Origin of the sequence: Aeromonas sp. R2-4 (genome assembly GCF_040908365.1) — a bacterium.
In the GTDB taxonomy this organism is placed as follows: Bacteria; Pseudomonadota; Gammaproteobacteria; order Enterobacterales; family Aeromonadaceae; genus Aeromonas; species Aeromonas veronii.
Map to the genome: position 1 here is coordinate 57,672 of NZ_JBFODO010000023.1, position 112,976 is coordinate 170,647.

The 112,976-nt window shown below is 60.0% G+C and carries 106 protein-coding genes, 2 tRNA genes and 1 riboswitch (2 of these 109 cut by a window edge); of the genes, 60 read left to right on the forward strand and 48 right to left on the reverse strand.

The annotated features are described in order from the left end of the window. The 21 genes from nuoF to AB5Z05_RS11930 all read right to left on the reverse strand — a co-directional run. Positions 1-766, reverse strand: the 5' portion of a protein-coding gene (nuoF, locus tag AB5Z05_RS11830; protein WP_201986166.1) for an NADH-quinone oxidoreductase subunit NuoF. 620 nt of this gene lie to the left of the window's left edge; 766 of the gene's 1,386 nt are visible here — the first part of the coding sequence; its start codon is at positions 764-766; the stop codon falls past the left edge of the window. Next, a complete protein-coding gene (nuoE, locus tag AB5Z05_RS11835) occupies positions 763-1,305 on the reverse strand; it encodes an NADH-quinone oxidoreductase subunit NuoE (RefSeq protein WP_005344912.1) in 543 nt (180 codons plus the stop codon). Before nuoE ends, nuoF begins: the two co-directional genes overlap by 4 nt. 80 nt (positions 1,306-1,385) lie before the next feature. After that, positions 1,386-3,191 carry an NADH-quinone oxidoreductase subunit C/D gene (gene nuoC / locus AB5Z05_RS11840; protein WP_040067274.1) on the reverse strand — a complete coding sequence of 602 codons (1,806 nt, stop codon included), beginning with the start codon at positions 3,189-3,191 and terminating at the stop codon, positions 1,386-1,388. Between the two features lie 2 nt (positions 3,192-3,193). Then, complete coding sequence (locus AB5Z05_RS11845; protein ID WP_005344917.1) at positions 3,194-3,868, reverse strand: NADH-quinone oxidoreductase subunit B family protein; 675 nt, start codon at positions 3,866-3,868, stop codon at positions 3,194-3,196. 29 nt (positions 3,869-3,897) lie between these two features. Next, positions 3,898-4,302 carry an NADH-quinone oxidoreductase subunit A gene (locus tag AB5Z05_RS11850; RefSeq protein ID WP_005344919.1) on the reverse strand — a complete coding sequence of 135 codons (405 nt, stop codon included), beginning with the start codon at positions 4,300-4,302 and terminating at the stop codon, positions 3,898-3,900. Positions 4,303-4,682: 380 nt separating this feature from the next. Then, positions 4,683-5,252, reverse strand: a complete 570-nt coding sequence (locus AB5Z05_RS11855; RefSeq protein WP_127006467.1) for a DUF1566 domain-containing protein — start codon at positions 5,250-5,252, stop codon at positions 4,683-4,685. Positions 5,253-5,265: 13 nt separating this feature from the next. Continuing rightward, the gene (locus AB5Z05_RS11860) at positions 5,266-6,705 is read right to left on the reverse strand and encodes a DUF1566 domain-containing protein (RefSeq protein ID WP_127006468.1); all 1,440 of its coding nucleotides are present in this window, start codon (positions 6,703-6,705) and stop codon (positions 5,266-5,268) included. A 59-nt stretch (positions 6,706-6,764) separates the two neighbouring features. Further along, a complete protein-coding gene (locus AB5Z05_RS11865; protein WP_368151624.1) occupies positions 6,765-9,212 on the reverse strand; it encodes a proprotein convertase P-domain-containing protein in 2,448 nt (815 codons plus the stop codon). Next, positions 9,209-11,215 carry a prolyl oligopeptidase family serine peptidase gene (locus AB5Z05_RS11870; protein WP_368151626.1) on the reverse strand — a complete coding sequence of 669 codons (2,007 nt, stop codon included), beginning with the start codon at positions 11,213-11,215 and terminating at the stop codon, positions 9,209-9,211. Before AB5Z05_RS11870 ends, AB5Z05_RS11865 begins: the two co-directional genes overlap by 4 nt. Next, a complete protein-coding gene (locus tag AB5Z05_RS11875) occupies positions 11,215-13,353 on the reverse strand; it encodes a TonB-dependent hemoglobin/transferrin/lactoferrin family receptor (protein WP_368151628.1) in 2,139 nt (712 codons plus the stop codon). The genes AB5Z05_RS11870 and AB5Z05_RS11875 overlap by 1 nt, the downstream gene beginning before the upstream one ends. A gap of 163 nt (positions 13,354-13,516) precedes the next feature. After that, positions 13,517-14,392: a flagellar motor protein MotB gene (locus tag AB5Z05_RS11880; protein WP_106844513.1), complete on the reverse strand. Its 876-nt coding sequence runs from the start codon at positions 14,390-14,392 to the stop codon at positions 13,517-13,519. Next, the gene (locus tag AB5Z05_RS11885) at positions 14,370-15,128 is read right to left on the reverse strand and encodes a flagellar motor protein (protein ID WP_042081938.1); all 759 of its coding nucleotides are present in this window, start codon (positions 15,126-15,128) and stop codon (positions 14,370-14,372) included. The genes AB5Z05_RS11880 and AB5Z05_RS11885 overlap by 23 nt, the downstream gene beginning before the upstream one ends. A gap of 385 nt (positions 15,129-15,513) precedes the next feature. Then, a tRNA-Ser gene (locus AB5Z05_RS11890) sits at positions 15,514-15,601 on the reverse strand. Positions 15,602-15,746: 145 nt separating this feature from the next. After that, positions 15,747-16,364, reverse strand: coding sequence for a TPM domain-containing protein (locus tag AB5Z05_RS11895; RefSeq protein ID WP_005337196.1), 618 nt, complete (start codon positions 16,362-16,364; stop codon positions 15,747-15,749). 20 nt (positions 16,365-16,384) lie between these two features. Further along, entirely contained in the window at positions 16,385-17,110 is a 726-nt protein-coding gene (locus AB5Z05_RS11900) for a YgcG family protein (protein WP_005346567.1), read from the reverse strand. Continuing rightward, positions 17,107-17,697 (reverse strand): LemA family protein, encoded by a 591-nt coding sequence (locus AB5Z05_RS11905; protein ID WP_201913301.1) that lies wholly within the window; start codon positions 17,695-17,697, stop codon positions 17,107-17,109. The genes AB5Z05_RS11900 and AB5Z05_RS11905 overlap by 4 nt, the downstream gene beginning before the upstream one ends. Before the next feature lie 85 nt (positions 17,698-17,782). Then, positions 17,783-18,520, reverse strand: coding sequence for a penicillin-insensitive murein endopeptidase (gene mepA, locus AB5Z05_RS11910; protein ID WP_368151630.1), 738 nt, complete (start codon positions 18,518-18,520; stop codon positions 17,783-17,785). After that, on the reverse strand, positions 18,514-19,419 hold the full coding sequence (locus tag AB5Z05_RS11915; protein WP_368151632.1) for an amino acid ABC transporter permease: 906 nt from the start codon (positions 19,417-19,419) through the stop codon (positions 18,514-18,516). The genes mepA and AB5Z05_RS11915 overlap by 7 nt, the downstream gene beginning before the upstream one ends. Beyond that, positions 19,419-20,240 (reverse strand): transporter substrate-binding domain-containing protein, encoded by an 822-nt coding sequence (locus tag AB5Z05_RS11920; RefSeq protein ID WP_368151634.1) that lies wholly within the window; start codon positions 20,238-20,240, stop codon positions 19,419-19,421. The genes AB5Z05_RS11915 and AB5Z05_RS11920 overlap by 1 nt, the downstream gene beginning before the upstream one ends. Positions 20,241-20,242: 2 nt before the next feature. Continuing rightward, positions 20,243-21,040 (reverse strand): amino acid ABC transporter permease, encoded by a 798-nt coding sequence (locus AB5Z05_RS11925; protein WP_368151636.1) that lies wholly within the window; start codon positions 21,038-21,040, stop codon positions 20,243-20,245. Then, positions 21,033-21,803, reverse strand: coding sequence for an amino acid ABC transporter ATP-binding protein (locus AB5Z05_RS11930; RefSeq protein WP_019444712.1), 771 nt, complete (start codon positions 21,801-21,803; stop codon positions 21,033-21,035). Before AB5Z05_RS11930 ends, AB5Z05_RS11925 begins: the two co-directional genes overlap by 8 nt. A gap of 106 nt (positions 21,804-21,909) precedes the next feature. Here AB5Z05_RS11930 and AB5Z05_RS11935 point away from each other — a divergent pair, with 106 nt between their 5' ends. Both AB5Z05_RS11935 and AB5Z05_RS11940 read left to right on the forward strand, forming a co-directional pair. Next, positions 21,910-22,452 carry a hypothetical protein gene (locus AB5Z05_RS11935; RefSeq protein ID WP_019444711.1) on the forward strand — a complete coding sequence of 181 codons (543 nt, stop codon included), beginning with the start codon at positions 21,910-21,912 and terminating at the stop codon, positions 22,450-22,452. A 216-nt stretch (positions 22,453-22,668) separates the two neighbouring features. Then, the gene (locus tag AB5Z05_RS11940) at positions 22,669-22,950 is read left to right on the forward strand and encodes an RNA-binding protein (protein WP_005337180.1); all 282 of its coding nucleotides are present in this window, start codon (positions 22,669-22,671) and stop codon (positions 22,948-22,950) included. A 70-nt stretch (positions 22,951-23,020) separates the two neighbouring features. Here AB5Z05_RS11940 and AB5Z05_RS11945 read toward each other — a convergent pair whose 3' ends face one another. Beyond that, positions 23,021-23,920: an aldo/keto reductase family oxidoreductase gene (locus AB5Z05_RS11945; protein ID WP_120414621.1), complete on the reverse strand. Its 900-nt coding sequence runs from the start codon at positions 23,918-23,920 to the stop codon at positions 23,021-23,023. A 147-nt stretch (positions 23,921-24,067) separates the two neighbouring features. Between AB5Z05_RS11945 and AB5Z05_RS11950 the strand changes: the two genes are divergently transcribed. The 3 genes from AB5Z05_RS11950 (at position 24,068) to ltaE (ending at position 26,396) form a co-directional block, all read left to right on the forward strand. Beyond that, positions 24,068-24,475, forward strand: coding sequence for a helix-turn-helix transcriptional regulator (locus AB5Z05_RS11950; RefSeq protein WP_005351138.1), 408 nt, complete (start codon positions 24,068-24,070; stop codon positions 24,473-24,475). A gap of 87 nt (positions 24,476-24,562) precedes the next feature. Continuing rightward, positions 24,563-25,264 carry a short-chain dehydrogenase gene (locus AB5Z05_RS11955; RefSeq protein WP_159163792.1) on the forward strand — a complete coding sequence of 234 codons (702 nt, stop codon included), beginning with the start codon at positions 24,563-24,565 and terminating at the stop codon, positions 25,262-25,264. Positions 25,265-25,376: 112 nt separating this feature from the next. After that, on the forward strand, positions 25,377-26,396 hold the full coding sequence (gene ltaE / locus AB5Z05_RS11960) for a low-specificity L-threonine aldolase (protein ID WP_005351141.1): 1,020 nt from the start codon (positions 25,377-25,379) through the stop codon (positions 26,394-26,396). 89 nt (positions 26,397-26,485) lie between these two features. Here ltaE and AB5Z05_RS11965 read toward each other — a convergent pair whose 3' ends face one another. From AB5Z05_RS11965 to AB5Z05_RS11975, 3 genes are read right to left on the reverse strand one after another with little or no spacing between them, the layout of a single operon-like run. Beyond that, a complete protein-coding gene (locus tag AB5Z05_RS11965; protein ID WP_005346525.1) occupies positions 26,486-26,917 on the reverse strand; it encodes a PAS domain-containing protein in 432 nt (143 codons plus the stop codon). Positions 26,918-26,925: 8 nt separating this feature from the next. After that, positions 26,926-27,948, reverse strand: coding sequence for a response regulator (locus tag AB5Z05_RS11970; RefSeq protein ID WP_043823589.1), 1,023 nt, complete (start codon positions 27,946-27,948; stop codon positions 26,926-26,928). A gap of 54 nt (positions 27,949-28,002) precedes the next feature. After that, complete coding sequence (locus tag AB5Z05_RS11975) at positions 28,003-28,941, reverse strand: LysR family transcriptional regulator (RefSeq protein ID WP_005337171.1); 939 nt, start codon at positions 28,939-28,941, stop codon at positions 28,003-28,005. Between the two features lie 862 nt (positions 28,942-29,803). On the opposite strand from AB5Z05_RS11975, the gene AB5Z05_RS11980 reads away from it, so the two are divergent. From AB5Z05_RS11980 to AB5Z05_RS12000, 5 genes are all read left to right on the forward strand, one after another. Continuing rightward, complete coding sequence (locus AB5Z05_RS11980) at positions 29,804-31,756, forward strand: bifunctional diguanylate cyclase/phosphodiesterase (RefSeq protein ID WP_019444704.1); 1,953 nt, start codon at positions 29,804-29,806, stop codon at positions 31,754-31,756. 143 nt (positions 31,757-31,899) lie between these two features. Further along, positions 31,900-33,465, forward strand: a complete 1,566-nt coding sequence (locus AB5Z05_RS11985) for an AbgT family transporter (RefSeq protein ID WP_005351146.1) — start codon at positions 31,900-31,902, stop codon at positions 33,463-33,465. Between the two features lie 71 nt (positions 33,466-33,536). After that, positions 33,537-34,262 carry an oxygen-insensitive NADPH nitroreductase gene (gene nfsA / locus AB5Z05_RS11990; RefSeq protein ID WP_368151638.1) on the forward strand — a complete coding sequence of 242 codons (726 nt, stop codon included), beginning with the start codon at positions 33,537-33,539 and terminating at the stop codon, positions 34,260-34,262. Positions 34,263-34,453: 191 nt separating this feature from the next. Beyond that, entirely contained in the window at positions 34,454-35,218 is a 765-nt protein-coding gene (locus tag AB5Z05_RS11995) for a hypothetical protein (protein WP_005337161.1), read from the forward strand. Next, the gene (locus tag AB5Z05_RS12000) at positions 35,212-35,766 is read left to right on the forward strand and encodes a VOC family protein (RefSeq protein ID WP_041201769.1); all 555 of its coding nucleotides are present in this window, start codon (positions 35,212-35,214) and stop codon (positions 35,764-35,766) included. Before AB5Z05_RS11995 ends, AB5Z05_RS12000 begins: the two co-directional genes overlap by 7 nt. A gap of 145 nt (positions 35,767-35,911) precedes the next feature. Here AB5Z05_RS12000 and AB5Z05_RS12005 read toward each other — a convergent pair whose 3' ends face one another. Beyond that, positions 35,912-37,135 (reverse strand): MFS transporter, encoded by a 1,224-nt coding sequence (locus tag AB5Z05_RS12005; RefSeq protein WP_019444701.1) that lies wholly within the window; start codon positions 37,133-37,135, stop codon positions 35,912-35,914. Positions 37,136-37,230: 95 nt separating this feature from the next. On the opposite strand from AB5Z05_RS12005, the gene AB5Z05_RS12010 reads away from it, so the two are divergent. Continuing rightward, positions 37,231-38,106 (forward strand): LysR family transcriptional regulator, encoded by an 876-nt coding sequence (locus AB5Z05_RS12010; protein ID WP_005351154.1) that lies wholly within the window; start codon positions 37,231-37,233, stop codon positions 38,104-38,106. Between the two features lie 63 nt (positions 38,107-38,169). Further along, entirely contained in the window at positions 38,170-39,126 is a 957-nt protein-coding gene (locus AB5Z05_RS12015) for a LysR substrate-binding domain-containing protein (RefSeq protein ID WP_043823581.1), read from the forward strand. Between the two features lie 81 nt (positions 39,127-39,207). Here AB5Z05_RS12015 and ribA read toward each other — a convergent pair whose 3' ends face one another. Continuing rightward, complete coding sequence (ribA, locus tag AB5Z05_RS12020) at positions 39,208-39,801, reverse strand: GTP cyclohydrolase II (protein ID WP_005337152.1); 594 nt, start codon at positions 39,799-39,801, stop codon at positions 39,208-39,210. Between the two features lie 248 nt (positions 39,802-40,049). Between ribA and cmk the strand changes: the two genes are divergently transcribed. The 6 genes from cmk (at position 40,050) to pyrF (ending at position 45,223) form a co-directional block, all read left to right on the forward strand. Further along, positions 40,050-40,742: a (d)CMP kinase gene (gene cmk / locus AB5Z05_RS12025; RefSeq protein WP_368151642.1), complete on the forward strand. Its 693-nt coding sequence runs from the start codon at positions 40,050-40,052 to the stop codon at positions 40,740-40,742. A gap of 94 nt (positions 40,743-40,836) precedes the next feature. After that, the gene (gene rpsA / locus AB5Z05_RS12030; RefSeq protein ID WP_005337148.1) at positions 40,837-42,507 is read left to right on the forward strand and encodes a 30S ribosomal protein S1; all 1,671 of its coding nucleotides are present in this window, start codon (positions 40,837-40,839) and stop codon (positions 42,505-42,507) included. 92 nt (positions 42,508-42,599) lie between these two features. Beyond that, positions 42,600-42,884, forward strand: coding sequence for an integration host factor subunit beta (ihfB, locus tag AB5Z05_RS12035; RefSeq protein WP_005299934.1), 285 nt, complete (start codon positions 42,600-42,602; stop codon positions 42,882-42,884). 158 nt (positions 42,885-43,042) lie between these two features. After that, positions 43,043-43,327 carry a LapA family protein gene (locus AB5Z05_RS12040; protein WP_005337143.1) on the forward strand — a complete coding sequence of 95 codons (285 nt, stop codon included), beginning with the start codon at positions 43,043-43,045 and terminating at the stop codon, positions 43,325-43,327. 9 nt (positions 43,328-43,336) lie between these two features. Further along, on the forward strand, positions 43,337-44,503 hold the full coding sequence (gene lapB / locus AB5Z05_RS12045) for a lipopolysaccharide assembly protein LapB (RefSeq protein ID WP_005346478.1): 1,167 nt from the start codon (positions 43,337-43,339) through the stop codon (positions 44,501-44,503). Positions 44,504-44,521: 18 nt separating this feature from the next. Beyond that, positions 44,522-45,223, forward strand: coding sequence for an orotidine-5'-phosphate decarboxylase (gene pyrF / locus AB5Z05_RS12050; protein ID WP_111901346.1), 702 nt, complete (start codon positions 44,522-44,524; stop codon positions 45,221-45,223). Here the strand turns inward: pyrF and rrtA are convergent. Then, entirely contained in the window at positions 45,198-45,791 is a 594-nt protein-coding gene (gene rrtA / locus AB5Z05_RS12055; RefSeq protein ID WP_111901347.1) for a rhombosortase, read from the reverse strand. The genes pyrF and rrtA overlap by 26 nt on opposite strands. Between rrtA and AB5Z05_RS12060 the strand changes: the two genes are divergently transcribed. The 5 genes from AB5Z05_RS12060 to AB5Z05_RS12080 all read left to right on the forward strand — a co-directional run bounded on the left by AB5Z05_RS12060 (position 45,790) and on the right by AB5Z05_RS12080 (position 48,678). Then, positions 45,790-46,413 carry a tRNA-uridine aminocarboxypropyltransferase gene (locus AB5Z05_RS12060; RefSeq protein WP_368151645.1) on the forward strand — a complete coding sequence of 208 codons (624 nt, stop codon included), beginning with the start codon at positions 45,790-45,792 and terminating at the stop codon, positions 46,411-46,413. The two genes, rrtA and AB5Z05_RS12060, sit on opposite strands and share 2 nt — an antisense overlap. Before the next feature lie 20 nt (positions 46,414-46,433). Further along, a complete protein-coding gene (gene queC / locus AB5Z05_RS12065) occupies positions 46,434-47,141 on the forward strand; it encodes a 7-cyano-7-deazaguanine synthase QueC (protein ID WP_005359893.1) in 708 nt (235 codons plus the stop codon). 61 nt (positions 47,142-47,202) lie between these two features. Continuing rightward, complete coding sequence (gene queE, locus AB5Z05_RS12070) at positions 47,203-47,874, forward strand: 7-carboxy-7-deazaguanine synthase QueE (RefSeq protein ID WP_042053066.1); 672 nt, start codon at positions 47,203-47,205, stop codon at positions 47,872-47,874. A 1-nt stretch (position 47,875) separates the two neighbouring features. Continuing rightward, a complete protein-coding gene (locus tag AB5Z05_RS12075; RefSeq protein ID WP_005337126.1) occupies positions 47,876-48,106 on the forward strand; it encodes a DUF3820 family protein in 231 nt (76 codons plus the stop codon). Further along, entirely contained in the window at positions 48,103-48,678 is a 576-nt protein-coding gene (locus tag AB5Z05_RS12080) for a cob(I)yrinic acid a,c-diamide adenosyltransferase (RefSeq protein WP_064337720.1), read from the forward strand. The genes AB5Z05_RS12075 and AB5Z05_RS12080 overlap by 4 nt, the downstream gene beginning before the upstream one ends. 69 nt (positions 48,679-48,747) lie before the next feature. On the opposite strand, the gene AB5Z05_RS12085 is transcribed toward AB5Z05_RS12080, so the two are convergent. Further along, a complete protein-coding gene (locus AB5Z05_RS12085) occupies positions 48,748-49,152 on the reverse strand; it encodes an H-NS family nucleoid-associated regulatory protein (protein ID WP_005337123.1) in 405 nt (134 codons plus the stop codon). 301 nt (positions 49,153-49,453) lie between these two features. Further along, positions 49,454-49,625: riboswitch (Lysine riboswitch) on the forward strand. A gap of 88 nt (positions 49,626-49,713) precedes the next feature. Between AB5Z05_RS12085 and AB5Z05_RS12090 the strand changes: the two genes are divergently transcribed. Both AB5Z05_RS12090 and AB5Z05_RS12095 read left to right on the forward strand, forming a co-directional pair. Continuing rightward, positions 49,714-51,294: a Na+/H+ antiporter NhaC family protein gene (locus AB5Z05_RS12090; RefSeq protein ID WP_368151648.1), complete on the forward strand. Its 1,581-nt coding sequence runs from the start codon at positions 49,714-49,716 to the stop codon at positions 51,292-51,294. Positions 51,295-51,385: 91 nt separating this feature from the next. Further along, a complete protein-coding gene (locus AB5Z05_RS12095) occupies positions 51,386-51,967 on the forward strand; it encodes a thymidine kinase (protein WP_005351181.1) in 582 nt (193 codons plus the stop codon). A gap of 80 nt (positions 51,968-52,047) precedes the next feature. On the opposite strand, the gene AB5Z05_RS12100 is transcribed toward AB5Z05_RS12095, so the two are convergent. Then, entirely contained in the window at positions 52,048-53,385 is a 1,338-nt protein-coding gene (locus AB5Z05_RS12100; RefSeq protein WP_368151651.1) for a flavohemoglobin expression-modulating QEGLA motif protein, read from the reverse strand. A gap of 158 nt (positions 53,386-53,543) precedes the next feature. On the opposite strand from AB5Z05_RS12100, the gene AB5Z05_RS12105 reads away from it, so the two are divergent. From AB5Z05_RS12105 to htpG, 4 genes are all read left to right on the forward strand, one after another. Next, on the forward strand, positions 53,544-53,999 hold the full coding sequence (locus AB5Z05_RS12105) for a YbjN domain-containing protein (RefSeq protein ID WP_005337119.1): 456 nt from the start codon (positions 53,544-53,546) through the stop codon (positions 53,997-53,999). A gap of 134 nt (positions 54,000-54,133) precedes the next feature. Then, a tRNA-Ser gene (locus AB5Z05_RS12110) sits at positions 54,134-54,221 on the forward strand. 185 nt (positions 54,222-54,406) lie between these two features. Beyond that, positions 54,407-55,009: a recombination mediator RecR gene (recR, locus tag AB5Z05_RS12115; RefSeq protein ID WP_005352677.1), complete on the forward strand. Its 603-nt coding sequence runs from the start codon at positions 54,407-54,409 to the stop codon at positions 55,007-55,009. A 176-nt stretch (positions 55,010-55,185) separates the two neighbouring features. After that, on the forward strand, positions 55,186-57,099 hold the full coding sequence (htpG, locus tag AB5Z05_RS12120) for a molecular chaperone HtpG (RefSeq protein ID WP_005352676.1): 1,914 nt from the start codon (positions 55,186-55,188) through the stop codon (positions 57,097-57,099). A 105-nt stretch (positions 57,100-57,204) separates the two neighbouring features. On the opposite strand, the gene AB5Z05_RS12125 is transcribed toward htpG, so the two are convergent. From AB5Z05_RS12125 to pspF, 6 genes are all read right to left on the reverse strand, one after another. Further along, a complete protein-coding gene (locus AB5Z05_RS12125) occupies positions 57,205-57,990 on the reverse strand; it encodes an ATP-binding cassette domain-containing protein (RefSeq protein ID WP_103251396.1) in 786 nt (261 codons plus the stop codon). 34 nt (positions 57,991-58,024) lie between these two features. Next, positions 58,025-59,023, reverse strand: a complete 999-nt coding sequence (locus AB5Z05_RS12130; RefSeq protein ID WP_005333679.1) for an oligopeptide/dipeptide ABC transporter ATP-binding protein — start codon at positions 59,021-59,023, stop codon at positions 58,025-58,027. Next, complete coding sequence (locus AB5Z05_RS12135) at positions 59,023-59,916, reverse strand: ABC transporter permease subunit (protein ID WP_005333677.1); 894 nt, start codon at positions 59,914-59,916, stop codon at positions 59,023-59,025. The genes AB5Z05_RS12130 and AB5Z05_RS12135 overlap by 1 nt, the downstream gene beginning before the upstream one ends. Before the next feature lie 35 nt (positions 59,917-59,951). After that, positions 59,952-60,911, reverse strand: a complete 960-nt coding sequence (locus AB5Z05_RS12140; RefSeq protein WP_005333676.1) for an ABC transporter permease subunit — start codon at positions 60,909-60,911, stop codon at positions 59,952-59,954. Positions 60,912-60,913: 2 nt separating this feature from the next. Beyond that, positions 60,914-62,509 (reverse strand): ABC transporter substrate-binding protein SapA, encoded by a 1,596-nt coding sequence (gene sapA, locus AB5Z05_RS12145; RefSeq protein ID WP_041202111.1) that lies wholly within the window; start codon positions 62,507-62,509, stop codon positions 60,914-60,916. Between the two features lie 108 nt (positions 62,510-62,617). Further along, on the reverse strand, positions 62,618-63,646 hold the full coding sequence (gene pspF, locus AB5Z05_RS12150; RefSeq protein WP_005333674.1) for a phage shock protein operon transcriptional activator: 1,029 nt from the start codon (positions 63,644-63,646) through the stop codon (positions 62,618-62,620). A 196-nt stretch (positions 63,647-63,842) separates the two neighbouring features. Between pspF and pspA the strand changes: the two genes are divergently transcribed. The 18 genes from pspA to AB5Z05_RS12240 all read left to right on the forward strand — a co-directional run bounded on the left by pspA (position 63,843) and on the right by AB5Z05_RS12240 (position 80,329). Then, positions 63,843-64,529, forward strand: coding sequence for a phage shock protein PspA (pspA, locus tag AB5Z05_RS12155; RefSeq protein ID WP_005361184.1), 687 nt, complete (start codon positions 63,843-63,845; stop codon positions 64,527-64,529). 3 nt (positions 64,530-64,532) lie between these two features. After that, positions 64,533-64,769, forward strand: a complete 237-nt coding sequence (pspB, locus tag AB5Z05_RS12160; RefSeq protein WP_005333672.1) for an envelope stress response membrane protein PspB — start codon at positions 64,533-64,535, stop codon at positions 64,767-64,769. Beyond that, positions 64,766-65,170, forward strand: a complete 405-nt coding sequence (gene pspC / locus AB5Z05_RS12165; RefSeq protein WP_005333670.1) for an envelope stress response membrane protein PspC — start codon at positions 64,766-64,768, stop codon at positions 65,168-65,170. The genes pspB and pspC overlap by 4 nt, the downstream gene beginning before the upstream one ends. A 102-nt stretch (positions 65,171-65,272) precedes the next feature. After that, entirely contained in the window at positions 65,273-66,679 is a 1,407-nt protein-coding gene (locus AB5Z05_RS12170; protein WP_021231383.1) for a YcjX family protein, read from the forward strand. A gap of 53 nt (positions 66,680-66,732) precedes the next feature. Next, positions 66,733-67,764, forward strand: coding sequence for a YcjF family protein (locus AB5Z05_RS12175; RefSeq protein ID WP_043824835.1), 1,032 nt, complete (start codon positions 66,733-66,735; stop codon positions 67,762-67,764). 190 nt (positions 67,765-67,954) lie between these two features. Continuing rightward, positions 67,955-68,878 carry a LysR family transcriptional regulator gene (locus AB5Z05_RS12180; protein ID WP_005346246.1) on the forward strand — a complete coding sequence of 308 codons (924 nt, stop codon included), beginning with the start codon at positions 67,955-67,957 and terminating at the stop codon, positions 68,876-68,878. Between the two features lie 197 nt (positions 68,879-69,075). Further along, entirely contained in the window at positions 69,076-70,221 is a 1,146-nt protein-coding gene (locus AB5Z05_RS12185) for an ABC transporter substrate-binding protein (protein ID WP_368151701.1), read from the forward strand. A gap of 144 nt (positions 70,222-70,365) precedes the next feature. Further along, the gene (locus tag AB5Z05_RS12190; RefSeq protein WP_368151656.1) at positions 70,366-71,379 is read left to right on the forward strand and encodes an ABC transporter ATP-binding protein; all 1,014 of its coding nucleotides are present in this window, start codon (positions 70,366-70,368) and stop codon (positions 71,377-71,379) included. After that, positions 71,376-72,344 (forward strand): ABC transporter permease, encoded by a 969-nt coding sequence (locus tag AB5Z05_RS12195; RefSeq protein ID WP_368151658.1) that lies wholly within the window; start codon positions 71,376-71,378, stop codon positions 72,342-72,344. The genes AB5Z05_RS12190 and AB5Z05_RS12195 overlap by 4 nt, the downstream gene beginning before the upstream one ends. 35 nt (positions 72,345-72,379) lie before the next feature. After that, complete coding sequence (locus AB5Z05_RS12200; protein ID WP_368151660.1) at positions 72,380-73,207, forward strand: ABC transporter permease; 828 nt, start codon at positions 72,380-72,382, stop codon at positions 73,205-73,207. A 29-nt stretch (positions 73,208-73,236) separates the two neighbouring features. Beyond that, positions 73,237-74,667, forward strand: a complete 1,431-nt coding sequence (locus AB5Z05_RS12205; protein WP_040069353.1) for a gamma-aminobutyraldehyde dehydrogenase — start codon at positions 73,237-73,239, stop codon at positions 74,665-74,667. A 153-nt stretch (positions 74,668-74,820) separates the two neighbouring features. Next, the gene (gene phhA, locus AB5Z05_RS12210) at positions 74,821-75,615 is read left to right on the forward strand and encodes a phenylalanine 4-monooxygenase (protein ID WP_368151662.1); all 795 of its coding nucleotides are present in this window, start codon (positions 74,821-74,823) and stop codon (positions 75,613-75,615) included. Between the two features lie 63 nt (positions 75,616-75,678). Further along, positions 75,679-76,017: a 4a-hydroxytetrahydrobiopterin dehydratase gene (locus tag AB5Z05_RS12215; protein WP_368151664.1), complete on the forward strand. Its 339-nt coding sequence runs from the start codon at positions 75,679-75,681 to the stop codon at positions 76,015-76,017. Continuing rightward, on the forward strand, positions 76,014-76,136 hold the full coding sequence (locus AB5Z05_RS12220; RefSeq protein WP_257496256.1) for a 4a-hydroxytetrahydrobiopterin dehydratase: 123 nt from the start codon (positions 76,014-76,016) through the stop codon (positions 76,134-76,136). Before AB5Z05_RS12215 ends, AB5Z05_RS12220 begins: the two co-directional genes overlap by 4 nt. A 148-nt stretch (positions 76,137-76,284) precedes the next feature. Then, entirely contained in the window at positions 76,285-77,832 is a 1,548-nt protein-coding gene (tyrR, locus tag AB5Z05_RS12225) for a transcriptional regulator TyrR (protein WP_005333656.1), read from the forward strand. Positions 77,833-78,021: 189 nt separating this feature from the next. Next, on the forward strand, positions 78,022-78,579 hold the full coding sequence (locus AB5Z05_RS12230; RefSeq protein ID WP_005333646.1) for a YfiR family protein: 558 nt from the start codon (positions 78,022-78,024) through the stop codon (positions 78,577-78,579). After that, positions 78,576-79,805: a diguanylate cyclase gene (locus AB5Z05_RS12235; protein WP_368151666.1), complete on the forward strand. Its 1,230-nt coding sequence runs from the start codon at positions 78,576-78,578 to the stop codon at positions 79,803-79,805. Before AB5Z05_RS12230 ends, AB5Z05_RS12235 begins: the two co-directional genes overlap by 4 nt. A 35-nt stretch (positions 79,806-79,840) precedes the next feature. Then, positions 79,841-80,329 (forward strand): OmpA family protein, encoded by a 489-nt coding sequence (locus AB5Z05_RS12240; RefSeq protein ID WP_005333642.1) that lies wholly within the window; start codon positions 79,841-79,843, stop codon positions 80,327-80,329. Positions 80,330-80,425: 96 nt separating this feature from the next. On the opposite strand, the gene AB5Z05_RS12245 is transcribed toward AB5Z05_RS12240, so the two are convergent. Continuing rightward, positions 80,426-81,163 carry a TerC family protein gene (locus AB5Z05_RS12245; RefSeq protein ID WP_005333641.1) on the reverse strand — a complete coding sequence of 246 codons (738 nt, stop codon included), beginning with the start codon at positions 81,161-81,163 and terminating at the stop codon, positions 80,426-80,428. A gap of 120 nt (positions 81,164-81,283) precedes the next feature. Between AB5Z05_RS12245 and AB5Z05_RS12250 the strand changes: the two genes are divergently transcribed. From AB5Z05_RS12250 to AB5Z05_RS12260, 3 genes are all read left to right on the forward strand, one after another. Next, positions 81,284-82,399 carry an ATP-NAD kinase family protein gene (locus AB5Z05_RS12250; RefSeq protein WP_368151669.1) on the forward strand — a complete coding sequence of 372 codons (1,116 nt, stop codon included), beginning with the start codon at positions 81,284-81,286 and terminating at the stop codon, positions 82,397-82,399. Between the two features lie 99 nt (positions 82,400-82,498). Next, the gene (locus AB5Z05_RS12255; protein ID WP_005333639.1) at positions 82,499-82,777 is read left to right on the forward strand and encodes a YfcL family protein; all 279 of its coding nucleotides are present in this window, start codon (positions 82,499-82,501) and stop codon (positions 82,775-82,777) included. 98 nt (positions 82,778-82,875) lie between these two features. Continuing rightward, positions 82,876-84,540, forward strand: a complete 1,665-nt coding sequence (locus tag AB5Z05_RS12260; RefSeq protein ID WP_042052884.1) for an AMP-binding protein — start codon at positions 82,876-82,878, stop codon at positions 84,538-84,540. Positions 84,541-84,649: 109 nt separating this feature from the next. Here the strand turns inward: AB5Z05_RS12260 and AB5Z05_RS12265 are convergent, their stop codons facing one another. The 3 genes from AB5Z05_RS12265 to AB5Z05_RS12275 form a co-directional block, all read right to left on the reverse strand. Beyond that, entirely contained in the window at positions 84,650-85,813 is a 1,164-nt protein-coding gene (locus AB5Z05_RS12265) for a PLP-dependent aspartate aminotransferase family protein (RefSeq protein ID WP_368151671.1), read from the reverse strand. Positions 85,814-85,945: 132 nt separating this feature from the next. Then, complete coding sequence (locus tag AB5Z05_RS12270; RefSeq protein ID WP_368151672.1) at positions 85,946-86,989, reverse strand: isopenicillin N synthase family dioxygenase; 1,044 nt, start codon at positions 86,987-86,989, stop codon at positions 85,946-85,948. A 428-nt stretch (positions 86,990-87,417) separates the two neighbouring features. Further along, the gene (locus AB5Z05_RS12275) at positions 87,418-88,056 is read right to left on the reverse strand and encodes an NAD(P)-dependent oxidoreductase (RefSeq protein ID WP_021231373.1); all 639 of its coding nucleotides are present in this window, start codon (positions 88,054-88,056) and stop codon (positions 87,418-87,420) included. Positions 88,057-88,157: 101 nt separating this feature from the next. Between AB5Z05_RS12275 and AB5Z05_RS12280 the strand changes: the two genes are divergently transcribed. After that, positions 88,158-89,048, forward strand: coding sequence for a LysR family transcriptional regulator (locus AB5Z05_RS12280; RefSeq protein ID WP_368151674.1), 891 nt, complete (start codon positions 88,158-88,160; stop codon positions 89,046-89,048). A 124-nt stretch (positions 89,049-89,172) separates the two neighbouring features. On the opposite strand, the gene AB5Z05_RS12285 is transcribed toward AB5Z05_RS12280, so the two are convergent. The 4 genes from AB5Z05_RS12285 to AB5Z05_RS12300 form a co-directional block, all read right to left on the reverse strand. After that, entirely contained in the window at positions 89,173-90,075 is a 903-nt protein-coding gene (locus AB5Z05_RS12285) for a LysR family transcriptional regulator (RefSeq protein ID WP_005352600.1), read from the reverse strand. 100 nt (positions 90,076-90,175) lie between these two features. Continuing rightward, positions 90,176-91,435, reverse strand: a complete 1,260-nt coding sequence (locus AB5Z05_RS12290) for a CynX/NimT family MFS transporter (RefSeq protein WP_368151677.1) — start codon at positions 91,433-91,435, stop codon at positions 90,176-90,178. Then, positions 91,432-92,331 (reverse strand): pirin family protein, encoded by a 900-nt coding sequence (locus AB5Z05_RS12295; RefSeq protein ID WP_368151679.1) that lies wholly within the window; start codon positions 92,329-92,331, stop codon positions 91,432-91,434. Before AB5Z05_RS12295 ends, AB5Z05_RS12290 begins: the two co-directional genes overlap by 4 nt. Positions 92,332-92,390: 59 nt before the next feature. After that, entirely contained in the window at positions 92,391-93,128 is a 738-nt protein-coding gene (locus AB5Z05_RS12300) for an isochorismatase family protein (RefSeq protein WP_368151681.1), read from the reverse strand. Positions 93,129-93,320: 192 nt separating this feature from the next. Between AB5Z05_RS12300 and AB5Z05_RS12305 the strand changes: the two genes are divergently transcribed. Further along, on the forward strand, positions 93,321-94,256 hold the full coding sequence (locus AB5Z05_RS12305; protein WP_368151683.1) for a LysR substrate-binding domain-containing protein: 936 nt from the start codon (positions 93,321-93,323) through the stop codon (positions 94,254-94,256). 6 nt (positions 94,257-94,262) lie between these two features. On the opposite strand, the gene AB5Z05_RS12310 is transcribed toward AB5Z05_RS12305, so the two are convergent. Continuing rightward, positions 94,263-95,171, reverse strand: a complete 909-nt coding sequence (locus AB5Z05_RS12310) for a LysR substrate-binding domain-containing protein (RefSeq protein WP_368151685.1) — start codon at positions 95,169-95,171, stop codon at positions 94,263-94,265. A 276-nt stretch (positions 95,172-95,447) separates the two neighbouring features. Between AB5Z05_RS12310 and metE the strand changes: the two genes are divergently transcribed. Further along, entirely contained in the window at positions 95,448-97,712 is a 2,265-nt protein-coding gene (gene metE, locus AB5Z05_RS12315; protein ID WP_368151687.1) for a 5-methyltetrahydropteroyltriglutamate--homocysteine S-methyltransferase, read from the forward strand. A 174-nt stretch (positions 97,713-97,886) separates the two neighbouring features. Then, positions 97,887-98,636, forward strand: a complete 750-nt coding sequence (locus AB5Z05_RS12320; RefSeq protein WP_368151688.1) for a substrate-binding periplasmic protein — start codon at positions 97,887-97,889, stop codon at positions 98,634-98,636. A gap of 36 nt (positions 98,637-98,672) precedes the next feature. On the opposite strand, the gene AB5Z05_RS12325 is transcribed toward AB5Z05_RS12320, so the two are convergent. Beyond that, positions 98,673-99,536: a LysR substrate-binding domain-containing protein gene (locus AB5Z05_RS12325; protein WP_368151690.1), complete on the reverse strand. Its 864-nt coding sequence runs from the start codon at positions 99,534-99,536 to the stop codon at positions 98,673-98,675. Between the two features lie 166 nt (positions 99,537-99,702). Between AB5Z05_RS12325 and AB5Z05_RS12330 the strand changes: the two genes are divergently transcribed. From AB5Z05_RS12330 to AB5Z05_RS12350, 5 genes are all read left to right on the forward strand, one after another. Then, the gene (locus AB5Z05_RS12330) at positions 99,703-101,136 is read left to right on the forward strand and encodes a glycoside hydrolase family 1 protein (protein WP_064337774.1); all 1,434 of its coding nucleotides are present in this window, start codon (positions 99,703-99,705) and stop codon (positions 101,134-101,136) included. Between the two features lie 193 nt (positions 101,137-101,329). Beyond that, the gene (gene ycaO, locus AB5Z05_RS12335; protein WP_368151692.1) at positions 101,330-103,090 is read left to right on the forward strand and encodes a 30S ribosomal protein S12 methylthiotransferase accessory factor YcaO; all 1,761 of its coding nucleotides are present in this window, start codon (positions 101,330-101,332) and stop codon (positions 103,088-103,090) included. A gap of 381 nt (positions 103,091-103,471) precedes the next feature. Then, on the forward strand, positions 103,472-104,320 hold the full coding sequence (gene focA / locus AB5Z05_RS12340) for a formate transporter FocA (RefSeq protein WP_368151694.1): 849 nt from the start codon (positions 103,472-103,474) through the stop codon (positions 104,318-104,320). 46 nt (positions 104,321-104,366) lie between these two features. After that, on the forward strand, positions 104,367-106,649 hold the full coding sequence (pflB, locus tag AB5Z05_RS12345) for a formate C-acetyltransferase (RefSeq protein ID WP_005352571.1): 2,283 nt from the start codon (positions 104,367-104,369) through the stop codon (positions 106,647-106,649). Positions 106,650-106,805: 156 nt separating this feature from the next. Further along, a complete protein-coding gene (locus AB5Z05_RS12350; RefSeq protein ID WP_075112995.1) occupies positions 106,806-107,240 on the forward strand; it encodes a YcgN family cysteine cluster protein in 435 nt (144 codons plus the stop codon). Positions 107,241-107,487: 247 nt separating this feature from the next. Here the strand turns inward: AB5Z05_RS12350 and AB5Z05_RS12355 are convergent, their stop codons facing one another. Continuing rightward, positions 107,488-109,104, reverse strand: coding sequence for a peptide ABC transporter substrate-binding protein (locus AB5Z05_RS12355; RefSeq protein WP_368151696.1), 1,617 nt, complete (start codon positions 109,102-109,104; stop codon positions 107,488-107,490). 382 nt (positions 109,105-109,486) lie between these two features. Here AB5Z05_RS12355 and fbp point away from each other — a divergent pair, with 382 nt between their 5' ends. Further along, complete coding sequence (fbp, locus tag AB5Z05_RS12360) at positions 109,487-110,521, forward strand: class 1 fructose-bisphosphatase (RefSeq protein WP_005336993.1); 1,035 nt, start codon at positions 109,487-109,489, stop codon at positions 110,519-110,521. Between the two features lie 245 nt (positions 110,522-110,766). Here the strand turns inward: fbp and mfd are convergent, their stop codons facing one another. Further along, a protein-coding gene (gene mfd, locus AB5Z05_RS12365; RefSeq protein ID WP_368151703.1) for a transcription-repair coupling factor crosses the window boundary here: on the reverse strand, positions 110,767-112,976 show its 3' portion. The gene runs 1,258 nt beyond the window's last position; the window shows 2,210 of its 3,468 coding nt (coding positions 1,259-3,468); the start codon falls outside the window, past its right edge; its stop codon occupies positions 110,767-110,769.

Below are 112,976 nucleotides of genomic sequence, written 5' to 3' on the forward strand. Positions count from 1 at the left end.
GCAGCGCCAGAGCGTGATACCAGGCGACTCCGTTGCCGATAATGGCGGGCACGTTGCAGAGGGTTTCTACGTTGTTGACGCAGGTGGGTTTGCCCCAGACGCCGGAAACGGCGGGGAAGGGGGGCTTGGCGCGCGGGTTGGCGCGGCGCCCTTCCAGCGAGTTGATCAGCGCCGTCTCTTCACCACAGATGTAGCGACCGGCGCCGGTGTGGACGAACAGCTCGAAGTCAAAACCGGATCCCAGAATGTTTTTGCCTAGCAGACCGGCGGCCTTGGCCTCTTCCACCGCGCGGCGCAGGTGGATGGCGGCATCAACGTATTCGCCGCGCAGGAAGATATAGCCGCGATAGGCCTTGAGCGCCCGGGCACTGATGATCATCCCCTCGATCAGCAGATGGGGCAGTTGCTCCATCAGCAGGCGATCTTTCCAGGTGTTGGGCTCCATCTCGTCGGCGTTGCAGAGCAGGTAACGGATGTTCATGCTCTCGTCTTTGGGCATCAGCCCCCACTTCACACCAGTGGGGAAGCCCGCACCGCCGCGCCCCTTGAGGCCGGCATCCTTGACGGTACTGACAATCTCGTCCGGGCTCATCTGGCCGAGCGCCTTACGGGCGGCTTCATAGCCCTGTTTGGCCTGATACTCCTCCAGCCACACCGGCTGGCCGTCATCCCGCAGCCGCCAGGTGAGCGGGTGGGTCTCGGGGGCTCGCGGGGTGCGATTGGGGGTGCCAAGAGAGGCGAGGATCTTGTTTTGCGGCAGGCTCATGGGTAAGCCTCCAGCGTTTTCAGCAAGGTCACCGGATCGAGGCCGCCATAGGTGTCGTCATCGATCATGATGGCTGGCCCCTTGTCGCAGTTGCCAAGGCAGCAGACCGGCAGCAGGGTGAAGCGGCCATCCGGGGTAGTTTGACCGGGGCCGAGGTTCATCACCTCCTTGAGACCGGCCATCAGCTCTTCATGGCCATTGATGTAGCAGACCATGCTGTCGCAGACGCGGATGATGTGACGCCCTACCGGCTGGCGGAAGATCTGGCTATAGAAGGTGGCGACCCCCTCCACGTCGCTGGCGGGAATGCCGAGCTCGGCCGCGATGGCGTGAATGGCACCGTCGGGTACCCAGCCTCTGGCCTGCTGCACGATCTTGAGCGCTTCGATGCTGGCGGCGCGGGGATCTTCGTAGTGGTGTTTCTCGTGTTCGATGGCATCGCGTTCAGCCTGGCTCAGAACGAAGTCGTCCTGTTTGCTGCTGCATGCCCCTTGCCCCTGTGGGGTCTGATTATTGTGACACTGACATTGCTGGCTCATGACTTGACCTTTGGTGGCTTGTCCTTTTACTGCTCGTCCGGCGATCCCGATTCCCGGCCAGGGCCGGGAGGGCGGATCACTTAACGGTCCACATCCGACATAACGAAATCGATACTGCCCAGATAGACGATGAGGTCCGACACCATGCTGCCCTTGATCACCGAGGGGATCTGCTGCAGGTGAGCAAAGCTCGGGGTGCGGATCCGGGTCCGGTAGCTCATGGTCGAGCCGTCACTGGTCAGGTAGTAACTGTTGACCCCCTTGGTCGCCTCAATCATCTGGAACGACTCGGCAGCGGGCATCACCGGGCCCCAAGACACTTGCAGGAAGTGGTTGATCAGGGTCTCGATGTGCTGCAGGGTTCGCTCTTTGGGCGGCGGGGTGGTGAGGGGGTGATCCGCCTTGAAGGGGCCCTCCGGCATGTTCTTCATGCACTGCTCGATGATCGACATGCTCTGGCGGATCTCCTCGATCCGCACGGTGGCTCTGTCGTAGGCATCGCCATTGCTGCCGACCGGCACTTCAAAGTCGAACTGATCGTAACCGGAGTAGGGGCGCCACTTGCGCACGTCGAAGTTGAGGCCGGTGGCGCGCAATCCGGCCCCCGTGGTGCCCCAGGACAACGCCTGCTCGGTGGTGTAGGCAGAGACGCCTATGGTTCGACCGCGCAGAATGCTGTTGCGCATCGCGGCTTTCTCGTAATCCATCAAGCGCTTGGGCAACCAGCTCAACAGGTTGTCCTGCACCAGCCGCTGCCATCCCTTCGGCAAGTCGTGGGCCACACCGCCGATGCGGAACCAGGCCGGGTGCATGCGGGCACCGGTGATCGCTTCAATGATGGTGTAGATCTTCTGCCGGTCGGTGAAGGTGAAGAAGACCGGGGTCATGGCCCCCACGTCCTGGATATAGGTTCCGAGGAACAAGAGGTGGCTCTGGATGCGAAACAGCTCCGCCATCATCACCCGGATCATGTCGACCCGCTGCGGCACCTTGATGCCGGCCAGCTTCTCGACCGCCAGCACATAGGGGAGGTTGTTCATTACCCCGCCCAGATACTCGACCCGGTCGGTATAGGGAATGTAACTATGCCAGGATTGGCGCTCGCCCATCTTCTCGGCACCACGATGGTGGTAGCCGATGTCGGGCACGCAGTTGCGGATCTCCTCGCCATCGAGCTGCAACACCAACCGGAAGGCACCGTGGGCAGAGGGGTGGTTGGGGCCGAGGTTGAGGAACATGTAGTCCTCGTTCTCGTTGCCGCGGGCCAGGCCCCACTCTTCCGGTTTGAACAGCAGGTTCTCCTGCTCCATGTCCTGTTTGGCGGCATCGAGCATGAAGGGATCGAATTCGGTGGCGCGCGCGGGGTAATCCTTGCGCAGCGGGTGACCCTGCCAGCTCTTGGGCATCATGATGCGGGTCAGATGGGGGTGGCCATCGAAGGTGATGCCCATCAGATCCCACACTTCCCGCTCGTACCAGTTGGCATTGGGGAAGTGGTTGGTGATGGTGGGCAGATGCAGGTCACTTTCGGCCAGCGCCACTTTCAACATCACATCGGCGTTACGGTCGATGGAGATGAGGTGATAGAAGACGGTGAAATCGCTCTGGGGCAGACCGTCGCGATGGCTGCGCAGCCGCTCGTCGGTGGCGCTGAGATCAAACAGCATCACAAACGGGGAGGGCACCTTGCGCAAAAAGCCCATCACATCCTGCAGCAGTTCGCGGGGAAGCCAGACCACCGGCACGCCGGTGCGCGTGGTCTGCACGGTGAAGTGCTCGGCCCCGAAGTGGGCAAACAGTTCGCCAATGACTTTGGCATCCTTGTGGTCGCTGGGCTGCCACTGGGCCATGGCGTAATTGCTGGGAAAATCACGAGTCAGTTTCATGGTCAGATCTCATCCGGCGTGCGCAGGTTGGTCACATTGATCCGTTCGCCGCGCTTGCGCTCTTTTTCGGCCTGCATCTGGGGACGGTAGATCCCCTGATCGCCCACCACCCAGGAGAGGGGGCGGCGTTCTTTGCCGATGGAGTCCTGCAGCAGCATCAGGGCTTGTAAAAAGGCTTCGGGACGGGGCGGGCAACCCGGAATGTAGACGTCGACCGGCAGGAACTTGTCCACCCCCTGCACCACGGAATAGATGTCATACATGCCGCCGGAGTTGGCGCAGGCCCCCATGGAGATCACCCACTTGGGTTCGAGCAGCTGTTCATACAGGCGCTGGATGACTGGCGCCATCTTGATGAAGGGGGTCCCTGCAATCACCATGAAGTCGGCCTGACGGGGCGAGGCTCGGATAACTTCGGCGCCGAAGCGGGCCACATCGTGGGGGGAGGTGAAGGCGGTACACATCTCCACGTAGCAGCAGGAGATGCCGAAGTTGTAAGGCCAGAGGGAGTTTTTGCGGCCCCAGTTGACAGTGTCTTGCAGCACCTCCTCGAGGCGGCCCATCATGATGCCGCGCGTCGCTTCTTGCGCCAGTGGGTCATCGACGGTCTGGCGCTGCTCCTGGGGGTAGCGCTCAACGGGTGCATCCGGGTCAATCCGGGTCAGGGTGTACTTCATGGTGCAACCTCAAGGAAAGGGTCTGTGGTTCAATCACTGTTTTTGTTGTTCAACTGCGGTTTGCGCGGTGACCAGTCCAGTGCGCCGATGCGCCAGAGGTAGATCAGGCCGATAAGCAGCAGTCCGATGAAAATGGTGGCTTCAATAAAGCCGACCCAGCCGCTCTCCCGCACGGAAACAGACCAGGCAAACAGGTAGAGCGCCTCGACGTCGAAGATGACGAAGAACATGGCGACCAGATAGAACTTGGCGGAAAAACGCAGGCGGGCACTGCCGACCGAGTCGACACCAGATTCAAATGGCTTGTTCTTGGTGCGGCCGTAGGCACGACCTCCCAGCAGGGCAGCGAGGCCTATCATCACCAGACAGATGGTGATGGCACCGATGACATAAATGGCAAAAGCCCAATGTTGAGCAGAAATATCAGCAAACATAGAGGTTTTTCCTAACCAAATTAATCAAGCGACTTAACAATAATGTTACGCATTATGACACTTTCGCACTGATTTACATGTCATTTTTACGGGTTAATTATTAATCGGTTAACCGGTAATTAAATTTTGTTAAGAAGCGCACTTTTTTGTTGGTTATGGCGGGCGAGAAAGGCCTGGAAAGCGCAGAGAGCTGCTCCTCGTCATCACCTGAAAGGGGTAAATTCCGCGTGCGAAGCAGGATCAGGCCGGTATCGCGGGCAGGGGGCGCAGGCGGGAGAAGAGCGTGATGGCGGGTGAGACAGGGGGGATGGCAAGAGCAATAAAAAGAGAGGCTTTCAAGCCTCTCCTGTCATCGCGTTCCGGTTTCGAGCGTGGGGCGGTCAGGGTTTATTGGCGACCAGCAAGACCTGATCCGGGTAGGCGCCAATGGAGCGAAGACCGATATCTCCCGAGGTGATGTCCAGATACGCCCGCTGACCATTGGCGGAGGTTACCGTGCTGCTCATCAGATAGACATAGCCCTCATTGACCTCTTTACCGCCCCCCGCCATGGCACGCGGGAAAATGGCTTCATTGAGAGAGGGCTTGTAGCAGGCATGCTCGACCAGGGTCGCCAGCTCCTTGATGTCGGGCAGGCGCCACTGGCTGATACCGCCGAAGTGATAGAGAGCATGGCTGCTGTCACTGCGGATCCGCTCCGCCACTTGCAGCCCCTGCTGCCAGTAGTAAACGGTCGGTTCCCCCAGGCAACTGCTGCCACTCCATGTCTGTCCCAGTTTGCAGCGCATCCAGGTGAGGCCGGTGTGTTGATCCGTGACGGTGCCGTTGCCATGGTCAAGAAAACGGGCAGAGGGGGCGGTGCGATCCATGGTGTCATCACAGATGGCAGCACCGTGGGCCAGGGGGGCCATCAGTGCCAGCATGGCGAACGAAAAGCGATAAAGGCTCATGATATTCCTCGGATTATTGGGGAGTGGCGACCAGTCGTACCTGCATCAGCTCGATATAGGTATCTTGCTGCACCAGCGCGGGATAGGTGGTGCCCGCATCTTCTCCCAAGAGCAGGACTGTGCGTTTGCTGATGGGGCCACCGGAGAAGCGCTGGGCGGTGTTGCTGGTGGCGCTCCAGTAGTAGCCATGGTAGGTGTCATCTTCCGAGGAGGCGATATCCGGGAAGTAACGGGTATCCACGATGATGCGTTGACCCAGCGGGTCCTTGGCCAGGCTGCCGTAGTGCATCAGTGACATCAGCTCACCCATGGTGGGCAGCCGCCACTGGCTGATGCCGCAGCGTTGCTCGCCATTGAGCCACTGCTGATACGCGCGGGTGGTCAGCATGGTGGTCAGCGCCTGTGCCCGGGCTAGGGCCGCCAGATCTCCTTCGGCGGTGAGCTGTTCGATCCTCTTATGAATATGCTGGTAGGCCGCTTGCTGCTCGCCTGCGGTCGCCTTGAACTGCTCATCCTCATAGGCAAAGGGTCTGCTTTTCCAGGCCGGGCTCAAGGGATCGTCCGATTTGACCTCCCACACCAGACCGGTATTGAGATCCTTGACGCACTGCCAGCTCGGCGCGTTGTCGGGGAGCACCTGACCGCGATCATCGAGTTTGCGATAGGCAAGCTGGGGACGAGTGCGATTCCAGCTGGCATCTTGTCCCGGATAGTCGGCGGGTTCCTGTTCCAGCAGCGGGTCGTTGCCATCGCTGAAGGTGGTGACGCCGGTGACGGTTAGCAGGTTGCGTGGCTGCTGCTGCACCAGCAGGGTCAGTAGCTCTCTTTGTGTCTCTTCAGCAAACTGGCCGTTGCGCTGCCACTCCTGAGCCAATTGCTCCAGCATCAGACTGATGGCGCGATAGCTGGTGGTGAGCAACTGGGTCTCCTTGGCGGTGGCAAGGTGTGTGCGGGCCTGTTGTTGCAAGCTGATCGCCACCTGCTGCAGCGCCTGATCAAACTGGCCGAGACCCGCGAGGGCCGCGCGATCGCTGCCCGGTTGCAGCGGCGCGAGATCGGCCAGCAGCTGCGCCAGTGCGCGATCGGCGGCCACCCCTTCGGCAATGCGGCTCTGCCACAGGGTACTGAGCAGGGTCGGTTGCAGCCGTTGTGGATCCCCTTTGGCGGCCGGATGTGCCAGTAGCAGGCCTCCGCTCCTCGGTACGAACAGCAGGGGCGAGTTGACGATGTTGGCCGAACGGCTGACCAGGGCCACAGCTCCTTCGCCGCTGACGGCAGGATCGGCGGGATCACATTGCCAGTTCTGATCCAGATCGGCGCACAGGGTACCGGCAGTCGGCAGAGCGACATCGACCCGGTAGTCCGGGATCGCCAGTGGTGCGTTATCTTCCCCGCCGCCACAGGCGCTGAGCAGGGCTGAGAGGGTTGCAATAACCAGTACGGATGGTTTCACTTCACATTCCTTGATTCGGTCACAGGTTCACGGGGGCGGTAACCCCCGTGGTACAGGATTCAACGGCGCGGGGTGCTCCGGCGCCAGAGGCGGGGCCAGAGGGCCAGCAACAGCAGCAGGGGGGAAGTCGTGCCGCCACCCCCTTCATCCTGCTCAAGGGGAATGATGCCGGTGTTGGGCAGGGCTTCATCCTTGTCGCAGCGGGCGCCGACTTGCTGGGCTACACGCCAGTTGCGCAACTGACCGGTGTCACCGGCGCTGGTGTCGTTGATCTCCAGCAGCCAGCGGCCAGCGAGCGGTTCGCCGTGCAGCTTATCCAGCGATTCGAACGGTACCAGTTCACGGGGGAACTCCCCCTTGAGCCGGGTATGGCTGGCGTAACCCTTGTTCCACAGGCTGATCCGGGTACCGTAAGGGGAGGTGAGCCAGATCTCCAGCTGCTCCAGCTTGCTGTGCTCCAGATCGAGGGCAACCACGAATCCACTGTCGATGCGGGCCTTGCTCTCGGGCAGGGTGAGAGTGAAGCGGGACAGGCCGTGCCGTTCATCGCTCACCGCATCCTTGATCTGGCCACCCTGGCCGATGGCCCGCTGCCAGAGCGGTTCACCGATCGGCAGTTGCAGGTCAAGGCGGGTCTGGCGCTCGGTGGGGCTGGGCAGGGTGAGCTGGAACTGCAGCGGCAAGGTGACTGCCTCGCCACAGGTCAAGTTGCTCGCCGCTTCCAGCGGCAGGGTCCAGCGGGCGGTGCCATCGGCGTTGAGCTCTCCTTGCCAGTGATCGTCACCCATGAGCCCCTTGGTCGGGAGCAAGCTGGCGTCAGCCACGGTCAGGGGGCGGTCGCTCTGGTTGGTCAATTCGATGGCGAGGCTCTTTTTCTCCCCGGGCAACAGGTAGCTGTCATCGGCAAGGCGGGCCGCGATGGGGGTGGGCAGCAGGGCGTGGTGGCGGAAGGCCTGCTCCAGCAGCTTGCCATAACTGCGGTCCGGATAGAGGCGGTTGGCGGTATCCACGGTGACCCGCGCCAGCTGGGGCATCCGCACCTGCGGGCCGAGGCCGAAGTGGGATTCAATCAGCAGGGTATCGAACTCGTCACGGGCTACCTCGCCATACTGTTCAACGGCCTGGCGCAGCGCGGTGAAGAGCGGAGTGCCCCACAGCTGGTCGCCGTTGCTGCCGTTGATGGTGAGGTGAGCTGGATAGAGGAAGCCCGGATGATAGCGCGCCCGCAGATCATCGAGCTGACGGGGCGTTCGGCCGCTGATTCTGGCATCCCAGTTGAAGACCATGAAAGGCTCGAACTGGCGAGCCTCTGGACTACGCTGGCGCCAGCTGGCGGCCAGATAGTCGCTAAAGCCCTCGCCGATGGCGCCCCAGTCACCCTCTTCTCCCATGTCGGGCAGGATATGGTGCTGCACCGCATGGCCAAACTCGTGCCAGATCACCATGGGATCTTCCGCATCGGGTACCCCGATCCGGCCAATTTCCAACCGGCGCAGGAAGGGGTCATAGAGGGAGTTGTCCTGCTCCCCGGCATCGGTATCGATGGCCAGGGGGCCGCCCATCAGCGTCGGGTAGCCAAGGGATTCCACATGGCGCTGGGCCAGATCCAGATGGTAGTAGCCATTGATATCGAGGAAGGCTGGCTGCTGGTGATCCAGCAGGAAGCCATCGGCATCAGGGCTGCTAAAGGGGGCAGTTTCCGGCGCCGCGCCATCCACGACCCGGGCGCGAGGGCCACTCAGCTGGTAGGTGTCATCCACCTTTTGTACCGTGAGCGGGACGGTGCGATAGGCCCCGTTGTCCAGCACCAGATCGTGGCGCCACAGCAAATTGCCATCTTGCAGCTGAGTGCGTGGGTCGAGGGCAAAGATGCGGGCCTGCACTGTGGCCGTTTCCCCTGCCAGCGGGGCCGTTTCGGCACGGGTGTTGGCCTCTTGCAGCGTGCGCCCCAGCAGGGCGCTGCCATCGCAGGTGACAAACAGTTGCCAGTGGCTGCTCTTGCTGTTGCCCGGCTGGCTTTCCACCGCCAGCAGACGCCAGGCCGCAGTCAGGGTGTCGCCATCCTGCCAGTACCAGGGCTGGGCTTCGTCACTGCCAGCGAATTGCCACACCGTACCATCCAGCGTGGCGGTATAGGCATCCACCCCGGCGCGGCTTGCTTCATCACATGGCGCCGCCTGTGCCTGCATCAGTCGGGTATTGTGATAGAGACGCCACGGGCGACCCTGCTCATCGAGACTGACGGCGGCCATGAGACCGGCGATCGGTGCGCCATTGAGCTGCTGGCGATAATGCAGATAGTGGCCCAGCTTGCCTTGGCGCTGGTAGGCCGGGGCATCACTCAGGGTGACGCCGAGCTGCTGTTCGAGCCAGAGGCGGGTATTGGCCGAGGCGTCCTGTTCAACAAAACGCAGTTCGGCGGCCTGAGTGGAAAAGCCAGCCAGCCCCAGCAAGAGGGCGGGCAACAGGGGTTTCATAGTGGTACTCCCAATCAGCGGCAGGGTCATTGATTGATCCCCGCCAGATGCAACAAGAAGGCAAATTCACGAGCCCGATCGCCGCCACCAGCGCGGTGGCCACCCTCCAGTTCGGTCAGCAGCAGGTAGGGTCCGGAGCCGGTGCTGTGCTCCCGCAGGCGAGCCAGCCACTTGACCGGCTCCCAGTAGGGGACCTGGCTATCGTGCAGGGCGGTAGTGACCAGCAGGGGCGGGTAGGGGGCGCGGTGCAGGTTGTCGTAGGGGCTGATGCGGCGCATCGCCTGATACTCTGTGGGCTTGGCCGGGTTGCCCCACTCCTGATACTCCTGACGGGTCAAGGGGAGGGCAGGATCGCTCATGGTGCCGAGCATATCGACGAAGGGAACCTGCAACACTGCGCCACTAAAGAGTGTCGGTTGCTGGTTTAGGGCCGCAGCAACCAGCGTGCCCCCCGCGCTGCCCCCCATGGCAAACAGGGGCAGGGGAGCAGAGTCGGACGACCAGTGGCGCAGGGCGACACCGGCTGCGAGAAAGTCGCTGATGCCGTTCTGCTTGTGGATGCCCCGCCCGTCGCGGGTCCACTGCTCCCCCAGCATGCCGCCGCCGCGCACATGGGCGATGGCGTAGACAAAGCCCCGATCCAGCAGGCTTAACAGCTCTTTCTGGTAGTAGGGGCGCATCGGCGTGCCATAGGCGCCATAGCCGTAGAGCAGTACGGCGCGAGGGGCCAGATCCTTGCGCCACACCAGCGAGACAGGTACCCGAGTGCCATCGGCAGAGGTGATCCAGCGCCGCTCGCTCTGATAGGGCAATGCTTTATTGCCTGCGGTGTGCTGGTCGTTGATCCACTGGCCGCTGTTTAAATCCAGCCAGCGCTGGCCGGGGGGCTGGCTCAAGCCCTGACTGCGCACCAGAATGCGGTCGCTGGCCGGGTCATGTTCTCCTTGCAGCCAGCCGGTTCCTGCGCCACTGGCCAGCGGCAGGCGCTGGCGTTCATGGCCGTTGCGATCGAGCAGGGTGAGCCAATCCTCCCCCTGCTGGCGAAACTGCACCACCAGATGGCGATCAAACAGTCGCCACTTCTCGGGATCGCCGAGATCTTCCCCGGCGCTGGGCCAGAGGCGCTGCCACTCACCGAGCGGCGTGCTGGCTGAGTAGAGGGCAAATGCCCCCTCCCGGTTGCTCTTGATCACCCAGCCGGATTGGCTGTCCAGATAGTATTCCACCCCGCGCTGGCGGGGTTTGATCTGCTGCGGCTTGCCCGAGTCGAGCAGGTACTGCTCCGAGCTGTCGTGGTTGTTGCCCTGCAACACCAGATGCTGGCCATCCGTGGTGCGATAGAGGCTGAGCAGCCAGGCGGGATCCTGCTCCTCATAGAGAGTCTGCTCCTGGCCATCCTGCCAGCCGCGCAGCTGCCAGGGGCGCAGGGTGTAACGCTCGTTGGCGATGCTGTAGAGGGTGCGACCATCTTGTGACCAGGCGAGATCAGCGCTGCGCTGCGCCAAACTGGCCAGCGCCTTGCCGCTCTGGAGATCGAGCAGGGTAACTTGATAGTCGAGATCGCCGCGCCTGTCTTCGGCGATGGCCAGTGTGAGGTTATCCGGGCTCAGGGCCCAGCTGCCCGCTTCGTAATAGCCCTCACCCGCTCTGGCGGGAAGCCGTTGCTGCACCTTGCCCCCGTGGCGTTGCCAGAGTGAGCCATCCGGGCGCAGCTGCCATGCCTGATCGCCGCGGACAAGCCAGTTGTCTGGCACAGATTCCCCCACCGGATGACGGGCAAACTCGGCGCGCAAGGTTGCTTCCAGCGGCTGCTGCGCGGCGAGTTGCTGCTCGCTCCAGCGATTTTGCTGCTTGAGCAGGGCGAGAATGGCCGTGTTGCTGCGGCTCTCATCCCGCAACCAGAAGTAGGGGTCCTGGCGTACGGGATTGCCTGAAATCAGGTGTGGCTGGGACGGGATCGGGGGTGGCAGGGCCTCTTGCGCCCACGCCAACGGGACGGCCAACAGGGCCGCCATGATTGCATGATGCTTCATCACATCCCCACGAAACGGTAGCTGAGGCTGGCTGACAGGTAGCGGCCGCTCTGGCTGTAGAGGGAGGTGTCGCTGCCAGCCGGGAGTCCGGCCACATCCTGATAGCGGACATAGCGGGTATCGAGCAGGTTGCCGATGGTGGCATTGACCTTGAGCGTCTCGGTGATCTGCCAGTCGCCGGTGAGGTCCAGACTGAACCAGCCTGCGCTGCTCTGGCAGGCACCGTTGTAGCCAGTCTGCGCATTGGCGCACTGGGGCACCTTGGTCATGGCGGCGGCATAGTTGCCACTGAGCTCAACCCCCCAGTCGAGCTGTTGCCAGCGCAGGGTGGTGTTGCCTTCCAGCGGTGTCTGGGTGCGCAGCGGCTCACCGCGGTGATCCTTGCCATCCATCCAGGCCAGATTGGTCGAAAGCTCCCACTCGTCGCTCAGCCAGAGGCTGGCGGCCAGCTCGGCGCCCCAGGTTTCTGCTTTGGCGACGTTGCGATACTGGCGCAGGAAGACACCGTCATCGAGGCGAAAACCGGTCTGGCGCCAGTCGATGAAGTTGTAGTAGCGGTTGTAGAAAACGGCCGGTTTGACGCTCCAGTTGTCGCTTTGGCCATTCACTCCCCACTCCAGACTGTGGCTGGTCTCCTCCTTGAGGTTGGGGTTGGCAATGATCTCGAACGGCGGCATGGCAAAGTAGTGGGGAATGTTGCCGTAAACCTGATCATAAGCGGGGGCACGGAAGCCGTTGGCATAGCTGAGCCAGCTGCGCCATGTCTCGTTGAAGCGGTAGCTGGCCGCCACACTGGGGGAGATGTGGTCGCTGTGGTTCTGTGCCAGATTGCTGTCCGGTGCGCGCAGGCGCTGGCGGTCAAAGCGCAGGGTCGGGGTAAACTGCCAGCTGCCCAGATCGATCACATCGCTCAGCCAGATGCCATCGCGGCGGGTCTCGGCCTTGCTGAAGGGGGCTTTCTGTCCCTGGGTGGTGATGCCATCTTCCAGGTTCAGATTGCTGACCGGTCGCTCGTGGTTGGCCTGCTCCACTTCCACACCGTAGCTGAAGGTGTGATCCAGTGAGCCGGTGCTCAGCTTGCTCTGCAGCTCCAGCTCGCTGCCAAGGCGCAGCTCCTCGAACGTGGAGAGGGTGCGCTGGCTGCGATATCTGGGATAGCCGCTCAGGGCATCGTTGCGCAGCAGCTGGCGCTGGTTGGCTTCGTTGCGTGACTGGTTGCCAAACAGGCTCCAGTTGAGGGTATCGACCATGCCCAGATCGCTGGCTTCCCAGCTGAACTTACCGCCCTGGGTGCGCTGATCGCCATCTTCCTGAAAACCGACCACGTCCCAGCTGCCATCGGGTTGGGGCACCGCTTTGGGCCCCATCTGGCGTTTGGCGTGATCCTCGTAGTAGTCCAGCTCCAGCCGCAGAGCGTGATGGGCATTGAGGGGGAGGCGGCTGCTGGTGGAGGCACTCATGCCATCCAGATCCGCCGGAATGCGGCTCTCTTCAAAGTTGGCGGTTTCGTTGCCGCGCCAGCCGGAGAGGCGCAACAGATGTGCGCTCTCCAGTGCCCGTACCGCGCCGGTCATGCTGAGCTTCTTCTTGTTGCTGTCGCCACCGTAGAGAGTCTTGGCCGCCAGATAGCTATCTTGCTGTTGCAGATAATCTTCCGGCTGCTTGGTATTCATCACCACGGTGCCGCCGATGGCATCGGAGCCATGCAGGGAGGAGCCGGCTCCCTTGGCCACCTCAATCTGCTTGATGTCATCGAGATCGAAGTTGAAGCGACCCACCTTGTCATTGATGTTGTCGGCGCCAAAGCCGTCGCTGACGCGTACCCCATCCTTGATCAGCAGGATGCGGTTGCCACCGATGCCGCGCACGCTGATGTTTTGCGGTCGTCCAGCAGAGCCGGTGACCGAGACACCGGGGATCTTGCGAAACACATGGGTCAGCTCGCTGGCGACCTGACGGTCCAGCTCTTCCTGGGTGATGACGGTGATGGAGCCGGAAACATCGGAGAGTTTCTGTTGTACCCGTTGCCCGGTGACAATGATGGTGTCGTCGCTGCGAGCCTTCTCCACAGGGGGAAGATCGGCCGCGCCAGCGGAGGCACACAGGAGTGCCGGCCATGCCTGAAGCAGTTTGTTCATAATGATAATTGTTTTTATTTAAGCCTGAAGGACGGCATTATTGCAGAGGCCTGACCACTTGACAATAAATGGCAATCATTATCATTAAGATCTTATGGTGTTGATATTATTGAGTTATTTGTTTTTAAAAAGAGGCTCCCGCGCGAAGCGGGAGCGGAGGGGATCAGGGCTTGAGCAGTTGCAGCGACTCTTCTGCGGCCTTGCCTTGGGAGAGGGTGATATCGACCCGGCGGTTCGCCTGGCGATGTTCGGGGGTGTCATTGGCAAAGCGGGGTTGGGTGTCGGCCACACCCTGAGCGATGACTCGTCTGGCATCCAGCTGGGGGTTGGTCAGCATAGTCTGCACGATGGAGGAGGCCCGCAGCACCGAGAGCTCCCAGTTGTTGCGATAGAGCTCCACCGGCGCCTGGGAGTTGTCGGTATGACCGGTGACCACTACCTGCCCCGGGATATTGGCCAGAATGCCGGCGATCTTGTTGACCAGCGGGATGAACTGGGGCTGCAGGAACGCCGAATCGGAGGGGAATAGCGCCTTCTCGCCGATGCGGATCACCAGCTGACTGCCAAGCTGCTCGACCTCCAGATCCTTCGATTCAATCTGGGCCTTTAGCTGCTGCTCCAGCTTCTGCTTGGTCACCTGCACCCACTCCTGCTCCTTGGTCTTGTGGGGCCAGGCTTCGGTGGCGCTCGGTTTTTCCGAGGCACCTATGGTCTCGTTGAAGGGGTCCGATGCCGCCATGGGGGCATCTTTTTCCAGTACAGTCTCTTCTTTCGGGCTGCTCGGCGTGGTCTTCGATTCCGGCTCGAGAATCCCTGTTCCCCCCTGCATCAAGGGTGAGCCGGCAGGCGGGGAGATGAGGCCGATTTTACCCAGCGACTCGATAAAGCCCTGGATAAGCACCCGGGTTTCGGACTGCTTGGCCATGGCAAAGGAGTAGAGCACCACAAACAGGGCGAACAGCAGGGTCATGAAGTCGGCATAGGAGACCAGCCAGCGTTCGTGGTTCTCCGGTGCTTCAGCCTTTTTCTTTTTGGCCACCGTGACCTCCCAGATAAGGTTCGAGGGTAACTTGCAGGCGCGCTTGGGATTCGCCATCCACGATGCAGAGAATGCCGGTCAGGGTCATCTCCTTGTAGTGGCGGATCTGGTGGGCAAACCCTTTGTAGCGGTTGCCGAACGGCAAAAAGATCAGGTTGGCGGCGGATACCCCGTAGATGGTGGCGATAAAGGCCACCGCGATGGCGCCACCCAGTTTGTCGGGGGCATCAAGCAGACCCATGGCGTGGATCAGGCCAAATACCGCCCCGACGATCCCCATGGTCGGGCAGTAGCCGCCCATAGCTTCATAGAATTTGACCGTCTGTTCGAGATCTTCCTGTTCAAATTCGATCTCGTTCTCCAGCACCTCGTGGATTTTGGCCTTCTCGTAGCCATCGACCATCATCTGCACCCCTTTCTTCAGGAAGGGATCCTTGATCTCCTCGATCATCCCTTCCAGCGCCAGCATACCGCTGCGGCGGGCGTTGCCTGCCAGGGTCTCCAGCAACTGGGCCTGTTCATGCATGTCGAGCTTGAGGGGGGAGAGCAGCCATTTGAAACGCTTCATGGTGCTGCCGACAACGGAGAACGGGAACTGGGTCAGCGCAGCACCTATGGTGCCACCTATCACGATAAGAAATGCGGGCAGATCGAGCAGTGCACTGGGATGACCACCCTCGATCATGTTGCCGCCAAGGATGGCGATCAACGCCAGTACCAAGCCAATCAAGCTCATCTTTTACACGTCCCTGCATGTTGATAATGGCTAGTGTAGCTACTTAACTATCAGTTTTTCAAAATGAAATCCAATCGCTGAGCAATTAATGGGCGCTGGGTAACGTCCATAAAAGAAGGCGTGTTGCGGCCATAAGATGGCATTGCAATCATCTTGTTGCTCCTGTTGTGACAGGAAGGAGCGCTTGTTGGGTGGGGCAATCACAAAAGCAAGGTAGGGGGCGGGAGCTGGCAATACGAAAAGCGGTGATGTTCCATCAGGGCTTTGCAAACTGGGGGGGAGCGCGTGGATGATCCGCCACTGCGTGGCTCTGGCTCACTTGTCGGCATAGGTGTTTGCGTTGCCGGAAAGCAAAAAACCGACCCTGAGGTCGGTTTTTTAAATTTGGCGGTGAGGGAGGGATTCGAACCCTCGATACGTTGCCGTATACACACTTTCCAGGCGTGCTCCTTCAGCCACTCGGACACCTCACCAAATTTTCGTTCGCTGCGCTGTTGCGCTGGAACGGGGCGTAATTTAGGGGAAAGGACTGTGTGGGTCAACCTCTTTTCCCCTTATTTTTCATAATCTTTTCCGAATGCCTAACCCTTGCGCAGAATGCCGGTTTTTTAAACCGGATCAGGGCTTGTCGAGGATGATCAGACTGTCCGGCAGCTCGTTTTGATCCCGGGTGGCCGGGAAGGCATCGGTCAGAATGGCGCTAACGCGCTCTACGCACTCCAGAAAACCCTGTTCGATCTCCTTGTTGCGCACTCGTGCCACGAAGTCGTCGATGATCTCCTGCCACTGGCCGTTGTCGATATGCTGGGCGATGCCGTCATCCACCAGTATTTCTACATAGTGCTCGGCGGCCGAGACGAAGATCAGCACCCCGAGCCGGTCGCGGGTGCGGTGCAGCCCCTGTTCGACAAATTGCAGGCGAGCCATCAGGGCCGCCCGGTGCTGGCGAACCTTCTTCGGGATGAGCCGCATTTTTATTGGGGTCCAGTGGAACAGCAGGCTCAGCAGCAGCCAGACCGACCACTGCACCAGCAGGATTTCGTACCAGCCTAGCCAGAAGCCGAGCTGGAACACCAGCAGCGGGGTGAGCATCGCCAGTAGCGCCGCCCAGAGGGTGGGAATGTAGCGATAGCCATCGCTGGCCGGGGCCAGCACGGTGACCAGTTCAGCATCAGTCTCTAGCTCCGCTTCGCGCACCTTGGCCTGAAGCGTGTGGAAGAACTGTTTAGAAATCATGATTCGTCTCTTTACTCCTGTTACCAGCCACCGGAGGCTCCGCCGCCGCCAAAGCTGCCGCCGCCACCGCTGAATCCGCCGCCGGAGCGACCACCAAAGGAGCCGGCACCCAATCCACCAGCCATGTAGGCCGACCGACGTCGTCCTCCTGGCCCACCGCCACCACCGCCGCGCAGGTTGTGGAGCACGATCATCGCAATCACCACCAGAATAAACAGCCAGGGGCCGCCACCGTTGTCACTCTTCGGCTGCTCGACCGGCTGATATTCCCCGGCGAGTGCCTTCATGATGCTCTGGCTGCCCGCCATGATCCCGGCCACCATATCGCCGCGCTTGAAGGCGGGCAGGATGCGGCCATGGATGATGTTGGCGGCGATGGCGTCGGGCAGGGCACCTTCCAGCCCATATCCCACCTCGATCCGCACCTTGCGCTCATCCTGGGCGATCAGCAACAACACGCCATTGTTTTTGCCTTTCTGGCCGATCCCCCAGTGGCGACCGAGCTGGTAGCCGTACTCCTCGATAGTCTCCCCATCGAGGCTGTCGACAGAGACCACCACCAGCTGGATACCACTGCGCTTTTCAAAGGCGGCCAGCTGTTGGGTCAGTTGATGGGCCTGTTTGCGGGACATCAGACTGGCTTCATCCACCACCCGTCCGCTCAGCGTCGGGAAGTCCGGTGCCGCTTGCAGGGCACTGGCCCAGAGCAGCAGGCAGGGAAGAAACCAGCGCAGCATCATCTTCATTGGAAGCTGACCTTGGGCGCCTCATCGGCACCGGGTTTGGCACTGAAACTGGGTTTGGCCTCCAGATCCGAGTAGAGCAGCTTGGACCAGATAACGCCGGGGAAGGTGCGGATCTCGGTATTGAACTGGCGCACCGCCTCGATATAGTCGCGGCGAGCCACCGAGATGCGGTTCTCGGTTCCTTCCAGCTGTGCCTGCAGGGCAAGGAACTGCTGATCCGCTTTCAGCTCGGGGTAGCGTTCTACCACCACCATCAGGCGGGAGAGAGCGCTGGAGAGCTGGTTCTGCGCCGCTTCAAACTCCTTGAGCTGGGCAGGATCGCTCACTTGCACGCTGCCGACCCGGGCACGGGCATCGGTGACCGCTTTGAGGGTCTCCTGCTCATGGCTGGCGTAGCCCTTGACGGTTGCTACCAGATTGGGAATGAGGTCGGCGCGGCGCTGATACTGGTTCTCCACCTGCCCCCAGCTTGCTTTAACCTGCTCATCCAGGGTCGGAATGTTGTTCATGCCGCAGCCGGTCAGGCTGAGCAGCAAGGTCAGGGTCAACAGGCTCTGCGTGGTTTTGCGCCAGAGTGATGTGGCCATCTTGTTGTTCTCCTTTGGTATTTCGAGTCGATAGTGCGCCATGGATGGTGTACGACCAAGAGTGCATCACCATACCAGCTTGGGGTCAGTTGCCACAACGCGCAGGTAGCTCAGGTCGCTTGTTGATGCCGGAGACCTTGGGCAACTGGGGCTTGTCTTTTAGCCAGGATGCCAGCTCTTCCCCGCAGCCATTGCCGGGCGGAATGGGAGCCTGGGGCTCGCAATCTGGGCTGCCCACCGGGCAGCGCAGCCGTACGTGGAAGTGGCTGAAGTGGCCCACCCAGGGGCGCAGCTTGGCGACCCAGGGCTCGTCACCAGCCTGTTGGCAGACCGCGGATTTGATTACCGGATTGACGAAGATGCGGGCCACCTCGGGCTTGCTGGCCGCCAGCCGCAGCAGGGTGAGCTGCTGGGGGCCAAAGCGACCCGGCAACATCTTGTAGCTGGGTTCGTCGATCAGCGACCACTCCTTGGGGGCATCCTGCTCCCATTTGCTGATGGGACGGTTGGCCATGCGAAACCAGATATCGGCATCAAGGCCAGTCTGGTGGCTGCGATGGCCAGAGGTAAAGGGGCCGCCACGGGCCATCGCCAGATCAGCGATGTAGAGATCTGGCAGCCCGGCCATGCGGGTCTGGTTGGCCAGCGCTTGCAGATAGTGGATGAGGTCGGGGTGGCCGTAGTAGCGCAGCCGCTTGGTGCGGATCACCTTATAACCAGGCCCTTCAAGGGGCAGGGATACGCCGTTTTTCAGGCAACCGGCGGCATAACCACCGATGGCTTCCGCTTGCAATACAGTCGCCAGCAACAGGGACGTCAGCATGTGCGTGCTCCTTGTCTTGCTTCGAGTCGGCTCAGCAATACGAACAGACTCAAACATATAAATAAATAGGCCGCGGCCACCAGCAGCCAGATCTCGTAGACCAGTCCGCTGGAGTTGGCCATCTCGGTGCCGACGAAGGTGAGCTCCTGCACCGAGATAAGGGAAACGATGGCGGTATCTTTCACCAGCGCAATGAGCTGGCCGGTGAGGGGGGGGAGCATCAGCAGCATGGCCTGCGGCAGGATCACATGGCGCAGCCGCACCCAGGGGGAGAGCCCGAGGCTCTGCGCCGCCTCCCACTGGCCACGGGGGATGGCGGCCAGCCCGGCGCGGACGATCTCGGCGACGAAGGCTGCGCTGATCATGCCAACGCAGAGGGTGCCTGAGATGAGGTTCTCCCAGCGGGCAGGTGGGCCAAACAGCGCCTCTTGCCACGGGGAGAGTGATACGGTGCCGAGCCAGCGGGAGAGGCCGCTCGCAGGCAGCAGCTGGTTGGCGATAAAGAAGTAGAAGATGAAGATAAAGACCAGCGGCGGCAGATTGCGGATCAGCTGGATAAACAGGGTCGCTGGCATCACCAGCCAGGGGCGGCGGCTGAAGGCGGCTACCCCCAGCGCAGTACCGAGCAGCAGCGCCAGTACCATGCCGAGCAGGGCGATGCGCAAGGTGGTGAGCAGACCGCTGAAAAAGTAGGGTAACTCGCCGTGAGGGCCAGGGGTGAACAGCAGGTCGAAGGCTTCATGCCAGCGCCACTGATAGGCCACCCCGATGTGCAGGCGGCTGGCCAGCCAGAGGCCAGCCAGCAGCAGGATCAGGGCGATCGCCCCATCCAGCCAGTTGATGTTCCGACATGGCTCACGGATGATGCGCCGGATGGTCTCTTTTAGAGCAATCAGCATCAGGGGTTGGCGACCTGCGCTTCCCACGCCAGCGACTTGAACCAGTAGTCATGGCGCGCCTTGAGCCAGCCATCGGCTTGACGGGCGGCGATCCACTCGTTGAACTGCTCAGCCAGCGCGTCATCCCCCTTGCGCAGGGCAAACCCCTCATCGCCCTGAGCCAGCTGCTTGGCAAAGGGCATGAACAGGGCATCGGGGTGGCGCTGCGCCTCTTGCTCGGGTTTCGGGGAAGAGGAGAGGGCGCCGTGGGCGCGGCCGTTCAGCACCTCCTGAAATACCTGTGACTCGTCATCAAACTGGCGCAGGGTGGCCTTGGGGAAGTGTTCTTTTGCCACCTGTACCGGTGAGGCGCCACGACGTACCGCCAGGATCACCCCGCGCTGGTTGAAGTCCGCCACGGTTTTCTTCTCTTTGGCCAGGGTGCTGGAGGCGGCCAGCTGCACCCCCGAATGGGAGTAGGCCTGGGTGAAGCGCACGCTCTTCTCCCGCTCGGGGGTGATGGTGAGGCCGCCGATGATGACGTCATATTTTTTCGCCAACAGGGAGGGGATGATGCCATCCCAGGCGGTAGGCACGAACTCTACCTGCCAGCCGTTATCTGTGGCGAGGCGACGGGCCACGTCAATCTCGAAACCGATCAGGGCCCCCTGCTTGTCGCGCATCGCCCAGGGGGCGAAGGTGGACATGCCGACCCGCAGGGTACCGCTCTGCTCGATCTGCGCCTGGGTGTCGGAGGGGGCGGTTTCTGCCAGTGCTGGAGTGAGCAGGCTTGCCAGCAGCAGGGCTGCGCCCGACAGGGTGGTCTTGAATGACAGAGTCATGGTTAGCGTCCTTGTTGATCCGGATTCAGGTGACGGGCCAGCGCCCGCGAACAGGCTGACAGCGTCAGGGTTAACAGCAAATAGAGGGCAGCTACGGTAAACCACACCTCAAAGGTCAGAAACGTATCGGCAACCAGAGTACGCCCTTCGTTGGTCAGATCGAAGATGGCGATCACACTCACCAGAGCCGAATGTTTGATAAGGGAGACCAGCTCGTTGGTCAGCGGCGGCAAGGTGATGCGCACCAGCTGGGGCAGGATCACCTTGCGCAGGGTGATGGCCCGTGACAAGCCAAGCGACTGGGCTGCCTCCCACTGTCCTTTGGGAATGGCCTGTACACCTGCACGCAGCACTTCGGCGGTGAAGGCCCCCTGATAGAGGGAGAGGCTCAACACGGCGCAGGCAAGGGGGGCCAATCCCAGCATGGGGCCCAGCAAGAAATAGAGAATATAGAGCTGCACCAACTGGGGCGTGGTGCGCACCAGCGCCAGATAGGCGATGGCGAGCCAGGGGCCGAGCCGGGAGGGAAGCAGCCGCAGACTCACCACGCAGATCCCGACCACCAGCGTACCGAGCAAACTGAGCAGCGCGACCTGCAAGGTCACCAACAAGCCGTTTAGCAGGGGGCCGGCATAAAAGGTTCCCTCATCCCATTCGCCGAGAAAGGGCAACACCCGCGGCCACTGCCACTCATAGCCCATCTGGCGAGCGCCGCTATAGAGCGCCCAGCCCAGTAGCGCAGAGAGCATCACAGTGCCTGACAACCAGCCAAGCAGGCGGGGGCGATTGAGCCTAGCCATGATAGCTGAGCACCTGTTCGAGAAAGGCCCGGGTGCGCGGGTGCCGGGGGGCGTTGAACAGCTGGGCGGGCGGGGCCGACTCGATGATCTTCCCCTCATCCATAAAGAGCACCCGATCCGCCACCTGACGGGCAAAGCCCATCTCGTGGGTGACGCAGATCAGGGTCATCCCCTCGTCAGCCAGCTCGCGGATCACATCGAGCACTTCGCGGATCATCTCGGGGTCGAGGGCGGAGGTGGGCTCGTCAAACAGCATCAGCTCGGGTTGCATGCAGAGGGAGCGGGCGATGGCGACCCGCTGCTGCTGGCCGCCGGAGAGCTGGTGGGGGTACTTGTCGGCCTGTGCCTGAATGCGCACCCGCTCGAGCAGCCCGAGCGCCCGGGCTTTGGCCTCCTGAGGGCGCAACCCCAGGGTATGCACCGGCGCCACCATCAGGTTTTCCAGCACCGTCATATGGGGGAAGAGGTTGAACTGCTGAAACACCATGCCAACCCGACCTTGCAGGCGACGCAAGTAGGCGGGGGTTACCGGCTCGCCAAACAGGAACAGCTGGCCGTCGTCGATCCCCTCCAGCCCGTTGATGGTGCGGATCAGGGTCGATTTTCCCGAGCCTGACGGGCCACAGATGACCCACTTCTCTCCCCGTTCAATGGTGAGATCGATGTGATGAAGAGCCTGAAAGTCGCCATAGAATTTGTCGACGCCACAAAAGCGCACACAGGGTTGCGAGCTGGTCAAGAAGCGGGTTCCACTGAGAATCATTTACGCCATGGTATTGATTTTATAGGGGGATGACAAAGAAAACCCCCTTGTCAGCATCCTGATGGCTATTCACAATGGCGCCATTTCGTGATGACAGGAGCTTTTCATGCGTATTACATCCTTGCTTGCCGGTTCGCAGGTGCAGCTGTTGATGCCGCCAGCGGTTCGCTATCGCTGCGTCATTTTTCTGCTGTTGCTGGTGAGTTGGGGCGTGGTGGTGGCCTCCTTGTGGGATGGTTGGGGCGCCATGGCGCTGCTCAACTGGGTGGGAGTGGTCTTTGGTGGCATCACCGGGATCATGGTGTCGCTGCCCCGCAGCTGGCAGCCATGGCGCCTGGCGGAGCTGGGGTGGGATGAACAGCATATCTATCTGCTTAATGGCAACAAGGACGAAGCGCTGGCACTGCCCCGCAGCCAGCTGGTGGCGCTCGAGCGGGAGCGGCGAGTGGGTCACGACGGCCAGTGGCTCGACTTCAGCCTCGATCTGCAACTGAGTGAAGAGGAGCTGGCGGCGGCCATGGCCTTGCTGGATCTCAAGGCGGGGGAGCTCCATCTGGTTAGCCCGTCTGTCTATCGCTTCGGCTTTAAACGGGCCTGGCACGGTCGCCGGATGTTGGCGCAACGGTTGTCAGATCTGCAATCGGCCTGAGTCGACTATTTTCTCGACAATTCCCGGCAAAGCTCAGATACTGCCAGTGACTCGAATTGATCTTGTCTGCACTGTTAACCCAAGAGATCAATCACTTGACGACAGTGTGGAGAAGGCCACGGCATGAAGCCATGGCAGGTCCGGCATAGGGGTTGTGCCCTTACCGTTATGCTGGGAATTGCATAGAGAAGGCACCTTGAATCGAGAGTGGATGGCATGAAGATTTACGTAGGAAATCTGTCGTACCGGATGACGGCCGACGAACTGAAAACCCTGTTCAGCCAGTTTGGACAGGTCGACAAGGTTGATATCATCATCGACCGTGATACCGGCCAGTCAAAGGGGTTTGGTTTTATTGAAATGCCGGTCAATGGTGATGCCGAAAAGGCCATCGCTGGTCTGCATGGCACAGAAGTCGGTGGCCGTACCATCACCGTCAACCAGGCCAAACCGAAGACAGATGCTCCCCGTGGTCGCCCGCAACAGCGCCACCGCTAGGTGCCTCGGCAATAAAAAAACGGCATGGGTTTCCCCCATGCCGTTTTTGTTTCTGGACGTTTTGCTGTTATCAGGGGACGTCGTAACCGAGCGCCGCCTTGCGGATGCGGAACCACTGCTGGCGATTGAGGACGATGGATTCGGTGGCCACGGCGGCAGCAATCCGCTCTCGTTTGCCGGAGCCAATCAATGGCAGCGGCTGGCTTGGCAGCATCATTACCCAGGCGTAGACCACCTGCTCGATAGTCTGGGCGCCCACTTCCTGACGGACCTGCTCCAGTTCGGCACGCAGCGGGGCATAGGCGTCATCGCTGAACAGTCGGCCGCCGCCGAGACATGACCAGGCCATCGGCTTGATGCCAAGCTGCTGGCACTGATCCAGGGTACCATCGAGGGTCCCTTCCTGATGAAGCGGCGAGATCTCCAGCTGGTTGGTGACCAGCGGGAAGGGGAGGCGCGATTGCAGCAGCTCGAACTGCCGGGCGGTGAAGTTGGATACCCCGGCGTGCTTGATCTTGCCCGCCTGTTTCAGGGTGATAAAGGCGTCGGCCACTTCATCTGCGTTCATCAGGGGATCTGGGCGGTGGATCAGCAGCAGGTCCAGATGGTCGGTGCCGAGCTTGCGCAGCGAGGCTTCGGCGCTGGCGATGATATGGTCCTTGCCGGTGTTGTAGTGGTTGAGAGCATGCTCCGGCTTGGCGGTGAGGGCGATACCGCACTTGGTGACGATCTCCATCCGGCTGCGCAGGGAAGGCTCGAGGCGCAGGGCGTGACCAAAGGCCTCTTCGCACTGGTAGCCACCATAGATATCGGCGTGATCGATGGTGGTGACCCCCAGATCCAGATGATATTTCATCAGATCGAGCAGAGCGGCCGGAGAGAGCTGCCACTCCATCAGGCGCCAGTAACCCATGATGAGGCGAGAGAAGGTGGGACCTTGCGGATGCAGGGCGACACGGGATACAGACATGGTTGACTCCTTGAAAAACACGATGCGAAAACGATGTGCAACATAGATGACTGCGGGCATCTTGGCCTCATGTGGCTGGCAAAGCAATAATGGGCAGTGGCATGATTCGAACTTTGGTTCTGATCGCTGAGTAGGAGAGAGAGTTGGATGGAAGGATTTGCCGAGCGCTTGCAGAGCCTGATCGGGGAGATGAGCGTGAGCGCGTTTGCCCGCAAGGTGGGGCTCAGTGAAGCGCTGATCCGCAAATATTTGAAGGGAGCCGAGCCTGGCCTGGCGCGGGCCAACCAGATCGCCATGGGAGCCAACTGCTCGCTGGAGTGGCTGGCAACCGGCTGCGGTTATCTCTACCGTCAGGCGGAAGTGGTCGACAGGGAGGCGCTGGCAGCGGCGCAGCTACTGCTGGGCGAGCAGCAACCCGGGGTGGGGCTGCCCGATGAGGAGGCACTGGTCACCCTGCTTGCCTATTACCAGTTTTTGCGCACCCACAAGAAAGCGGACGGTTTTCTCGACTTGGCGCTGGCGCGGGAGTTTGGTCGCCATCTGGGGGAAGCGTGATGAGGGGCATATTACCCTTTGGTCGTGTCACGGCCGGTTGATTATTCTGATACGCTCTAAGCAAGATAAGTCTCCATGGAATGGGCGATGAGCTACTTGATCCTCGGAAGCGGTGCGCTGGGCTCGGCGCTGGCAAGAGAGCTGATGGCAAGGGGGGAGTCCTTCCTTCTGGCCGGGCGCACCTATCCAAAAGGGATCGAGATGGGGGCTTTCTTCCCGCTGCAAGAGGTGGACGCCATCTCGTTCGACGCCCTGTTTACCCTCTACGACACCGATCCGCTCCCCACTGTGGTGATCAACACCATCGGCCTGTTGCACGATGTCAGCTTTATGCCAGAGCGGCGGGTCGAAGAGGTGCACCCCAAGTGGCTGTGCGACAGCCTGCTGGCCAATGCATGGCCAACGCTGGCGCTGGCTGCCCGTTTCAGTCGGTTGATGGGCAATGACCATCCGCTGTGGCTCTGTGCCATCTCTGATCTGGCGGGCTCCATCACCTCCAATCTGGAGGGGGGACGTTACAGCTACCGGATGAGCAAGGCGGCCCTCGACATGGGGGTGAAAACGCTGGCTCTCGAGTGGGCGCAACGTTTCCCGCAAGCGGGGGTGGTGGCGGTGGCGCCCGGCTTGATGGACTCCCCGATGAATACCCCCTTTCTGAGCGAGTTGCCTGCGGAGCAATTGCAGGAGCCTGCCGAGGTGGCGGTGAAACTGCTCAATCTCATCAAGGGGTTATCGTTGACCCAATCGGGTCAGCTACTGGATATCAACGGTCAGCCTCTGCCTTGGTAAATCCCGCCTGCGGGTTCTATGGACGTCTATTGGCTTCACATTCTGCTCATGCGCCCCTTGCCAAGCGAGGGGCGCATAGCTAACGTCACTCTCCTGTTTCAGGAGGGATCTCATGCGCTATATCGATTTACGAAGTGACACCGTCACCCAGCCTACTGACGCCATGCGTCAAGCCATGCTCCACGCCGAAGTCGGTGACGATGTCTATGGTGAAGATCCGGGCGTCAACGCGCTGGAGGCCTTTGGGGCCAGATTGCTGGGCAAACAGGCGGCGCTGTTTGTGCCGTCCGGCACCATGTCCAATCTGTTGGCGGTGATGAGCCACTGTCAGCGCGGTGAGGGGGCCATCCTCGGCAACGCCGCTCACATCTATCGCTATGAAGCGCAGGGGAGTGCCGTGCTGGGCTCCGTAGCCCTGCAACCCTTGCCGATGCAGCGTGATGGCACGCTGGCATTCGATGATATCAAGGCTGCGCTGGCCCCTGATGATGCCCACTTCGTCCAGACTCGTCTGATCTGCCTTGAGAACACCCACAACGGCAAGGTGCTGCCGCTCTCCTATCTGCAGGAGATGGGGGCATTCGTTGCCGAGCGCGGCTTGAAGCTTCATCTCGATGGCGCCCGGCTCTTTAACGCCGCCGTGGCCAGCGAGACCCCGGTCGAGGTGATCGCTGCACCGTTTGACAGCATCTCGATTTGTCTCTCCAAGGGGTTGGGCGCACCGGTGGGCTCGCTGCTGGTGGGCAGCCACGACTTCATCGCCCGTGCGCGCCGACTACGCAAGATGCTGGGGGGCGGCATGCGTCAGGCGGGGATTCTGGCGCAAGCCGGTCTGTTTGCCCTTGAGCAGCATGTGACCCGCCTGGCCGATGATCACCGCCGTGCCAAACGGCTGGCCGAAGGGTTGGCTGCACTGCCGGGCATCGAGCTCGACCTCTCGCTGGTGCAGAGCAATATGGTGTTCCTGCGGCTGCGTGAGGGGGAATCAGCCCCTCTGCTCGCTTTTATGAAGGAGCGGGGGATCCTCTTCTCCGGTTACGGCGAGCTGCGGTTGGTGACCCATCTGCAGATCAACGATGACGATATTGAAGAGGTGATCGACGCCTTCACCGAGTATCTCGGAGCGCGTTGAGACGGCTGGTGAGGTAGAGGTCATACCGAGACCTGTTCATACCTAAATAACAGAGGGCGCCGCGGCGCCCTCTGTTATTTGCAGCAAGCTCACGCCTGCCGCTGACCGCTCATCAGCATGGCCTCATCGGTGGCATCGTAGATCATCACCGCAATGTGGGTCACCTGACCACCGAAATCGGCCAGTGGCACCAGCGTCAGGTTCTGGAACATGTGGGGGGCCGAGCCGGTAATGGGGCGGTAGTTGGAGAAACGTAGCAGATAGGGCTTCTGCTCCCAGGTGCTGAAGGCGCGGTTGTTGAGCTTGAAGACCATGTTGGCCTTGCGCTCGAACCAGGCTCTGTCCACATCGGGAAAGAGCTCGAACAGCACGCCGTCGCGTACTTCACCGGCCAGTCGGCCGCTGTGGCTCTCCATAAAGCCGTTCCACACCTGAACCTTGTATTCCTTGTCGAGCACCACCAGGCCTACGTCCAGGTTCTGGACTATGTTCATCAGCCAATGAAATTCACGGATTTCCATAGTCACTCCTAGAGCATGTGCATGATTTTGTTGTTCATGGTGGCGATGGAATCTTCGGTAAACAGCAGCAGCAGATCACACTGTACCGCGTAGTCCTGGATCCGGTAGTTGATCTCGATGGCGAGCGTGCGGCGCCAGCGACTCTTGTTGGTGTTGATCAGCTCGTTGATGGGTCTGTGCTGACCGAGTACTACTGGATGACCCTGACTGAAGGGTGTATCGAGCTGGTTGGCGTAGCCACGCAGGAAGGCGCCGATCAGCACGTTGGCGGTATCCATCAGCAGCTCCAGTTCGGCGGTGCGATCCAGCGTTCCCTGATGGTTCATCAGCTTGGCCAAATCTTTGAAGCTGGAGTCATGGAACAGGATCAGCGCTTCACCGGCGATCCCCGCTCCGATAAACCCCTGACAGACGGCGGAGAGGGTATCTGAATCCGCAGCGGCCGAGAGGGCCATGTGCAGCTCGGAAACCTCCAGCACGTTGACGTTGGGGATGGGCAGCACCACGAAGGCGTTGAGCAGACGGGCCAGTAAGTCGGCGGCCTGACCCATGGAGACGTTGGCCAGCTCCTGATAGACATCGCGGATTTCGGGGGTGATCTTGACGCCTGCATCGGCTACCACGCCGTTTGGCTGCTGCTCGGGGGCGCTTGGTTGACCGCTCGGGGTGGCACTCCAGAAATCATGCTTTTTGAGCAGGGCGAGCAGGGTCTCGGGGGCGGCAGGTTTCTTGATGAAATCGAGCGCCCCCAGCCCCATGACCCGTTGATAGGCCTCTGGCTGGATATCCCCGGAGACCACGATCACCTTGTTGCGTAGACCCTCCCGTTGGAGGGTCTCCAGCACGCCGTAACCGTCCATTTCCGGCATGGTCAGATCGAGGAAGATGAGATCGCCATGACCCATCAGTACCTGTTCGATCCCTTCGAGACCATTGGCTGCGTAGTGCAAATCGACTTTCCAGTCGGCCGGGAGCGCCCGCGCCAGCTGTTTGCGGGCGAACCCGGAGTCATCACATATCAATACATTCATGGCGTTAGGCAGGCTCTGTTGGCAAGGGATGCTATAAGTGTGGCCCGCTAACGGTCAGATGCAATGGGTGAGGCTATCACCTTGTGAAAATTGGTTGTCCCACTGCCGATTGCGATAGCGTGCTGAGTATTTTTCAACAAATTCAACGAACATCTTAACACGCAACGGAGCGAACTGGTGCTGGCAACACAACATGTAGAAGGGGCGATTGCCGGTTTGCCAGTCGGTCAGTACCGGCACCAGCTGCTCGTCATGGAGGAAGCTGCTCAGATAGTGCAGCGGGGCATTGACGATCCCCAGATGACGCCGGGCTGCGCGTACCGCGGCCTGGGTCTGGTTGACGGTCAGTTTGGCGCTGCGTTTGATGCAGACGCTCTGGCCATCCTTGTCGGTTAGCTGCCAGTGCTGGTGAGGCCAGCAGTAGATGAGATCGTGCTCTTCCAGCTGGTTGGGATGGGAGGGAGTGCCCTTCTTGGTCAAATAGAGTGGTGAGGCAAACAGGCCGTACTCGATATGGCCGAGACAGATCGCATTGGGCAGCGACTGGGGCAGCTCACCGTTGAAGAACACCAGATCCCGATCATTGTCGAACAGGTGCTGGTGATCATTAGTCTGGGTGATATCGAACTGTACCTCGGGATAGTGCAGCCCGAATTCGGCCAGCATATCGATGAGGATGGTGTTGGAGAGTGCGATCGGCGCAGCTATCCGGATAAGCCCGGTGATGTCGGCCTCTTGACCCTGGATCTCGCTGGTGGCCTGCTCGATTTGTGCGAGTGGCGTGCAGAGACGTTCGTAGTATCTGAGGCCATCATCGGTAAGGCGGAGCTTGCGGGTAGAGCGATGTAGCAGGGAGCAACCCAGTTGCTCTTCCAGCTGGGAAATGCGTCGACTGATGGTGCCTGTTGGCATGCCCAGTGCGGCTGCAGCGTGGGAGAATCCTCCCTCTTGCACCACCTTGACGAACAGGTAGAACTCTTCGATGTGCTTCATAAACGCTGTTCTGGGTGTAACAAGGGGGCAACCATAAAAAGAGCGTTCCGGGTTGGCAAGGGTAATTCAGCGTTTAATTGATCTGGATTCGATTTCTGTTGATACCAGTTCTCCATCTGCCAGTCATCTCAGTTTCCCCGAGCTGGTGATTATTCCGGCACGATGCCAAATGGTGCTGCGGCAGAGATGTTTGCCATATTCCCTGATTTGTTCCGCGATAACCGCGGGCGAAGGCCGATATTGCAACCTGATGGAAGGGCGCCGGGGTGCTCTGCGTACTCAGCCGGGGGTGGTTTGCCATCCACAGCCAATGTGATGCAGATCATATATTCGGGTTTTGCTCATTGCCTGTTGAAAAATGAATTTGGGGTATATCAATTCCGCCTTAGTGAACTATTTTTGTCCGTTTTGGCGTTTTTTTGGCTGTTTATCCATCCGCTTGGTTAATTAATGGAAGCTTTGTGACAGAGAGTGATGACTATTTCCACCATTGATTTAAATGTTAATAACAAATTTATCGCAGCAAATATGCAATTGCTCTTTCAAGGTCTCGAGTGGATAGCTCTTAGTGCTTGTTTTTACTGGGGAAAAAAGTTAAAAATCGACTATATGATTTGCCTGGATTAACAGGGTCCTTGGCTGAGTCCTTTGTAGTATTGCCGTACAGGCTGCCCTGTTGTTGATATCTGAAATAGTTTTGTCCGCTCTTGGCTATGTGAAAAGGGATAATGGCCGAGAGGTATTTGCACCTTGCATTCTGCAGCTAGCGGTTTGCCAGATCTGTTTTCCGGTTAACCAGTGACCATCCAGCATGAATGACCTTGACCAGATGAATACGCTTGACGAACGGTTACTGAAGACGATGGATGTTCTGCATACCCCGATCTGGGTTTATGACATCGAGCATCACCATATTTTCTGGGCAAACAGCGCCGCGCTCTCCGTGTGGGAGGCGACGTCTCTCGACGAACTCTGCTCCCGCGACTTCTCTGCCGATATGGCAACCGCCATCGATCTGCTGCTACAGCGCTATCTGGGTGATTTTCAGCAGGGGCGCAGTTACAACGAGTGGTGGACCCTCTCCCCAAAGGGGGTCAAGAAGCAGATCTATCTGCGCCTCTCCGGTATTCAACTGGCTGGCCGGCTGATGATGATGACCGAAGCGGTGCTCGACTCCGATACCCTCTATCAGGAGTCCTCGCTGGCAACCGGCGATACCCTTGCCTGCCTGTTCGATAGCCATGGTGTGTTCGAGAGTGGCAACTATCACTTCGAAATGTGTTTCGGCCACCAGATCGCCAAGCTCTCCCAGGTTTTCTCCGGAAATGATGACAGCTTCTACCAGAAGCTCTCCCGTCTCGATGAAGTGGTGACCGAGGGGGAGTGCCGTACCCTCAAGGGGATGCGCTGGTTCCAGTATCAGTTCCGCTATATCCAGCAGGGGGCCCGCATTTTGCTCACCATGCGGGATATTACCGATCGCAAACTCGAAGAGCTGGAGCATCGCCACCTCGCCTGGCACGACTCCCTGACCGGCCTGCTCAATCGGTATGGCTTGATGAAATCCCTTGAGGCCTATTGCGGGCTGGGGGAGCGTTTCGCGCTGGTGTTCATGGATCTGGACAACTTCAAGCTGGTCAACGACAACTACGGCCACAAGGCGGGAGATCGCCTGCTGGAGCGGGTCGCCGGTCGCCTCAAACAGATCTGCCCGCGGGATGTGGAGCTGGCTCGCCTCGGTGGCGACGAGTTCACAGCGCTGGTGCCGCTGGGCAATCAGGGGGATCGGGCGCAAGAGGTGGCCGACCAGATGCTCTCCCAGATGACCAAGCCGCTGCAACTGAGCGGGCTGCCGGAGGTGACCATCGGTGGCAGTATCGGTATCGCCATCTATCCCGATGATGCGGATGACGGGGACAACCTTATCACCCGTGCCGACATGGCCATGTATCAGGCCAAGCAGATGGGGCGGCTGCGCTGGCAGCGTTTCACCCCCAGCATGCAGCAGACCCTGCAGCGCAAACTCAATCTCAAGCAGTTTCTGGCCAAGGCCATCGGCCGTCAGGAGCTGAGCCTCTGTTACCAGCCGCAGGTCGATGCCGCCAAACGGCGTCTGATCGGTTACGAGGCACTGCTGCGCTGGTACAACCCGGTACTCGGCCATGTGTCGCCGGTGGAATTTATCCCGCTGGCCGAAGAGATGGGGCTGATCCGCGAGATCGGCAGCTGGGTGCTCTCCACCGCGCTGGCACAGGTCGCCAGCTGGCAGAAGCGCTTCCATCAGCGGGTGCCGGTCTCCGTCAACCTCTCCGGTTTCCAGCTCTCGTCGGCGCTGCCCGGGCAAGTTCGCCAGCAGCTGGAGCTGCACGGGGTGGATGCCTCCCTGTTGACGCTGGAGCTGACCGAAACCGTGCTGATGCTCGATATGAAGGGGTGCCTCGGCATTCTCGATGATTTGAGCGAGCAGGGGATCAAGATTGCCATCGATGATTTCGGTACCGGCTACTCCTCGCTGGCCTATCTCAACCGGTTGCCGATCAACAACATCAAGCTGGATCGCTCCTTCGTGGTCGGTCTCAACTTGCCGGTGATCCGGGCGACTGCGGCCATGGCCACCAATCTGGGGTTGGGGATCATGGCGGAAGGGGTGGAGGAGCCTCACGAGCTGGCCGCCCTGCAGACCCAGGGGTGCCATGTGTTCCAGGGATATCTGTTCAGCAAGCCGCTGACGGTGGCGCAAGTCGAGGCGAGCGGTTTTGTGGTGGATTGCCAGGTCGGGCGTTATCCACTGCTAGATGCCGTGATGGCAGAGTAACAAGTGTGCGTTAGGCCACAACTTGGGATTTTATTCCGCAATATTTAATCAAAATTAATCATTCTTTTGCGATCGGTCATGAGACGGATTGACTGGAATTGCTAGCATGCGACCTCGTTTCTAGGGAAAGGAGTATCGCAATAATGAGTCATGCTGCTGTCAATGACCGTCCGGCCAGCCCTCCCAAAGGTTGGCTGAACCGTTTCCTCAATGGCGTCGAGAAAGCCGGGAACAAATTACCCGACCCCGCCATGCTGTTCCTCTACGCCTTGCTGATCGTCTGGGTCGGCTCCTGGGTGTTGTCACAATTCCAGTTTGATCTGGTCAACCCCCGTACCGGGGAGGCGGTAGTGGTCAACAACCTGCTGACCGGTGCCGGTCTGGCCGAGTTCCTCTCTACCATGGTCACGACCTTTACCGGCTTTGCCCCGCTGGGGATCGTGCTGGTGGCCATGCTCGGGGTCGGGGTGGCCGAGCAGTCCGGTTTTATCAATACCGGTCTGAAAAAGTTGCTGAAAGTGACGCCTGCCCGTTTTCTCACTCCCATGCTGATCCTGGTAGCGATCGTCAGCCACACCGCCGCAGATGCGGGTTATGTGCTGGTGATCCCCATCGGTGGCATCATCTTCCACGCTGCCGGACGCCATCCGCTGGCGGGGATCGCCGCTGCCTTTGCCGGCGTTTCCGGCGGTTTTGCCGCCAACTTCCTGCCCTCCGGCGGGGATGCGCTGCTGCAGGGTTTTACCCAGTCCGCCGCTCAGTTGCTCGATCCTGACTACATGGTCAACACCCTGTGCAACATCATCTTTACCGGTGCCTCTTCGTTGCTGATCATCTGCGTCGGCTGGTTCATCACCGAAAAGGTGGTGGAGCCGCGCCTCAAGCACGTGGCGCTCAACGAGGATCTGGAGAGTGCCGACGAGATGGGGCGCTACAGCGCGCAAGAGAGCCGGGCCTTCAACTGGGCCGGGTTTGCCATGCTGGCGGCTATCGTGCTGCTGGCGCTGGCGCTCTCCCCGAGCGACTCACCGCTGCGTGCTGCCGATGGCTCCCTGACTACCTTCGCCGCGCCGGTGATGAAGTCCATTGTGCCGCTCATCTTCCTGCTCTTTATCCTGCCCGGGATTGTCTACGGCTTTGTCGCAGGCAGCTTCAAGAGTGGCAAGGATGTGATCGATGCCATGTCGGCCACCATGAACAAGATGGGCTCCTACATGGTGATGGCCTTCTTCTGCGCGCTCTTTATCAAGGCGTTTGGTGACTCCAATCTGGGCACCCTGCTGGCCCTCTCCGGTGCCGAAGTGCTCCATGCGCTGGCGCTGCCAGGTGAGGTGACTATCGTCGGGATGATCCTGCTCACCGCCAGCGTCAATCTGGTAGTCGGCTCGGCCTCCGCCAAGTGGGCGCTGATCAGCCCGATCCTGGTACCCATGTTGATGGCGGTGGGGATCTCCCCCGAGCTGACCCAGGCGGCCTATCGGGTCGGGGATTCCGCTTCCAACATCATTACCCCGCTGATGGTCTTCTTCCCGCTGGTGGTGGTCTATTGCCAGCAGTATGTGAAGAGCACCGGGATCGGTACTCTGGTCTCCATGATGTTGCCCTACTCGCTTGCCTTCCTGGTGAGCTGGACGATTTTCCTGCTGCTCTACTGGGCGCTCGGCTTCCCGCTCGGGTTGCAAGCCCCTTACGTCTATCCGGCCCCTTAAGCTGGGTGTGCGAGGGAGCCTTGGGCTCCCTCGTTTTTTTCGCTATGGTGTTACCTCATTTTGGAGGTGCCATGAATCAGACCATCGATCTTATCCTTTCCCATCGCTCCATTCGTCAGTTTACTGCCGAGCCGATCGCCCCGCAGCAGCTGGATGCCATACTCGCCGCCGCCCAGTCCGCCTCAACCTCGAGCTTTTTGCAGGTGACCAGTATTGTGCGAGTCTGCGAGCCCGAGGCGCGTCAGCAGTTGGCCATGCTGGCGGGCAATCAACCCTATGTGGTGCAGGCGGCCGAGTTTCTGGTGTTCTGCGCCGATTACCACCGCCACATCCAGATCGTGCCCGAGGCCCAGACCGGCTATGCGGAGCAGTTGCTGATCGGAGCCATCGACGGTGCCCTGATGGCGCAAAACGCCTTGCTGGCGGCGCAGTCGCTGGGGCTGGGCGGGGTCTATATCGGCGGCATTCGCAACCATCCGGCCGAGGTGAGCGAACTGCTCGGCTTACCCCATCAGGTGATCCCGCTGTTTGGCCTCTGCCTTGGTCATCCTGCCCAGCAGCCGGAGCAGAAACCCCGTCTGCCCAAGGGATTGGTGGTGCATCAGGAGCGCTACCAGCACGAGCTGGATCGCGACCTGCTGGCCCGGTACGATCAGCAAATCGCGGACTACTATCAGGCCCGCAGCAGCAACAACAAACAGCAGACCTGGAGCGGTCAGATCCGCGCCATTCTGGGCAAGGAGTCCCGCCCTTTCATGCTGGGATTCCTGCAATCGCGGGGCTTTAACCTCAAGTAATAGCGCTGATGGGCGATACTATGGGGAGGTGACCGTCATGGTCATCATCCCCTGATCCTGCAATCTCTCCCTGAGACCGGGGGCACAGCTTGGTGACAAATCGTGGGCAAGGGGGGATCTGCAGGCTACCTTAAGTGGGTAAGCTGTTGTAGGATCACGCAATTGGATAGGAACAGGGGTTTGGACATCCTATGATTTTAACTTTGGTATTGCTGTCTATTGGCGCACTCCTGTTTTTGGTTATCGCCTATAACGTGGTGCAGCAATATAAGCAGAAGGCAGAGGCGGACAAGCGTCACGCCGTTGCCAGACACAAGACGGTGGCTGACGAGACCGAAGAGGTGTTGCTGAACGTCAATCTGGTGCCTTTCTCCAAGAACATGGTGTTGCTGTTGCAGCACCGGATCCTCGATGCCTATCGCGCCATCGCCCAGGTGATGCCGAATAATCAAATCAAGCAGCGCATCGTTGATGTGCAGACCCAGATCAAGAATGTGCAGGAGAACTACAGCGTTCAGGATGAGGGGCAGTTCAAGACCCCGGAGTCCGATCGTCAGGCGATCCAGATGCTGCAGCTGGTCAAGAAGATGCGGGCTGTGCTGCGGGTCGAGCACAACAAGGGCAAGATTGACCCGCAAGGGTTTGCCCAGGAAGAGCGCCGCCTCGAGCTGATGCAGCTCAAGATCAATATCTCCAATCTGGTCAAGCGGGCGATGGATGCCCGCATTCAGGGCCAATATGGTACATGCCGCCAGCTCTATACCAAGGGTCTGTCGGCCATGGCGAGCGTGGGCGACAAGGATCCCTATCTGCTGGCCCGTGAAGAAGATATGCGTCAGGGGCTCAAGGAGCTTGAAGAGCTGCAGCAGCAAAACAGCGCGCAGGATCTGCAAAACATCAAGGACAAGGAAGCCGACGAGCTTGATGTCCTGTTTCAACCCAAGAAGAAATGGTAAGCATGTCCCACCCACTCGATTCCACACTGGGGCCAATGGCCCCATTTGTTTCTCAGCTGTTGGCCGAACTGGCCGCCAGTGGCGTCACAATTTCCCGGCCAACGGTCGATCACCTCTGTTATCGGGCGGCTACCCTGCAGGAGTACCGCGCGCTATGTGCTGTGCTGGCTGAGGCAGGTACCTTGCTGGTGGAGGGTATGATTGGCGGACGTCCCATCGCCACTTATCAGTTGCATCAGCCGCTGTTGGCTGGTGAGGTACAGGTACCCTGTATCGAGCTGGCTGCACCGAAACCGGGTCGCGTCCATCAGGCGGGGCTGGAACATATCGAGCTGGTGGTCACTTCACTGCAAGATCTGGTAGCGTGCTATCCCGAGCTGCCATTCAAAACCGGCAACATGCAGGATACCCGCAACCCCGATATTGGCCTGATGTTGCCTTCCGGCCAGATCAAGTTTCATCTGCGCCCGCTGGCTGAGGTGATCGCCGAAGAGGTGGCGACCGGTGCTGTGGTCGCGGTGCCTGCGGATTATTTCGATCAGGAGTGATCCTGCGCTCAATGCGGTGCGAGCCTGACAGGCTCTTGAATAACGCAGCAAAAGGGGTCACCGGTGTGACCCCTTTTGTTATCTGGCGGTGCTGGGTTGCGAGAGCGCCATCTGCTCGTGGGTGACCCTGTTTGCGCTGAGCCCGTTACCCGTGTCGGTGGGGTTGCTGGGCGGGCAGTGGCGATTGGCTTCGCTGCTTGAGACGGCCGAGCCAGAGGCTCAAGCCCGCCGTCAGGATGAGGACCAGTTCAATCCCCATGACCAGACCGCCCAGCTCACCCTGCTCCCAGAAGGGGTGCAGGTAAAGTCCCCCCAGACTGGCTCCCAGATAGTAGGCCACCAGATAGAGGGAGGAGGCGAGGGCGCGGTTGTGTTCGACATGATGACCGACCCAGGCACTGGCGCAGGCGTGTGCCAGGAAAAAGCCGAAGCTGGAGATCAGCAAGCCACTCAGGATCCCGGGCAGGCTAGCTTGCAGCAGCCACAGACTGCCGAGGGCCATCAGGGCGATCCCGACCAGCAGCATGCGTTGTGCCCCCCAGCGATTGGCAAATCGGCCGCTCAGAGAGGAGGCCACCGTCCCTGAGAGATAGGTGAGAAACAGCATGCCGAGCCACTGGGTGGGCAGGGAGAAGGGGGGCTTGGCCAGCAAGAAGGTGAGATAACTGAACTGGTTCAGAAACACCATAAAGTTGAGCCCGCCGATAAGGTAAGCCCCTACCAGCAAGGGATTGGTCAGGTGTTGTTGCAAGGCGCGGGCAAATTGGCCGCGAACGGGGGCGCTCGCCACAAAGCGGGTCTGATGGGGCAGCAGCCAGAAGACCAGCGGCAGCAGTAACAGGCTGATTACACCGATCCCCAGAAAGGTATGCTGCCAGTCGCCAAACCAGCCCGCCAGCAGGCCGCCGACCACTCGACCGGCAATGCCACCGAGAGAGTTGGCGGCAATATAGACCCCCACCGCCGAGAGCAGCGCCCGTTTGCTGAACTCTTCCCCCATATAGGCAATCGCGGTCGCGGGCAGTCCTGCCAGCAGCGCGCCCTGCAGGATGCGTAGCAGCAGCAGGGTGCCAAACTGCTCAACCAGCGGGATTAACAGTGAGAGCAGGACCGCCAGGGTGAGGGTACCCAGCATGACCTGCCGACGGCCATGGCGATCCGCCAGTCTGGCGCAGATCAGCAGGGAGGCGGCGAGGCCTGCAGTGCATCCTGCCAGGGTCCAGCTGGCCGAGAGGGAGTTGACCGAGAAGACCTCGGCAATCAGGGGTAACAGGGGATGGGTCTGGTAGAGGTTCAGAAACACCAGAAAAGAGCCCAGGCTGAGGGCCAGGGTTGCACGTATCCACTCGCGACTTCCAACTTCAATCATTGCGTATTGTCCTGACTACTTTTGGTCAGGGTAGAGTCCTTGCGGTTATAAATATAATATATTTAAGTTATCTATCCCATAAGATGAATTGATACATGGATCTGAAACAGCTCACCTATCTGCTGGCGGTCAGGGATGCCGGCTCATTTACCAAGGCAGCTAACAGTCTGCATGTGGCACAACCGGCCATCAGCATGGCCATCGCCAAGCTGGAGCAGCAGCTCGAATTGCGGCTGTTTGATCGACAGGACCGGGCGGTACGGCTCACCCCTGAGGGAGAGGTGCTCTGTCGCCATGCCGAGCGTCTGTTGCTGCAGATGCATCAGGCCGAGGCCGAGATGGCCGAGCTCAAGGGGCTGGAGCGGGGGGAAGTGCGGATCGGGATCCCCTACATGATGGGCTCCTACTATTTCCCCCCTCGTCTGATGGCCTTCAAGCACCGCTACCCCGGCCTCAAGATCCGGGTCGAAGAGGCCGGTACCCGCGAGCTGCTCAGCCGGATGGTGGATGGCTCCCTCGATCTGGCCATTCTCATCACTAGTGATCTCCCCCCTGCCATCGAGGGGGCACATCTGCTGAGCGAAGAGATGTTGATGGTGGTGGGGGACGATCACCCCTTGCGTGGCGCATCGGCCGTCACCCTCTCGCAGTTTTTCGCTCAGGAGCTGGCGCTATTTCGCCGTGGTTTTTACCACCGGGAGCATATGGAGGCGCTGGCCCAGAGCCTGGGCGTTGAACCCGATATCGCCTTCGAGAGCAATCTTATCCCTCTGCTCAAGGCGGTGGTGCGGCAAGGTTTTGCGGTGACCACCTTCTTGCGGATGGTGCTGGAAGAGGAGCCGGATCTGAGTGGCGTGCCCTTCGACCCGCCCATCTACCTCGACCTCTGTGTGGCGTGGCGGCGTGGCGATCCGCTCTCCATGGCCAACCGTGCCTTGCGCGACTTTCTTCTCAAGGAGCGCCCGGCCTGATGGCGGCGGGTCATTGCTGAAAGTTTGTTACTATTAACGGTGGGTTCGCTTGAGGGCTACACCATGAAATTGCAGCAATTGCGCTATATCGTCGAGGTGGCGAACCACAGGCTGAATCTGTCGGCCACCGCCGAGAGCCTCTTTACCTCCCAGCCGGGGATCAGCAAACAGGTGCGGATGCTGGAGGATGAGCTGGGGATCCAGATCTTCGAGCGCAGCGGCAAACACTTGACCCAAATCACTCCCATCGGTCGGGATGTGATCAAAGTGGCCGCGGAGGTGCTGGACAAGGTCGCCACCATCAAGGTAATGGCCAGGCAGCATGTGCATCCGGAGCAGGGAACCCTCACCATTGCCGCTACTCATCTGCAAGCCCGTTATATTCTGCCCGCCATCCTCAAGGGTTTCATGGCCCGCTTTCCCAAAGTTGCCGTAACTGTGATGCAGGGGAGTGCGGCGCAGTGCCGCGCAGCCGTACATGATGGCGCTGCCGATCTGCTGCTTGTCGATGAACCGGAGGAGGGGAGCGATCTGCTCATGCTTCCTTCTTTTCAGTGGCAACGGGGCTTGGTGCTGCCCAAGGATCATCCGTTGGCCAAAGCACCATCGCTGACCCCGGCCGAGCTGGTGGAGTTTGCGCTAGTGACTGACGGAAGGGCGCTCTCTGCCGCTTATAGCACTGATTGCGCTCATGCCGAGAGCCGGATCGCCTGCTGTGCGAGCGACAGCGATGTGCTCAAGACCTATGTCAGACAAGGGATGGGCATCGGGGTGATGGCAACTTTTGCTTGGGAGCCCCAGCGCGATGGCGATCTGGTGCTCAAAACGGCGCCCTGGCTACCAGGCGGTGTGGCCACTATCGGGTTGCGCAGAGGGGCATTTTTATGCGGCTATCTCTACGATCTGATTGAACGTCTCGCGCCGCAATTGACCCGCGAGCGGGTCGATCAATACTGCGCGGCCCGCACTGGTGAAGAGCTTGAAGAACTGTTGGCCAATCTGACCGTACCACAGCGATAGCCAGGGTTGATGTGTGGTCGTCCCAAGAAAAACGCCTCCGAATTGGAGGCGTTTGAACATCTTTCATTCGTCAAGTCAGGCTCATTTTTTGAGCATGTGATCCAGCTTGTTGGCCTTGGTCGACAGATAGAACTCGTTGTGTGGATTGCGCCCTTCCTGTAACGGTACCCGTTCGGCCACCGGAATACCGAAGGATTCCATGGCTTTCATCTTGCGCGGGTTGTTGGTCATCAGTTTGAGAGACTTGACTTCAAGCTGCTTGAGCATATCGGCGCAGATGGTGTAGTCGCGCATATCGGCGGCGAAACCAAGGGCCACGTTGGCTTCCACGGTATCGGCCCCTTGATCCTGCAGGTGATAGGCGCGGATCTTGTTGAGCAAGCCGATGCCACGACCCTCTTGACGCACATACAGCAACACACCACGACCGGCTTTGGCGATATTCTCCATGGCCGCCTGCAACTGGAAACCGCAGTCACAACGCAGGCTGAACAGGGCGTCGCCGGTCAGGCACTCTGAGTGGATCCGGCCCAGCACGGGCTCTTCACCGGTAATGTCACCCATCACCAGTGCGGCGTGATCTTTGCCTGTGCCGGTTTCCTGAAAACCTACCAGCGTGAAGGTGCCCCAGGGGGTTGGCAATTTGGATTTGGCCACGAGGGTAACGCTGCTCATAGGTTGCTCCTTACTACTAACGGCTCAAAAAAGGGGGCCAGTTTAGCGCGCCTTGTCAGGAACGACCATAAGAACAAGTCCCTGCATTGCTTAATGAAATTTCCAAATGAGATACAAGCACAGCTGCCCGCCGAGGTTTTGGCCCTTTGTGCGGATTGATGACTGCCAGGCTCACCACATTCGGGTATAATCGGCGCCCATTAACCCACCCCTTCGGGATGGGAGCAACACAGTGCAGGAGAGAAGTTATGCCTCAGATGGCCCCCGTAATGACAATTGATGGCCCCAGTGGTGCAGGTAAAGGCACCTTGTGTCAGCTGCTTGCCGAGAGGCTGGGTTGGCACTTGCTGGACTCGGGCGCCATCTATCGGGTGTTGTCCCTGGCCGCTCTGCATCACGATGTAGAGCTGGATAGTGAAGCCTCACTGGTGCCGCTGGCCGCCAATCTGGATGTGCAATTCCAGGTTGAAGGGGATCTGGTCAAGGTCATTCTGGAAGGGGAAGATGTCTCGCGCACCATCCGCACCGAAGAGGTGGGTAATGCCGCCAGTAAAATCGCCGCCTTCCCCCGTGTGCGCGAAGCCTTGCTGCGCCGCCAGCGGGCATTTCGTCAGGCCCCGGGTCTGATTGCCGACGGTCGTGACATGGGCACCGTGGTTTTCCCCGAGGCCGAGGTGAAGATTTTCCTCGACGCCAGTGCCGAAGAACGGGCCCAGCGTCGCTATAAGCAGTTGCAAGATAAGGGCTTTGATGTTAACTTTGAGCGTCTTTTAACCGAGATTCGGGAACGTGACGATCGCGACAGAAATCGCGCCGTAGCGCCCCTTAAAGCGGCAGAAGATGCTCTGGTGGTAGACTCTACCGCCATGACCATAGATGAAGTGCTGGCAACAGTGCTCGCCTATGCAGAGCAACAACTTGGTGATGCCAGCGCAAGCTGACATCCGGTCGTCTGCACCAAGGATGGCGCAGATTATTTAAAACAGCCCCGCTTGTGCCGGATTGCAAGTGGATGTTTCATTTGTGACATAAACAATGATCGAATCTTTTGCTCAACTCTTTGAAGAGTCCCTGAACGCCGTTGAAACCCGTCAAGGTTCCATCGTCAAGGGTACTGTCGTTGCTATCGAGAACGGTTTCGTACTGGTTGACGCCGGTCTGAAATCCGAGTCCGCTATCCCGGCTGAAGAATTCAAGAACGCCATGGGCGAGCTGGAAATCAACGTCGGCGACACCGTTGACGTGGCTCTGGACTCTATCGAAGATGGTTTCGGCGAAACCAAGCTGTCCCGCGAAAAAGCCAAGCGCCACGAAGCCTGGCTGCAGCTTGAGAAGGCTTACGAAGAGCAAGCTACCGTTATCGGTATCATCAACGGCAAGGTCAAGGGTGGTTTCACCGTTGAACTGAACGGCATCCGTGCCTTCCTGCCGGGTTCTCTGGTTGACGTGCGTCCGATCCGTGACACCGCTCACCTGGAAAACAAAGAACTCGAGTTCAAAGTCATCAAACTGGACCAGAAGCGCAACAACGTTGTTGTTTCCCGTCGTGCCGTGATCGAGACCGAGAACACCTCCGAGCGCGAAAGCCTGCTGGCTAACCTGCAAGAAGGTCAAGAAGTTAAGGGTATCGTCAAGAACCTGACCGACTACGGTGCATTCGTAGATCTGGGCGGTGTTGACGGCCTGCTGCACATCACCGACATGGCGTGGAAGCGCGTTAAGCATCCTTCCGAAATCGTCAACGTTGGCGACGAGATCGCTGTCAAGGTTCTGAAGTTCGACCGCGAGCGTACCCGTGTATCCCTGGGTCTGAAGCAGCTGGGCGAAGATCCCTGGGTTGCTATCGCCAAGCGTTACCCGGAGACCACCCGTCTGTCTGGCCGCGTGACCAACCTGACCGACTACGGCTGCTTCGTTGAAATCGAAGAAGGCGTTGAAGGCCTGGTACACGTATCCGAGATGGATTGGACCAACAAGAACATCCACCCGTCCAAAGTTGTTAACGTTGGCGACGTGGTTGACGTGATGGTTCTGGACATCGACGAAGAGCGTCGTCGTATCTCCCTGGGTCTGAAGCAGTGCAAATCCAACCCGTGGCAGCTGTTTGCCGAAACTCACGCCAAAGGCGACCGTGTTTCCGGCAAGATCAAGTCCATCACTGACTTCGGTATCTTCATCGGTCTGGATGGCGGCATCGACGGCCTGGTTCACCTGTCTGACATCTCCTGGAACAACCAGGGCGAAGAAGCCGTGCGTGAATTCAAGAAAGGCGACGAGATCGAAGCCGTTGTTCTGCAAGTGGATCCGGAGCGTGAGCGCATCTCCCTGGGTGTCAAGCAGATCGAAGAAGACCCGTTCAACAAGTACCTGGCTGACAACAAGAAAGGTGCTATCGTGAAGGGTAAGGTTACCGAGGTTGATGCCAAAGGTGCCGTTATCGAACTGGCTGACGGCGTAGAAGGCTACCTGCGTGCCTCCGACGCTGCTCGTGACCGTGTAGAAGACGCCACTCTGGTGCTGTCTGTTGGTGACGAAGTTGAAGCTAAATTCATGGGCGTTGATCGTAAGAACCGCACCGTAAGCCTGTCTGTCCGTGCTAAGGACGAGGCTGATGAGCGTGTTGCTATCGATAACCTGAACCAGCAAGAAGAAGTTGTGTTCAGCAATGCTATGATGGAAGCGTTCAAAGCCGCCAAGGGTGAGTAATCCTTGATGCAAGAAAAGGGCGGCATTGCGCCGCCCTTTTTTATCCTGGCAAAATGAATATTGCATGTGATCGGGGAAGGAGATTTAACGTTATGACCAAATCAGATCTCATCGAACAACTGGCAGCCAGCCGCATGCATATGCCGGCCAAGGATGTCGAAGCCGCCATCAAGGAGATCCTTGAGCAGATGGCGTCGACCTTGCAAAACGGCGACCGGATTGAAATCCGCGGATTTGGCAGTTTTTCACTGCACTATCGTGCGCCCCGTGTGGGCCGCAACCCCAAGACTGGGGACAAGGTTGAACTGACCGGGAAATATGTCCCGCACTTCAAACCTGGCAAAGAGTTGCGCGAGCGCGTCAACATCATTGAATAATGCAGAAATGGGCATACCTCGGGTATGCCTTTTTTCTTTTTGGCACCGATTCCTGTGCCAATCGTCTTGTTTCTTAAACTCTTTTCCCATTCACTCTAGAGTCTGCCTGCGATTTTAAGGATAATCAGCCTCTCATTAGATACTGACAGGGAGCTCTTATGAAGCGTATTTTGGCCCTCATTCCGCTGGTGCTGGTGTTTGTTCTGACCCTGGCGCTGGGCTCACAAAATGGCCAGCTGGTTCAGTTCAATTACCTGATCGCTCAGGGTGAGTTTTCGCTTGCCATGCTGTTGGGCTTCTTCTTCGCTGGCGGTTTTTTGCTGGGCTGGCTGGTATTCGGCCTGCTGTTCCTGCGCCTGAAAATGCAAAACCGCACCCTCAACCGCACCATGCGTCGTCAATCCCGCGAGTTGGAGCTGGCCCGGTCACCGGGTAAGGAATAATGTTCCTCAATGCTTGAACTGCTTTTCCTGCTGTTGCCCATCGCCGCCGGTTATGGCTGGTACATGGGCCGCAGGAGTGTTCGCCAGGACACCCAGAAACAGAGTAACCAGTTTTCCCGCCAGTATGTGGCGGGCCTCAACTATTTGCTGTCCGATGAATCTGACAAGGCGGTGGATCTCTTTATCCAGCTGCTTGAGGTGGACAGTGAAACCATCGAAACACACCTCTCCCTCGGCAACCTGTTTCGCCAGCGTGGGGAGGTTGATCGTGCCATCAAGATCCACCAGAACCTGGTAACCCGCCAACTGACCCGGGAGCAGCGTCAACTTGCCTTGCAGGAGCTGGCGCGCGACTTTCTTGCTGCCGGTCTGCTCGACCGCGCTGAAGCGCTTTGGAATGAGTTGTGTGACGACAGCGACTATGAAGAGACGGCGCTGGCACAGCTGTTGATCATTCATCAACAACTGCGGGATTGGGACAAGGCCATCGATGTGGCGGTGCGTCTGCAAAAATTCCAGGGCAAGAAGCTGGCCGACCCCATTTCCCATTTCTATTGCGAGCAAGCTGAAATCGCGCTGCGTGAGGGCAATAAAGGGGAGGGGCTGGCCAAGCTCAAACGGGCGCTCAGTATCAATCCGGCATGTGCCCGGGCCAGTTTGCGCCTCGCTGAGCTTGCCATGGCGGAAGGGGAGTATGAGCAGGCCAGCAAGGAGCTGCTGCGGGTGTTCGAGCAGGATATCGACTTTGCCTCCGAGGCAATGCCCAAATTGCTCGAGTGCTATCAGCAGTTGGGGCGCACGCCTGCGTTGATCCCGCTGCTTGAGAAGGCAGTGGAAGATCACGCCGGTGTCAGCGTGACCCTGGCCCTTGCCAAGCTGGTTGAAGAGCGTGATGGCCTGAGCCAGGCCCGTTCGCTGGTGTTGCGTCAGCTGCGTCGTCATCCGTCGATGAAAGGTTTTTACCAGCTGGTGGGTTTTCAGCTGGCCAGTGCGGAAGAGGGGCCTGCCAAGGAGAGCCTCGAACTGCTGCAACAACTGGTCGGCGAGCAGATCAAAATCAAGTCAACCCACAAGTGTCGGCAGTGCGGCTTTGCCACTCACTCGCTGTTCTGGCAGTGCCCGTCTTGTCGCCAGTGGGGTTCCATCAAGCCGATCCGTGGTCTGGACGGTGAATAACAAGCAATAGGATGTGAGATGCAAGATCCCAAAGTACTGGTAGCGCTGGATTATCAGCACGAGGCAGATGCCTTAGCGTTCGTTGAACGTATCTCTCCGGCCCAGTGCCGTCTCAAGGTAGGCAAGGAGATGTTTACCCTGTTTGGCCCGCAGTTTGTACGCCAGCTGGTGGCCAAGGGATTCGATGTCTTTCTGGATCTGAAGTTTCACGATATTCCCAATACCGTTGCCAAAGCCGTGGCAGCCAGTGCCGAGCTCGGTGTCTGGATGGTCAACGTGCATGCCAGTGGTGGTGAGCGGATGATGCGTGCCGCCAAAGATGCGCTACTGCCTTATGGCGACAAGGCCCCCCTGCTTATCGGCGTGACCGTGTTGACCAGCATGGAGCAGTCCGACATGATCCCCCTCGGGTTGGATGTGAGCCCGGCCGAGCAGGTGATCCGGCTGGCTACCTTGACCAAAGCATCCGGTCTGGATGGGGTGGTCTGCTCTGCCAACGAGGCCCATGAGTTGAAAGCCTTGCTGGGTGATGAGTTCAAGCTGGTGACCCCGGGTATTCGCCCGACCGGTTCAGCGGCCGGGGATCAGCGCCGGGTGATGACACCGAAAGCGGCGGTCGAGGCGGGGTCCGATTATCTGGTTATCGGTCGCCCCATTACGCAGGCTGCCGATCCGGCCGCCATGCTGGCCAGCATCAATGCCGAGTTGGCTGGCGCGTAACAGGCTCACCCAGTGATATACGGTGCAGGCCGAGCAACAGGCCTGCACCGGCCCCGATAAGATGAGAGCCGATGTGTATCCTGGCATTGATCAGGGTAGCGATCGGGCTCTCTCCTGCGTTGTAGAAGTCCATCACCAGCTTGAGCCCCATCCCCGCTAGCAGCAGCCAGCCCGACGTGCGGCGTCCGTGGCGGATATCCTGCATTGCCCCCCAGACAAACAGGCCATGCAGCGAGCCGGATAGCCCCATGTACCATTGGGTCTGCGGGCACCACCACCAGATCCCCAAGCCCACTGCCAACCAGAGCAGCAACATCAGCAGCGGCAGGCGAGCTCCACCCAGATAGTCGCGAAACAGGCTATAGAGGATGGCGAGGCCGCCCAGATTGAGCAGCAGGTGCCACAGATTGGTATGAGCCAGATTGCCTGTTATGATCCGCCACCCTTCGCCCCCGGCGATCAAGGGCCGATCGAAGGAGAGCTGAAGATTGGGAACGGTAAAGAAGAGTAGCAAGCTGGTGAGAGAGAGCGTGATAACCCAGAGCAATCCAGATTTGTCTGACAACATGAAACAGTCCAACGACAAGAACAGTCGATACTGTACACGTTGCACCCGAGCCCTCAAAGCCTGCCTGTGCGATTATATTGTGCCGGTTGACAATCACACGCCCCTCTACATCTTGCAGCACCCCAACGAGGTGGCACATCCCAAGGGGACCGCGGCACTGCTGGCGGCCTCTTTGCAACAGTGCGAGGTCCATGTGGGGGAGGACTTTTCCCGCGATGAGTGGCTCAATGGGTTGCTTGCAGATCTTTCCCGTCGCTGCTATCTACTCTGGCCGGATGAGGATGCTATTTCGCTGACCGATCTTCGCCAACAGTGGGAGAGTGAATCCTCTGGCTCCGCATCCGTCGCCTTTATCTTGCTTGACGGCACCTGGCGCAAAGCCTATCGCATGTTGCAGAGCAACCCGGCACTGGCCCGCTTGCCCCGCATCGGCATTGGTGCCATTGCCGGTCAATATGCCATTCGTAAGAAACCCTTTCCCGATGCCCTCTCTACCATAGAGGCGGGCTATCACCTCTTGTCCCGGTGGGAGGGGAGGCCGGAGCGCTATGCGCCCTTGCTGACCCTGTTCAATCGGTTGAATACCCAGTGGCAGGACTTTGCCGAAGGCCGCCGCGCGTGACAATTCAAGGAGTTATCAAGATGAAAAAAGCAGTCGTGGTTTTCAGCGGCGGTCAGGACAGCACTACTTGTCTGGTGCAGGCATTGGCCCGGTATGATGAAGTGCACGCCATTACCTTCGACTATGGCCAGCGCCATCGGGAAGAGATCGACACCGCGCGCCGTCTGGGCAGTGCACTGGGGATTGCCGCCCACAAGGTGATGGATGTAACGCTGCTCAATGAGCTGGCGGTCTCTGCCCTGACCCGTGACGACATTCCTGTCAGCTGCGAGCTGCAGGATAACGGGCTGCCCAACACCTTCGTGCCGGGCCGCAATATCCTGTTCCTGACCCTGGCTTCCATCTATGCCTATCAGGTGGGCGCCGAAGCGGTGATCACCGGTGTCTGCGAGACCGACTTCTCCGGCTATCCCGATTGCCGTGACGAGTTCGTCAAGGCCCTCAATCAGGCGGTGTCGCTGGGGCTGGATCGCGGCATCCGTTTTGAAACTCCCCTGATGTGGCTCGACAAGGCCGAGACCTGGGCACTGGCGGATCACTATGGCCACCTCGACACGGTGCGCCAACAGACCCTGACCTGCTACAACGGCATTGCCGGTGACGGCTGCGGCACGTGTCCTGCGTGTGAACTGCGCAGTCGCGGTCTGAACAACTATCTGGCCGACAAGGCGGGCATCATGGCCAGACTGTTTGAGAAAACCGGGCTGGGCGAGAAAAGCGCAGAGTGAGCCTGCGTCTTGCCGTGGCTTGGGGTATAATCCGCGACTTTTGCAACAAGCCGTGATCGAGATGCACTACCCAATCAACGAGATTTTCCAGACCATCCAAGGGGAGGGCATCTTTACCGGCCTGCCCGCCATCTTTGTTCGCCTGCAGGGTTGCCCGGTGGGCTGCCCCTGGTGCGATACCCGTCATACCTGGGTTGTTGATCCGGCTCGTGAAGTGGGCAAGGCGGCGGTGCTGGATCGCTCCAATGAATCCGATTGCTGGAGCCAACTCAGCACCACGCAGATTATCAAGAGCTTTACCGATCTGGGTTATCAGGCGCGCCATGTGGTGATCACCGGTGGCGAGCCCTGCCTCTACGATCTGCACGAACTCTCGTCAGCCCTGCTGGCGGCGGGCTATCAGGTGCAGATTGAAACCAGTGGCACCAGCGAGATCAAGACCCATGAGCAGACCTGGGTGACCGTCTCCCCCAAAATTGGCATGAAAGGGGGGCTGCCTGTGCTGGTCTCGGCGCTGGAGCGGGCCAACGAGATCAAGCATCCGGTGGCCACCGAGCACCATATTGAAGAGCTGGATACGCTGCTCGCTACTGCTACCCTGCGCCCTGATGTGGTCATTGCCTTGCAGCCGATCAGCCAGAAACCACGGGCCACCCAATTGGCGATGGATACCTGTATTGCGCGTAACTGGCGACTCTCAATCCAGACTCATAAATATCTGGATATCGATTAATATGGATTGGCTATCCGACGAACAGGTGCTGCTGACTCTGACCAACAAGATGCCTTACGGTAAATATCAGGGGCGGCGTATCATCGATATTCCCGAGCCCTATCTGGTGTGGATGGCGCGCAGCGGTTTTCCGGCGGGTAAATTGGGCCAGACGCTGGCGTTGGCTTACGAAATCAAACTCAATGGACTCGAGTCCATGATTATTCCCATTATTAACAGGATGTCGGTATGAGAATATATACGAGGCAGGGCGACAAGGGCATGACCCGGCTGGCCGATGGTATCCAGTTGCCAAAGGATCATTTGCGGGTCGAGACCTACGGTTATATCGATGAGCTCAACTCCCATATTGGCTTGCTGATTTGTGACGTCCCGTCGCAAGAGGTCGGCTTATTGGCTGATTTACAGCTGTTGCAACAGGAGTTGTTTGATCTGGGGGGCGAGTTGGCATTCTCTAGCGACGCCCAGAATGAATCAATTTGGCAAGTTAATGCCGCATGGACCACTCGCCTTGAACAGCAGATAGATCGTTATAGTGAGCCATTGCCGCCGCTGCGCCAATTTATATTGCCCGGTGGTTCCCGTGCCGCGGCGCAAGCGCATGTGGTGCGCACTCTGGTGCGTCATTGCGAGCGCTTGCTGCTGACATTGAGCCGGGAAGAGCGGGTCAATCCCGAGGTGCTGCCCTATCTGAACCGGATGAGTGACTGGTTCTTTACCGTTGCCCGCTATCTTATCTGCGTGGCAGGGGATCGTGAAGTGCTGTGGGTCAAGGCAGCAGATCGCCCGCAATCGGCTATCTGATATGTCACGTTTAAGCGGCAATAAAAAACCTCGCCAAGGCGAGGTTTTTTATTGGCAACGCAAGAGCCGTCAGATAGCAAAATCTTCCAGTGATTTGCCTGCTGCCACTGCGCTGGCAATAGCCGAAGGCATACGGCCCTGGCCGGTCCAGGTTTTCTCTACGCCATTATCCTGATAGCGATATTTGGCCGGACGTGGCGCCCGCTTGGCTTTTTCTGATTTGCCGGGGTTGGTCGCGACAGCGCTTACCAATTCTGCCGGGTCAATACCGGCTGCTTTCAGCATTTCGCTATATTCGTTGATTTTACGCAGATGCTCTTCACGGGCCTGACGCTCGGCAGCTTCATCCTGCTGACGTTCAGCAACGATCGCAGAGAGTTTTTCCAGTGCCTCTTCCAGTTGTTCCAGAGAAAGCTCGCGGCAGGTCGCACGCAGACTGCGGATATTAAGCAGTACCTTTAAAAATTCATTCATAGGAGTTACCACGTCGAGTCAGAGAAAAATATTATGTTCCAGCTGATTCTTGCTTGGTGATTTAAATAAGTCAAGCCGGGTTAAATATTATATCCGTGGGGAACATCAATACAGATATTTAATATGGCCACAATAGGCTTGGTGATTGGATGCCAATGAAACCGCAGTAGGTGAAAATAGCGTCAAAGCTGGCGTTGTTGCATCATTTGACTACCATTTTCCGACCTAGATATGTTTATCGTGACTATTTAATCAAAAAACTTGCTATAAGCTGCCATCTCGATAAAATGTGCGGCGAATACCTTTAAGTAGAGGCGCGCTGCCTATGAGTATTTGTGCGGAGGGTGATGCCTGTGATGCACAAGGAAAGGAGTCAGCGCCGAAGTGGCCAGGCCATCATACCGGGCTGCTGGTTCTGCATCTAATAGGTGCAGGACTGCCATAGTCATCCACTATGGAGCGCTACCTGAAGGGGCTGAGGAGTATGACCTCCCCATAGGTTTTGTTTCTTTAGATCCTCTCGGTAGATCTCCACCTGTAATCTTTAGGTGCAAAGAGATCATGGACATTAGTCATTTCGCCGACTCCGGTTGGTCCGTTCTTCCCCCCCTGTTGGCTGTCGCGCTGGCGATCATGACCCGCCGCGTGCTGCTGTCCCTTGGTGTGGGCATCGTCACCGGCAGTTTGCTGCTCAATCAGTTTTCGCCCCTCGAATCCCTGCATTACATGTTGAATACCGTGCTCAAGATCTTCTGGGTCGATGGCGCGCTCAATCGTGACAATGTCAACATGATCCTGTTTATGCTGCTGCTGGGTGGCCTCATCAGCCTGATGAGCGTCTCCGGGGCGACCCGTGCCTTTGCCGAGTGGGCCGAGCGTCGTGCCAAGACCCGCAAGGGCGCCAAAGCCCTGACTGGCATGATGGTGTTTGCCTTCTTTATCGATGACTTCTTCCACAGCCTGTCGGTGGGGGCCATCTGCCGTCCGGTGACCGACCGCTTCCAGATCTCCCGTGCCAAATTGGCCTATCTGCTGGACTCCACCGCGGCGCCGGTCTGCGTGCTGATGCCCATCTCCTCCTGGGGGGCTTATATCATCGCCCTGGTTGGCGGCATCATGGCGGCCCACGGTCTGACCGAGCAGAGCCCCATCGCGGCGTTTGTCGAGATGATCCCGATGAACCTCTACGCCGTCTTCACCCTGATCATGGTGCTGGTGGTGATTGCATTCCAACTCGATATCGGCCCGATGCGTCAACACGAAGCGTGGGCGCTGGAAGGCAAGTTGTGGGATGAGTCCAAGGGCCGCCCCATTGGTCTGGATATGGAGAGCCCGGAAGAGAGCAACGGCGGCATGATCGACATGGTCCTGCCGATCCTGACCCTGACCGCTGCCACCATCTATTTCATGATCGATTCCGGTGCGGCGGTGCTGAGCGAGAAAGGTCTGCCGTTCAGCGTGCTCGGCTCGTTCGAAAACACCAATGTCGGCTCTTCGCTGGTATACGGTGCCCTGTGCAGTCTGGTGGTTTCCATCGGTCTGGCGATGCGTCTGAAGCTGGGTGCCAAGAACTGGATCAAGGCCGCGCCGCAAGGTGTCATGGCCATGCTGCCGGCCATCAACATCCTGCTGTTCGCCTGGACCATAGGTGCCGTGGTGCGCGACGTGGAGACCGGCAAGTACCTAGCTTCGCTGGCTAACGGCAACCTGCCGATCGAAGTGCTGCCTGCGGTGGTCTTTATCCTCTCCTGTGCCATGGCGTTTGCCACCGGCACCAGTTGGGGTACCTTCGGCATCATGCTGCCGCTGGCCGGTGACATGGCCGCCGCCAGCGACATCAGCCTGATGCTGCCGATGCTGGCCGCGGTACTGGCTGGCTCGGTGTTCGGGGATCACAGCTCGCCCATCTCCAGCACCAGCATCCTCTCTGCTACCGGTGCTGGTTGCCATCACATCGATCACGTGATGACCCAGCTGCCTTATGCGCTGGCCATCGCCTTCGGCGCGGCCATCGGTTACCTGGCGATGGGTTTGATGCACTCCAGCCTGGCCGGTTTCAGTGTCAGTGCCCTCTGGTTCGTGCTCTTTACCGGCTATCACCTGAAAAAGGCCAAAGCGCGGCCAGAGCTGGCCACCGCGTAACATTTATAGAGCAAGGGGCCCGCGGGCCCCTTGGTTTTGTCAGGGGCTTTGGTTAGCATGCGCCCCATAAATTCAGTTTCGGAACAGTATCATGGCTTCACTGCACTACAAATTTGCCACCATGAATTCAGGCAAATCCACCCAGCTCATTCAGGCGCACTTCAACTATCTGGAGCGGGGCATGCATCCTCTGGCGATGACGCCAGCCATCGATGACCGTTTCGGGGTCGGGGTGATCAGTGCCCGGGTTGGCCTTGAACTGAAGGTGGACGTGTTCAGCGACAGCTGCGATCTGTTTGAAATGGTGAAAGCGCGCCATGCGAAGAAACATATCGATGTTTTCATCGTGGACGAGGCCCAGTTCCTGACCCGTGAGCAGGTCTACCAGTTGGCCCGCATCGTCGATGAGCAGGATATTCCGGTGATGGCCTATGGCCTCAAGACCGATTTTCGCGGCGAGCTGTTCCCGGGCTCCTACCATCTGCTCTGTCTGGCCGACAAGTTTGAAGAGCTGAAGAGCATCTGCTGGTGTGGCAACAAGGCTCACATGAACTCCCGGGTCAACGAAGCGGGGCAGGTGATGCGTGATGGCGAACAGGTGGAGATCGGCGGCAACGATCGCTATGTGTCGCTCTGTCGCAAACACTATCTCGAAGGTCGGGCTTACAAGTAATTCGGCTGCGATATTTGAATCGTCGAGCAGGGCGCCAATCTGGCGCCCTTTTTATTTTCCCCAACTTCGATCGCTGTGGTTCAGTCGATCTCGATATCCACCGGCGCAATGATGGGGTCGGCCACCGGCAGGCGTTGAAACAGCTGGCGAAAATGGTGCTGTACCCGGCCTATATCGACCAGTGACATGCCGGAGGCAAAACCGAACCAGACATAGAGGCCGGTGAGATCGCGAAACATCGGCGGCAAATAGCGGGGAGCGGCGATCAGCCCCTCCAGATAGTGCTGATAGAGCACCGGAATGTCATCCAGTGTCACCTTGCCGACAAACAGCATCGGCAGGATCTCGGGCACCCCTTCCAGCACGGCGCTGCGGATAAAGTTGACCGTCTCCACATAGCCACGCACGTAGGAGAGATCCTTGGTAAAGCAGGCACCGCCGCCCACCATGCCGCCACGAAAGACCCGCTGGGTGATCTTGTAGGCGTCGTGCTCGCTGGTGCCCTGCAGCACGAAGTGCTGAAACACCTCGATAAAATCGGCGCCGCGCTCGGCCATGTCGATGGCCATCACCCGATCGGAGATACGCTTGGCCCGATCCGGAAAGGAGCTGAAGGTGAGGGTCTCTATCAGGACGGCCAGCCCCTCCTGACAGGCGGTGATCCGCGGTGAACCGGCGCTCAGCCAGGTGGCATAAGGCTGCTGGCGACCGTTGAGGGTGGTGCCGACATGGACCCACCCCTCGTGTACCTCCAGCACTTGCAAGTCCAGCTCGGAAAAACGGGCGTGGGAGTTGAGCTTGATGTAGTCGCCACCGGCAGCGGCATCGGAGACGATGCCATCGCTCAGCTTCACCTGCACAGTGCCGTCACTGAAGTAGCTCGACAGCTTGCCCTGCAGTTTGGCGACCGCGGCTTCTCCTTCGAACTCCTTGGGGTAGGGGCGCACCAGATGGCGCGCGCCGGGCAGGGAGAATATATCGCACAGGCGGGCGCCCAGCTCCTTGAGGGTCTTGCGATCCCCACGCAGGTGATCGCTGGCAGAGCCATAAAGCAGCTGGCTGTAACGCTGAAAATCGGGTTGGCCGCGCTGGCGCAGCATCTCGATCACCACCATGTACTGATCGACCGTCTCTTGCAGGATCCGGCCAAGATCGTCCTGTAGCCCCAACTTTCTGCGGATCCTGTCCCGCAGCTCCTTGAGCTCCAGATACTTGTTGCGCGGATCGAAGCCGAGGGGGAGGGCATCATAGAAGTGCCTGTCGATAGCGGGCAGCTCCCTGCCACCGCTTGCCAGAAAGCGATCCTGTAGATGGCGTGGCCATTTGATGGCATCCAGAATGCGGATGGGTTTTTGCAGGGTGAGCAGCTCATCCGAGAGTGATTTCAGATGAAGGCGATACTTTTCTTGGATTGTCATGGGGCCCCCTGTGGGGCAAGCGTCATCGTGGATTTGGCTGAGTATATGCATAGCGCTTGCCAAAAAGAAGCGAGCCGCAGGGTTATCGGGTTGGCGTGCTTTTTGTTGATAGCAAATTGGTTTAGACTGCGCCCCTTGATCCCAATCTTGTCGTGGAAATGATGAATATCCCCAGCTCCGAAATGATAATGCGTTGGTTGCAACAGGCTCGTATCGAGCACTATGTCTGCGACCAGTGTCACGGTATCCACATTGTTTCTTTGCAGTCGGTCGATGGTATTCAGGAGAGCCGGATCTTCGTGGAAGAGGAAGGCCTGCTGTTCTCCTCCGAGCTGGAAGTGCGCCCCTCCGCAATGCTGCCGCTGGTTGCCGAACTGGGCCGACTCAATATGCAGTACCCCTCCCTCAAGGTGTTCCTCGATATCATCGATGACAACCTGCCGCGGCTGGTTGTCGGCCACACCGTCTTTACCAAGGCCGGACTCAGCGTCGAGCAGTTCCTGCTGTTCGTGCAAAGCACCATCGCCGCTACCCACGAACTGGTTGCCGAATGCGAACGTTCCGGCTTCCTCAACCTGCCGGAAATCCAGGTTGCACCGGAATCTGTGCATTAAGTGTTCGAACGGTTCGCCAGGTGAAAAAAGCCGTTGACGCGGGCGGGGCTTTCCCCTAAATTACGCCCCGTTCCAGCGCAACAGCGCAGCGAACACCGTGTTGGCTGAACACGTTAAACCACAGACTAAAATTTGGTGAGGTGTCCGAGTGGCTGAAGGAGCACGCCTGGAAAGTGTGTATACGGCAACGTATCGAGGGTTCGAATCCCTCCCTCACCGCCACATTGCAAAGCCCTGATGGAAACATCGGGGCTTTTTGCTATCCGCGTTTTTAGCGGGCTCTGTGGGCAAGCCGATGGCGATGGGCGGCGGGCTCGGGTATAGTCCTGCGCCAATGGCGTTATCCTGTTTTGCTGACCCGTCGTGGCCCTGGTGGTGGCGAGGGGCAGGCCTGTGTAAGGAGTGTTATGAAGTTCAGTCCCCTGCTCGATGAGATGATGAAAGCCCTGCAGGTATTGCCTGGGGTGGGGCCCAAGTCTGCCCAGCGGATGGCCTTTACCCTGCTCGAGCGTGAGCGCAGCGGCGGTTTGCGTCTGGCCCAGTTGCTCTCTCGCGCCCTGACCGAGATCGGTCATTGCAGCCACTGCCGCACCTTTACCGAGAACGACCGCTGCGATATCTGCGCCAATCCCAAGCGGGAAGAGAATGGCCTGCTCTGCGTGGTGGAGAGTCCGGCGGACGTGGCCGCCATCGAGCAGACCGGCCAGTTTTCCGGTCGCTACTTTGTGCTGATGGGCCATCTGTCGCCGCTGGACGGTATCGGCCCGGAGGAGCTGGGGCTCGATATTCTGGAGCGCCGTCTAAAGGAAGAGCACATCAGCGAACTGATCCTCGCCACCAACCCTACCATTGAAGGGGATGCCACCGCCTGGTATATCGCTGATATGGCCCGCACCGCCGGGGTAGAGGTGAGCCGCATCGCCCATGGCGTGCCGGTAGGGGGCGAGCTGGAGCTGGTGGATGGCACCACGCTCTCCCACTCCCTAATGGGGCGCCAACGCTTGAAATAGCAAGGCGAAAGCCAGTTTCCCCGCATTAATAGCGGTCGAGCTGGGTAAGAAATAGCCGTTTGAGCGGATTTAAAGGGGCGAGTGAGCGGGATTGCATACTCGCCCCTTGATATTTGATTGGCCGTCCCCATCTAGGTTGGGCATATGTTCAACCCGATGTTTCTGAGGATTGGTCCATGACCCAAAGTGTTCATGCCGAAACCCACGGCTTTCAGACTGAAGTCAAACAACTGCTGAGCCTGATGGCTCACAGCCTCTACTCCAACAAAGAAGTATTCCTGCGCGAGCTGATCTCCAACGCATCCGATGCGGCGGACAAGCTGCGCTTCAAGGCGCTTTCCGATGCCTCTTTGTTCGAAAACGACGGCCAGTTGCGTGTGCGTCTGGTGGTGGACAAAGAGAAGCGTACCCTGACCATCTCCGATAACGGGATCGGTATGACCCGTGATCAGGTGATCGAGCACCTGGGTACCATCGCCAAGTCCGGCACCGCAGAATTCTTCAAAAACCTCTCCGGCGATCAGGGTAAGGATTCTCAGCTGATCGGCCAGTTCGGGGTCGGTTTCTACTCCGCCTTTATCGTGGCCGACAAGGTGACCGTGGTCTCCCGTGCCGCCGGTACTGCTCCGGAGCAGGGCGTACAGTGGGAATCGGAAGGGGAAGGCTCCTTCACTGTGGCTGACGTGACCAAAGAGGGTCGCGGAACCGATGTCATCCTGCACCTGCGTGCCGAAGAGGACGAGTTCCTCGACGACTGGCGCTTGCGCTCCGTGGTGGGCAAATATTCCGATCACATCAGCGTGCCGGTAGAGATGTACAAAGAAGGCACCCCGGATCGGGAAGAGGATGGTGAGACCATCGTCGGCACCCCGGGCGAGTGGGAGCAGGTCAACCGCGCCACGGCACTGTGGACCCGCAACCCGAAAGATATCAAGGACGAGGAGTATCAGGAGTTCTACAAGCACGTCGCCCACGACTTTGAAGATCCGCTGCTGTGGGGTCACAACCGGGTGGAAGGGGCGCAAGAGTACACCAGCCTGCTCTACGTACCGGCCCGCGCACCGTTCGACCTCTACAACCGCGAGCAGAAGCACGGCCTGAAGCTCTACGTACAGCGCGTCTTCATCATGGACGACGCCGAGCAGTTTATGCCGACCTACCTGCGTTTCGTCAAAGGGGTGCTGGACTCCAACGATTTGCCTCTCAACGTTAGCCGCGAGATCCTGCAGGACAACAAGGTGACCGCCTCCCTGCGCAAGGCTTGCTCCAAGCGGGTTCTGACCATGCTCTCCAAGCTGGCGAAAGACGATGCCGAGAAGTACGCCAAGTTCTGGAAAGAGTTCGGTAACGTGCTCAAAGAGGGCCCGGCCGAGGATTACGCCAACCGCGAAGAGATCGCCAAGCTCCTGCGCTTTGCCAGCACCGCGGGCGAGGGCGAAGCCCAGACCGTTTCTCTTGAGGATTACGTTGGCCGCATGAAGGAAGGTCAGCAGAAGATCTACTACATCACTGCTGACTCCTATGCTGCAGCCAAGAACAGCCCGCACCTCGAGATCTTCCGCAAGAAGGGTGTCGAAGTGCTGCTGATGTGGGAGCGTGTGGATGAGTGGCTGATGAGCCACCTGACCGAGTTCGACGGCAAGCAGCTTATCTCCGTCACCCGTGGCGAACTGGATCTCGGCGATCTGGAAGACGAAGCCTCCAAGCAGGCCCAGGAAGAGGCAGAAAAGGCCAACGCCGGTCTGGTGGAGCGGGTCAAGAAGAGCCTGGGCGATGCAGTGAAAGAGGTGCGTGTCACCCACCGTCTGACCGACTCCCCCTCCTGCATCGTCACCGACGCCTACGGTATGAGCACCCAGATGATCAAGCTGATGCGCGCGGCCGGCCAGCCGGTACCGGAGCAGAAGTACATTCTGGAGCTCAACCCTGACCATGCGCTGGTGAAGAAACTTGACACCATTGAAGACGAGGCACTGTTCGGTGAGTGGGTCACCCTGCTGCACGAACAGGCCCAGCTGGCCGAGCAGGGCGGGCTGAACGATCCGGCGAGCTTCGTCTCCCGCATCAACCGTCTGCTGCTGCAAGCCTAAGCAGCAACGCCGGTAACAGAAAGCCCACTGCATGCAGTGGGCTTTTTTGATCCCGCCGAGTGAGTTCGGCGAAACACAGCGGCAAGGGAGGCGGCCAGCGCCTCTCTATTTGCGGTATTCGTTGTTGTAGTTCTGGATGAGACGGCGAGTCACCTCATGTTGGGGATCGGCAAACACTTTGAGGGTCTTGCCGCGCTCCACCACTCGACCTTCGTGCATCACCAGCACCTCGTCACTGATATGGCTGACGATCCCCAGGTCGTTGGCTACCAGCACATAACTCAGCCCCATGGTCTCCTGCATCTCCAGCAGCAGATTGATGATCTGGGATCGTACCGAGATATCCAGAGTGGAGAGCGCCTCATCGGCCACCACTATCTTGGGGTTGAGGATCAGCGCCCGCGCCAGCGCCACCCGCTGCTGCTGACCGGAGGAGAGCATCTGCGGATAGAACAGGGCGTGATCCGGCAGCATCCCCACCATACGCAGGGTCTGCACCACCTTCTCGCGGCGCTCCTCTTCAGTCATCTCGGTGTTGAGACGCAGCGGGGTTTCCAGGATCTGGCCGACCCGGATCTTGCGGTTCAGCGAGGTGTTGGGATCCTGAAAAATCATCCGCAGCAGTTTGCAGCGAGTCTGGTAATCGCCATGCACCATCAGCTGGCCGTTGATGGCGATGTCGCCGCTGGTGGGTTCGATCATGCCAGCCAGAATGCGGGCGAGGGTGCTCTTGCCGGAGCCTGCCTCGCCGACGATGGCGAGGGTCTGGCCCACTTCGAGGTCGAACGAGAGGGGCTTGATCGCCTCCACCGCCTGACGACGGAACAGACCGGTACGGTTCTGGTAGGTTTTGCTAAGGCCTCTGACCTGCAACAGGGACGGCTCGATCACAAGCGGGGCTCCTTCATGGGGGCATTAACGGTCATCATTTTTTCGGCTCCTCCATGTTCAGCGGGAAGTGACAGCTGAACTGATGGCCCTTGATCTTGTTCATCAACGGAGTTTGCACGCACTGCTTCTGGGCATAGGGGCAGCGCGGCCCCAGACGGCAGCCGATGGGCAGGTGTTGCAGTGGCGGGATGACCCCGGGCAGGGTCTCGAGGCGCGACTTGTGGCGCACCAGCTTGTCAAAGTCGGGGATCGATTTGAGCAGGGCATCGGTATAGGGGTGATGCGGGGTCTCGAGGATCTGCTCCCGTGTGCCCACTTCCACCATCTGGCCGCAGTACATCACGTTGATGGTATCGGTCAGGTTGGCGATGGCGGCGATATCGTTACTGATGATCAGGATGGTGGTATTGCCCAGCTTGTTCATCTTGTCCAGCAGTCGCAGGATCTGGGAGTGGGTGGTGGACTCCATGGCGCTGGTGGGCTCGTCGGCTACCAGCAGACGCGGCTGGTTGGCAATGGCCATGGCGATCATCACCTTCTGGCACATGCCATCCGACAGCTCGTGGGGATAGGCGCGCATCACCTTGCGGTGATCCTTGACGCCTACCCGGTGCAGCAGGGCGATGGCCTTCTTCTTGCGCCACTGGAAGCGCTGCCAGAATTGTCCCTCGAACGAATCGGTCGGGATCGCCTCTTCCAACTGGGTGCCGATCTCCTCGGAGGGGTCGAGACAGCTGATGGGGTCCTGGAAGATCATGGCGATCTCGCGGCCCATGATGCGACGGCGCTCCTTGGGAGCCATGGTCAGCAGATCCATGTCGTTGAAGCGCATCCGGTCGGCACGTACCGTCCAGTTGTCCTTCTCGATGCCGACGATCACCTTGGCGATCAGACTCTTGCCGGAGCCGGATTCACCCACCAGACCGCGGATCTCCCCCTCGGTCAGGGTCAGGCTCACCTTGTCCACCGCCTTGACCTTGCCTTGCGGGGTGTCGATCTCGATGGTGAGATTGCGAATGTCGAGCAGCGGCATCAGTCGTTCCCCTCTTTAAGTGCTTCGCGAATGCCTTCACCAACTAAATTGGTCACCAGCACGCTGAACAGGATGGCGATGCCGGGCAGGGTGACGGTCCATGGGGCGAGATAGATAAGGTCGCTCGAATCGGCCAGCATGGTGCCCCACTCCGGTTGGGGAGACTGGGCGCCGAGGCCAAGAAAACCGACTGCCGAGATATCGAGAATGGCCGCCGACAAGGTGCGGGTGGTCTGAGCCACCAGGGTTTCGACAATGTTGGGCAAAATAGCCAGACGCATGATCCGGAAGGGGGGCGAGCCATCGAGGCGGCTGGCGGTGATGTACTCCTTCTGCATCTCGGCATGCACTGCGTTATAGGTGGCCCGGATAAAGGGCGGGATCAAGGCGAGCGTAATGGCAATCAGGGTATTGCCAAAACCCGGCCCCATGATGGCGACCATGATGATGGCCATCAGCAGGGAGGGGATGGAGAGCAGGGTATCGAGCAGGTGGTGCAGCACGCTCGATTTAAGCCCCTTGCTCATCCCGCCGAGGATACCGATGGCGGAGCCCACCACCATGGCGATCACCACCACGACCAGCGCATAGCCGAAGGTGAGGCGCGCCCCCACCACCAGCCGGGAGAGCATGTCGCGCCCCAGATCGTCGGTGCCGAGGAAGTAGTCGATGTTGCCGGTTGCCGCCCAGGAGGGGGCGAGCAGCAGCTTGTCGGTGTGCTGTTCATCGATGCCGTAGGGGACGACCAGCGGCCCCACCAGCGTGATGAGCAGCAACAGCAAAAAGCACCATAGCCCCGCCATCGCCAGAGGATTGCGGCTGTAGGAGGCCCACGTCTGCTCAAGGGGCGAGAGGATCTTGAGCTCGGGATAGATGTTCGATTTATCTTGCATAGGATACCTGGCTCCTGGTCACGCCATGAGCGCGTTCAATCTTGTTTGGCATACAACTCTTTGCGCCGTGCCGGATAGATAAGGGTGGTCAGCAACTCGGTGCTGACGCTGGTCAGGATCACGAAACTGGCCACCACCAGGGTCGCGCCGCGAATGGCGGCGTAATCCTGCAGGGCGATGCTGCTGATGAGCCAGCGGCCGATCCCGTGCCACTCGAACACCACCTCGGTGATCATGGCGGAGGTGAGCACGCTACCCAGTTGCAGACCCAGCAGCGGCAGTACCGGCGGCAAGGCGTTCTTGAGACCATGGCGCCAGACGATCTGCGCCTTGGAAAGGCCCCGGCTCGCTGCCGCCTTGATGTAGTTCTGCTTCATCACGTCGATGAGCGAGCTGCGTACATGGCGGATCACTTCGGTGGTAGGCACTACCGCCAGCACCAGTGACGGGAGAATGAGGTGGCGCAGGGCATCGTGCAGCGCCGCTTGCCGCCAGGGCTCGTTGCTGAGCAGCACATCGATCACCGCGATGCCGGTAATGGGGGGCACGTCGTAGAGCAGGCTGATCTGGCCCGACGCCGGCAGCCAGCCGAGATCCAGCGAAAAGAGCATCACCACCAGCAGCGCCAGCCAGAACACCGGCACCGCATAGCCGATAAGACCGGCAGTCATGATGGAGAGATCCAGCGTCTTGCCCTGTGACAGGGCCGCCAGGGTTCCTAGAGGGATCCCCACCAGCAGTGAGATGGCGAACGCCGCCAGACAGAGGATCAGGGTTGCCGGGAAGTAGTGGCGGATCTCGTCCAGCACCGGCAGCCCGGAGACGCTGGAGAGCCCCAGGTCACCTGCGAAAATGCGGCGCAGGAAATCGGGATAGCCGCTCCAGAAGCTGAGCTGATGACCGATCAGCCGATAGTCCAGCAGATAGGCGACAAAGGTCAGCGCCAGCAGGGTGATAAGCAGCAGGTTGATGCGGCGCAAGGTGTATAGAAGCATGCTTACTCCCTGTGAGCCTGGTTGAAGGAGGTGCCGCCAAAGGGCATCAGCGTCAGCCCCTCGATGTCGCTGCGGCTGACCTGGGTACGCAAGGCGTGCGCCAGCGGGATCAGCGGCAGCTGTTCGTTAAGCAGGGTCTGGGCATAGTAGTAGTTGCGCAGCCGGAACGAGAGCTGGGGCGTGGTGACCGCATCATCCAGCAACTGATCGAAGGCCGGGCTGCACCAGCGGCTGTAGTTGTTGCCGCGCTCCACTGCCGAGCAGCTCAGCAACTGGCGGAAGAAGTTGTCCGGGTCGGCGTTGTCGGCAATCCAGCCGGAGAGCAGGCTGTCGTACTGCCCCTTGGTGAGACGGCCTTCAATCACCGGCCACTCCCGTTGCACGATCTTGAGCTTGATCCCGACCTTGGCCAGATCGCTGCGGATCAGCTGGGCGGTCTTGACCGCATCCGGGTTGTAGGGGCGGGCGTCCGGCTGTACCAGTACCTGCATCTCGAACCCTTTCTCCAGTCCCGCCTCCTTGAGCAGCTGGCGCGCCCGTTTCAGGTCGGGCTTGCGCTCGGGCAGGCTGGGGTTGTACCCCCATGAGAGGGTCGGCAGCAGGCTGTTGGCGGGCAGGCCGGTATCGAAATAGACCGCTTGCAGCAGGTTGTCGATATTGATGGCGCTGGCAATGGCCTGCCGCACCTTGACGTTGTTGAATGGCGGCTTGCGGGTATTGAGGGCCAAAAAGGCGACGTTCATCCCCGACTGGACCGAGAGGCTCAGCGCCGGATTTTGCTTGATCACCGAGAGCTGGCTGGCGGAAGGGGTGCTCATCACGTCGCACTCGCCGGTCAGCAGCTTGGCCAGCCGTTTGGCGGATTTGGGGGTAATGTCGTAGACCAGCTGTTCAATCTTGGCATCGCCGCCCCAATAGCCGGGGTGGCGCAGATAGCGAATGAACTCGTTGTGGCGATACTCCTTGAAGCTGAACGGCCCGGTGCCGATAGGGCGGCTATCGAGCAGGGCTGGGGTGCCCGCCTGCAACATCTGCTCGGCGTATTCGGCGGAGAGGATCACCGCATAGTCGCTGGCCAGAGTGGCGAGGAAGGAGGCGTTCGGCTGGTTCAGCTCGAACACTACCGTCTGCGGCCCCTTTTTGCTCACCCGCTTGATCAGCAGATCTTGCCCCAGGCTGTAGAAGTAGGGGTAATCGCCGCCGGACACATTGTGATAGGGGTGCTGCTCGTCAAGCTGGCGGGCATAGGTAAAGACCACGTCATCGGCATTGAAAGTGCGGGTGGGCTTGAACCAGGGGGTATGGTGAAACGTCACCCCCTTGCGCAGGGTCAGGGTATAGGTGAGGCCATCCTCGCTGACATGCCAGTTGGTGGCGAGCGCCGGCTCCAGCGCCAGGGTGTTGGGGTTCACCTCCAGCAGGCGGTCGTAGAGCGGACGGGCACTGGCATCCAGTGTCACCCCGGAGTTGGAAACATGGGGATTGAAGGAGAGGGGGGATCCCTCAGCACAATAGATGAGTCCGGTTTTGGAGGCCTCGGGTTGCTTCTGGCAGCCGGTGACCAGCACCAGCAGACCCAGCAGCAAGGGTGTGAGCATTCTCATTGTTGAACCATGTTCTTATAGGGGTTTTGTACGCACGTTTTGATACAAATGTGCCAGCGCGAAGGCTGGCGTGTTGCTGGAGTCGGCATCAACCGCGCTCCTTCACTCTTGTTCTGCATCGTTATCGCCATCCAGCAGCTGATATTTGCGTAGCATGCCACGGAACTGGTGATAGCTTAAGGCCAGCAGTTGAGCGGCTTTGCGCTGATTATACTGGGATTGCTGCATCGCTTGCTTGAGTAAATTAATCTCGTACTCCGCCACAGCCTGCTTGAGATCGAGCGGCAAGGCGAGGGGGGATGCAGATTGTACCTCGCTTCGGGCCTCTTGCGCAGGTTGCGTGACCTGTGGTCGCCAGGGGGAATCAAACGGGTTGAGCACCAGGGTCGAGAGCGGCAACTGGGGATTGCCCTGACGATAGATACTGCGCTCCACCACGTTCTTCAGCTCCCGTACGTTGCCCGGCCAGTGGTAATCCAGCAGCAGCTGGGTTGCCTTACGCGAGAAACCGGCAAACAGCGGATAGCCCAGCTCCCGCGTCATGCTGTGGGCGAAGTGTTCCGCCAGCATCAGGATATCTTCCCGCCGCTCCCGCAAGGGGGGGAGGGTGATTACATCAAACGCGAGTCGGTCGAGCAGATCGTGGCGAAACTGCCCCTTGTCGGCCAGCGCAGGGAGATCCTCGTTGGTGGCGCAGACCAGCCGCACATCCACCTTGAGGGGCTTGGCCCCGCCCACCCGCTCGAACTCGCCATACTCGATGACCCGCAGCAACTTCTCCTGCACCCGGGCGCTGGTGGTGGCCAGCTCGTCAAGGAACAGGGTGCCGCCATCGGCCCGCTCGAAGCGGCCCTGATGGCGCTTGGCTGCGCCGGTAAACGATCCCGCCTCGTGACCGAACAGCTCGGTTTCCAGCAGGCTCTCGCTCAGGGTGGCGCAGTTGATGGTGACAAAGCTTTGATCCCAGCGCGCCGAGAGATAATGTAGGCGGTGGGCGATCAGCTCCTTGCCCGTCCCCCGCTCACCGATGATCAGCACGGGTTTGCGCAGCGGGGCGAGCCGTGAGGCCTGCTCAATGATCTCGAGAAATGCGTTGGATTCCCCCAGCAGGCTTTCCGTGGCCGTGGTCATAGTGATCCCTGTCAGTTGTAAAAGCTGGTCAATCTTACCAAAAGTTGGTGATTTTAATCATCACTTGCGCGAGGCATCTTGCAATCCGGCTATTCTGCCCCATATAAATCAACAAGTTAAATTTTGTTCCAGATTGGCACACAAGTTGCCATTGTCAATGGAGAAACAACGCCATGCCAATAACAGGAGTGCAATCATGAGTATTTTTTCCCGTCTGGCCGACATCATCAATTCCAACCTGACGGCCCTGCTCGACAAGGCAGAAGATCCCCAGAAGATGGTGCGCCTGATCATCCAGGAGATGGAGGACGAGCTGGTCAAGGAACGTTCCAATCTGGCCCGCTTCCTCGCCAGCCAGAAAGAGATTGGCCGTCAGGTCGCCCGTCATCAGGAGCGGGTCGACGAGTGGCAAGCCAAGGCCGAGCTGGCCCTGACCAAGGGACGTGAAGATCTGGCCCGCGCTGCCCTTATCGAGAAGAAGAAACAGACCGAGTTGTCAGAGACCCTCTACCGCGAGCAGCAGGCGGTCGACAGCGGCATCGAGAAGCTGGGTGAAGAGATCCGCCAGCTCGAAGCCAAGCTGGAAGATGCCCGCGCCCGTCAAAAGGCGATGGCCATTCGCACCGAAGCGGCCAGCAGCCGTCTCAATGTGCAGAGCCAGGTAGCCCGTGGCGAGAGCCAGGCGGTGGTGAGCAAGTTCGAGCGGATGGAGCGTCGCATCGACGAAATGGAAGCGCGCGCCGATCTGGGTCAGTCCGACAAGGCGCTGGCGCAGCAGTTTGCCGAGCTGGAAGTGGACGATCAGATAAGCCGCGAGTTGGAAGCCATGCGCCAGAAGCTGGGCCAGGGCGACAGCAAAAGCGAAGGCAAACAGGGGGAGTAACAGATGGAAGATCTGCTGGGCGTATTGATGGTTCCCATGGTGGTCTTCATGGTGGTGGTAGCCCCCATCTGGCTGGTGCTGCACTATCGTGCCAAGGGGCGGATTGGCGCCGGTCTTGCCGATAGCGAGCGGGAACAGCTGCAAGGGCTGCTGGCTCGCACCGAGAAGATGCAGGAGCGAGTGGGCGCGCTGGAGTCGATTCTGGATGCGGAAGTACCCGGTTGGAGGAACAAGGTATGAGCAGTGTCAGTCGTGAAGGGCGTAACCTCTATCGTGATCCCCAGCGTGGCAAGATAGCCGGGATCTGTGCCGGTTTGGCTGAGTATTTCGGGGTGGAGACCTGGATCGTGCGGCTGCTCGCCATCAGTGGCCTTATCTTCGCCGGTTTCATTACCTTCACCGCCTATATCGCTGCCTGGTTCTTGCTCGACAAAAAGCCGGTCACCCTCTATTCGCAAGAGGATGCCGACTTTGCCGAGGTGCGGATGAAAGCGCGCAGCTGGCAGGCGGGGATCACCCCTCATCAGGCGCTGGGCCGTATCGCGCAGGAACTTGACGCGCTGGAGCCCAGAGTTCAGCGGATCGAGAAGCTGGTGACCTCCAGGGAGTTCACCCTGCAGCGGGAATTTCGCAAGCTGTAGTGCTTGCCAAAGCACTCAATGTCGATGGTGGCGCCTCCCGTGATGCGCCACCATCGACACCAGCTATCCAGATGCAACCACCAAGGGAGAACGGGTCAAGCCTTGATACTCAATAAACTGGAACAGAAGTTGACTCGCCTGCAGAGCAAGGCGAACGACGTGGTGAACCGGGTGCGGGATCGCCATATCCGGCTGGCGGTGACCGGCCTCTCTCGCAGCGGCAAAACCGCCTTTATCACGGCGCTGGTCAACCAGCTGGAACACGCGGCCATCGATGGCCGTTTGCCGTTGTGGGATGCCCTGCGTCAAGGGCGCATCCTCGGCGCCCGCCGGGTGCCGCAGCTCAATGCCCACATCCCCACCTTTGCCTACGAGCGTGGCCTCGACTCCCTGTTTGGCGATCCACCTGCCTGGCCCGAGCCCACCCGCGGCGTGGCTGAAGTGCGCCTCGAAATCCGCTATCGTACCCGTCACCCTCTGCGCAAGCATCTGGGGGAGATCTCCACCCTCTACGTGGATCTGGTGGACTACCCCGGGGAGTGGCTGCTCGACTTGCCGCTCCTTGAGATGAGCTACGAGCAGTGGAGCGAACAGGTGCGCGAGCAGCTTCGTCGCCCAGAGCTGCAGGCACTTGCCGCCAGCTGGCTGACACCCGGGTGGCAGGTCAATCAGCGCTTCGAAGAGCGGCCGGTGGCTGAGCTTGCCGAGCGCTACACCGCCTATCTGCATGCCTGCAAACAGGAGCTGGGATTGCACCTTATTCAACCCGGCCGTTTCGTCTTGCCGGGGGAGTATGCCGGTGCCCCCATGCTGCAGTTTGTCCCCTGGGTGTGGGAGATGCCTGACAGAGAGCCCGCCGATGGCACTCTTTACGCCACTCTCAAGCAGCGCTTCGAGCAGTACAAACAGCATCTGGTGCAGGGTTTTTATGAGCAGCACTTTGCCGGCTTTGATCGCCAGATCGTGCTGGTGGATTGCCTGCAGCCCCTCAACGCCGGGGCGGCCAGCTTTGGCGACATGCAGCAGGCCATCGCCCGCATCATGGAGAGCTTTGCCTACGGCAAGAGCAACTGGTGGCGGCGACTCTTCTCGCCCCGTATCGACAAGCTGCTGTTTGTGGCGAGCAAGGCCGATCACGTCACCCCCGAACAGCATGCGCCCATGGTCTCCCTGCTCCAGCATCTGGTGCGCAGTGGCCGCGGGCAGGCCCGTTTTGAGGGGATCACCACCGAGTGTCTGGCGCTCGCCGCCATCAAGGCGACCGAAGTTGGCAAGGGGGTGGCCAATGGCCGCGAGTTCCCCGCCATCCGTGGCTCTAGCCTGAGCGGTGAGCCGCTGCTGCTGTTCCCTGGGGAGGTGCCGCCCCATATTCCCCCCGCACAGTGGTGGAACAGTCAGGGTTTTGATTTTCAGGCGTTTCGCCCCATGCCCATGAGCCCCCATCAGGCGCTGCCCCATATCCGGCTCGATGCAGCGCTGGAGTTTCTGCTCGGGGATCACCTCGAATAACGGTGTGCGGTCTTGGCACCTGAGCCGAAGGCTGCGCACAGGAGAACAATGCGATGAACGATCAGATAAAAGAGCGGCCACCGCTGCAGGGCAAGGTGATCCTTGAGCCAGCCTTGACGGTGGCCAGTGACGAGCGACCGCCCGCACCAGCCCAGCGGCTGGAGGAGGCGAGTTTCGAGCGCCTCGACGAGCTGGACGAGTTCACCGAGGTGGAGAGCGCCCTCGTCATCAAACCGCGCCGCCGCCATCGGCTACTGGCGTGGGGGCTGGGGGCGGTCGGTCTGCTCTCGTTGGGCCAGTATGGCGCCTTTCTTTACGATCAATTCCTCACCACCCCGCTCTGGGGCAGCGCCTGGCTGGCGGCCTCGGCGCTGGTGGCTGCGGGGACCGCCAGCGTGGTGGGGCGCGAGTGGCTGCGGCTGCGCACCCTCAAGCGGCGTCAGGATGTACGCTCGCGCGCAGAAGATCTGCTTGCTCATCAGGGAGTCGGGCAGGGGCAGGCCTTTTGCGAAGGGTTGGCGGTCAAAAGTGGCGACAAGGGGCGCGAGGGGTATCAAACCTGGCTGGCCCAGCTCGATGAGAGCCACAGCGATCGGGAGGTGCTGACCCTCTACAGCCAGCTGGTACTCGGCGAGCGCGACAAGCTGGCGCAGGCGCGGGTAGCCAAGTGGTCGGGGGAGGCCGCCGTGCTGGTGGCGCTGAGCCCGCTCGCCACCGTCGACATGATGCTGATGCTGTGGCGCAACCTGCGGATGATCGAGGATATCGCCGATGTCTATGCCATCGAGCTCGGCTACTGGAGCCGCATACGCCTCATCCGTCAGGTGTTTCGCAACATGCTCTACGCCGGTGCCACCGAGCTGGTGACCGAGGTGGGGATGGACTTGCTGGGCGCCGAGTTTGCCGCCAAGCTCTCTGCTCGCGCGGCGCAAGGGGTGGGGGCCGGGCTTCTCACCGCTCGCCTTGGCCTGCGCACCATAGAGGCGTGCCGCCCGCTGCCCTGGTGTGCGGACGAGAAGCCCAAACTCGGTGAGCTGCGCAAGCGGCTGATCGGCCAGCTGGCGGGGTATCTCAACAAATCCTGATAGCCCTGTCTGCACCTTGCTGCGATGACCCATGCCCCTGTCGTGCTCGCCAAGCCGCAGGGGCATGGTTTTAATCGGCAGATCATTGAGTTGGCAGCAGTGCCCGGTTTTGGCGAGGCGCCCGTTTACGGTTAAGCTGGCAGTCAATCGTATCAATCACACCAATAGTACCAATCGGCAAGGATGCCCGATGAACTTTACCTTTCGCCAGATCCGTTATTTTGTGGCCGTGGCCGACAGCTTCTCAGTGAGTCGTGCCGCAGCCGAGCTGCATATCTCCCAGTCGGCGGTCACCAGCGCCATTCGCGAGCTGGAGACCGAGCTCGGCGCCCCGCTATTCGAGCGCAATCCGCGCGGCGTCACCCTCACCACCCAGGGCCACCAGTTTTTGCTCCACGCCCGCCGCATTCTCGGCGCCATGACCGAGGCGAGCCACTCCCTCAAAGCGGTGGCCCAGCAGGATCAGGGGCGACTCACCATCGGCGTGACCACCTTGGTGGCGGGTTACTACCTCTCAGAGGCGCTTGGCCGCTTTCGCCGTGCCTTTCCGGCGGTACAGATCGAGGTGAAGGAGGATGAACAGCCTTTTCTGGAGCACCAGATCGTCAACGGCGAGGTGGATGTGGGGATCCTGATGACCAACCGCACCATCCGGCAAGAGGCGTTTGATACCGAATTGCTGACCCGTTCGCCGCTGCGGCTCTGGCTGGCCGCCAACCACCCGCTCTGCGCCGAGTCGACCCTCTCGCTCACCGCGCTGGGGGAGGAGCCGATGATCTCGCTGACCGCCGATCAGCTCGATCAGATCATCGGTGGCGGCCTGCGCCGCTACGGCATCTCCCCCCGTATCGTGCTGCGCACCGCGTCGGTGGAGGCAGTGCGCAGTCTGGTGGCGAGCCAGCTCGGGGTCGCCTTGTTGCCCGATTTTGCCTATCGCCCCTGGTCGCTGGAGCAGGAGCGGGTCGAGGCGCGCCCCATCAAGGAGCCCATTCCCGCCATCGATATCGGGCTGGTGTGGCGCCGTGGTTCTCGGCTGGATTGGACGGCGCGGGAATTTATCGATATTGCGCGGGATCAGAGCCGGTTGCGGGCCCGTCAGGCGCTCCCTCGCTAGCCATATCTTGCGGGGTAGCCACCAAAAATCAGATTCATCTGCACTCGATATCGATTTAGCTGATACCTGAGCCACCAAAAATTGAAATATTCATCGTATTGCCACTCCCCTAAGCTCATTGCTGGTTAACAGGATGTTAACGCCTATGGTGGCGTTCCTTCACCTGATGCAAGTCAACACAATGCAAGGAGTGCATGATGAAATTGACCCCTCTGATGCTGGCTCTTGTTCCGGCGCTGCTGGCAGGCCAGACCCAGGCTGCCCCGACCGAGCTCGGCAAGGGTGAAGGCCAGCTCAATATCGTGGCCTGGGCTGGCTACGTTGAGCGTGGCGAGACCGACAAGAACTACGACTGGGTGACCGGATTCGAGAAAGAGACCGGTTGCAAGGTGAGCGTCAAGACGGCGGCCACCTCGGACGAGATGGTGGCGTTGATGAACGAGGGGGGCTTCGATCTGGTGACCGCCTCCGGCGATGCCAGTCTGCGTCTGATTGCCGGTGGCAAGGTGCAGGCGCTCAATCTGGCGCTCATCCCGAGCTACAGCAAGATTGATCCCCGGCTGCAAAATGCCCCCTGGCACACTGTGGATGGCAAGCACTACGGCGTGCCCTACCAGTGGGGCGGCAATATCCTGATGTACAACACCAAGGTATTTCCCAAGGCACCGGACTCCTGGAACGTGGTATTCGAGGAACAGACCCTGGCGGATGGCAAGTCCAACAAGGGGCGGGTGCAGGCCTTTGACGGCCCGATCCACATCGCCGATGCCGCCCTCTATCTGATGACCCATCAGCCTGCCCTGGGCATCAAGGATCCTTACGAGCTGAACGAGGATCAGTACAAGGCCGCCCTCGACCTCTTGCGCCAGCAGCGTCAGCTGGTGGGACGCTACTGGCACGACGCCTTCGTCCAGATCGACGACTTCAAGAACGAGGGGGTGGTGGCCTCCGGCTCCTGGCCGTTCCAGGCCAATACCCTGATCGCCGACAAGCAGCCCATCGCCACGACGGTGCCCAAGGAGGGCGTCACCGGCTGGGCCGACACCAGCATGGTACACAGCGAGGCGAAGAACCTCACCTGTGCCTACAAGTGGCTGGAGCACTCCCTGAGCAACAAGCTGCAAGGGGATCTCGCCTCCTGGTTCGGCTCCGTGCCGGTGGTGCCCGCCGCCTGTGAGGGCAATGCCCTGCTGGGCCCGACCGGGTGCAAAACCAACGGTATCGACAACTTCGATCGGGTTCGCTTCTGGCGCACTCCGGTCTCCCAGTGCAAGAGCCAGGGAACTTGCGTGCCCTATTACCGCTGGGTTTCCGACTATATCGCCATTCTGGGCGGCCGCTAAGGCGGGGGTGAGCAAGGTGGTCTGAACCGCTGCCACCTTGCCAACGGCAGGGGCGCTGCGCCTCCTCTGCACGACTGCCGAGAGCGGATAATCAAGCGGGCCGGACAGGAGTCCGGCCCATCCCAGCACAGACAAGGACGCCCCATGAACGCCGTACAATTTGACCGGGTCAGTCGCCACTATGGCGAGGTGAAGGCGGTCGACGACATCTCTTTCCAGATCCCCTCCGGGGAATTCTTTACCCTGCTGGGGCCGAGCGGTTCCGGCAAGACCACTTGCCTGCGGATGATCGCGGGCTTCGAGTACCCGAGCGACGGGGAGATCCGCCTGTTCGGCGAGCCCTGCTCCACCGTGCCCCCCTACGATCGCAACCTCAATACCGTGTTTCAGGACTATGCCCTGTTTCCCAACATGGATGTGCGCGACAACATCGGCTATGGCCTGATGCTCAAGGGGGTCGCCAAGGCACAGCGTTACCGCAAGGTGGACGAGATGCTGGAGCTGGTGCGACTGCCCGGGGTCGGCAAGCGCCGCCCGAGCCAGCTCTCCGGCGGCCAGCGCCAGCGCATCGCCATCGCCAGAGCCCTCATCAACCAGCCACGCATCCTGCTGCTGGATGAGCCGCTGGGGGCCCTCGATCTTAAACTGCGCGAGCAGATGCAGCTTGAGCTCAAGGCGTTGCAACGCCAGCTGGGCATCACCTTTATCTTCGTCACCCACGATCAGCAGGAGGCGCTCTCCATGAGCGACCGGATCTGCATCTTCAGCCAGGGCAAGATCGAGCAGATCGCTGCGCCAGATACCATCTACGATGCTCCGGCGACGCCGTTTGTGGCCCGCTTCGTTGGCACCGTCAATCTGTTCGAAGGGGAGCAGGCCAGACGGCTGTGCGGCGACGGCAGCCAGATGATGGTGCGCCCGGAGCGGATCCGGCTCGCTGAGGCGGGCGCGCCGGGCTGGTCGGGGGAGATCCGCGAGGTGGAGTATCTGGGTCCCTTCGTCCGTTATCGGGTTGATCTCGGGGAGCAGCTCGAGATCATCGTCAACCACCCCAATGAGGGGCAGGCCCGTCTGGCCCGTGGCAGCAGGGTCAGCCTCAGCTGGCCGGAGCAGGCTATCCATCGCCTGAGCTGCGCCCATCAGGGGGCGCAGCCATGAGTGCCCCTCACAGTGCGAGTCTTGCCATGAACCATCAGCCCGAACCTGCCCGTTTCAGGCCGCTGCGGCGCCTCTCGACCCTGCTCTATGGTCGGCCCGGCCTGCTGCTGGCGATCCTGCTGGGGCCGCCGCTGCTGTGGCTCGGCATCATCTATGTCGGCTCCTTGCTGATGCTGCTCTCCAACTCTCTGTTCGGGCTGGACGAGTTCAGCGGTCAGGTGCGCCACGAGCTGGGGCTGCAAAACTTCGTCGCCCTGCTGCGGCCGGAGAATCTGGATGTGATCGGCCGCACCGTCGGCATGTCGTTGCTGGTAACCCTGGCCTGCGCCCTGCTCGGTTTTCCGATCGCCTACTACATGGCGCGCTACACCAGCGGCAAGACCCGGGCCCTATTCTACGTCGGCATCATGCTGCCGCTCTGGTCCAGCTATCTGGTGCGGGTCTACGCCTGGAAGCTGATCTTGGCCAAGGAGGGGGTAGTGAGCTGGCTGGCAGACAGCATGGGGCTGGAGTGGCTGCTCGATGCCATCCTCTCCTTGCCGGTGATAGGTGGCCCGTCGCTCTCCTTCTCGCGGCTCGGCACCTTTATCGTGTTTGTCTATGTCTGGCTGCCCTTCATGATCCTGCCCATCCAGGCGGCGGTGGAGCGGATCCCGCGCTCTTTGCTGGAGGCGAGCAGCGATCTGGGGGCGACACCCGCCCAGACCTTTCGCAACCTGATCCTGCCGCTGGCGTTGCCCGGTGTGGTGGCGGGCTCCATTTTCACCTTCTCGCTGACCCTAGGTGATTACATCATCCCCGGCATCATCGGCAACTCGACCATGTATATCGGTCAGGTGGTCTACATGCAGCAGGGTACGGCGGGCAACTTGCCCTTTGCCGCCGCCTTCTCGCTGGTGCCGATCCTTATCATCGCCATCTATCTGGCGATTGCGAAACGGTTAGGAGCCTTTGATGCGCTTTGACCCTATCGCTTTGAACCGGCAGCAAGGAGGCCGTCATGTCAGCTAGCTCAGTGAGCCGTCAGGGAGAGCGCCCTTCGGGCCTGCTCAAGTACGCCGCCATCGGTGGACTCTTGTTCCTGCACTTTCCCATTCTGTTTATCTTCCTCTACGCCTTCACCAGCGAGAGCAAGAGTTACCAGTTTCCGCCCCCCGGGCTCACCCTCAAGTGGTTCGAGGTGACCCTCAATCGTCCCGATGTGTGGCGTGCCATCCAGCTGTCGCTGGAGGTCGCGGGGCTGGCGACGCTGGCAGCCATGATCCTCGGCACCTTGGCGGCAGGGGCCATTGCCCGCAGCCGCTTCTTCGGTCAGGAGGTGGTGTCGCTCTTGCTGGTGCTGCCCATCGCGCTGCCCGGTATTGTCTCCGGTATCGCGCTGCGCTCGGCCTACGGCTTGATGGAGATCCCGTTCAGCTTCTGGACCATCGTTATCGGCCACGCCACCTTCTGTGTGGTGGTGGTCTACAACAATGCGCTGGCCCGTTTTCGCCGCACCAACCAGAGCCTCATCGAGGCGTCGATGGATCTCGGGGCCGACGGCTTCCAGACCCTGCGCTACGTGATCCTGCCCAATCTGGCCACTGCGCTGCTGGCGGGGGGCATGCTGGCCTTTGCCCTGAGTTTTGACGAAGTGATCGTCACCACCTTTACGGCGGGCCAGCAGACCACCCTGCCCATCTGGATGTATCAGGAGCTGATCCGCCCCCGAGATAGGCCGGTCACCAACGTGGTGGCCCTCATCATAGTGGCCTTCACCACTATCCCCATTTTGCTTGCCTACTACCTTACTCGCGACACCCACGATGTCGCTGGCAGTGGCAAATGATGACTCAACGCGTGCGCAAGGATGCAACCATGAAACTCTCTACCCAACTCTTGATTGATGGCCAGTTTGTGACCGGCGAGGGGCAGGCTGAACCCATTCTCAACCCGGCCAACGGCGAACAGATCGCCGCCGTGCCCGAAGCCTCGTTCGAACAGGTGAACCGGGCGGTGAACGGTGCCCAGCGCGCCTTCGCCCAGTGGAGCCGCACCACCCCGGCAAGCCGCAGCAACCTGCTGCTGCGTCTGGCGGATCTCGTCGAGCGCCACGCCGAGGAGTTTGCAGCGCTGGAATCCCTCAACTGCGGCAAACCTTATCTGGCGGTGCTCAATGACGAGCTGCCCGCGGTGGTGGACTGCTTCCGCTTCTTTGCCGGGGCGGCCCGTTGCCTGCAAGGGCCGCTGGCGGGGGAGTATCTCGAGGGGCACACCAGCATGATCCGCCGCGATCCCATAGGTGTTGTGGGCAGTATCGCCCCCTGGAACTACCCGCTGATGATGGCGGCCTGGAAGATGGCGCCGGTGCTGGCGGCGGGCAATACGGTGGTGCTCAAACCCTCCGAGCAGACCCCGCTCACCGCCTTGCGTCTTGCCGAACTGGCCAGCGAGATCTTCCCCCGCGGCGTTATCAACGTCATCTGCGGGCGGGGGGAAAGCGTGGGGGCACCGCTGGTGGAGCACCCGCTGGTACGGATGGTGTCGCTCACCGGCGATATCGCCACCGGCCAGAAGATCCTGCAAAGCGCCGCCCGCACCATGAAGCGCACCCACCTTGAGCTGGGGGGCAAGGCACCGGTGATCATCTTCGACGATGCTGATCTGGAGGCGGTGGTAGCGGGCATTCGCACCTTCGGCTTCTACAATGCAGGGCAAGATTGCACCGCCGCCTGCCGTATCTATGCCCAGGGCAAGATCTACGACAAGTTTGTCGCCGCCATGACCGATGCGGTGGCCTCCATCAAGGTGGGAAGTCAGTACGAGGAGGGTGTGGAGATGGGGCCGCTTATCTCGGACAGACAGCGCAACCGGGTCGCCAGCTTTGTCGAGCGGGCCCAGAGCAGCGGTCATGTGGAGGTGACGGCGGGGGGCAAGATCCGTCCCGGCAACGGCTTCTTCTTCGAGCCGACTCTGATTGTCGGGGCCCGGCAGGAGGATGAGATCGTGCGCCGCGAGGTGTTTGGCCCCGTGGTGTCGGTGACCCGTTTCAACGATGCCGAGCAGGTGGTGCAGTGGGCCAACGACTCGGACTATGGCCTCGCCTCGTCGGTCTGGACCAAGGATTTGAGCCTCGCCAGCAAGGTGGCCAGCCACTTGCAATATGGCTGCACCTGGATCAACACCCACTTCATGCTCACCTCCGAGATGCCTCATGGCGGCATGAAGATGTCGGGCTACGGCAAGGATCTCTCCCTCTATGCGCTGGAGGATTACACTGTGCCGCGCCATATCATGGTCAAGTTGTAGTGGGGATTGGCTAGCGGGTTGTCACAATTTATTTACAACTCTTTCAGGCAGCCGACTCATGGGTCGGCTGCTTTTTTTGTTGCCATTTCGTTACAGTGAAACCGTGATGAAACGGCAAGGCGCCTTGATATGGCGCCAGAGGATGGAACCGCTATGGCAACCTTTTACACCGCCCACCAGCCGGATGCTGACGGGGTGATCCACTACAGCAACGAAGAGCACGGCACCTGGCAGATCCTGATCGAACGTCAGTTCGCCGCTCTTGCTGGCAAGGGGTGTAACGAGTATCTGGCCGGTCTCGACAGACTGGGGCTGCCCCGTGATCGCATCCCCCAGCTGGCCGAGATCAACGCCGTCTTGCAGCCTGCTACCGGCTGGTCGGTGGCGGCGGTGCCTGCGCTTATCTCGTTCGATCGCTTCTTTGCCCTGCTGGCCAATCGCCAGTTTCCGGTGGCGACCTTTATCCGGCGCCGGGACGAGCTCGACTACCTGCAAGAGCCGGATATCTTTCACGAGATCTTCGGCCACTGCGCCATGCTGACTAATCCGGCCTTTGCCCACTTCACCCACCTCTACGGTCAGTTGGGGCAGCAGGCGAGCAAGGAGCAGCGAGTTTTTCTGGCGCGGCTCTACTGGTTCACCGTGGAGTTTGGCCTCTTGGCGACGCCGGACGGGCTGCGTATCTACGGTGGCGGCATTCTCTCCTCCATTGGCGAGACCGCCTATGCCCTTTCCGGCAAGCCGCTGCTGCAACCCTTCGATCTACTGACTGTGCTGCGCACCCCCTATCGCATCGACATCATGCAGCCCACCTATTTTGTGCTGCCGAGTCTCGATCATCTCTACCAGCTGACCGGGGAGGAGATCATGGCTGCTCTGGCCGAGGCCAGTCGGCTTGGCCTCTATCCGCCGCGCTTTGAGGTTCCCGCTGGCAAACAGGCAAGCTGACCAAAAGCAAACAACCCTATTTCATTTTCATTAATTTTTCATTAATTCAAGCAGGAGTAACTTATGTCCGAACTGGCCAGCCAGCAGTGTGAAGCGTGCCGCGCCGATGCCCCCAAGGTGAGCGATGAGGAGCTGCGCGAGCTGATGCAGCTTATTCCCGACTGGCAGCCGCTGGTGGAGGAGGGGGCGCTGCAACTGCGGCGGGAATTTACGTTTCGCAACTTCAAGGAGGCGCTGGTTTTTACCAACCGCCTGGGGGAGCTGGCGGAGGCGGAGTTCCATCATCCGGCCATCCTGACCGAGTGGGGGAAGGTAACCGTCAGCTGGTGGACCCACAAGATCGGCGGATTACACCGCAACGACTTCATCATGGCTGCACGCACGGATGAGCTGCTGAAGTGAACGCCACCACTCATCGAGTGAGCGATATGGTGATCGTCAGCTGGTGGATGCATAAGATCGGCGGTTTGCATCGCAACGACTTCATCATGGCGGCGCGCACCGATCAGTTGCTCCGGTAATCGCACCCCACAGCAGCGTCATCGGTTGACCCGGGCCTGCCTGCGAAAGCGGGGCGGGCCCGCATTTTTATGGGCTGGCGCTCGCACTGGGGGGATCGAGACTGTATTATCCGCTCATTCATAGAGTTAGCTAGGAAGTGTGTCCCGAATGCGTCTTGAAGTCAGCTGTGAAGACCGCCTGGGCCTGACCCGGGAACTGCTCGACCGCCTGGTGGAGCACAATATCGATCTGCGCGGCATCGAAATCGATACCTCAGGCATCATCTATCTCAACTTTCCCGAGCTGGAGTTCAGTGATTTTCAGCATTTGATGCCGGAGATCCGCCGCATTCCCGGCGTCTACGACGTCAAGACCATCCCCTACATGCCTTCCGAGCGAGAGCACCACGAAATCGAGGCGCTGCTCAAGGCGCTGCCGGATCTGGTTTTCTCTCTCGATAGCAAGGGCAAGGTGACCCAGGCCAACCAGTCTGCCCTCACCACCCTCGGCTTGCCGGTGGAGGAGGTGCGCGGCGTGGCGCTCGGTTCGCTGGTCAAGGGGTTCTCCTTCACCCGCTGGCTGGAGGCGAGCGAGATCAAGCCGCAGACCTGCAAGCTCAGTTTCAATGGCGAAGAGTATCTGGCAGATCTGATGCCGCTGTTCGTGGCAGAAGCCCGCGGCAAGCAGGCGCTGGCCGGGGCCGTGGTGGTGCTCAAATCTGCCCGCCGGGTCGGCCTGCACTTCAGCGCGCTTCATGCGGTGGAAGTGGGGGGCTTCGAGCATCTGCAGGCCGAGAGCCCCAAGATGAAAGAGGTGCTGTCGCAAGCGCGCAAACTGGCGATGCAGGACGCGCCGCTGCTGATTGTCGGTGAGACCGGTACCGGCAAGGAGCTGCTGGCCCGTGCCTGTCACGGGGCCAGCCTGCGCTCCAGCCACCCCTTTATGGCCCTCAACTGCGCCGCCATGCCCGATAACGTGGCCGAGAGCGAGCTGTTTGGTTATGCCCCCGGTGCCTTTGGCAACAACACCGAGGGCAAGCGCGGCGTGCTGGAGCTGGCGAGCGGCGGCACCCTGATGCTGGACGAGATCGGCGACATGTCTCCCCATCTGCAGACCAAGTTCCTGCGGGTGTTGCAGGATGGGGTGTTCCGCCGGGTTGGTGACGAGCAGGAGGTGAAGGTCAACGTGCGTTTCATCTGCACCACTCAGAAGCAGTTGCTGGATCTGGTGCACGAAGGAACCTTCCGCGAGGATCTCTACTATCGCCTCAACGTGCTCAGTCTGGCGCTGCCCCCCCTGCGCGAGCGCAAGGCAGACATCATGGTGCTGGCCCAGCAGTTTGTCTCCCGCTTTGCCAGCGAGTTGCAGCGACCCCGTCCGCGCTTTACCCGCAACATGGCCGACTACCTGACCGCCTACCGCTGGCCGGGCAACGTGCGTCAGCTGCGCAACTGTCTCTACCGTGCCATGACCCTGCTGGAAGGGGATGAACTGGGGCCCGAGCAGATCGACCTGCCGGTGGCGGCCGATACCATGCCGCTGATCGACGAGTGGTTTGAGGGGAATCTCGACGATGCGGTGAAGCGCTTCGAGAGCCAGCTGCTGGCCCGGCTCTATCCCGCCTTCCCGTCGACGCGCCAGCTGGCCAAACGCCTGGGCGTGTCGCATACCGCCATCGCCAACAAGCTGCGAGAATACGGCATCAGCAAGAAGTGATTTCCGTCTTGTTGCCTGCTACCAGAGAGCCCGTTACCAGACGGGCTCTCCGTTTTCTTTACACGAACTCGGTAGTTGATGGCGGGGTGAGACTTGTCAGGCCAGTGTCAGCCAACTTACTATCTGGGTTCATGTACCCGAACCGCAATGCCATAGCAGCGGTATTGTCAAGGCGACTACCTCCCGATCATGCTGTTACTCTTTTCCCCCCGTTTAACTGCCCGTCTGGCGCTCCTGTTGGTTGCGTTTGGCCTGCTGTTGCCCCGCGCGCTGGCGGAAACGGCCGCAGAGAGCCGGGCGACGGCGGTCAGGGAGCTGGTGCTCGATATCATGAGTTATACCCGCTGGCCCACCGAGCCTGCGGTGCTGCGCATGTGTGTGGCGGCGCCGACCGAATATGCCGGCGCTCTCTTTACCATCGATCGTCAGGCCAATGGGCGTACCGTGCAGGTCCATCGTTACGAGGCGAGCGATCCGGCCATCAGCGATCACTGCGATGTGCTCTATCTGGGGGTGCTCGACGAGCCGACCCGGATTGCGCTGTTTGCCCGCCTGCAGGGACACCCAGTGCTCAGCATCAGCGAATACAACCACGACTGCTCCACCAGCTCGGTGTTCTGCCTGCAGACCTCGCCGGACAGCGTGCGGGTGCGGTTTAAAGTGAACCTCGATGCTCTGGCCCTGAGCGGCGTGCGGGTGCATCCCGCCGTGCTCAAGCTGGCCCATGCCGACAAGGGGGTTCCATGAGACGACAGGTGAGCGCGGCTCCCCGCCGTCTGACCCTGCGTCAGAGCCTGGGGCGAACCCATCTGGTGGCCGCCATTACAGCCGTCAGCGTGGCAGGACTCTTTTTTACTCTGGTGGCCCTGCTGGTAGTGCGTTTTTACGCCGACCACAATCTGGAGCTGGTAGCCCGCGCCATCAGCTACAGCGCCGAGGCGGCGGTGGTGTTCCACGATGAGGAGGCGGCGAGCGAGGCGCTCAGTGGCATCGTTGCCAAGGAAGAGGTGGCTGAAGCCACTATCGTGCTGACAAATGGCCAGCTGCTCGCCAGTTGGGAGCGCCCCAGAAGCAACCCGCTGGTGACGCTCGAAGACTATCTGGCCCAACTGCTGATGCCGGGGCCTGTCAAACTCCCCATGCTGCGGGGTGGTGAGCAGATCGCCACCATCGAGCTGCGCGGCCACGGTGAATATCTGTTGCTGTTTTTGCTCTCGGCGCTGCTGGTGATGGTAGTTTGCCTGATGCTGAGCGCCATGGTGGCACTCTATGTGGCTGACCGGATGCAGGTCTCCATCACCGCACCGCTGCGCAAACTGGCACTTGTCGCCCACTCGGTACGCCGACAGCGCACCCTGGGGATGCGGGCGCCACCGGCCGATATCGTCGAGATTAACGAGCTGGGGGATGACTTCAACTCCCTGCTGGACGAGCTGCAAGCCTGGCAGGCCCAGCAGGCCCGCGAAAATGCCAGCCTGCTCCATCAGGCGACCCACGATGCCCTCACCGGACTGCCCAATCGCGCTCTGTTTGAAGCGCGGCTCGCGCAGGCCATCTCCCTCGGCGAGCAAGAGGGGTTTGCGCTGCTCTATCTCGACTGCGATCGCTTCAAGCAAATTAATGACACGCTGGGGCACAACGCCGGTGACGATGTGCTGATCGCGCTCTCAAGACGGGTACAACATCAGCTGCGTCCGGATGATCTGGTTTTTCGCCTCGGTGGTGACGAGTTTGCTGTGCTGGTTGGCCCACTCCAGCGACAGCATGAGGTGGAAGAGGTGATTGGCCGCATCCAGCAGGCGATGAGCGAACCGGTGGCGCTGCGTGATGGTCGTCAGCTGGTGGCAGAGGTGAGTGTCGGCTTTGCCGTCTATCAGGCGGGCATGAGTGCCAGCGTGCTGTGTGATCAGGCCGATGCGGCCATGTATCTGGCGAAACGGGCGCGCCACAGCGAACAGCAAACCATCGCCTGACTGGCAAGAATAACAACATAAACAAGGAGCAAACCATGAAGATCACCCACCTGTTGAAAGTGACCCTGCTGGGGTTGATGTTGTCGCTGCTGGCCGGTTGCCAGAGCGCGCCCAAAGGGTTGACCCCGGAGCAAATCGCCGTGCTCAAGGAGCAGGGCTTTTATCTGACCGATGAGGGGTGGACGCTGGATCTGGCCAACCGGGTGCTGTTTGCCAACAACGTGGGGGCGCTCAATCCCCAGACTCGTCAATCCGTTGAAAAACTGGGTAAAACACTGCTTGGCGTAGGGTTGGACAAGGCGCGGGTGGATGGGCACACCGATAATACCGGCGAGAGCAGCTACAACCAGCAGCTCTCCCTGAAGCGGGCCCAGTCGGTGGCCGATGTGCTGGTCTCGGTCGGCATGAAGCCAGCCAATCTGGAGATCCATGGCCGTGGCGAGACCATGCCGCTGGCGGATAACAAGACCAGAGAGGGCCGGGCCGCCAACCGCCGGGTTGCCATCGTCATCAGCGATCAATAACCCTTTCATCGTTTCGTTACCCATAAAAAAAGAGCGCCCGACCGGCGCTCTTTTTGATCGCGACAGCTGGGGTCGCGGGGGCATGTGGGGGCAGGGTTACTGCGCGCTATTTTGCCCGTTATTGTCGTGATGGCTGCGCAGGCGGATGTTGATCATCTCCACTACCAGCGAGAAGGCCATGGCGAAGTAGATGTAGCCCTTCGGAATATGCAGGTCCATCCCCTCGGCCATCAGGGCGAAGCCCACCAGGGTGAGGAAGGAGAGGGCCAGCATCTTGATGGTGGGGTGGCTGTCGACGAAATCACCGATGGATTTGGCGGCAAACATCATGATGAAGACGGCAATCATGATCGCCAGCACCATCACCGGCACGTGATCGGCCATGCCGACTGCGGTGATCACCGAGTCGAGGCTGAACACGATATCGAGGATGGCGATCTGGATCAGGGTGCTGATAAAGCCCGAAGCCGCTTTGCTGACGCTCTCCGGCTCGGCCGCCCCTTCCAGGGTGACGTGGATCTCGTGAGCACTCTTGCCGATGAGGAACAGGCCCCCCAGCAGCAGGATCAGGTCGCGGCCGGAGATGGCTTCACCCAGCACGGTGAAGAGCGGATCGGTGAGGCGCATCACCCAGGCCAGCGAGAGCAGCAGCAGGATCCGGGTGCCCATGGCGAGCCCCAGACCCAGAATGCGCGCTTTTTGACGCTGCGCCTCCGGCAGGCGACCTACCAGGATGGAGATAAAGATGATGTTGTCGATGCCCAGCACGATCTCGAGCAGGGTAAGGGTGGCGAGTGCGACCCAGGCAGAGGGATCAAGAACCCATTCCAGCATGATTGAACCTTGGTTGAAAATTGGTTGGAAAATTGAAGCAGCGCATTCTAGCAGGGGCGCCACTGCTTGTCCCAGAGGGGGGAAAAGATAAAAATGGTGGCCATCGCAAGGGAGGCTGGCATGTTTCGATTAGGGTTCATTATTAATCCGGTCGCCGGGATTGGCGGTGCAGTGGGGCTCAAGGGCAGTGACGGTGTGGTTGCCGAGGCGCTGGCCCGAGGCGCTGTGCCCAAGGCGCAGGAGCGGGCGCGGCAAGCTCTGTTGCCACTGTGCGAGCTGAGCGTCCCGTTTGAACTGCTGACGGTGGCGGGAGAGATGGGGGAGGCGGTGGCCCGCGAGCTGGGGTTGCCCTGTCGGGTCATCTATCAACCGGCCGGGGAGAGCACCTCGGCCGATGATACCCGCCACGCCGCCGGGCTGATGCGCGAAGCCGGGGTCGCTCTGCTGCTGTTTGCCGGTGGCGATGGCACGGCGCGGGATATCTGCGCCGCGGTGGGGGAGTCCTGCCATGTGCTCGGCATTCCGGCGGGGTGCAAGATCCACTCCGGCGTCTACGGGGTGACCCCCGCCGCCAGCGGGCGGGTGGTGGCGCGGATGATCGCAGGGGAACTGCTCAGCCTGATCGATGCCGAGGTGCGCGACATCGACGAGGAGGCGTTTCGCGCGGGCAAGGTGCGGGCCCGCCACTACGGCCAGCTGAAGGTGCCCGGCGATCTGCGTTATGTGCAGGCGGTAAAACAGGGGGGAAAGGAGTCCGAAGAGCTGGTGTTGGCGGATCTCGCCGCCGGTGTGGTGGAGCAGATGGAGCCCGATACCCTCTATCTGATGGGCTCCGGCAGCACGGTGGCAGCCTGTATGGCAGAGCTCGGTCTGGAAAATACTTTGCTCGGTGTGGATCTGGTGGAAAATGGCCGACTTATCGGGCAGGATCTCAGCGCCGCCGAGATCCTGACCCGGATCCGCGGTCGTCGCTGCCGACTGATCATTACCCTGATAGGCGGACAGGGACATCTGTTCGGGCGCGGAAATCAGCAATTGAGTCCTGAGGTGATTCGGTGTGTCGGGCTGGAGAATATCCAGGTGCTGGCAACCAAAGCCAAGCTTGCCGCCCTTGCGGGCAGGCCGCTGCTGGTGGACACCGATGATCCGCAATTAAACCGGGCGTTGCGTGGTTATCTGCGAATAACCACGGGATACAAGGATCAGGTCATCTACCCGGTGGCCAACCCGGAATAGGACGCCAAGGACGCTGCTGGCCTGGCGCCAGAGAGCTGCAATCAACCGGATTGCGGTTCCATACCCCCGAATTTTTTGCCGCAAATGAGGCTGCGTTACATGACGATTCACGATTTTGAGCACAAGTTGTTGGGACTGATCGACAGCATGGTTGCCACCGCGACCGACGATGAGCTGTTTGCGGGGGGTTACCTGCGAGGTCATATCTCATTGGCCGTTGCCCGGGCCGAGCTGGAAGGCAAGACCCTGGTGCGGGACGTCAAGAGCTATGTGCTGCGCAGCCTCAACGAGGCGATCTTGCAAGGTGAGCTTTCTGAAGAGGATGAAAAACTGGTGCAGGCTATGTGGAGTCGTTTGCAACAAGACGCAGAAGCTTGATCGGATACACAATTCAAACTGAAGTTTGAGTTTATTCTTCCCCTGAAGTTAGTGAAAGGTTAATAATAAGTTTCGCCTTTTGTTTCAGGGATTAAACTATGGCCTCCTCCTCACGCATTGCCAATAAACTGCCGCTCGAGATGCTCTATCACTGGGAGCGGCAGTGTCCTGATCGAACCTACCTGCGTCAAACCATCAACCGCGAATATGTCGATTTCACCTGGGGTGAAGTGGCCGATGAAGCGCGGCGGATGGTGACGGCCTTGCGTCACCTCGGTCTGGTGGCCGGTGACAAGGTGGCGCTGCTCTCCAAGAACTGCGCCCAGTGGTTTATCGCCGATCTGGCGATGCAGATGGGGCAGTATGTGAGCGTGCCCATCTACCCGACTGCCAACGTCGACACCATCGAATATGTGCTGCGCCACAGCGAAGCCAAGGCGATCTTCGTCGGCAAGCTGGATGACTGGAAGAGTCAGGAGGCGGGCGTACCCGCCGATCTGCTGCGCATCGCCTTCCCCTATGACACCATGCCGGCCAGCCACCAGTGGGACGATCTGCTGGAGGCGCATGAGCCGATCCCTGACAGCCCGGTGCAGGCCCCTGATTCCCTGCTGAGTCTGGTCTACACCTCCGGCAGTACCGGCAAGCCGAAAGGGGCCATGCTGAGCGTTGAGCGTTACGCCTGGTCGTGCGAGAAGCTGGTGGAGACGGTGAGCCTGAGCCAGGCCGATCGGGGCTTCTCCTACCTGCCGCTGGCCCACATTACCGAGCGGGTCTACATCTACGGCGGTAGTCTCTATGGCGGCGCTACCATCGCGTTCCCCGAATCCCTCGACACCTTTATCGAAGATGTCAAACGCTGCCGTCCCACCGTCTTTATCTCGGTGCCGCGGTTGTGGGCCATGTTCCGCATCAAGATCCACGAGAAGCTGCCCCAGAAGAAACTCGAACTGCTGCTCAAGATCCCGCTCATCTCCGGCCTTATCAAACGCAAGCTGCAAAAGGGGTTGGGACTGGATCAGGCCCGGGTACTCGGCTGCGGCTCCGCGCCTGTCTCCCCTGCGCTGCTTGAGTGGTATCTGAGCATCGGTCTCAAGGTGACTGAAGCCTGGGGCATGACCGAGAACCACGCCTACTCCACCATCAACTACCCGTTCCGCGCCGACAAGATCGGCACCGTCGGCAAGGCGGGGATCGGGGTGACCATCAAGATCTCTGACGAAGGGGAGATCCTCTGCCGCTGCGAAGGGATGATGCTGGGTTACTACAAGGACCCCGAGCACAGCGCCGAGGCCATCGATGCCGAGGGGTGGCTCCACACCGGCGACATGGGCAAGCTGGACAAGGAGGGTTATCTCACCATCACCGGCCGGATGAAGGATGTGTTCAAGACCGCCAAGGGCAAGTATGTGGCGCCGGTGCCCATCGAGGGACTGCTGGGGCAGGAGCCCATTATCGAACAGCTCTGCGTGATTGGTTACGGCATGCCCCAGCCCATTGCACTGGTGCAGCTGGCCGAGAGTGCCATGAAGGGCAATCGGGAGGAGGTCAACGCCAGACTGGAAGCGGCGCGGGTACGGGTCAACGATCAGCTCGAATCCCATGCCAAAATTCGCGGCATTCTGGTGGTGAAGACCCCCTGGAATATCGAGAACGGTGTGCTGACTCCCACCATGAAGATCAAGCGTCACCTGCTGGAGCAAAAGTACGCCCAAGTCGGGGATCGCTGGCCCTCATCCCAGGTGGTGGTGTGGGAGGAGTAAATCCCGTTTTTCCATAGCGCAACAAACAACAACGGCCCTTGATGGGCCGTTGTTGTGTTTGGGGCATATCACTCGCCGCTGTTTTGTCGGCGAGTAAAAGCGCGCCCGGTTAGATCTGCGCCAGCGCGGCAGCCAGATCGGCGATCAGATCGTCGGCATCTTCCACCCCGATGCTGAAGCGGATGAGGTCGTCGTTGACTCCGGCGGCGAGGCGGCTCGCCTCGTCCATGGCGGCGTGAGTGGTACTGGCCGGATGGCAAGCGAGACTCTCGAGATCCCCCAGACTCACCGCCTGCACGAACAGTTGCAGGTTATCGAGCAGGGTGGCGCAGCGCTCAAACCCGCCTTCAAGTTCAATACTCACCATGCCGCCAAAGCCGCTGGCGAAGGCGCCGAGGGCATCGTGGCCCGGATGGTTGGCAAGCCCCGGGTAGATCACCTTCTTCACCGCCGGATGGGCGGCCAGAAACTCGGCCACTTTCTGCGCATTGTGCAGGTGGGCATCCATCCGCAGCGGTAGGGTCTTGACCCCACGCTGCAGCAGGTAAGCCTCCTGCGGGCCAATGGGAGAACCGATATGTTTGAGGGCCACGGTGCGGATCGACTTCATCAGGGCGTGAGAGCCCGCTACCACCCCGGCGATGATGTCGCCATGGCCGCCCAGATACTTGGTGCCGCTGTGCATCACCACATCGACCCCGAGCTCCAGCGGGCGCAGCAGGTAGGGGGTGAGGAAGGTGTTGTCACACACTGTGATGGCGCCCACCTTGCGGGCCGCTTCCACCACCAGCCGCGGATCCACCACCTTGAGGGTGGGGTTGGTCAGGGTTTCGAACAGTACCACCTTGGTAGCAGGGCGGATGTTGGCCAGCAGATCCCGGTCGCTCTCGTAGGCGGTGACCTTGATACCGGCGCGGCTGAAGGTCTGCTTGAGGAACGCATCGGTGCCGCCGTAGAGTGGGCCGATATAGGCCACCTCATCGCTGCTGTCGGCCAGGGCATACATGATGGCGCTCACCGCCGCCATGCCGCTCGCCACCACCAGCGCTTCATCGGCACCTTCAAGCGCCGCCAGTTTCTGCTCCAGCTCGGCGGTGGTGGGGTTGCCAAAGCGGCTGTAGATAAAGCCGGGGGCTTGACCTGCAAAGCGCTCCTTGCCCGCCTGGGCGTTGAAGTAGCTGAAGGTGCTGCTCTGGTAGAGCGGGGTGGTGAGGGCACCGGTCTGTGGGTCGATCCGCTGGCCGCTGTGTACGCTCATGGTCTTGAATTTCATCGTGTTGCTCCGTGATGGCCAGGCTCTGGCCATGACTTGTTTGTTGTTCGTTGCTTGTTGTTTTTATCAGGGCGGGTATGTGCATGCGGCTTGTGGCTTATGCATATACCCACCTGTGGATCTCTGCGCTGCTTAGGCCGGTATCGCTTCGCTTTCAGTGCGCGGGAGGTGAGCAGGTTCCACCGGCCCATAGTGACGCGCCGCCACGTCCGGGTGGGAGCGCAGCCGCCCTTTCAACACGTTCTCCCCAACCTGATAGAAGAGCGGGTTGGTCGGGTCACTCTCCGGCCCTTTCGCCTGCGCGGCCAGCGCGGGGGAGAGGCTGAGCAGTGGCACGGTGGCATCGAGCCGCGCCGCCATAAAGAAGGCGCAGGAGAGACGCGAGACGCCAGGCGGCGGGCTTACCACCCGATGCAGGGTCGCCTTGAGATAGCCGTTGGAGGCCAGCTCCAGCAGCTCGCCGATATTGACCACCAGCGCTCCCGGCAGGGGGGGCGCGGAGATCCAGCCGTCGGCCGTCTCGACCTCAAGCCCCGAGTGATTGTCCTGCATCACCAGCGTCAGGTAGCCGGGATCCTTGTGGGCGCCGACCCCCTGACTGCTGCCGCCCGCCTCGTGCCCCGGGTAATGAATCAGCTTCATGTGCTGGTAGGGGGCGCCGCGGATGCTGTCGTCAAACACGTTGGCCGGTTGCTCCAGCACCTCGGCAAAAGCGGCCAGCAGGGTGAGGGTGATGTCGCTCAGCCGATCCTGCCACGCCAGCAGATGGCCTTTCATCTCTGGCAGGGCGGTCGGCCACTGGTTGGGGCCGATCAGCCGCTGCCATGGTTCACGGATCAGGGCCGCAGGCAGGGCCTGCGCCTCGTTCATGATATCGAACTGCTCCCGCAGATCCGGCCGCGCTCGGGTCAGCTCGGCACCGACCCGGTTGTAGCCGCGAAAGTGGGGGCTGTTGACCATCTGCACCGCCAGCTTCTCCTGCTCCGGCAGGGCAAAGAAGCGCTCTGCCAGCGCCAGAGTCTCTCGTTGCTCGGCGTCACTCAGGCCATGCCCTGTCAGATAGAAAAAGCCGACGTCGCGGGCGGCCGCGGCCAGCCGGGCCAGCATAGGGCGACGCAGGTCGGGTGCCCCGTTGAGGGCTGCCAGATCGATGATCGGCAGTGGTGAATGTTCCATGTGCACCTCCTCACTCTTTCGTTATCTCTGGCGCCATCTCTTGCACTGCCTCCGCTGTTGGCAGACCTGATAAGCGGCAAACGGGATGGCGCGACAGTGTGGCGGTATGCGCAGCGGTGTGGCGCCATCTGGAATGAAGGGGATGCTACTGTTCGGTGTTATAAGACGGAAACAACAAATTATTCTTAGTTATATACAAAATTCGAAATGGAATTCGGTGTGTAATGGGTGGCTGCTTTTTGCGCAGCCATTAAGGGCGGAATGGGAAATGATGGGAAGGAGAGTGATAACCAGAGGCAAGCTGCCCGCGGTAAAAATGACCAAAACAGAAGGGAGGCGGATGCCTCCCTTCTGGTTGAGCGGGTGTTCACCTGACCGGGTGCTCAGGCAAGTGACCGCGCATTCTGGCCTTAACCGGTTGCAGGCTCTCAGTAACCCAGGGTAAAGCGCTGGCGCTGGTGAGCCGGTTTTTCCACCTCGTTCAGCACGCCATCGGCCAGATCACCGGCGGTGATCCCGGCAGGCTGTTCGCCGCTAAAGAGCACCTGATCGCCACCAATCCGATAGCCGCCGCGCTTCTCGCCCGGTTCGAGGAACACCGGGGGAGAGACAAAGCGCCAGTCGAGGGTGGTTTCACGACGCAGGGCGGTGAGACCGTCGCGGGCCGCCAGCGCCCCCTGTTTCCACTCGGCCGGAAACTCAGGGGTATCCACCAGTTGCACGCCTGGGGCAACCTCCAGACTGCCGGCGCCACCTACTACCAGCAGCCAGCTGTTGGCCGCTTTGGCTGCTGCGACGATCGCGTTGGCGCCCTTGAGGTACTGGTCGTAGATATCCGGTGTGGTCCAGCCCGGGTTGTAGGCGCTGATCACCCGATCGTGCCCCTTGAGCACTTCGGCCAATGCCTGCGGGTTTTGGGCATCCACCGCAACGGCGGTGACCTGCGGATGGGCGGCCACCTTGCTGACATCGCGGACGATGGCGGTGACGTGATGGCCGCGGCTGATGGCCTCGTTCAGGATGGCTGAACCGACAAAACCGCTGGCACCGATCAGGGCAATCTTCATGGGGAACTCTCCTTCACTGTTGGAATGGGGCTATCCTACGCCGTCATTTATGATTTAATAATCACCTCAAAAATGCATTCACTTATAAGCTGGATTTAATAATGGAACAGCTCAGACGTTACGCCATCTTCGCCGCCGTGGTGGAAGCGGGCAGCATGACAGGGGCGGCCAAATCCCTTGGCATGACCCCCTCCGCCGTCAGTCAGCATATCAGCCAGCTCGAAAGCCTGCTCGGGTTGCCCCTGCTCCATCGCTCCACCCGTCGTCTCAGTCTGACCGAGGCGGGAGAGGTGGTGTGGCAAGGGTGCCGGGCGTTGCAGCAGACTCTGAGCGAGACCGAACTGCGCCTCTCGGAGGTGCGCGACGCCCTGCTCGGGGAAGTGCGGATCACCGCCCCGGTGGGGATGGCGGGCCAGCCGCTGGCGCTGGCCCTCTCACCGCTGTTGCAGGCCCATCCCGGCCTCACCATCCAGATCATCGCCGACGACGAGAAGCGGGATCTGATTGCCGAGCGGATCGACGTGGCATTGCGTGTCGGCACCTTGCCCGATTCGACCCTGGTGGCCCGCAAACTGGGGCAGACCCGGATGCTGCTCTGCGCCGCCCCCGCCTATCTGGCGCGCAAGGGAACACCGCGCACACCCACCGATCTGGCCACTCACGACTGGCTCTGTGGCGACATGCTGGGCAACGGTTTGCTGCTGCAGGATGAGAAGGGGGGCGAGCACAGGGTGAGGTTCAAGGCCAAGGTGCTCTGCAATAACGTGTTGCCCCTGCGCCAGTTTGCGCTGGCGGGGCAGGGGATCTCGCTGCAACCGGAGGGGGAGATTGGCGAGGATCTGGCACAGGGGCGTCTGCTCGAACTGCTGCCCGGTTTTCGGGTGCAGCCGATGGAGATCCACGCCATCACGCCGCAGCGGGAGATCCCGGAGAAGGTGCGGCGGGTGGTGGAGGCGCTGCGCAGCTACTTCGGCACGATGATGTCGTCATGAGCTGTGCCTTAATGGTTGAGAAAAGGCGCCCGATTATCCTGAAGGGGGATTATCCATAAGGCGGTTTGTCGAGAAGAGCGATAGCCCGGATGAGGAGATGGGCATGCTTGACTGTTAAGCATACTTAAAACGAACTGACGGCCCGCACCTGATCTTTGAGCCAATTAAGCCCGGTATCCTGACCGGAGCTCTTGTGCCAACTCATGTAGACGGGGCAATCCTCCGAGAGCCAGGGGAGGGGATAGCTGGCCAGATCCAGCGCTTGCCCCAGCTTCTCCATGTGCCACTGGCTGGCGACGCAGAGCCAGTCGGTACGACTCACCAGATGAAGGGCGGTGAGCAGGGAGTCGCTCTCGTAGGCAATCTGGCGCGGCGGCAGCGGCGCTTTGGTCAGGGTGTTGAGCAGCAAGCTGTCGAGCCGCCTGGTTTGCAATACCACGTGCTTTTCGTTGAAGAAGGTGGCCATGTCGGGGGCCTGGCGGATCCTGGGGTGATCCTTGCGGCAGGCGATGCGCAGGGCCTGGGACATGATCTGCTCGTTTTCGATCCCCTGCTCCGCCATCGGCTTGGTGGCCAGCACCAGATCCACGCTGTGCAGATAGAGGCTGTTCTGGCGCAGGGCTTCGTCCTGCACCTGGGTGTTCCACTCCAGCTGACAGTTGGGGGCTTGGGTCTGCAGCAGGTTGTTGAGCTCCGGCAGGAAGAAGATATCGATATCGGGCACCCCCGCGATGCGAAAGGTGCGCCGACTGGTCTGGGGATCAAAGAGATCGGTGCGCTGCAGGCTGCGCTCCATGTCGTGCAGCGGCACCATGATCTCGTGGTGCAGACTGAGCGCTCGCGCCGTGGGGGTGATGCCGCGTCCCTGGCGGACAAACAGCGGCTCGCCCACCAGGGTGGTCAGGCGGCTGATGGCCTGGCTGATGGCCGAGGGGGTCATCTCCATCATCTCGGCGGCCGTGGTGACACCACCATAGCGGATCACCGCATCGAGGACGCGAAAGAGATTGAGATCGACTTGAGACATGGTGGCTACCGTTAAGCAAGATTAAACAGTTAACATACTGAACAGCCTCTTGTCCGGCCAGCATTCCCTGCGATAACTGTGATGTTTCCCTCTCTATTCGTCATCTTCCATCTTGCCGCGAATGCGATCGAGCCTGTTTTGCAGCCATGCTTGAGCCCGGCAGGTGGCCCGCGGCATAGAGTAGCGCGACCAGCAGCAAGCCGCCCAGAAAGAGCCAGCGAGCATTTCCCCAATAGCCGTTGTCTGTCATCAGGGCGGCCAGCAGCAAGGGCCCCAGCAGCTGACCGAGGTTGGCGAGCTGGACAAAAAATCCCTGCACGATGGCCAGTTGCACCGGCCCCTGACTCACTCCCTGCGCAGACGAGAGGATCGCCGGCGGCGCCATGCCACCCGAAAGGGAGAGGACGAGGCACAATCCATAGGCCCACCACGGCGACAGGCCGGGCCAGAAGGCGAGCATGCCGCACAGCGCCATCAGGCCCAGTGCCCAGCTGATGAGCCGATCTCGTGCCACGCCCCGGCGCAGCAGCCATGCCCCCATCAGGTTGCCGGGAATATTGGCGACCACCGCCAGCGCTGAAAGCAGGGCGATCTGGCTTTGGCCAATCCCGGGGCTGCCTTGCAACATGGTTGGCAGCCAGACAAAGAGCGCCCAGAGCATCAGGCTGTAGAGCGTGAACGCCAACCCGTAGCGCCAGAGTGCCTTCTGCCGGAGCACCGTGAGTTGGCGCAGCGGGTGGCCCGAGTTGATCGAGTTTTGGGGTGCCCAGACCCGCAGTTTATCTGCTGAGCGACTGGCGAGCAGAAGCAGCAGGACAGAGAGTTGCGGGATCATCAGGATCAGCCAGGCCAGTCGCCAGCCACCTTGCGCCGTGAGCCAGGGGGTGAGCAGCATACCCGCCGCCGCCCCGAGAGGCAGGTTGACTGCCCACAGGCTCAAGGCCAGTCGCTTATCCTCCTCCCGGGTCACAGCCACGATAAAGGCGGGCATAGCCACCGAGAGCAGCAAAAAGCCAATCCCCTCGACAATGCGCGACAGCAGCATCATGGCCAGCCCGGTGGCGGGCAGCGCCAACGCACCGCCTGTGACGATAACCAAAAGCCCGACAACCCCGGTTTGCCGCCCACTCCAGCGGGTCAGCAATAGGCCGAGAAAAAGGCTGAAGAGGATCGCCAGCGTATTGAAAGCTGAGGCGAGATAGCTGGCTTCGACCAGTGTCAGCCCCAGCTCGCTGCGCAGTATGCCGAGTACGGCGGGCACTTTGCCAAGGCAGAGGGCGCCGCTGGCACCGGCAAAAATGGCGAGGAAGACCAGAGGCCAGCGCGTGCTTTGTGGCTGGTGGCCAGCGAGCGTGCTCATGGCCGATATTGGCCGTTGCGCAGCCACTCATCGTTGAGCTGACCAAATTCGCCGCGCTGATAGGCATGCAGCCGATCTGCAATGGCGTCGTGGCTGTTCATGACGAAGGGGCCATGTTTGACCAGGGGTTCATTGAGCGCCTGGCCTGAGAGCAGCACGAAGTGGCAGGGCTCGGTGGCCTCAAGCTGCAGAGCCACCGCCTCGCCGCCATCGGCAGAGAGGCTGACACCCATCCCGTGACCTGCCGGGATGAGGTGCCGCTCTCCCTCCGCCTGCAGGGTCAGCGATCCGGTCAGGGGATAGATCATGGCATTCCAGCCTGCCGCCAGCAGATGGGTGAAGCGGCTGCCAGGCGCGCAATGGCCATCGAGCAGGGTAAAGGGTTGGGGCAGTTCTACCGAGTGTGGTGCTGTTATCCCGTTGCTGTGGCCTGCGACCACCCGTACTCGCACCCCTTCGCCATGAAACTCGGGGATGGTGGCTGCGGCTGCGTGGACGGCAAAAGGCGACGCCATCTTCTGACGGGCAGGCAGGTTGACGAAGATCTGCAGGGCGTGGACATAGGGCGATGCTCCCTCCGGCTGCTCGGTATGCACGGCCCCGCGCCCGGCCGCCAGCCAGTGGAGCGCCCCCGGTTCGATGGGGCCCTGATTGCCGAGGGAGTCGTAGTTGACGTGGGGGCTCGTCGAATCCTCGAACAGATAGGTGACGGCAGAGATCCCGGCATGGGGATGGGGCTCGAAGGTGGAGGCGGTCATCTGGAAGTGATCCACCATCACCACGGGGTCTATCAGACCGTTGAAAAAGTGTTCGCCAAAATGGCTGGCTTCAAAGCCGTTGCCAATGCGCAGCGGTTGGCCCTTGACGGGGGCGGAGAGAGTCAGGCGTCTGGTCATCGATATAACCTCTTGAAGACAAAAGAAGCCTTCGGTCATCTGACCGAAGGCGGGGCGAGTTACGACTTCTTGGCACCCTCTTGCATCTGCCACACCAGAGTGGCGAAAGGCATGTCGAGGGCGCTGTAGACATCGTGCGCCTTGGGGTCGACGTTGCTGCGCAGCATCTCGACCGCGGCGGAGGCGTAGTCGGTGACCGGGATACCGGCCCCCAGCAAGCGTTGCAGCCCAGTGGTGCGCTTGGCTTCGTTGAAGGTGCCGGAGGCATCGAGCACCACCCGGGCATCATAGCCGGCAGCCTTGGCAGAGAGGGCCGGGAAGCTGGCGCAGATCTCGAGGGATACACCGGCGATGATCAGCTGTTTGCGGCCGGTCTTCTCAATGGCGGCGCGCACGGCAGGATCGTCCCAGGCGTTGATGACGGTGCGGTTGATCACCTTCACATCCGGCAGGGCACTGGTCAGTTCAGGCATGGTGGGGCCCCACATGCCATCGGGCATGGTCGCGGTCACGATCACCGGCACGCCGAGGGCGCGGGCGGCGTTGGCCAGCGCCACCACGTTGTGCTTGAGCTCGCCCACCGTGGTGTCGCGCACGCCGCTCAGCAAGCCGACCTGATGGTCGACCAGCAGCAGTACCGCATTGTCTCGGGAGAGCATCTCCAGATAGCGGTTGGGTGATACGGTCGGATGGCTGGTTGCCTCGGCAGCTATAGCCGGTGTCGCTGTGGTGGCCAGCGTGGCGGTCAGGGTCGCCAGACCGAGCAGGGTGGCAGAGCAGATTTGTCGCAGTTTCATGGTGAACTCCTTGTGATATCGGAACAGTCAAACGGCCCTTGCTGGTGGGGCGGATTGCCCGCGCAGCAACCGTCTGATGGGGACAGGGTCATTATGATGGCTGCTAAAATGGCGACAATCTGGTGAAATAGGTTCTTATCGTTCTATTGGTGGAACGATGTGAATGCACCTCACCCTGACCAAGGCTACCCGATGACACCACTGGAACTTGATTTGAATGATCTCTATCTCTTCACCCATGTGGTGCAGCGGCAGGGATTCACTGCCGCCGCGCGGGCGCTTGGTGTGCCCAAGTCGCGGATCTCGCGCCGGATCCGGCTGCTGGAGGAACGGCTGGATACCCGGCTGCTGCAACGTACCTCGCGCCAACTCAGCCTGACCGATGCCGGTGAGGTGCTCTATCGCCACTGTCAGGCGATGCTGGCCGAAGCGCAGGCCGGAGAGGCGGCTGTGCGGCAACGGCAGCAGGAGCCGAGCGGTCTGGTGCGCATCAGCGTGCCCATTACCATTGCCGATGCGCTGCTTGCCCGCTTGCTGCCCACTTTTATGGCGCAATACCCCAAGGTGAGGCTCGCCGTGCAAGCCAGCAACCGGCAGGTGGATCTGCTGGAGGAGGGGCTGGATGTAGTGATCCGCGGGGTGGCCTTCGAGCAGCCCCCCTCCAGTCTGGTGCAGGTACCGCTCTGTACGGTGCAGTGGGGCGTGCTGGCGACCCCGGCGTGGCTCTCCCGCCACAATGCGCTGGCGCACCCTAGCCAGCTGGAGGGAGAGGATGCCCTGCTTTTCAGCTCGCTGGAGCGTCAGGCCGATCTGTTGCGGCTGCGGCACGATAGCGGGGAGAGTGTGGAGGTGGCGGTCAATGTGCTGCTGCGCAGCGACAATGTGCAAACCCTCAAACAGGCGGCGCTGGCGGGGCTCGGGATAGTGGGCTTGCCACTTTACGCCTGCGTCAATGAGCTGGAGGATGGGCGGCTGCAACAACTGTTGCCCGAGTGGCGTCCCAAAGATGGCAAGCTGGTGATGCTCTATCCCGCGCGGCGCGGTCTGTCACCGGCGGTCAGGGCCCTCATCGACTTTATCAAGGCGCAGTTGCCTGCACTGTTGGCAGAGGTCGGTCAGCCACGCTGAGGAGGGCTACCCCTCCATCTTGCGGCGAATGCGCTCGAACAGGCTCTGCAGGCAGGCTTGATCCCGATCGGCGGTCCGCACCGCGCCATACATATGGCGACGAATACCGCTGCCGAGGGGACGGGCGCAGAGCATCCCTTGTCTGACAAACTCGTCACTGGCCCAGCGCGGCAGGGCGGCAACCCCGAGGCCGGCGGCGGCCATCTGCAGCATCACCGAGGTGTTGTCCACCGGCTTGCAGCGGGCGGGCTCCACCCCGGCGGGTTGCAAAAAGCGGCTGAAGATATCCATGCGGTTGCGCTCCACCGGATAGACCAGCAGCACCTCCGGCCCCAGATCGCCTGGCTCGATGTGGCTCTGGTGGCAGAGGGGATGATCCGGCGCCATCACCAGAGTCAGATCGAAGGCAAACAGCGGCTCGAAGTGGAGATCGCCGCGGGCCTGCACGTCCGAGGTGAGCAGCAGGTCGAGCTGGCCGCCTAGCAGGGCATTGATGGCATCAAAGCCCGGCACTGACTCCACCTCCAGATCCACCCCAGGCCACTGGCGGCGAAAATCGGGCAACAGCGGCAGCAGCCACTGGATGCAGCTGTGGCAATCGAGCGCCAGATGCAGCCTGCCCGCATCGCCGCTCTGCAGGGCCTGCAACTGCTTCTCGGTCTGGGCCAGGGCGGGCAGTACCTGACGGGCGAGGACGAGCAGCTGGCTGCCGGCTGCGGTCAGTACCAGCGGGCGGCTTTTGCGCAGGTAGAGCTCCAGATTGAGGCGGGTCTCCAGCTCTTTGAGCTGGTGGGAGAGGGCGGACTGGGTAAGGTTGAGGGTCAGCGCCGCACCGGCCAGCGAGCCCTGCTCGGCCAGCGCGGTCAATGTTTTCAAGTGTTTGATCTCTATCCCTGCATTGCTTGGCACTGCCATAAGATGGCTCCTTGTGAGATTGCGTATGGCGCTGAGGTTACGGTCGGCGGTGGCCTGCTGCGCTTCTTGACTCCGCCACCTCTTGCACCTGTAAACATCGGCCTCTGTATCCTCGCGGTGAACCTTACCGGCGGTCAGTTGAGGATTATTTGAGAGCCACTTGAAGAGGATTCAATAGCCAGCGTCACCTTATCTTGTCATTTTGGATGTGTAAACATCTGGATGGCTAAATCGTCCAGTTTCCCATCAGATGAATGAGCATAAGGAAATGAACCTATGACACGAGCACACACCCTGGGCTTCCCCCGTATCGGCGCCAAGCGCGAGTTGAAATTTGCCCTCGAATCCTACTGGCGTGGCGAGACCACTCAGGCCGAACTCGTTGCCGTGGGCAAGACGCTGCGTGAGCGCCACTGGCAGGCCCAGCACGGCGCCGGGATCAATCTGCTGCCGGTGGGCGACTTCGCCTGGTACGATCAGGTGCTCGGCACCAGCCTGCTGGTAGATGCAGTGCCTGCCCGCCACCGCCATGGCGAGACCGATCTCGACACCCTGTTCCGGGTCGCCCGCGGCCGTGCGCCGACCGGCCCGGCGGCGGCCGCCGCCGAGATGACCAAATGGTTCAACACCAACTATCACTATCTGGTGCCGGAATTCAGCCGTGATCAGCGCTTCAAACTGGGCTGGAGCCAGCTGTTTGACGAGGTAGAAGAGGCCAAAGCGCTGGGGCTGCCGGTCAAGGCGGTGCTGCTGGGGCCGGTCTCCTACCTGTGGCTTGGCAAGGAGAAAGAGAGCGGCTTCTCTCGCCTTGAACTGCTCGATCGCCTGCTGATTGTCTATCAGGAGATCCTGGCCAAACTGGCCGCCCAAGGGGTGGAGTGGGTACAGATCGATGAACCTGCGCTGACGCTGGACTTGCCGGACGAGTGGCGGCTGGCCTATCTCAACGCCTACGAGCGCCTCGCGGGCCCCTGCAAGCTGCTGCTCACCACCTATTTCGGCTCGGTGGCCCATCAGCGCGACATCATCACCAGCCTCAAGGTGGATGGCCTGCATCTGGATCTGGTGGCCGCCCCCGAACAGCTGGAGACCCTGGTGCCGCATCTGCCGGCCCAGTGGGTCATCTCCGCCGGGGTGATCAACGGCCGCAACGTCTGGCGTGCCAACCTGGCCAAGCTGGCGCCGACTCTGAAGGCACTGAAAGCCAGACTCGGCGAGCGGCTCTGGGTGGCCTCATCCTGCTCATTGCTGCATAGCCCGGTGGATTTGACCCTGGAGCAGGAGCTGGATCCCCAGACCCGCAGCTGGTTCGCCTTCGCCTTGCAAAAATGCTTCGAGCTGGGACTGCTCAGAGAGTATCTGGATGGGGGCGAGCTCGACAAAATCACCGCCTACAGCCAGCCCATCGTCGATCGGGAGTCTGACAGCCGGGTGCACAAAAAAGCGGTGCAGTCACGGCTCGCCAGCCTCACCAACAGCGATTTTGATCGCCACAGCCCCTATCCGGTCAGGGCCGAGCTGCAGCGATCGGATCTCAAGCTGCCGCTGTTGCCCACCACCACCATCGGCTCCTTCCCGCAGACCTCGCAGATCCGGGTATTGCGGCAGGATTGGCGTGCCGGTCGCATCGATAACCGCGCCTATGAGGCGGGCATTAAGGCGGAGATCCGCGATGCCATCGCGCGTCAGGAGGCCATCGGGCTGGACGTGCTGGTACATGGCGAGGCCGAGCGCAACGACATGGTGGAGTATTTCGGTGAGCTGCTGGATGGCTTTGCCATCACCCGCTTCGGCTGGGTACAGAGCTATGGCTCCCGCTGCGTCAAGCCGCCGGTGATCACCCGTGACATCGACCGCCCGACCCCCATGACCCTGGCGTGGACAAAGTTTGCCCAGAGCCTGACCGACAAGCCGGTCAAGGGGATGCTGACCGGCCCCGTGACCATCCTCTGCTGGTCCTTCCCGCGCGAAGACGTGAGCCGCGAACAGTCCGCACTGCAAATCGGGCTGGCCATTCGCGACGAGGTGGCTGATCTGGAAGCCGCCGGCATCAAGATCATCCAGATCGACGAACCGGCGATCCGCGAAGGCTTGCCCCTGCGCAAGCAAGATCATCAGGCTTATCTCGATTGGGCAGTGCGTGCCTTCCGTCTGAGCGCAAGCCCGGTGGCGGACAGCACCCAGATCCACACTCACATGTGCTACAGCGACTTCAACCTCATCATCGAGGCGGTGGCGGCGCTGGATGCGGACGTGATCACCATCGAGACCAGCCGCAGCCAGATGCAGCTGCTCGAAGCGTTCGAGCGCTTCAACTACCCCAACGAGATTGGCCCGGGCGTCTACGACATCCACTCGCCAAATGTGCCGAGCCAGAGCTGGATTGAGGGGTTGCTGCGCAAGGCGGCCAAACAGATCCCGGCCGAGCGGCTGTGGGTCAACCCGGATTGCGGCCTCAAGACCCGCGGCTGGGAAGAGACAGAAGCCGCCCTCAAGGTGATGGTCGATGCCACCAAGGCGCTGCGTGCCGAGCTGGCGTAACCGGCAAGCCGTGACCGCCATCGTAAGGTTGCGTGCTGACAAACGAACGAGAGAGGGGAAGCCACTGCTTCCTCTCTCTTTTTTCGTTGGCCACTTTTCCACTGGATCCTGAACCTTGCCGCAGCCCGCTTTGCACTAGGCTCAGAGTTGGCAGAAGTAGATGGAGTCGCGGCCATGAGAGTCAGTCTGGGGAGTGCAATCCTGTGGGGATTGCTGATGTGGCAGAGTGTCTGGGCGGCGCCAGCGGCCGAGTTGAAGCTGGTCTACTTTGACGACTTTGCCCCATATTCGTGGCGTGACGAACAGGGCAAGATGCGCGGGCTGATGATCGACGTGATGGAGCGGGTGGCAGCGCAGATGGGGCTGCGGGTGCGCCATGAAGGTTATCCGTGGCAACGGGCGCAAAAAATGGTGCGGATGGCGCAGGCCGATGGTTTTGTCACCATCGCCACTCAGGAACGGCGCAGCTATACCCTGGTTGTGGAAGAGCCGGTCACCACCACTGTGCTAACCATTTTTACCCAGCGCGCCCATCCCCGCATGGCGGAATTTCAGCGTGCCAGCCGCTTGAGCGACTTCAAATCGCTTACCTTTCTCGACTATTTCGGTAACGGCTGGGGCAAGGAGAACCTGGCGGGCTTCACCGTTCATCACACCATCAATGTTGATAATGTCTTCAAGATGCTGGCGGCGGGGCGGGGGGATCTGATGGTAACCGACCCACTGGTGGCTCGTTTCAAACTCAACCAGCTGGGATTGTCCGGGCAGGTGGTCGAGGTGCCGCTGCAGCTTGCCTCTACCCCGTTCAATCTCTGCATCGGTAAGCACTCTCGCTTTAATACCCGGATAACCGAGTTCAACCGGGCCCTGCAACAGCTGCGTCAAAGCGGCGAGTTGGCGCGTATCGTCGAACGTTATCGTTGATGCGCAGCCGCCATCTGCGGTTTGCCAACGGCGTGTCTATCTTGGCGTCATATCGGCGATGGTTGCCCAGAAGGCATCGATCAAGGGCCCCTTGCTGTGGGACGGACGGATAAGGCCAATTGTCCAGCAGGCTTCCCCGTCTCTCAGGGGCAGGGTGAGCACATCCGGGTGCTCTATGGTGGTGGAGGAGGGAACCAGAGTCCAGGCGATCTCGGCTGCCGCGGTGGCAACACCGGCGGCGAAGTCGTTGACGTACTGGATATCGCGAAAACGCAGCCCGCTCTGGGCCAGATAGTTCATCAGGTGATCGTAAAACGACGGCGCCTTGTCCCGACGCAGGATCGCCAGCGGCTTGTCCACCAGATCCGCCAACCCCCTCACATCGCGGTAGCTGGCGGGCAGCACGGCGACAAAGTGGGCTTCGACCACCGGCAGGGCGTGCCACCCCTTGGGGGCGGGCAGGCGGCAAAAACCGAGATCCAGCTTGCCTTCACTCAGCGCCAGCAGCTGGTGGTGGGTAGAGAGATCGTTGAGCTCTATGGTCACCTGCGGCCGCTCGGCGCGAAAACGGGCAATGGCGGCGGGCACCAGGATTTTGGTGGCCACGCCAAAGCCGATGCGCAGGGTGCCGACATTGCCCGCCAGCACGTCGCGGGCGGTGCGCGAGAGCTGCTCGCTCTGGATGACCACAGCGCGGGCATCCTCATACAGCGCCCTGCCCAGTCCGGTGAGGCGAGTGGTACTGGCGTTGCGCTCGAACAGCTCGCCGCCCAGTTCCTCCTCCAGCCGCCTGATCTGTTTGCTCAGGGCCGACTGGGTAACATGCTGGCGCACCGCCGCCTGGCCGAAGTGCAGTACCTCCCCCAGGGTGACGAAGGCTTTCAGATCCCGTAGCTCCATCAGGGCTCCTTTCATTCCTGTTGGGAATGTTGAGTGGTCAAATTTGTCATTGGACGGAATTTTAGAAGTGATGGATGCTTATGCCAATTCATTTCGGGTGCCCAGACAGGGGGCGCCGAGTTATCAGAGATGGCTGACACCATCAGCGCAGAAGGAGCAACACCAGATGCATCACCACAAGTTCAACGACTTCCCGAGCGATTTTCTGTGGGGCGCCGCCTCCGCCGCCTATCAGGTGGAGGGAGGCTGGAATGCCGATGGCAAGGGGCCCTCGGTGTGGGATCTCTTCACCAAGCTGCCGGGCAAGACCTTTGAGGGGAGTAACGGCGATGTGGCGGTGGATCACTACCACCGCATGGAAGAGGACGTGGCGCTGATGGCCGAGATGGGGCTCAAGGCTTACCGCTTCTCGGTGAGCTGGCCGCGCATCTATCCCACCGGTCGGGGGGAGGTGAACGAGGCGGGGCTGGCCTTCTACGAGAAGCTGATCGACACCCTCTTGGCCCACCAGATCGAGCCGGTACTGACCCTTTATCACTGGGATCTGCCGCAGGCGCTGCAGGATGAGTACGGCGGTTGGGAAGACCGACGCATTATCGAGGATTTCGAGCGCTACTGCGTGACCCTCTATCAGCGCTTTGCCGGCAAGGTGAAGTACTGGGTCTCTCTCAACGAGCAGAACTACAACCTGACCAACGCCTATCAGCTCGGCACCCATCCGCCCGCTGTGCAGGATCGCAAGCGCTTCTTTGCCGCCAACCACATCGCGTTTCTGGCCAATGCCCGGGTGATCAAGGCGTTTCGCCAGCATGTGCCAAATGGCCTCATCGGCCCGAGCTTTGCCTACTCTCCTGCCTATCCGGCGTCGTGCGACCCGAAAGATATGCTGGCCTATGAGAACGCCGAGGAGTTCAACAACCTCTGGTGGCTGGATGCCTACTGCTTTGGCCGTTATCCGCAGGCGGCGCTCGCTTACTTGCGGGAAAACGGCGAGGCGCCGGAGATCCTGCCGGGCGATATGGAGTTGCTGCGAGAGGGGACGCCCGACTACATCGGCGTCAACTACTACTACACCCTGACCTACACTGATAACCCCTTGGGCGGTCAGACCCTGCAGCGGATCAACACCACCGGCAAGAAGGGTACTACGCCATCCAGCGGCATCCCCGGCCTCTACAAGACGGCACCCAATCCGCACCTTGAGACCAGCAACTGGGACTGGGCCATCGACCCGACCGGGATGCGCATCGCGCTGCGTCGCCTCTCTTCCCGCTATGGCCTGCCGCTGATGATCACCGAGAACGGTCTTGGCGAGTTCGACAAGCTGGAGGCGGGCGACAAGGTGAACGATGCGTACCGCATCGATTACCTGCGCAGCCACGTCAAGGCGTGCCAGGAGGCGATGCAGGATGGGGTGGAATTGCTCGGCTACTGCGCCTGGTCGTTCACCGACATCCTGAGCTGGCTCAACGGCTACCAGAAGCGCTACGGCTTCGTCTATGTGGAGCGTGACGAGCAGGGGGGATCCCTTCGCCGGATCAAGAAGGCGAGCTTCCACTGGTACAGCCAGGTGATTGCGAGCCAGGGCAAGCAGCTCTGACGGTCTATCACGTCGCGTAACCAGCGGGCCCGGGCAATCCCCGGGCCCGCGCTGTTTGTGGCGGGGGAGAGGGGGCAAGCCGGTTTCTCACCGTGCTACTCATCCTTCTTTGCTGATTTTTGTCCTGCCAAAGCCGCCGACCCCTGCTATTATCTGCGGCCGAACATGAGCCAATAAAAATCAGGATATCGTGATGACTGACCACACTTTTATTCCCGGCAAGGACGCGGCGCTGGAAGACTCCATCGAACGCTTCCAGACCAAGCTGCAAGCCTTGGGCTTTGATATTGAAGAGGCCTCCTGGCTCAACCCCGTGCCGAACGTCTGGTCGGTGCATATTCGCGACAAAGAGTGCGCCCTCTGCTTCACCAACGGCAAGGGTGCCAGCAAGAAGGCGGCCCTCGCGTCTGCCCTTGGCGAATATTTCGAGCGTCTCTCCACCAACTACTTCTTCGCCGACTTCTATCTGGGAGAGCAGGTCGCCAACGGCGATTTCGTTCACTACCCGAACGAAAAGTGGTTCCCCATCGAGGGTGACCAGTTTCCGGCCGGTCTGCTCGACAGCTTCACCCGCAAGTTTTACAACCCGGACGGTGAAGTGACCGCCGACATGCTGGTGGATCTGCAGTCAAACAACGAAGAGCGCGGTATCGTCGCGCTGCCGTTCGAGCGTCAGTCCGATCACGAGACCGTCTACATCCCGATGAACATCATCGGCAACCTCTATGTTTCCAACGGCATGAGCGCTGGCAACACCAAGACCGAAGCGCGCACTCAAGCGCTCTCCGAGGTGTTCGAGCGCCACGTGAAGAACAAGATCATTGCCGAGGCCATCAGCTTGCCGCTGATCCCGGACGAGGTGATTGCCCGTTATCCGGGAATTGCAGCCTCCATCGCGGCGCTGGAAGCGGAAGGCTTCCCCATTTACAGCTTCGATGCCTCTCTGGGTGGCCGTTATCCGGTCATCTGCGTGGTGCTGCTCAACCCGAGCAATGGCACCTGCTTTGCCTCCTTCGGCGCCCACCCGCGCTTCGAAGTGGCCTTCGAGCGGACCGTCACCGAGCTGCTGCAGGGCCGCGGTCTCAAGGATCTCGACGTGTTTGTGCCGCCGTCATTCGACAACGAGCAGGTAGCGGATCACCACAACCTCGAGACCCACTTCATCGACTCCTCGGGCCTTATCAGCTGGGATCTGTTCAAGCAGGATGCGGACTTCGAGTTTGCCGACTGGGATTTTCGTGGCACCTCGCAGGAGGAGTTTGATCACCTGATCGGCATCTTCCACGAGCTGGAACAGCCGGTCTATATCGCCGACTACGAGCATCTGGGTGTCTACGCCTGCCGCATTCTGGTGCCGGGCATGTCCGACATCTATCCGGCCGAAGATCTGCTGCTGGCCAACAACAACATGGGCGCCAACCTGCGCGAAGTGATCCTGGCGCTGCCATCACTGAATTGGGACGCCGAGCAGTACATGGCGTTGTTTGATCAACTGGATGAAGAGGGGCACGACGAGCGCACCCGTGTACGCGAGCTGCTGGGCATCGCCGCTGCCAAGGGGACCGCGCTGCACACCCTGCGCGTTGGCGAGCTGAAAGCCATGCTGGCGCTGGCCGCCGGTGAGCTGGAGACGGCGCTGGATCTCATCGACTGGACCATGGAGTTCAACCAGTCAGTGTTCACTGCCGAGCGTGCCAGCTACTACCGCGCCCTGCGTGCCTGCGTCGAGTTGTTCCTCGACGAGGAGCGGGATCCGGAGCAGTATCGCGCCGTCTTCACTCGCATGTATGGTGAAGAGACGCTGGCACAGGCATGGGCCAACGCCACTGGCGAAGCACGCTTCCACGGGCTGGAGGCGGCCGATCTGTCGCTCTCCCAGTTCCCGCTGCACCAGAAGCTGCTGGCGGCCTACGAGAAGCTGCAGAAGGCCAAGCGAGCCCATCACTGGGCGTGATCGTTGCTGTAAAGGAAGGGGCCGTGTGGCCCCTTCTGTTTATCGTGCGGCAAGGCACGGGATAGTTATTCAAAGATGAAATAAAAAACAAAAAATACCCCTAAGGGGGTTGATGGCAGGGCAGGGGATGTGCTGTCGATCTGCAAAGATATCTTGCCAATACCATATTTCCATGATCGAAAATAAATTCTTTAAAATCATTGCATTAAAAATGTGATATTTCTGTTTCAGCTGATACCTGGTGTAAAGTGGCGTAGCCATCGCACTAAAATATTTGTAGTAAAATTACATTCGCACTCTGATAAACTTGATCAATGTCAATTTTGGCTATTTGGCCCTTTGTTATGATTTCAACAGGCAAAACATTCAGGTAGAAAATAATTGAAAGCTGAATCTCCATTCGATTGTCTCAAGCCCGAAGCCATCGCTGCACTGGCTGAAGACATCACCTATGCCAAGGCTACCAAGCCGGCATACAAGGTCATTCCACTGGCCATTACCGCAGGCGCTTTCATCGCCATCGCATTTATCTTCTACATCACAGTGACGACCGGAACCGGCTCCATGCCTTGGGGTATGGCCAAGTTGGTGGGCGGTCTCTGCTTCTCTCTCGGACTTATTCTCTGTGTGCTGCTCGGTGCCGAGCTGTTCACCTCCACCACCCTGACGCTGGTGGCCAAGGCTGCCAATCGCATCAGCTGGGCTCAGCTGCTCAAGAACTGGGGTCTGGTCTACTTCGGCAACCTGATTGGCGGTCTGCTGATGGTGGCGCTGATCATCGTTTCTGCAGAGTACACGGCAGCAGACGGCCAGTGGGGCTTTAACGCCCTGAAAGTAGCCCAACACAAAATTCACCACACCTTCTTCGAAGCGGTGGCGCTGGGTATCCTCTGTAACCTGATGGTATGTCTTGCTGCCTGGATGGCCTTTGGTGCCCGCAGCGCGACTGACAAGGTAGTGGTTATGCTGCTGCCGGTTGCCATGTTCGTTGCATCAGGTTTCGAGCACAGCATCGCAAACATGTTTATGATTCCGGTTGGTATCGCTATCCACAGCGTGGCTAGTCCGGAATTTTGGCAGGCCATCGGCCAGGATCCGGCAACCTTTGCTGACCTGACCGTATCCAACTTCGTCCTACACAACCTCATCCCCGTGACCATCGGCAATATCATCGGTGGTGGCGTGATGGTTGGTCTGACTTACTGGTTTATCTTCCGTCGTCATCATTAAGGATGATTGCGGGATACTACATCAATACCGTGTGAGGTAATGAAAAATGGCAGAACTTAACGAACAGTTCCAAAAAGCATGGGAAGGCTTCGCGGCCGGTGAATGGCAGACCTCTGTCAACACCCGTGACTTCATCCAGAAGAACTACACCCCGTATGAAGGTGACGAGTCCTTCCTGGCTGGCGCGACCGAAGCGACCACCAAGCTGTGGGACAAGGTCATGGAAGGGATCAAAATCGAGAACCGCACTCATGCGCCGGTTGATTTTGATACTGACCTGCCCTCCACCATTACCGCACACGATGCCGGTTATATCGATCAGAGCCTGGAGCAGATCGTTGGTCTGCAGACTGACAAGCCGCTGAAGCGCGCCATCATCGCCAACGGCGGTATCAAGATGGTTAAAACTTCTTGCGAAGTGTACGGTCGTCAACTGGACCCGATGGTCGAGAAGATCTTCACCGAATACCGCAAGACTCACAACCAGGGCGTGTTTGACGTTTACACCAAAGACATCCTGAACTGCCGTAAGTCTGGTGTTATCACCGGTCTGCCGGATGCCTACGGCCGTGGCCGTATCATCGGTGACTACCGTCGTGTTGCTCTGTACGGTGTTGACTTCCTGATGGCCGACAAACTGGCCCAGTTCAAGTCCCTGCAAGCTGACCTGGAAAACGGCGTCAACCTGGAAGCCACCATCCGTCTGCGCGAAGAGATCTCCGAGCAGCACCGTGCCCTGGCACAGATGAAGGTGATGGCTGCCAAGTACGGTTGCGATATCTCCGTACCGGCCAAGAACGCTAAAGAAGCCGTACAGTGGACCTACTTCGCCTACCTGGCGGCAGTCAAGTCCCAGAACGGTGCAGCCATGTCCTTCGGTCGTACCTCCAGCTTCCTGGATATCTACATCGAGCGTGACCTGCAGAAAGGCCTGATCACCGAGCAAGAAGCCCAGGAGCTGATGGACCACATGGTCATGAAGCTGCGTATGGTTCGCTTCCTGCGTACTCCGGAATACGACTCACTGTTCTCCGGCGACCCGATGTGGGCGACCGAGACCCTGGCTGGTATGGGCGTTGATGGCCGTACTCTGGTCACCAAGAACAGCTTCCGTATGCTGAACACCCTGTACACCATGGGCCCGTCCCCTGAGCCGAACCTGACCATCCTGTGGTCCGAGAAGCTGCCGGTCGGTTTCAAAAAGTACTGTGCCAAGGTATCCATCGAGACCTCTTCCGTTCAGTACGAGAACGACGATCTGATGCGTCCGGATTTCAACAACGATGACTACGCCATCGCTTGCTGTGTATCCCCGATGATCGTTGGTAAGCAGATGCAGTTCTTCGGTGCTCGTGCCAACCTGGCCAAGACCATGCTGTATGCAATCAACGGTGGTATGGACGAGAAGCTCAAGATCCAGGTCGGTCCGAAAACCGAGATGGTCAAGTCCGAGTACCTCGACTACAACGACGTAATGGATCGTCTGGATCACTTCATGGATTGGCTGGCCAAGCAATACGTTGCTGCGCTGAACATCATCCACTACATGCACGACAAGTACAGCTACGAAGCCTCTCTGATGGCGCTGCACGACCGTGACGTATATCGCACCATGGCGTGTGGTATCGCTGGTCTGTCCGTAGCCGCTGACTCCCTGTCTGCCATCAAGTACGCCAAGGTCAAGCCGATTCGTGACGAAGATGGCGTTGCCATCGACTTCGAAATCGAAGGCGAATACCCGCAGTTCGGTAACAACGACGCTCGCGTCGATGATATCGCCTGTGACCTGGTTGAGCGCTTCATGAAGAAGATTCAGAAGCTGAACACCTACCGTGGTGCTGTTGCTACCCAGTCTGTTCTGACCATCACCTCCAACGTGGTATATGGTAAGAAGACCGGTAACACACCGGATGGCCGTCGTGCTGGTGCTCCGTTCGGTCCGGGTGCAAACCCGATGCACGGTCGTGACCAGAAAGGTGCTGTTGCTTCCCTGACTTCCGTAGCCAAGCTGCCGTTTGCTTACGCTAAAGATGGTATCTCCTATACCTTCTCCATCGTTCCGAACGCACTGGGTAAAGATATGGAAGCCCAGAAAGCCAACTTGGCTGGCCTGATGGACGGTTACTTCCACCACGAATCCAACGTAGAGGGTGGTCAGCACCTGAACGTTAACGTGATGAACCGTGAAATGCTGCTGGACGCCATGGAAAACCCGGAGAAATATCCGCAGTTGACCATCCGCGTATCCGGTTATGCCGTTCGCTTCAACTCTTTGACCAAAGAGCAACAGCAAGACGTCATCACCCGTACCTTCACTGCTTCTCTGTAATCGAGAGATAGTGAGCAAAAACCGGCGCCAAGGCGCCGGTTTTTTTATGTTTGGTTTTTATTGCTAAAGAACTCCGTGGACAATGCCAACCTTGAAATTCAGGATGACATTAGGTATAACCACGCGTTTGAGAAGGCATATTAAGTGAGCGGTATGATGCAATCCTCCTTTTGGCAGACCAAGAGTCTGCAGCAGATGACTGAATCCGAGTGGGAATCCCTCTGCGATGGTTGCGGTAAATGTTGCCTTAACAAGCTCATTGATGAAGATACAGATGAGCTTGTATTCACCAATGTGGCTTGTAACCTGCTCAATACCAAGACCTGCCAGTGTTCCGATTATCTTAATCGCTTCAAAAAAGAGCCTGACTGTCTGCAGATAACTCACGACAAAATTGCCGAATATGATTGGCTCCCCTCTACTTGTGCCTATCGTTTACTGGCTGACGGGGACACTCTGCCAGAGTGGCATCCGCTGCTGACCGGCAGTCGTTCTGCCATGCATCAGGCGGGTCAATCTGTACGTGGCAAAGTGGTTCACGAGGAGCAGGCTGGTGAGTGGATTGATCACATAATCACTTGGGCCAGTTGAGCCAAGCGATCAAGTGCAATGTGGCCTTATCTAGAAGCTGAAAACGTCACCCATTTTTAGCTTGTGTTTTCTACCTCAAAACCCCCGATACAGTGTATCGGGGGTTTTGTCGTTCAGAAGGCGGTTCTGACGTTCGCTTGTTGCAGATATCGGCGGTCCAACTCAGATTACCTGGACTTGAAGCTGCCTCTCTTGACCATCACTACAACAAAGGTCAGCAAGTCTGGTTGATCTGTTCAGTCAGTGTCTATTTGGCAACCAGATAGAGCTCCTTGCTGTAAACCACATCTTGCGGGTTAAGGTGGGGGTAGCCTTTCACGAAAGGCTTGAGCAACCTGGATTTGACCGAGAAATAGATGGGGGCGATGGGGGCATCCACATCAATGAGTGCCTCTGCCTGTTGATACAGGGCATTGCGTTCAGCGGGATCCAGCGAGTCGTGGGCCTTGGCCAGCAGGGCGTCGTACTCCTTGTTGAACCACTTGCCGCTGTTGGCACTGCTGCTGGAGGTCATGATGTCGAGGAAGGTGGAGGCATCGTTATAATCCCCGTTCCAGCCATAGCGGCTAACCCCGAAATCCCCCTCGTTGAGTGCCGAGACCATGGTCTTCCACTCCATGTTGTTGAGGGTGGCAGTGACCCCCAGGTTGTGTTTCCACATGGAGGAGACGGCCAGCGCAATCTTTTTGTGGCTCTCGTTGGTGTTGTAGAGAATGTCCACGGTGAGTGGCTTGTCCGGGCCATATCCCGCTTCGGCCAACAGGGCTTTGGCTTGCTTGATCCGCTCCTCTTTGCTTTGCAGCTGGCTGGCCGGTTTTTTCAATTCAAAACCGTCCACAATGGGGGGCGTGAAGCTATATGCGGCAATTTGTCCCTGTCCCAGGATCTTGTCGGTGATGGTCTCCCGGTCGATGGCGAGCGAGAGCGCCTTGCGTACTTTCGGGTCATCGAACGGTTTGCGCTGGGTATTGAAGACATAGTAATAGCTGGCCAGCGTGGGGACGCTGACCAGTTCTTCCGGGCTCTTGCTCTTGAGCTGTTTGTACTGCTCCAGCGGATAAGTGGTGTAGTGCAGTTCACCGGTGCGATAGCGGTTGTAGGCGGCGGTTTCCGAGACGATCTCCAGATAGATCACCTTGTTCAGGACGGTGTGCTGGTTGTTCCAGTAGTGGGTATTGCGCTCGGCACTCAGCCGCTCGTTGGGGGTCCACTCCTTGAGTACAAAGGCACCGTTGGAGACGATATTGCCCGGTTTGACCCAATCTTTACCGTATTTTTCAATGGTGGCCTTGGGGGCCGGGAACGTGGTGTAGTGGGCCAGCGTCTTCAGGAAGAAGGGAACCGGATTTTTCAGGGTGACCTGCAGGGTGTAGTCATCGAGCGCCTTGATCCCGAGCTCTGACGGGCTCTTCTTGCCCTGTGTCACCTCGCTTGCATTGACCACACCGGTCAACTCGATAAACCAGGCGTAGTTGGAGGCCGTCTTGGGGTCGGCCGCCCGTTGCCAGCCGTAGACATAATCGGCGGCGGTGACTGGTTCACCGTTTGACCACTTGGCCTCGGGCCTCAGCTTGAAGGTGTAGACGGTACCTGTCTTGTCGACGTCGTAGCTGACGGCGCCTGCTGGCTTGATCTTGCCGGTATTATCCAGCTCATAGAGCCCTTCAAACAGATCGTTGACGATGGCACTACCGGCGGTCTCTTCCACCAGCTGGGGGTCGATGGTGGTGGGTTCGGTGCCGATATTGGTCACGTAGATTTGTTGGGCATCCGGCAGCAGCTTGGTACCGGCAGGCACCTGGGCAGCCCAGGCGGGAAGGGCAAACAGTCCGGCTACCATGCCGGCAATGAGAGTCTTGTTCATTGATAATCCTTGAGTTTTATTTGCTTCCAAAGCGAAATCAGTGTGCTGGATTGGCGATCGGATCTCAAGAGGCAATGGCTGAGGGAACGGCAGGCCCATCAGACTCCATCTTTAATGGCCCAAGGCCAGTCGGATCATGGCTCGCAGCAGGTTATTGCCACGAATTAAGGGGCCGAAAGTTATCGAATGAAACCGAATAAAACGCGTCTTTTACCATAACATGAGGCGAAATAGCCTATTTATTAGGCCGCTTAATTCGCTGCAAAAACAAAAAACAGACGTTACATTAGGTTACAAATCAAGGCCGCCGGTGATCGGCATTTTTTTTGCCGATGCCTGCAAACGTTTTCAATGCCAACGGATGCGATCTAAAGGAACAAAAATGCGAAACATGATCACCATGGGTGAGTTCATCGTCAAAAAGCAGGCGGATTATCCTACCGCGACCGGCGAGCTGACCTCGTTGCTCAGCTCGATTCGCCTCGCTGCCAAGGTGGTGAACCGGGAGATCAACAAGGCGGGACTGGCGGATATCATCGGTTCCATGGGCGCTGAAAACGTACAGGGCGAGGTGCAGCAGAAGCTGGATGTCTACGCCAACGAACGCTTCAAGGCGGCGCTCGAAGCGCGCGGCGAGGTGTGCGGCATGGCCTCGGAAGAGGAAGAGGACTTCGTCGCCTTTGACTCACCGCTCTCCAAAAACTCCAAGTATGTGGTGCTGATCGACCCGCTCGATGGCTCCTCCAATATCGACGTCAACGTCTCGGTCGGGACCATCTTCTCCATCTACCGCCGTTTGAGCCCGCAAGGTTCGCCGGTGACCCTGGAGGACTTCCTGCAGCCGGGCAACCGTCAGGTCGCGGCCGGTTATGTGGTCTACGGCTCCTCCACCATGCTGGTCTACACCACAGGGTTTGGCGTCAACGGCTTTACCTACGATCCTTCCATCGGCTGCTTCTGCCTCTCCCACGAGAACATCCGCATTCCGGAAGAGGGCAAGATCTACTCCATCAACGAGGGCAACTACATCAAGTTCCCGGATGGGGTGAAGAAGTACCTCAAATATTGCCAGGAGCGCGACGAGGCGACCCACAGACCTTACACCTCCCGTTATATCGGCTCCCTGGTTTCCGATTTCCATCGCAACCTGCTCAAGGGCGGCATCTACATCTATCCGTCCGGCACCAACTCGCCGAACGGCAAGCTGCGCCTGCTCTATGAGTGCAACCCGATGGCGTTTCTGGTGGAGCAGGCTGGTGGCAAGGCCTCCGACGGTTTTGGCCGCATCATGGATATCCAGCCCACTGCGCTGCACCAGCGTACCCCTTACTTTGTTGGCTCGACCAAGATGGTGGAGCGGGCCGAGGCCTTTATGCGCGAGTTCTCCGCCCACGAGGATCCGGCCAACCAGGGCTGATCGTCAGAGGGGTAGGTTGGTGCTGAGCGCAGCAAAGCCCAACATTTACCGGTGCGATTCCCTCTCCCCCTGGGATAGGGCAGGGTGAGAGGAATGGTTTTCACTGCCCCCTCATCCCCGACCCTTCTCCCACAAGGGGAGAAGGGAGACGCTAGTCACCAGCCAACGTAAACAAAACGGGAGCCGGTATGGCTCCCGTTTTAGTTGGCGTTATCTCTCTGGCTCGCCGCTAGCGTTGCAGAGATTCACAGGCTGTTGTTGGCCAGATCAGCCAGCAAACCATCCACCAGTTTCAGGCGCATGGCGCGATCCTGGGTCTGCACCTGGAAACGCAGCCGAGTCGGCCCATCCATCTTGTAGACCCTTGGCTGGCTGGAGAGCAGCTTGACCAGATAGGCCGGATTGACCTTGGTCTCCTGGGTGAAGTCGAGATAGCCACCGCGCTCGCTCATCTCCACCCGGCGAATGCCAAGGGCGGTGGCACGCTGGCGGAAGGCGGCCAGCTCCAGCAGGGTTTTGGTTGCCTCCGGCAAGAGGCCAAAGCGGTCGATCAGCTCCACTTTCAGCTCCCGCAGCTCCTGCTCGTCTGCCGCGCTGGCGATCCGCTTGTACATGGAGAGGCGCATGTTGACGTCCGGAATATAGTCATCCGGCAGCAGCGCAGGCAGGCGCAGCTCCACCTCGGTGTGCTGGCTCATCAGCTGCTCCAGCGATGGCTCCTTGCCATTTTTCAGTGCCTCGACCGCCTGCTCCAGCATCTCCATATAGAGGGTGAAGCCGACCGATTCAATCTGGCCGCTCTGATCGTCGCCGAGCAGTTCGCCTGCGCCACGGATCTCCAGATCGTGGGTCGCCAGCGCAAAACCGGCGCCGAGATCTTCAAGCGACGCGATCGCCTCCAGCCGCTTGGCCGCATCCTTGGTCATCAGCTTGGGATGGGGGGTGAGCAGGTAGGCATAGGCCTGATGGTGAGAGCGGCCAACCCGACCCCGCAGCTGGTGCAACTGGGCCAGACCGAGATGATCCGCCCGATCCATGATGATGGTGTTGGCGCTCGGCACGTCGATGCCGGTCTCGATGATGGTGGTGCAGACCAGCAGGTTGAAGCGCTGGTGGTAGAAGTCGGACATGATCCGCTCAAGGTCGCGCTCGCGCATCTGGCCGTGGGCGATGCCGATGCGGGCCTCTGGCACCAGCTCCGCCAGGTCGGCTGCGCACTTCTCGATGCTCTCGACATCGTTGTGCAGGTAGTAGACCTGACCGCCACGCTTGAGTTCCCGCAGTACCGCCTCGCGTACCACTGCCGGTTCGTGCTGGCGGACAAAGGTCTTGATGGCGAGCCGCTTGGCGGGCGGAGTGGCGATGATGGAGAGATCCCGCATGCCGGACATCGCCATATTGAGGGTGCGCGGAATAGGGGTGGCGGTGAGGGTGAGGATATCCACATCGGCCCGCAGCGCCTTGATCTTCTCCTTCTGGCGCACCCCGAATCTGTGCTCCTCATCGACGATGAGCAGTCCCAGATCCTTGAAGGTGAGTTCGGATCCGAGCAGCTTGTGGGTGCCGATGATGATATCCACCTTGCCTTCGGCCAATTCCTTCATCACAGCGCTCTGCTCCTTGGCGGAGCGGAAGCGGCTCAGTACCTCGACCCGCACCGGCCAGTTGGCGAAGCGGTCGCGGAAGTTGTCGTAGTGCTGTTGCGCCAGCAGGGTGGTGGGCACCAGCACGGCGACCTGTTTGCCGCCATGCACGGCCACAAACGCCGCCCGCATAGCCACTTCGGTCTTGCCGAAACCCACGTCGCCGCACACCAGTCGGTCCATGCTCTTGGCCTGACACATGTCCCCCAGCACCGCATTGATGGCGTTGAGCTGATCGTCGGTCTCCTCGAACGGGAAGCTGGCGGCAAATTGGCGATAGGCCTCTTTGTCGTGCTTGAAGGCAAAACCGGCGCGAGCGGCGCGATGAGCGTAGACATCCAGCAACTCGGCTGCCACGTCGCGCACCTTCTCCGCCGCCTTGCGCCGCGCCTTGCTCCAGGCCTCGCCGCCGAGTTTGTGGCTGGGCGGGTTATCAGAGCCGGTGTAGCGGCTGATAAGGTGCAAACTGGTGACCGGCACGAACAGCTTGTCACCGCCGGCATATTCGAGGGTCAAAAACTCGGTGGGCAGACCACCGGCGTCGATGGTTTCGAGCCCCAGATAGCGGCCGACCCCGTGATCCAGATGGACCACCGGCTGACCCTGGGTCAGCTCGCCCAGGTTTCTGATCACCGCATCGGAGCTTAAGTTTTTGCTCTTCTCCCGCGCCCGTTTGCTGCGCACCTTGCCGCCCAGCAGTTCGGTCTCGGTGATCAGGGCCAATGGATCCTGACCAGCCTCCTGCCACAGGAAGCCACGCTCAAGCGGTGCAACCAGCAGGCCGTGGCGATCCGGGCTCGCCATAAAGGCGT

Coding starts and splice junctions, on each gene's coding strand:
- nuoE (WP_005344912.1), bottom strand. CDS start 1,305: ATGAGCCAGCAATGTCAGTGTCACAATAATCAGACCCCACAGGGGCAA.
- nuoC (WP_040067274.1), bottom strand. CDS start 3,191: ATGAAACTGACTCGTGATTTTCCCAGCAATTACGCCATGGCCCAGTGG.
- AB5Z05_RS11845 (WP_005344917.1), bottom strand. CDS start 3,868: ATGAAGTACACCCTGACCCGGATTGACCCGGATGCACCCGTTGAGCGC.
- AB5Z05_RS11850 (WP_005344919.1), bottom strand. CDS start 4,302: ATGTTTGCTGATATTTCTGCTCAACATTGGGCTTTTGCCATTTATGTC.
- AB5Z05_RS11855 (WP_127006467.1), bottom strand. CDS start 5,252: ATGAGCCTTTATCGCTTTTCGTTCGCCATGCTGGCACTGATGGCCCCC.
- AB5Z05_RS11865 (WP_368151624.1), bottom strand. CDS start 9,212: ATGACCCTGCCGCTGATTGGGAGTACCACTATGAAACCCCTGTTGCCC.
- AB5Z05_RS11870 (WP_368151626.1), bottom strand. CDS start 11,215: ATGAAGCATCATGCAATCATGGCGGCCCTGTTGGCCGTCCCGTTGGCG.
- AB5Z05_RS11875 (WP_368151628.1), bottom strand. CDS start 13,353: ATGAACAAACTGCTTCAGGCATGGCCGGCACTCCTGTGTGCCTCCGCT.
- AB5Z05_RS11885 (WP_042081938.1), bottom strand. CDS start 15,128: ATGAGCTTGATTGGCTTGGTACTGGCGTTGATCGCCATCCTTGGCGGC.
- AB5Z05_RS11895 (WP_005337196.1), bottom strand. CDS start 16,364: ATGATTTCTAAACAGTTCTTCCACACGCTTCAGGCCAAGGTGCGCGAA.
- AB5Z05_RS11900 (WP_005346567.1), bottom strand. CDS start 17,110: ATGAAGATGATGCTGCGCTGGTTTCTTCCCTGCCTGCTGCTCTGGGCC.
- AB5Z05_RS11905 (WP_201913301.1), bottom strand. CDS start 17,697: ATGGCCACATCACTCTGGCGCAAAACCACGCAGAGCCTGTTGACCCTG.
- mepA (WP_368151630.1), bottom strand. CDS start 18,520: ATGCTGACGTCCCTGTTGCTGGCGACTGTATTGCAAGCGGAAGCCATC.
- AB5Z05_RS11915 (WP_368151632.1), bottom strand. CDS start 19,419: ATGCTGATTGCTCTAAAAGAGACCATCCGGCGCATCATCCGTGAGCCA.
- AB5Z05_RS11920 (WP_368151634.1), bottom strand. CDS start 20,240: ATGACTCTGTCATTCAAGACCACCCTGTCGGGCGCAGCCCTGCTGCTG.
- AB5Z05_RS11925 (WP_368151636.1), bottom strand. CDS start 21,040: ATGGCTAGGCTCAATCGCCCCCGCCTGCTTGGCTGGTTGTCAGGCACT.
- AB5Z05_RS11930 (WP_019444712.1), bottom strand. CDS start 21,803: ATGATTCTCAGTGGAACCCGCTTCTTGACCAGCTCGCAACCCTGTGTG.
- AB5Z05_RS11935 (WP_019444711.1), top strand. CDS start 21,910: ATGCGTATTACATCCTTGCTTGCCGGTTCGCAGGTGCAGCTGTTGATG.
- AB5Z05_RS11940 (WP_005337180.1), top strand. CDS start 22,669: ATGAAGATTTACGTAGGAAATCTGTCGTACCGGATGACGGCCGACGAA.
- AB5Z05_RS11945 (WP_120414621.1), bottom strand. CDS start 23,920: ATGTCTGTATCCCGTGTCGCCCTGCATCCGCAAGGTCCCACCTTCTCT.
- AB5Z05_RS11950 (WP_005351138.1), top strand. CDS start 24,068: ATGGAAGGATTTGCCGAGCGCTTGCAGAGCCTGATCGGGGAGATGAGC.
- AB5Z05_RS11955 (WP_159163792.1), top strand. CDS start 24,563: ATGAGCTACTTGATCCTCGGAAGCGGTGCGCTGGGCTCGGCGCTGGCA.
- ltaE (WP_005351141.1), top strand. CDS start 25,377: ATGCGCTATATCGATTTACGAAGTGACACCGTCACCCAGCCTACTGAC.
- AB5Z05_RS11965 (WP_005346525.1), bottom strand. CDS start 26,917: ATGGAAATCCGTGAATTTCATTGGCTGATGAACATAGTCCAGAACCTG.
- AB5Z05_RS11970 (WP_043823589.1), bottom strand. CDS start 27,948: ATGAATGTATTGATATGTGATGACTCCGGGTTCGCCCGCAAACAGCTG.
- AB5Z05_RS11975 (WP_005337171.1), bottom strand. CDS start 28,941: ATGAAGCACATCGAAGAGTTCTACCTGTTCGTCAAGGTGGTGCAAGAG.
- AB5Z05_RS11980 (WP_019444704.1), top strand. CDS start 29,804: ATGGATGTTCTGCATACCCCGATCTGGGTTTATGACATCGAGCATCAC.
- AB5Z05_RS11985 (WP_005351146.1), top strand. CDS start 31,900: ATGAGTCATGCTGCTGTCAATGACCGTCCGGCCAGCCCTCCCAAAGGT.
- nfsA (WP_368151638.1), top strand. CDS start 33,537: ATGAATCAGACCATCGATCTTATCCTTTCCCATCGCTCCATTCGTCAG.
- AB5Z05_RS11995 (WP_005337161.1), top strand. CDS start 34,454: ATGATTTTAACTTTGGTATTGCTGTCTATTGGCGCACTCCTGTTTTTG.
- AB5Z05_RS12000 (WP_041201769.1), top strand. CDS start 35,212: ATGGTAAGCATGTCCCACCCACTCGATTCCACACTGGGGCCAATGGCC.
- AB5Z05_RS12005 (WP_019444701.1), bottom strand. CDS start 37,135: ATGATTGAAGTTGGAAGTCGCGAGTGGATACGTGCAACCCTGGCCCTC.
- AB5Z05_RS12010 (WP_005351154.1), top strand. CDS start 37,231: ATGGATCTGAAACAGCTCACCTATCTGCTGGCGGTCAGGGATGCCGGC.
- AB5Z05_RS12015 (WP_043823581.1), top strand. CDS start 38,170: ATGAAATTGCAGCAATTGCGCTATATCGTCGAGGTGGCGAACCACAGG.
- ribA (WP_005337152.1), bottom strand. CDS start 39,801: ATGAGCAGCGTTACCCTCGTGGCCAAATCCAAATTGCCAACCCCCTGG.
- cmk (WP_368151642.1), top strand. CDS start 40,050: ATGCCTCAGATGGCCCCCGTAATGACAATTGATGGCCCCAGTGGTGCA.
- rpsA (WP_005337148.1), top strand. CDS start 40,837: ATGATCGAATCTTTTGCTCAACTCTTTGAAGAGTCCCTGAACGCCGTT.
- ihfB (WP_005299934.1), top strand. CDS start 42,600: ATGACCAAATCAGATCTCATCGAACAACTGGCAGCCAGCCGCATGCAT.
- AB5Z05_RS12040 (WP_005337143.1), top strand. CDS start 43,043: ATGAAGCGTATTTTGGCCCTCATTCCGCTGGTGCTGGTGTTTGTTCTG.
- lapB (WP_005346478.1), top strand. CDS start 43,337: ATGCTTGAACTGCTTTTCCTGCTGTTGCCCATCGCCGCCGGTTATGGC.
- pyrF (WP_111901346.1), top strand. CDS start 44,522: ATGCAAGATCCCAAAGTACTGGTAGCGCTGGATTATCAGCACGAGGCA.
- AB5Z05_RS12060 (WP_368151645.1), top strand. CDS start 45,790: ATGAAACAGTCCAACGACAAGAACAGTCGATACTGTACACGTTGCACC.
- rrtA (WP_111901347.1), bottom strand. CDS start 45,791: ATGTTGTCAGACAAATCTGGATTGCTCTGGGTTATCACGCTCTCTCTC.
- queC (WP_005359893.1), top strand. CDS start 46,434: ATGAAAAAAGCAGTCGTGGTTTTCAGCGGCGGTCAGGACAGCACTACT.
- queE (WP_042053066.1), top strand. CDS start 47,203: ATGCACTACCCAATCAACGAGATTTTCCAGACCATCCAAGGGGAGGGC.
- AB5Z05_RS12075 (WP_005337126.1), top strand. CDS start 47,876: ATGGATTGGCTATCCGACGAACAGGTGCTGCTGACTCTGACCAACAAG.
- AB5Z05_RS12080 (WP_064337720.1), top strand. CDS start 48,103: ATGAGAATATATACGAGGCAGGGCGACAAGGGCATGACCCGGCTGGCC.
- AB5Z05_RS12085 (WP_005337123.1), bottom strand. CDS start 49,152: ATGAATGAATTTTTAAAGGTACTGCTTAATATCCGCAGTCTGCGTGCG.
- AB5Z05_RS12090 (WP_368151648.1), top strand. CDS start 49,714: ATGGACATTAGTCATTTCGCCGACTCCGGTTGGTCCGTTCTTCCCCCC.
- AB5Z05_RS12095 (WP_005351181.1), top strand. CDS start 51,386: ATGGCTTCACTGCACTACAAATTTGCCACCATGAATTCAGGCAAATCC.
- AB5Z05_RS12100 (WP_368151651.1), bottom strand. CDS start 53,385: ATGACAATCCAAGAAAAGTATCGCCTTCATCTGAAATCACTCTCGGAT.
- AB5Z05_RS12105 (WP_005337119.1), top strand. CDS start 53,544: ATGATGAATATCCCCAGCTCCGAAATGATAATGCGTTGGTTGCAACAG.
- recR (WP_005352677.1), top strand. CDS start 54,407: ATGAAGTTCAGTCCCCTGCTCGATGAGATGATGAAAGCCCTGCAGGTA.
- htpG (WP_005352676.1), top strand. CDS start 55,186: ATGACCCAAAGTGTTCATGCCGAAACCCACGGCTTTCAGACTGAAGTC.
- AB5Z05_RS12130 (WP_005333679.1), bottom strand. CDS start 59,023: ATGCCGCTGCTCGACATTCGCAATCTCACCATCGAGATCGACACCCCG.
- AB5Z05_RS12135 (WP_005333677.1), bottom strand. CDS start 59,916: ATGCAAGATAAATCGAACATCTATCCCGAGCTCAAGATCCTCTCGCCC.
- AB5Z05_RS12140 (WP_005333676.1), bottom strand. CDS start 60,911: ATGCTTCTATACACCTTGCGCCGCATCAACCTGCTGCTTATCACCCTG.
- sapA (WP_041202111.1), bottom strand. CDS start 62,509: ATGCTCACACCCTTGCTGCTGGGTCTGCTGGTGCTGGTCACCGGCTGC.
- pspF (WP_005333674.1), bottom strand. CDS start 63,646: ATGACCACGGCCACGGAAAGCCTGCTGGGGGAATCCAACGCATTTCTC.
- pspA (WP_005361184.1), top strand. CDS start 63,843: ATGAGTATTTTTTCCCGTCTGGCCGACATCATCAATTCCAACCTGACG.
- pspB (WP_005333672.1), top strand. CDS start 64,533: ATGGAAGATCTGCTGGGCGTATTGATGGTTCCCATGGTGGTCTTCATG.
- pspC (WP_005333670.1), top strand. CDS start 64,766: ATGAGCAGTGTCAGTCGTGAAGGGCGTAACCTCTATCGTGATCCCCAG.
- AB5Z05_RS12175 (WP_043824835.1), top strand. CDS start 66,733: ATGAACGATCAGATAAAAGAGCGGCCACCGCTGCAGGGCAAGGTGATC.
- AB5Z05_RS12180 (WP_005346246.1), top strand. CDS start 67,955: ATGAACTTTACCTTTCGCCAGATCCGTTATTTTGTGGCCGTGGCCGAC.
- AB5Z05_RS12185 (WP_368151701.1), top strand. CDS start 69,076: ATGAAATTGACCCCTCTGATGCTGGCTCTTGTTCCGGCGCTGCTGGCA.
- AB5Z05_RS12190 (WP_368151656.1), top strand. CDS start 70,366: ATGAACGCCGTACAATTTGACCGGGTCAGTCGCCACTATGGCGAGGTG.
- AB5Z05_RS12195 (WP_368151658.1), top strand. CDS start 71,376: ATGAGTGCCCCTCACAGTGCGAGTCTTGCCATGAACCATCAGCCCGAA.
- AB5Z05_RS12200 (WP_368151660.1), top strand. CDS start 72,380: ATGTCAGCTAGCTCAGTGAGCCGTCAGGGAGAGCGCCCTTCGGGCCTG.
- AB5Z05_RS12205 (WP_040069353.1), top strand. CDS start 73,237: ATGAAACTCTCTACCCAACTCTTGATTGATGGCCAGTTTGTGACCGGC.
- phhA (WP_368151662.1), top strand. CDS start 74,821: ATGGCAACCTTTTACACCGCCCACCAGCCGGATGCTGACGGGGTGATC.
- AB5Z05_RS12215 (WP_368151664.1), top strand. CDS start 75,679: ATGTCCGAACTGGCCAGCCAGCAGTGTGAAGCGTGCCGCGCCGATGCC.
- tyrR (WP_005333656.1), top strand. CDS start 76,285: ATGCGTCTTGAAGTCAGCTGTGAAGACCGCCTGGGCCTGACCCGGGAA.
- AB5Z05_RS12230 (WP_005333646.1), top strand. CDS start 78,022: ATGCTGTTACTCTTTTCCCCCCGTTTAACTGCCCGTCTGGCGCTCCTG.
- AB5Z05_RS12235 (WP_368151666.1), top strand. CDS start 78,576: ATGAGACGACAGGTGAGCGCGGCTCCCCGCCGTCTGACCCTGCGTCAG.
- AB5Z05_RS12240 (WP_005333642.1), top strand. CDS start 79,841: ATGAAGATCACCCACCTGTTGAAAGTGACCCTGCTGGGGTTGATGTTG.
- AB5Z05_RS12245 (WP_005333641.1), bottom strand. CDS start 81,163: ATGCTGGAATGGGTTCTTGATCCCTCTGCCTGGGTCGCACTCGCCACC.
- AB5Z05_RS12250 (WP_368151669.1), top strand. CDS start 81,284: ATGTTTCGATTAGGGTTCATTATTAATCCGGTCGCCGGGATTGGCGGT.
- AB5Z05_RS12255 (WP_005333639.1), top strand. CDS start 82,499: ATGACGATTCACGATTTTGAGCACAAGTTGTTGGGACTGATCGACAGC.
- AB5Z05_RS12260 (WP_042052884.1), top strand. CDS start 82,876: ATGGCCTCCTCCTCACGCATTGCCAATAAACTGCCGCTCGAGATGCTC.
- AB5Z05_RS12265 (WP_368151671.1), bottom strand. CDS start 85,813: ATGAAATTCAAGACCATGAGCGTACACAGCGGCCAGCGGATCGACCCA.
- AB5Z05_RS12270 (WP_368151672.1), bottom strand. CDS start 86,989: ATGGAACATTCACCACTGCCGATCATCGATCTGGCAGCCCTCAACGGG.
- AB5Z05_RS12275 (WP_021231373.1), bottom strand. CDS start 88,056: ATGAAGATTGCCCTGATCGGTGCCAGCGGTTTTGTCGGTTCAGCCATC.
- AB5Z05_RS12280 (WP_368151674.1), top strand. CDS start 88,158: ATGGAACAGCTCAGACGTTACGCCATCTTCGCCGCCGTGGTGGAAGCG.
- AB5Z05_RS12285 (WP_005352600.1), bottom strand. CDS start 90,075: ATGTCTCAAGTCGATCTCAATCTCTTTCGCGTCCTCGATGCGGTGATC.
- AB5Z05_RS12290 (WP_368151677.1), bottom strand. CDS start 91,435: ATGAGCACGCTCGCTGGCCACCAGCCACAAAGCACGCGCTGGCCTCTG.
- AB5Z05_RS12295 (WP_368151679.1), bottom strand. CDS start 92,331: ATGACCAGACGCCTGACTCTCTCCGCCCCCGTCAAGGGCCAACCGCTG.
- AB5Z05_RS12300 (WP_368151681.1), bottom strand. CDS start 93,128: ATGAAACTGCGACAAATCTGCTCTGCCACCCTGCTCGGTCTGGCGACC.
- AB5Z05_RS12305 (WP_368151683.1), top strand. CDS start 93,321: ATGACACCACTGGAACTTGATTTGAATGATCTCTATCTCTTCACCCAT.
- AB5Z05_RS12310 (WP_368151685.1), bottom strand. CDS start 95,171: ATGGCAGTGCCAAGCAATGCAGGGATAGAGATCAAACACTTGAAAACA.
- metE (WP_368151687.1), top strand. CDS start 95,448: ATGACACGAGCACACACCCTGGGCTTCCCCCGTATCGGCGCCAAGCGC.
- AB5Z05_RS12320 (WP_368151688.1), top strand. CDS start 97,887: ATGAGAGTCAGTCTGGGGAGTGCAATCCTGTGGGGATTGCTGATGTGG.
- AB5Z05_RS12325 (WP_368151690.1), bottom strand. CDS start 99,536: ATGGAGCTACGGGATCTGAAAGCCTTCGTCACCCTGGGGGAGGTACTG.
- AB5Z05_RS12330 (WP_064337774.1), top strand. CDS start 99,703: ATGCATCACCACAAGTTCAACGACTTCCCGAGCGATTTTCTGTGGGGC.
- ycaO (WP_368151692.1), top strand. CDS start 101,330: ATGACTGACCACACTTTTATTCCCGGCAAGGACGCGGCGCTGGAAGAC.
- pflB (WP_005352571.1), top strand. CDS start 104,367: ATGGCAGAACTTAACGAACAGTTCCAAAAAGCATGGGAAGGCTTCGCG.
- AB5Z05_RS12350 (WP_075112995.1), top strand. CDS start 106,806: ATGCAATCCTCCTTTTGGCAGACCAAGAGTCTGCAGCAGATGACTGAA.
- AB5Z05_RS12355 (WP_368151696.1), bottom strand. CDS start 109,104: ATGAACAAGACTCTCATTGCCGGCATGGTAGCCGGACTGTTTGCCCTT.
- fbp (WP_005336993.1), top strand. CDS start 109,487: ATGCGAAACATGATCACCATGGGTGAGTTCATCGTCAAAAAGCAGGCG.